105 protein-coding genes and 2 pseudogenes (2 of these 107 only partly in view) are annotated in these 115,343 nt (G+C 61.2%); 54 read left to right on the top strand and 53 right to left on the bottom strand.

The window, feature by feature from the left end; genetic code table 11:
• The 5 genes in view from R4P64_RS01730 to R4P64_RS01750 are tightly spaced (at most 8 nt apart) and all read right to left on the bottom strand, a layout consistent with a single transcriptional unit that may run on beyond the window.
• Positions 1 to 831 carry the 5' portion of a VWA domain-containing protein gene (locus R4P64_RS01730; RefSeq protein WP_095887360.1) on the bottom strand. Its footprint begins 327 nt before the window's first position, so the window shows 831 of its 1,158 coding nt (coding positions 1–831); the start codon lies at positions 829 to 831; its stop codon lies off the left edge, out of view.
• The gene (locus R4P64_RS01735) at positions 828 to 3,011 is read right to left on the bottom strand and encodes a DUF5682 family protein (RefSeq protein ID WP_317819731.1); all 2,184 of its coding nucleotides are present in this window, start codon (positions 3,009 to 3,011) and stop codon (positions 828 to 830) included. The genes R4P64_RS01730 and R4P64_RS01735 overlap by 4 nt, the downstream gene beginning before the upstream one ends.
• Positions 3,012 to 3,019: 8 nt before the next feature.
• Positions 3,020 to 4,120, bottom strand: coding sequence for an ATP-binding protein (locus R4P64_RS01740; RefSeq protein WP_033233672.1), 1,101 nt, complete (start codon positions 4,118 to 4,120; stop codon positions 3,020 to 3,022).
• The gene (locus tag R4P64_RS01745) at positions 4,117 to 5,601 is read right to left on the bottom strand and encodes a DUF5691 domain-containing protein (RefSeq protein ID WP_317819014.1); all 1,485 of its coding nucleotides are present in this window, start codon (positions 5,599 to 5,601) and stop codon (positions 4,117 to 4,119) included. Before R4P64_RS01745 ends, R4P64_RS01740 begins: the two co-directional genes overlap by 4 nt.
• Entirely contained in the window at positions 5,598 to 6,887 is a 1,290-nt protein-coding gene (locus R4P64_RS01750) for an SWIM zinc finger domain-containing protein (RefSeq protein WP_287162021.1), read from the bottom strand. The genes R4P64_RS01745 and R4P64_RS01750 overlap by 4 nt, the downstream gene beginning before the upstream one ends.
• Positions 6,888 to 7,055: 168 nt before the next feature.
• On the opposite strand from R4P64_RS01750, the gene R4P64_RS01755 reads away from it, so the two are divergent.
• The gene (locus R4P64_RS01755) at positions 7,056 to 7,463 is read left to right on the top strand and encodes a YciI family protein (protein ID WP_045065517.1); all 408 of its coding nucleotides are present in this window, start codon (positions 7,056 to 7,058) and stop codon (positions 7,461 to 7,463) included.
• A gap of 9 nt (positions 7,464 to 7,472) precedes the next feature.
• Positions 7,473 to 8,621 (top strand): RNA polymerase sigma factor, encoded by a 1,149-nt coding sequence (locus R4P64_RS01760; RefSeq protein WP_141486837.1) that lies wholly within the window; start codon positions 7,473 to 7,475, stop codon positions 8,619 to 8,621.
• 9 nt (positions 8,622 to 8,630) lie between these two features.
• Here R4P64_RS01760 and R4P64_RS01765 read toward each other — a convergent pair whose 3' ends face one another.
• From R4P64_RS01765 to R4P64_RS01785, 5 genes are all read right to left on the bottom strand, one after another.
• Positions 8,631 to 9,953, bottom strand: a complete 1,323-nt coding sequence (locus tag R4P64_RS01765) for a PucR family transcriptional regulator (protein WP_033233676.1) — start codon at positions 9,951 to 9,953, stop codon at positions 8,631 to 8,633.
• Entirely contained in the window at positions 9,950 to 11,383 is a 1,434-nt protein-coding gene (locus R4P64_RS01770) for a phytoene desaturase family protein (protein WP_045065522.1), read from the bottom strand. Before R4P64_RS01770 ends, R4P64_RS01765 begins: the two co-directional genes overlap by 4 nt.
• Entirely contained in the window at positions 11,380 to 13,227 is a 1,848-nt protein-coding gene (locus R4P64_RS01775; RefSeq protein WP_317819016.1) for a DUF3556 domain-containing protein, read from the bottom strand. The genes R4P64_RS01770 and R4P64_RS01775 overlap by 4 nt, the downstream gene beginning before the upstream one ends.
• An 85-nt stretch (positions 13,228 to 13,312) precedes the next feature.
• Positions 13,313 to 14,785 (bottom strand): class I adenylate-forming enzyme family protein, encoded by a 1,473-nt coding sequence (locus R4P64_RS01780; RefSeq protein ID WP_317819018.1) that lies wholly within the window; start codon positions 14,783 to 14,785, stop codon positions 13,313 to 13,315.
• A 115-nt stretch (positions 14,786 to 14,900) separates the two neighbouring features.
• A complete protein-coding gene (locus R4P64_RS01785; protein WP_317819020.1) occupies positions 14,901 to 15,788 on the bottom strand; it encodes a LysR family transcriptional regulator ArgP in 888 nt (295 codons plus the stop codon).
• A gap of 74 nt (positions 15,789 to 15,862) precedes the next feature.
• Here R4P64_RS01785 and R4P64_RS01790 point away from each other — a divergent pair, with 74 nt between their 5' ends.
• The 3 genes from R4P64_RS01790 (at position 15,863) to R4P64_RS01800 (ending at position 19,656) form a co-directional block, all read left to right on the top strand.
• Positions 15,863 to 16,483 carry a LysE/ArgO family amino acid transporter gene (locus R4P64_RS01790; RefSeq protein WP_317819022.1) on the top strand — a complete coding sequence of 207 codons (621 nt, stop codon included), beginning with the start codon at positions 15,863 to 15,865 and terminating at the stop codon, positions 16,481 to 16,483.
• Positions 16,484 to 16,686: 203 nt separating this feature from the next.
• A complete protein-coding gene (locus R4P64_RS01795; protein ID WP_317819024.1) occupies positions 16,687 to 18,234 on the top strand; it encodes an FAD-binding protein in 1,548 nt (515 codons plus the stop codon).
• A gap of 99 nt (positions 18,235 to 18,333) precedes the next feature.
• Positions 18,334 to 19,656 carry a ClC family H(+)/Cl(-) exchange transporter gene (locus R4P64_RS01800; RefSeq protein WP_317819026.1) on the top strand — a complete coding sequence of 441 codons (1,323 nt, stop codon included), beginning with the start codon at positions 18,334 to 18,336 and terminating at the stop codon, positions 19,654 to 19,656.
• A gap of 46 nt (positions 19,657 to 19,702) precedes the next feature.
• On the opposite strand, the gene R4P64_RS01805 is transcribed toward R4P64_RS01800, so the two are convergent.
• Positions 19,703 to 21,073, bottom strand: coding sequence for an NAD(P)/FAD-dependent oxidoreductase (locus R4P64_RS01805; RefSeq protein ID WP_045065538.1), 1,371 nt, complete (start codon positions 21,071 to 21,073; stop codon positions 19,703 to 19,705).
• A 123-nt stretch (positions 21,074 to 21,196) separates the two neighbouring features.
• Here R4P64_RS01805 and R4P64_RS01810 point away from each other — a divergent pair, with 123 nt between their 5' ends.
• From R4P64_RS01810 to R4P64_RS01830, 5 genes are all read left to right on the top strand, one after another.
• Positions 21,197 to 22,087: a LysR family transcriptional regulator gene (locus R4P64_RS01810; RefSeq protein ID WP_045065541.1), complete on the top strand. Its 891-nt coding sequence runs from the start codon at positions 21,197 to 21,199 to the stop codon at positions 22,085 to 22,087.
• 93 nt (positions 22,088 to 22,180) lie between these two features.
• Positions 22,181 to 23,644 carry an aldehyde dehydrogenase family protein gene (locus R4P64_RS01815; RefSeq protein WP_317819027.1) on the top strand — a complete coding sequence of 488 codons (1,464 nt, stop codon included), beginning with the start codon at positions 22,181 to 22,183 and terminating at the stop codon, positions 23,642 to 23,644.
• Positions 23,645 to 23,667: 23 nt separating this feature from the next.
• A complete protein-coding gene (locus R4P64_RS01820) occupies positions 23,668 to 24,777 on the top strand; it encodes an NAD(P)-dependent alcohol dehydrogenase (protein WP_317819028.1) in 1,110 nt (369 codons plus the stop codon).
• A gap of 120 nt (positions 24,778 to 24,897) precedes the next feature.
• Entirely contained in the window at positions 24,898 to 26,409 is a 1,512-nt protein-coding gene (locus R4P64_RS01825) for an MFS transporter (RefSeq protein WP_317819029.1), read from the top strand.
• 45 nt (positions 26,410 to 26,454) lie between these two features.
• Entirely contained in the window at positions 26,455 to 26,802 is a 348-nt protein-coding gene (locus R4P64_RS01830) for a hypothetical protein (RefSeq protein ID WP_317819031.1), read from the top strand.
• 69 nt (positions 26,803 to 26,871) lie between these two features.
• Here the strand turns inward: R4P64_RS01830 and R4P64_RS01835 are convergent, their stop codons facing one another.
• Together R4P64_RS01835 and R4P64_RS01840 are read right to left on the bottom strand one after the other, a co-directional pair.
• The gene (locus tag R4P64_RS01835) at positions 26,872 to 27,453 is read right to left on the bottom strand and encodes a PadR family transcriptional regulator (protein ID WP_080711699.1); all 582 of its coding nucleotides are present in this window, start codon (positions 27,451 to 27,453) and stop codon (positions 26,872 to 26,874) included.
• A 293-nt stretch (positions 27,454 to 27,746) separates the two neighbouring features.
• A complete protein-coding gene (locus R4P64_RS01840) occupies positions 27,747 to 28,832 on the bottom strand; it encodes a TerC family protein (protein WP_045065552.1) in 1,086 nt (361 codons plus the stop codon).
• A gap of 237 nt (positions 28,833 to 29,069) precedes the next feature.
• On the opposite strand from R4P64_RS01840, the gene R4P64_RS01845 reads away from it, so the two are divergent.
• A complete protein-coding gene (locus R4P64_RS01845) occupies positions 29,070 to 29,417 on the top strand; it encodes a hypothetical protein (protein WP_045066763.1) in 348 nt (115 codons plus the stop codon).
• A gap of 6 nt (positions 29,418 to 29,423) precedes the next feature.
• On the opposite strand, the gene R4P64_RS01850 is transcribed toward R4P64_RS01845, so the two are convergent.
• The 3 genes from R4P64_RS01850 to R4P64_RS01860 all read right to left on the bottom strand — a co-directional run bounded on the left by R4P64_RS01850 (position 29,424) and on the right by R4P64_RS01860 (position 34,131).
• Positions 29,424 to 30,635: a helix-turn-helix domain-containing protein gene (locus R4P64_RS01850; RefSeq protein ID WP_317819033.1), complete on the bottom strand. Its 1,212-nt coding sequence runs from the start codon at positions 30,633 to 30,635 to the stop codon at positions 29,424 to 29,426.
• A 26-nt stretch (positions 30,636 to 30,661) separates the two neighbouring features.
• Positions 30,662 to 32,215 carry an acetyl-CoA hydrolase/transferase family protein gene (locus R4P64_RS01855; RefSeq protein ID WP_317819034.1) on the bottom strand — a complete coding sequence of 518 codons (1,554 nt, stop codon included), beginning with the start codon at positions 32,213 to 32,215 and terminating at the stop codon, positions 30,662 to 30,664.
• 206 nt (positions 32,216 to 32,421) lie between these two features.
• Positions 32,422 to 34,131 (bottom strand): pentapeptide repeat-containing protein, encoded by a 1,710-nt coding sequence (locus tag R4P64_RS01860; RefSeq protein ID WP_317819035.1) that lies wholly within the window; start codon positions 34,129 to 34,131, stop codon positions 32,422 to 32,424.
• Positions 34,132 to 34,404: 273 nt separating this feature from the next.
• On the opposite strand from R4P64_RS01860, the gene R4P64_RS01865 reads away from it, so the two are divergent.
• Complete coding sequence (locus tag R4P64_RS01865) at positions 34,405 to 35,058, top strand: nucleoside/nucleotide kinase family protein (RefSeq protein ID WP_233366289.1); 654 nt, start codon at positions 34,405 to 34,407, stop codon at positions 35,056 to 35,058.
• 15 nt (positions 35,059 to 35,073) lie between these two features.
• On the opposite strand, the gene R4P64_RS01870 is transcribed toward R4P64_RS01865, so the two are convergent.
• Positions 35,074 to 35,208 carry a hypothetical protein gene (locus R4P64_RS01870; protein ID WP_267951914.1) on the bottom strand — a complete coding sequence of 45 codons (135 nt, stop codon included), beginning with the start codon at positions 35,206 to 35,208 and terminating at the stop codon, positions 35,074 to 35,076.
• Positions 35,209 to 35,349: 141 nt separating this feature from the next.
• Here R4P64_RS01870 and R4P64_RS01875 point away from each other — a divergent pair, with 141 nt between their 5' ends.
• The 7 genes from R4P64_RS01875 (at position 35,350) to R4P64_RS01905 (ending at position 41,253) form a co-directional block, all read left to right on the top strand.
• Positions 35,350 to 35,637 carry a hypothetical protein gene (locus R4P64_RS01875; protein ID WP_317819037.1) on the top strand — a complete coding sequence of 96 codons (288 nt, stop codon included), beginning with the start codon at positions 35,350 to 35,352 and terminating at the stop codon, positions 35,635 to 35,637.
• A 115-nt stretch (positions 35,638 to 35,752) separates the two neighbouring features.
• The gene (locus R4P64_RS01880) at positions 35,753 to 36,595 is read left to right on the top strand and encodes an alpha/beta hydrolase family protein (protein WP_317819038.1); all 843 of its coding nucleotides are present in this window, start codon (positions 35,753 to 35,755) and stop codon (positions 36,593 to 36,595) included.
• A gap of 169 nt (positions 36,596 to 36,764) precedes the next feature.
• A complete protein-coding gene (locus tag R4P64_RS01885) occupies positions 36,765 to 37,289 on the top strand; it encodes a hypothetical protein (protein WP_317819039.1) in 525 nt (174 codons plus the stop codon).
• A gap of 229 nt (positions 37,290 to 37,518) precedes the next feature.
• A complete protein-coding gene (locus R4P64_RS01890) occupies positions 37,519 to 38,001 on the top strand; it encodes an acyl-CoA thioesterase (RefSeq protein ID WP_372472416.1) in 483 nt (160 codons plus the stop codon).
• Between the two features lie 357 nt (positions 38,002 to 38,358).
• Entirely contained in the window at positions 38,359 to 38,682 is a 324-nt protein-coding gene (locus R4P64_RS01895; protein ID WP_317543230.1) for a DUF6292 family protein, read from the top strand.
• Between the two features lie 80 nt (positions 38,683 to 38,762).
• Complete coding sequence (locus R4P64_RS01900) at positions 38,763 to 40,184, top strand: DUF2252 domain-containing protein (RefSeq protein WP_317543232.1); 1,422 nt, start codon at positions 38,763 to 38,765, stop codon at positions 40,182 to 40,184.
• 58 nt (positions 40,185 to 40,242) lie between these two features.
• The gene (locus R4P64_RS01905; RefSeq protein WP_317819042.1) at positions 40,243 to 41,253 is read left to right on the top strand and encodes a GntG family PLP-dependent aldolase; all 1,011 of its coding nucleotides are present in this window, start codon (positions 40,243 to 40,245) and stop codon (positions 41,251 to 41,253) included.
• Position 41,254: 1 nt separating this feature from the next.
• Here R4P64_RS01905 and R4P64_RS01910 read toward each other — a convergent pair whose 3' ends face one another.
• Together R4P64_RS01910 and R4P64_RS01915 are read right to left on the bottom strand one after the other, a co-directional pair.
• The gene (locus tag R4P64_RS01910) at positions 41,255 to 42,109 is read right to left on the bottom strand and encodes an LLM class flavin-dependent oxidoreductase (protein WP_317819044.1); all 855 of its coding nucleotides are present in this window, start codon (positions 42,107 to 42,109) and stop codon (positions 41,255 to 41,257) included.
• Positions 42,106 to 42,969 carry a patatin-like phospholipase family protein gene (locus R4P64_RS01915; RefSeq protein WP_317819046.1) on the bottom strand — a complete coding sequence of 288 codons (864 nt, stop codon included), beginning with the start codon at positions 42,967 to 42,969 and terminating at the stop codon, positions 42,106 to 42,108. Before R4P64_RS01915 ends, R4P64_RS01910 begins: the two co-directional genes overlap by 4 nt.
• A gap of 54 nt (positions 42,970 to 43,023) precedes the next feature.
• Here R4P64_RS01915 and R4P64_RS01920 point away from each other — a divergent pair, with 54 nt between their 5' ends.
• Positions 43,024 to 44,697: a dihydroxyacetone kinase family protein gene (locus R4P64_RS01920; RefSeq protein WP_317819048.1), complete on the top strand. Its 1,674-nt coding sequence runs from the start codon at positions 43,024 to 43,026 to the stop codon at positions 44,695 to 44,697.
• Between the two features lie 96 nt (positions 44,698 to 44,793).
• Positions 44,794 to 46,416, top strand: coding sequence for a long-chain fatty acid--CoA ligase (locus tag R4P64_RS01925; protein WP_317819050.1), 1,623 nt, complete (start codon positions 44,794 to 44,796; stop codon positions 46,414 to 46,416).
• A 57-nt stretch (positions 46,417 to 46,473) separates the two neighbouring features.
• On the opposite strand, the gene R4P64_RS01930 is transcribed toward R4P64_RS01925, so the two are convergent.
• The 5 genes from R4P64_RS01930 to R4P64_RS01950 form a co-directional block, all read right to left on the bottom strand.
• Positions 46,474 to 47,100 carry a TetR/AcrR family transcriptional regulator gene (locus R4P64_RS01930; RefSeq protein ID WP_317543242.1) on the bottom strand — a complete coding sequence of 209 codons (627 nt, stop codon included), beginning with the start codon at positions 47,098 to 47,100 and terminating at the stop codon, positions 46,474 to 46,476.
• Between the two features lie 13 nt (positions 47,101 to 47,113).
• Positions 47,114 to 47,875 carry a 3-hydroxyacyl-CoA dehydrogenase gene (locus tag R4P64_RS01935; RefSeq protein WP_045065589.1) on the bottom strand — a complete coding sequence of 254 codons (762 nt, stop codon included), beginning with the start codon at positions 47,873 to 47,875 and terminating at the stop codon, positions 47,114 to 47,116.
• A gap of 30 nt (positions 47,876 to 47,905) precedes the next feature.
• Positions 47,906 to 49,099: an acetyl-CoA C-acyltransferase gene (locus R4P64_RS01940; RefSeq protein WP_317819051.1), complete on the bottom strand. Its 1,194-nt coding sequence runs from the start codon at positions 49,097 to 49,099 to the stop codon at positions 47,906 to 47,908.
• Between the two features lie 556 nt (positions 49,100 to 49,655).
• Positions 49,656 to 50,822, bottom strand: a complete 1,167-nt coding sequence (locus tag R4P64_RS01945; protein ID WP_317819052.1) for a sensor histidine kinase — start codon at positions 50,820 to 50,822, stop codon at positions 49,656 to 49,658.
• A 227-nt stretch (positions 50,823 to 51,049) separates the two neighbouring features.
• Positions 51,050 to 51,898 carry an SDR family oxidoreductase gene (locus R4P64_RS01950; protein ID WP_394855606.1) on the bottom strand — a complete coding sequence of 283 codons (849 nt, stop codon included), beginning with the start codon at positions 51,896 to 51,898 and terminating at the stop codon, positions 51,050 to 51,052.
• A gap of 294 nt (positions 51,899 to 52,192) precedes the next feature.
• Here R4P64_RS01950 and R4P64_RS01955 point away from each other — a divergent pair, with 294 nt between their 5' ends.
• The 4 genes from R4P64_RS01955 (at position 52,193) to R4P64_RS01970 (ending at position 56,698) form a co-directional block, all read left to right on the top strand.
• Positions 52,193 to 53,200, top strand: coding sequence for an AurF N-oxygenase family protein (locus R4P64_RS01955; protein WP_233366274.1), 1,008 nt, complete (start codon positions 52,193 to 52,195; stop codon positions 53,198 to 53,200).
• Between the two features lie 22 nt (positions 53,201 to 53,222).
• Entirely contained in the window at positions 53,223 to 54,920 is a 1,698-nt protein-coding gene (locus R4P64_RS01960) for an FAD-dependent oxidoreductase (protein WP_317819053.1), read from the top strand.
• Positions 54,921 to 55,034: 114 nt separating this feature from the next.
• Positions 55,035 to 55,511, top strand: coding sequence for a Zn-ribbon domain-containing OB-fold protein (locus R4P64_RS01965; protein WP_033233702.1), 477 nt, complete (start codon positions 55,035 to 55,037; stop codon positions 55,509 to 55,511).
• Positions 55,508 to 56,698: a lipid-transfer protein gene (locus tag R4P64_RS01970; RefSeq protein ID WP_033233703.1), complete on the top strand. Its 1,191-nt coding sequence runs from the start codon at positions 55,508 to 55,510 to the stop codon at positions 56,696 to 56,698. Before R4P64_RS01965 ends, R4P64_RS01970 begins: the two co-directional genes overlap by 4 nt.
• A gap of 29 nt (positions 56,699 to 56,727) precedes the next feature.
• On the opposite strand, the gene R4P64_RS01975 is transcribed toward R4P64_RS01970, so the two are convergent.
• Together R4P64_RS01975 and R4P64_RS01980 are read right to left on the bottom strand one after the other, a co-directional pair.
• Positions 56,728 to 57,534, bottom strand: a complete 807-nt coding sequence (locus R4P64_RS01975; RefSeq protein WP_045065592.1) for an alpha/beta fold hydrolase — start codon at positions 57,532 to 57,534, stop codon at positions 56,728 to 56,730.
• 111 nt (positions 57,535 to 57,645) lie between these two features.
• Complete coding sequence (locus tag R4P64_RS01980; RefSeq protein WP_317819055.1) at positions 57,646 to 58,296, bottom strand: ankyrin repeat domain-containing protein; 651 nt, start codon at positions 58,294 to 58,296, stop codon at positions 57,646 to 57,648.
• 152 nt (positions 58,297 to 58,448) lie between these two features.
• On the opposite strand from R4P64_RS01980, the gene R4P64_RS01985 reads away from it, so the two are divergent.
• Positions 58,449 to 61,076, top strand: a complete 2,628-nt coding sequence (locus R4P64_RS01985; protein ID WP_317819056.1) for a LuxR C-terminal-related transcriptional regulator — start codon at positions 58,449 to 58,451, stop codon at positions 61,074 to 61,076.
• Positions 61,060 to 61,920, top strand: coding sequence for a hypothetical protein (locus tag R4P64_RS01990; protein WP_230590098.1), 861 nt, complete (start codon positions 61,060 to 61,062; stop codon positions 61,918 to 61,920). The genes R4P64_RS01985 and R4P64_RS01990 overlap by 17 nt, the downstream gene beginning before the upstream one ends.
• An 11-nt stretch (positions 61,921 to 61,931) precedes the next feature.
• On the opposite strand, the gene R4P64_RS01995 is transcribed toward R4P64_RS01990, so the two are convergent.
• Genes R4P64_RS01995 through R4P64_RS02005 form a run of 3 tightly spaced genes read right to left on the bottom strand, consistent with a single transcriptional unit; the run spans position 61,932 to position 65,018 of the window.
• A complete protein-coding gene (locus R4P64_RS01995) occupies positions 61,932 to 63,635 on the bottom strand; it encodes a SulP family inorganic anion transporter (RefSeq protein ID WP_033233706.1) in 1,704 nt (567 codons plus the stop codon).
• Positions 63,632 to 64,345 (bottom strand): GAP family protein, encoded by a 714-nt coding sequence (locus R4P64_RS02000; protein WP_317543264.1) that lies wholly within the window; start codon positions 64,343 to 64,345, stop codon positions 63,632 to 63,634. The genes R4P64_RS01995 and R4P64_RS02000 overlap by 4 nt, the downstream gene beginning before the upstream one ends.
• 16 nt (positions 64,346 to 64,361) lie before the next feature.
• Positions 64,362 to 65,018, bottom strand: coding sequence for a GAP family protein (locus R4P64_RS02005; RefSeq protein WP_317819057.1), 657 nt, complete (start codon positions 65,016 to 65,018; stop codon positions 64,362 to 64,364).
• 233 nt (positions 65,019 to 65,251) lie between these two features.
• On the opposite strand from R4P64_RS02005, the gene R4P64_RS02010 reads away from it, so the two are divergent.
• Positions 65,252 to 65,464 (top strand): hypothetical protein, encoded by a 213-nt coding sequence (locus tag R4P64_RS02010; RefSeq protein ID WP_045065598.1) that lies wholly within the window; start codon positions 65,252 to 65,254, stop codon positions 65,462 to 65,464.
• Positions 65,465 to 65,532: 68 nt separating this feature from the next.
• On the opposite strand, the gene R4P64_RS02015 is transcribed toward R4P64_RS02010, so the two are convergent.
• Both R4P64_RS02015 and R4P64_RS02020 read right to left on the bottom strand, forming a co-directional pair.
• Positions 65,533 to 65,943, bottom strand: coding sequence for a hypothetical protein (locus R4P64_RS02015; protein WP_033233710.1), 411 nt, complete (start codon positions 65,941 to 65,943; stop codon positions 65,533 to 65,535).
• 113 nt (positions 65,944 to 66,056) lie between these two features.
• Entirely contained in the window at positions 66,057 to 68,018 is a 1,962-nt protein-coding gene (locus R4P64_RS02020; RefSeq protein WP_317819059.1) for a BTAD domain-containing putative transcriptional regulator, read from the bottom strand.
• 82 nt (positions 68,019 to 68,100) lie between these two features.
• Between R4P64_RS02020 and R4P64_RS02025 the strand changes: the two genes are divergently transcribed.
• On the top strand, positions 68,101 to 68,979 hold the full coding sequence (locus R4P64_RS02025) for an alpha/beta hydrolase (RefSeq protein WP_317543270.1): 879 nt from the start codon (positions 68,101 to 68,103) through the stop codon (positions 68,977 to 68,979).
• Between the two features lie 2 nt (positions 68,980 to 68,981).
• Here R4P64_RS02025 and R4P64_RS02030 read toward each other — a convergent pair whose 3' ends face one another.
• From R4P64_RS02030 to R4P64_RS02045, 4 genes are all read right to left on the bottom strand, one after another.
• Positions 68,982 to 69,959: an ABC transporter substrate-binding protein gene (locus R4P64_RS02030; protein WP_045065601.1), complete on the bottom strand. Its 978-nt coding sequence runs from the start codon at positions 69,957 to 69,959 to the stop codon at positions 68,982 to 68,984.
• 117 nt (positions 69,960 to 70,076) lie between these two features.
• Positions 70,077 to 70,685: a CHAP domain-containing protein gene (locus R4P64_RS02035; protein WP_172937116.1), complete on the bottom strand. Its 609-nt coding sequence runs from the start codon at positions 70,683 to 70,685 to the stop codon at positions 70,077 to 70,079.
• Positions 70,686 to 70,768: 83 nt separating this feature from the next.
• Positions 70,769 to 71,209 carry a VOC family protein gene (locus tag R4P64_RS02040; RefSeq protein ID WP_317819060.1) on the bottom strand — a complete coding sequence of 147 codons (441 nt, stop codon included), beginning with the start codon at positions 71,207 to 71,209 and terminating at the stop codon, positions 70,769 to 70,771.
• A 78-nt stretch (positions 71,210 to 71,287) separates the two neighbouring features.
• Positions 71,288 to 72,808 carry an HNH endonuclease signature motif containing protein gene (locus R4P64_RS02045; protein WP_317819061.1) on the bottom strand — a complete coding sequence of 507 codons (1,521 nt, stop codon included), beginning with the start codon at positions 72,806 to 72,808 and terminating at the stop codon, positions 71,288 to 71,290.
• A 151-nt stretch (positions 72,809 to 72,959) separates the two neighbouring features.
• Between R4P64_RS02045 and R4P64_RS02050 the strand changes: the two genes are divergently transcribed.
• The 4 genes from R4P64_RS02050 (at position 72,960) to R4P64_RS02065 (ending at position 76,152) form a co-directional block, all read left to right on the top strand.
• A complete protein-coding gene (locus tag R4P64_RS02050) occupies positions 72,960 to 73,475 on the top strand; it encodes a toxin-antitoxin system HicB family antitoxin (RefSeq protein WP_095887395.1) in 516 nt (171 codons plus the stop codon).
• A gap of 66 nt (positions 73,476 to 73,541) precedes the next feature.
• On the top strand, positions 73,542 to 74,402 hold the full coding sequence (locus tag R4P64_RS02055) for a DUF4097 family beta strand repeat-containing protein (RefSeq protein WP_317819062.1): 861 nt from the start codon (positions 73,542 to 73,544) through the stop codon (positions 74,400 to 74,402).
• 14 nt (positions 74,403 to 74,416) lie between these two features.
• On the top strand, positions 74,417 to 75,358 hold the full coding sequence (locus tag R4P64_RS02060; protein WP_033233718.1) for a daunorubicin resistance protein DrrA family ABC transporter ATP-binding protein: 942 nt from the start codon (positions 74,417 to 74,419) through the stop codon (positions 75,356 to 75,358).
• Positions 75,355 to 76,152 carry an ABC transporter permease gene (locus R4P64_RS02065; protein WP_045065608.1) on the top strand — a complete coding sequence of 266 codons (798 nt, stop codon included), beginning with the start codon at positions 75,355 to 75,357 and terminating at the stop codon, positions 76,150 to 76,152. Before R4P64_RS02060 ends, R4P64_RS02065 begins: the two co-directional genes overlap by 4 nt.
• On the opposite strand, the gene R4P64_RS02070 is transcribed toward R4P64_RS02065, so the two are convergent.
• Positions 76,107 to 76,901 (bottom strand): 2-phosphosulfolactate phosphatase, encoded by a 795-nt coding sequence (locus R4P64_RS02070; protein WP_033233720.1) that lies wholly within the window; start codon positions 76,899 to 76,901, stop codon positions 76,107 to 76,109. The two genes, R4P64_RS02065 and R4P64_RS02070, sit on opposite strands and share 46 nt — an antisense overlap.
• A gap of 102 nt (positions 76,902 to 77,003) precedes the next feature.
• On the opposite strand from R4P64_RS02070, the gene R4P64_RS02075 reads away from it, so the two are divergent.
• On the top strand, positions 77,004 to 78,017 hold the full coding sequence (locus R4P64_RS02075) for an ABC transporter substrate-binding protein (RefSeq protein WP_239654691.1): 1,014 nt from the start codon (positions 77,004 to 77,006) through the stop codon (positions 78,015 to 78,017).
• On the opposite strand, the gene R4P64_RS02080 is transcribed toward R4P64_RS02075, so the two are convergent.
• Both R4P64_RS02080 and pip read right to left on the bottom strand, forming a co-directional pair.
• Entirely contained in the window at positions 77,992 to 79,284 is a 1,293-nt protein-coding gene (locus tag R4P64_RS02080) for an MFS transporter (RefSeq protein WP_317819063.1), read from the bottom strand. The two genes, R4P64_RS02075 and R4P64_RS02080, sit on opposite strands and share 26 nt — an antisense overlap.
• Positions 79,285 to 79,347: 63 nt before the next feature.
• Positions 79,348 to 80,307 (bottom strand): prolyl aminopeptidase, encoded by a 960-nt coding sequence (pip, locus tag R4P64_RS02085; RefSeq protein WP_317819064.1) that lies wholly within the window; start codon positions 80,305 to 80,307, stop codon positions 79,348 to 79,350.
• Positions 80,308 to 80,457: 150 nt separating this feature from the next.
• On the opposite strand from pip, the gene R4P64_RS02090 reads away from it, so the two are divergent.
• The 7 genes and pseudogenes from R4P64_RS02090 to R4P64_RS02120 form a co-directional block, all read left to right on the top strand.
• Positions 80,458 to 80,868 (top strand): hypothetical protein, encoded by a 411-nt coding sequence (locus tag R4P64_RS02090; protein ID WP_033233722.1) that lies wholly within the window; start codon positions 80,458 to 80,460, stop codon positions 80,866 to 80,868.
• Between the two features lie 74 nt (positions 80,869 to 80,942).
• Positions 80,943 to 81,401, top strand: coding sequence for a hypothetical protein (locus tag R4P64_RS02095; protein ID WP_095887399.1), 459 nt, complete (start codon positions 80,943 to 80,945; stop codon positions 81,399 to 81,401).
• Positions 81,402 to 81,403: 2 nt separating this feature from the next.
• Positions 81,404 to 82,000, top strand: a complete 597-nt coding sequence (locus tag R4P64_RS02100) for a hypothetical protein (RefSeq protein ID WP_095887400.1) — start codon at positions 81,404 to 81,406, stop codon at positions 81,998 to 82,000.
• Between the two features lie 83 nt (positions 82,001 to 82,083).
• Positions 82,084 to 82,704, top strand: coding sequence for a helix-turn-helix domain-containing protein (locus R4P64_RS02105; protein WP_317819065.1), 621 nt, complete (start codon positions 82,084 to 82,086; stop codon positions 82,702 to 82,704).
• An 8-nt stretch (positions 82,705 to 82,712) separates the two neighbouring features.
• Entirely contained in the window at positions 82,713 to 83,573 is an 861-nt protein-coding gene (locus tag R4P64_RS02110) for a 3-hydroxyacyl-CoA dehydrogenase (RefSeq protein WP_317819066.1), read from the top strand.
• A gap of 150 nt (positions 83,574 to 83,723) precedes the next feature.
• Positions 83,724 to 84,767 (top strand): ParB/Srx family N-terminal domain-containing protein, encoded by a 1,044-nt coding sequence (locus R4P64_RS02115; RefSeq protein ID WP_317819067.1) that lies wholly within the window; start codon positions 83,724 to 83,726, stop codon positions 84,765 to 84,767.
• 212 nt (positions 84,768 to 84,979) lie between these two features.
• Positions 84,980 to 85,246, top strand: a pseudogene (locus R4P64_RS02120) (sulfite reductase subunit alpha); the annotation flags it as partial.
• Between the two features lie 199 nt (positions 85,247 to 85,445).
• On the opposite strand, the gene R4P64_RS02125 reads toward R4P64_RS02120, so the two are convergent.
• On the bottom strand, positions 85,446 to 86,876 hold the full coding sequence (locus R4P64_RS02125) for an FAD-dependent oxidoreductase (RefSeq protein WP_317819068.1): 1,431 nt from the start codon (positions 86,874 to 86,876) through the stop codon (positions 85,446 to 85,448).
• 294 nt (positions 86,877 to 87,170) lie between these two features.
• Between R4P64_RS02125 and R4P64_RS02130 the strand changes: the two genes are divergently transcribed.
• Entirely contained in the window at positions 87,171 to 88,346 is a 1,176-nt protein-coding gene (locus tag R4P64_RS02130; protein ID WP_317819069.1) for a helix-turn-helix transcriptional regulator, read from the top strand.
• A gap of 109 nt (positions 88,347 to 88,455) precedes the next feature.
• Here R4P64_RS02130 and R4P64_RS02135 read toward each other — a convergent pair whose 3' ends face one another.
• Positions 88,456 to 89,103 (bottom strand): helix-turn-helix domain-containing protein, encoded by a 648-nt coding sequence (locus tag R4P64_RS02135; protein ID WP_317819071.1) that lies wholly within the window; start codon positions 89,101 to 89,103, stop codon positions 88,456 to 88,458.
• A 175-nt stretch (positions 89,104 to 89,278) separates the two neighbouring features.
• Here R4P64_RS02135 and R4P64_RS02140 point away from each other — a divergent pair, with 175 nt between their 5' ends.
• From R4P64_RS02140 to R4P64_RS02165, 6 genes are all read left to right on the top strand, one after another.
• On the top strand, positions 89,279 to 90,667 hold the full coding sequence (locus R4P64_RS02140; protein ID WP_141486865.1) for a flavin-containing monooxygenase: 1,389 nt from the start codon (positions 89,279 to 89,281) through the stop codon (positions 90,665 to 90,667).
• The gene (locus tag R4P64_RS02145) at positions 90,664 to 91,818 is read left to right on the top strand and encodes an EstA family serine hydrolase (protein WP_045065627.1); all 1,155 of its coding nucleotides are present in this window, start codon (positions 90,664 to 90,666) and stop codon (positions 91,816 to 91,818) included. Before R4P64_RS02140 ends, R4P64_RS02145 begins: the two co-directional genes overlap by 4 nt.
• Positions 91,815 to 92,855, top strand: a complete 1,041-nt coding sequence (locus R4P64_RS02150; RefSeq protein WP_317819072.1) for an NAD(P)-dependent alcohol dehydrogenase — start codon at positions 91,815 to 91,817, stop codon at positions 92,853 to 92,855. The genes R4P64_RS02145 and R4P64_RS02150 overlap by 4 nt, the downstream gene beginning before the upstream one ends.
• 61 nt (positions 92,856 to 92,916) lie before the next feature.
• Entirely contained in the window at positions 92,917 to 94,536 is a 1,620-nt protein-coding gene (locus R4P64_RS02155; protein ID WP_411742637.1) for a class I adenylate-forming enzyme family protein, read from the top strand.
• Entirely contained in the window at positions 94,533 to 96,278 is a 1,746-nt protein-coding gene (locus tag R4P64_RS02160; RefSeq protein ID WP_092804749.1) for an N-acyl-D-amino-acid deacylase family protein, read from the top strand. Before R4P64_RS02155 ends, R4P64_RS02160 begins: the two co-directional genes overlap by 4 nt.
• Before the next feature lies 1 nt (position 96,279).
• On the top strand, positions 96,280 to 97,056 hold the full coding sequence (locus R4P64_RS02165) for an SDR family NAD(P)-dependent oxidoreductase (RefSeq protein WP_033233736.1): 777 nt from the start codon (positions 96,280 to 96,282) through the stop codon (positions 97,054 to 97,056).
• 1 nt (position 97,057) lies between these two features.
• Here R4P64_RS02165 and R4P64_RS02170 read toward each other — a convergent pair whose 3' ends face one another.
• The 3 genes from R4P64_RS02170 to R4P64_RS02180 are packed head-to-tail and all read right to left on the bottom strand — an operon-like array spanning position 97,058 to position 99,374.
• On the bottom strand, positions 97,058 to 97,537 hold the full coding sequence (locus tag R4P64_RS02170; RefSeq protein WP_287163502.1) for a carboxymuconolactone decarboxylase family protein: 480 nt from the start codon (positions 97,535 to 97,537) through the stop codon (positions 97,058 to 97,060).
• Positions 97,518 to 98,651, bottom strand: a complete 1,134-nt coding sequence (locus R4P64_RS02175) for a dihydrodipicolinate reductase (RefSeq protein WP_092804752.1) — start codon at positions 98,649 to 98,651, stop codon at positions 97,518 to 97,520. Before R4P64_RS02175 ends, R4P64_RS02170 begins: the two co-directional genes overlap by 20 nt.
• A gap of 51 nt (positions 98,652 to 98,702) precedes the next feature.
• Complete coding sequence (locus tag R4P64_RS02180; protein WP_095887410.1) at positions 98,703 to 99,374, bottom strand: NUDIX hydrolase; 672 nt, start codon at positions 99,372 to 99,374, stop codon at positions 98,703 to 98,705.
• Between the two features lie 27 nt (positions 99,375 to 99,401).
• Between R4P64_RS02180 and R4P64_RS02185 the strand changes: the two are divergent.
• Positions 99,402 to 100,229 (top strand): annotated as a pseudogene (locus R4P64_RS02185) (ADP-ribosylglycohydrolase family protein); the annotation flags it as partial.
• 141 nt (positions 100,230 to 100,370) lie between these two features.
• Positions 100,371 to 100,880, top strand: a complete 510-nt coding sequence (locus R4P64_RS02190; protein ID WP_317819734.1) for an O-acetyl-ADP-ribose deacetylase — start codon at positions 100,371 to 100,373, stop codon at positions 100,878 to 100,880.
• A 339-nt stretch (positions 100,881 to 101,219) separates the two neighbouring features.
• Here the strand turns inward: R4P64_RS02190 and R4P64_RS02195 are convergent, their stop codons facing one another.
• The 3 genes from R4P64_RS02195 to R4P64_RS02205 are packed head-to-tail and all read right to left on the bottom strand — an operon-like array spanning position 101,220 to position 104,506.
• Positions 101,220 to 101,894 carry a YoaK family protein gene (locus R4P64_RS02195; protein WP_317819074.1) on the bottom strand — a complete coding sequence of 225 codons (675 nt, stop codon included), beginning with the start codon at positions 101,892 to 101,894 and terminating at the stop codon, positions 101,220 to 101,222.
• Between the two features lie 52 nt (positions 101,895 to 101,946).
• Positions 101,947 to 103,251: a diacylglycerol/lipid kinase family protein gene (locus R4P64_RS02200; protein ID WP_317819076.1), complete on the bottom strand. Its 1,305-nt coding sequence runs from the start codon at positions 103,249 to 103,251 to the stop codon at positions 101,947 to 101,949.
• Position 103,252: 1 nt separating this feature from the next.
• Positions 103,253 to 104,506, bottom strand: a complete 1,254-nt coding sequence (locus tag R4P64_RS02205) for a M23 family metallopeptidase (RefSeq protein ID WP_317819077.1) — start codon at positions 104,504 to 104,506, stop codon at positions 103,253 to 103,255.
• Between the two features lie 170 nt (positions 104,507 to 104,676).
• Between R4P64_RS02205 and R4P64_RS02210 the strand changes: the two genes are divergently transcribed.
• Both R4P64_RS02210 and R4P64_RS02215 read left to right on the top strand, forming a co-directional pair.
• Positions 104,677 to 105,303, top strand: coding sequence for a DUF5701 family protein (locus R4P64_RS02210; RefSeq protein WP_317819078.1), 627 nt, complete (start codon positions 104,677 to 104,679; stop codon positions 105,301 to 105,303).
• Positions 105,304 to 105,421: 118 nt separating this feature from the next.
• Positions 105,422 to 105,712 carry a hypothetical protein gene (locus R4P64_RS02215; protein ID WP_233366256.1) on the top strand — a complete coding sequence of 97 codons (291 nt, stop codon included), beginning with the start codon at positions 105,422 to 105,424 and terminating at the stop codon, positions 105,710 to 105,712.
• On the opposite strand, the gene R4P64_RS02220 is transcribed toward R4P64_RS02215, so the two are convergent.
• The 6 genes from R4P64_RS02220 to R4P64_RS02245 form a co-directional block, all read right to left on the bottom strand.
• On the bottom strand, positions 105,713 to 106,411 hold the full coding sequence (locus R4P64_RS02220) for an IclR family transcriptional regulator (RefSeq protein WP_033233745.1): 699 nt from the start codon (positions 106,409 to 106,411) through the stop codon (positions 105,713 to 105,715). It lies immediately after the preceding gene.
• Between the two features lie 47 nt (positions 106,412 to 106,458).
• On the bottom strand, positions 106,459 to 107,820 hold the full coding sequence (locus tag R4P64_RS02225) for an MFS transporter (RefSeq protein WP_045065648.1): 1,362 nt from the start codon (positions 107,818 to 107,820) through the stop codon (positions 106,459 to 106,461).
• Between the two features lie 50 nt (positions 107,821 to 107,870).
• Entirely contained in the window at positions 107,871 to 108,815 is a 945-nt protein-coding gene (locus R4P64_RS02230; RefSeq protein WP_141486876.1) for a 3-carboxyethylcatechol 2,3-dioxygenase, read from the bottom strand.
• A complete protein-coding gene (locus R4P64_RS02235; RefSeq protein WP_045065649.1) occupies positions 108,812 to 109,678 on the bottom strand; it encodes an alpha/beta fold hydrolase in 867 nt (288 codons plus the stop codon). The genes R4P64_RS02230 and R4P64_RS02235 overlap by 4 nt, the downstream gene beginning before the upstream one ends.
• A gap of 36 nt (positions 109,679 to 109,714) precedes the next feature.
• Complete coding sequence (locus tag R4P64_RS02240) at positions 109,715 to 111,439, bottom strand: bifunctional 3-(3-hydroxy-phenyl)propionate/3-hydroxycinnamic acid hydroxylase (protein WP_317819081.1); 1,725 nt, start codon at positions 111,437 to 111,439, stop codon at positions 109,715 to 109,717.
• A gap of 271 nt (positions 111,440 to 111,710) precedes the next feature.
• Entirely contained in the window at positions 111,711 to 112,559 is an 849-nt protein-coding gene (locus R4P64_RS02245) for a fumarylacetoacetate hydrolase family protein (protein ID WP_317819082.1), read from the bottom strand.
• 159 nt (positions 112,560 to 112,718) lie between these two features.
• On the opposite strand from R4P64_RS02245, the gene R4P64_RS02250 reads away from it, so the two are divergent.
• Together R4P64_RS02250 and R4P64_RS02255 are read left to right on the top strand one after the other, a co-directional pair.
• The gene (locus tag R4P64_RS02250; protein ID WP_317819084.1) at positions 112,719 to 113,705 is read left to right on the top strand and encodes an alpha/beta hydrolase; all 987 of its coding nucleotides are present in this window, start codon (positions 112,719 to 112,721) and stop codon (positions 113,703 to 113,705) included.
• Positions 113,706 to 113,790: 85 nt separating this feature from the next.
• Positions 113,791 to 115,104 carry a YhgE/Pip domain-containing protein gene (locus R4P64_RS02255; RefSeq protein WP_033233894.1) on the top strand — a complete coding sequence of 438 codons (1,314 nt, stop codon included), beginning with the start codon at positions 113,791 to 113,793 and terminating at the stop codon, positions 115,102 to 115,104.
• Between the two features lie 14 nt (positions 115,105 to 115,118).
• Here R4P64_RS02255 and R4P64_RS02260 read toward each other — a convergent pair whose 3' ends face one another.
• Positions 115,119 to 115,343, bottom strand: the 3' end of a protein-coding gene (locus R4P64_RS02260) for an RNA polymerase sigma factor (protein ID WP_411742628.1). 1,026 nt of this gene lie beyond the right edge of the window; 225 of the gene's 1,251 nt are visible here — the last part of the coding sequence; the start codon falls outside the window, past its right edge; it ends in the stop codon at positions 115,119 to 115,121.

Genomic DNA, 115,343 nt, shown 5'->3' on the forward strand with positions numbered 1-115,343 from the left:
GATGTCGGTGCCGCCGCCCAACTGAGTTCCGAACAGCACGTCCACCGGATCCGCTAATTTCTCCGTCAGGTCAACCACCGCGGTATCGAAGACCACCAGCGACGTCTTCAGTGCGCGCATCGACGCCAGGACTGCGCCGAAGACGGAGGCGTAGACAACACTGGACGCCATCGAACCCGATTGGTCGATGGCCAGTACCACGTCACGTTGTACGGCCGTGGATTTCCGTCCGTAGCCGATCAGTCGTTCCGGCACCACAGTGCGATACTCGGGCAGGTAATTCTTCAAGTTCGCCGCGATGGTGCGGTTCCAATCGATGTCTCGCAGCTTCGGATTGGACGTCCGGGCAGCACGATTGAGCGCTCCGGTCACCGCTGCTCTGGTCTTCTGAGCAATGCGCTCCTCCACTTCGCGCACCACCTTGCCCACCACCATCCGGGCGGTGGCCTTGCTGGCTTCCGGCATCACCTGATTGAGGCTGAGCAGGGTGCCCACCAAGTGCACATCAGGTTCGACGGCGTCGAGCAGTTCCGGTTCCAGCAGCAGGTGCGTCAGTCCGAGTCGTTCTATCGCGTCCTTCTGCATCACCTGAACCACGGTGCTGGGAAAGTAGGTACGGATATCGCCGAGCCACCGTGCAACTTTTGGCGCCGACGCACCCAACCCCGCTGAGCGCCGAGTTCCCTTCGTTGGCTTCGAACTGTCGTAGAGAGCGGCCAGAGCGGCATCCATCTGCGAGTCTCCCGGCAAGCCGAGTCCGCCCGTCGACTCCTCTGCGGATTCACCCAGCATCAAGCGCCATCGCCGCAGCCGCTGCTCGTCTTCGCTCATGCGTTGACCCCCAAGATATCCGAAACGACAGCCATCGCTGCCCGGCCACGTCGTGCATCGGTCTCGGCTGAGGTCTCGGTGACACGGCCACCGCGCACGGCCTGTCCGATCGCGCGCCGCTCCCCCGCCTCGAATGCACCGAACGTCCGGCGCAGCAACGGGAGGGTGTCGATGAAATCCTGCTCACGCAGCTGCCCAACCCAACTGTCGATCAAGTCCAGTAGCGCTCGATCGTGCACCAGGACCAGCCCACCGCCGCCGAGGAAACCGTCGACCCACCCTGCCTTGTCCACTGGCGCGCTACCGATGGACAGCGCCCGTGACAACCGCTGCGCCGCATCGACCTCCGAAATCGATCCGGCATCACGGAGCAATCGGACCATCCGACCCGTCAGAATCCCGTTGACGTCGTCACGGTCGATGAGACCTGAGACCACCTTCAGCCATCGCACGATGGACTCCGGATGGTCGCGCATCAACACGGCCGCGTGCACCTTGTCGAGATGATCACGGAACTCTTCGGCGCTCGCGTCGTCAAGTCCGGTAACCGCCACCGGCAGGCCGGTGCAGATTCGAACCAACAGTCCGTCGGCAACTTCCGTCAGAGCAGATACGTCGGTACCGCGCACGTCACCGTAGCGCAGGGTGCGTGTGAGTATCGGCAGCGCTGCCATCAGGTGTGTTACGTCATGATCAAGAGCTGCAACAGTTTTGACACTCGTCAGCACCCGGGTCAGCGCGTCCGGAAGATCAGCGAGGAGGCACTGTTCCAAGAGTTCGATCAGCGCAGCGAGCGCAATATCGGGTGCCTGAACTCGTGCCTCGATTTTGGCCGCAGCTCCGACCGATACCGTTGTTCCCCACAGCGATGCCTCGATCACCGACACCGCAAATTCCGGCTTCCATTGCAATGCCCACGTTTCCCGGAAGGTACCCGTAGAACGCACTTCGTCCTCTGCCGGCACACCCCAGTCGATATCGAGGAGAGCCAACCTGTGCAGGAATCGTGAACGCTCGACGTCGATGTCGCGGCGCAAGTCCAGATCAAGGTTCTTCGCGCCCGCCTGTTGCTTGAGACGCAGCGTTTTTGCCCTGGCCCGCAAGTCTGCTTCCAGCGGAACCGTCGGAGTTTCTTCAGGCACTTCACCCAAAGACTCGCCGACCACCAATTTTCGGGTGATCAGATCGAGCAGCACGTCGTTACCGTCGCACATCACCGACCTTGTCGCCTCTGTCACTTCCGACAAGCCGGCCAGAGGCCGAGAGCGTATGACTGCCAATGCTTCTGCCAGTCTCACCGCTTCGATGACGTGTGCACTCGAGATCGGCAGATCTTCGGCGCGAAGCACCCGGGCAACCTTGGTCAGCCAGCGGGCAACAGTCTTGTCCTGCGCTGTGAACAGGTGGTGATACCAACCCGGCGAGGTGATCCCCGCGCCGTACCCCGATACGGACGCCAGTCGCGAATGCGTCCAGGGAACCCACGTCAACGACGTCTTGATCTTGGTCATTCCCTTGAGGATTCGAGCATCCACCGAAGCGGGACCGAGCGGGCCCACCAACGCGGGCGCATGCCACGCACCGCACACGACGGCCACTCGCTGCGCGCCGTCCTTGAGTGTTTTTCGCAGCACCTGACGCATGTACGCCTCACGGTGCGCCGTCTCCTCGTCAATCGGCACGGTCTCCCGAAGTGCCGCCATCGCATCGGTGATCGCATTGAAGACATCCGAGCTGCCTGTACCCGAGTTGGATTCGATGACGGAATCCCACCAACGCTCGGTGTCGTCGTAACCTGCAGCCGCAGCCAACTCGGCTAGTGGGTCTCCTTCACGCGTGCTCAGTTCAGGCCGATCTGCCAACATGTTGTACGCGGGTAGGTCGCAGAAACGTGCCTGCACACCGTTTTTCGCAGACCAGTCAAGGGCCTGCCATTCCGGCGAAAACACCGCAAACGGCCAAAACGCGGCCTTCGACGGTTCGCCCGTCGCATACGCCAACAGAGCAACCGGTGGCGACATGGTTTCCGATGCCGCCAGCATTACCAGTGGATCTGCATCCGATGGACCTTCGATCAGGACAACTTCCGGAGCAAACTCCTCCAACCCGCGCCGAACGGCACGCGCCGAGCCCGGCCCGTGATGACGGATCCCGAAAACTCGGACCCTGCTGTCCTGCATGGCAAATGTCACCCGGTGACCTCGCGGCAGGCCCGGTAGAAGTCGGACCAGTCGCCTCGTTCACGCACCACGGCCTCTAGGTATTCGTTCCACACCACGCTGTCCGCTACCGGGTCCTTGATCACCGTGCCGAGAATCCCGGCCGCGACGTCTGATGCGCGCAGGACACCGTCACCGAAGTGCGCGGACAACGCCAAGCCGTTGGTGACTACCGAAATCGCCTCTGCTGTTGACAGCGTCCCGGATGGGGACTTCAGCTTTGTCCGACCATCTGCCGTGGTGCCGGAACGCAATTCGCGAAATACGGTGACGACTCGACGAATTTCCTCAGCCGCTGCCGGAACAAGAGGCAACTCCAGCGCCGCACCCAATTGTTCGACCCGCCGGGCCACAATGGCCACCTCGTCTTCCTCGCTGGCAGGCAGAGGCAGAACGACGGTATTGAATCGTCGACGCAATGCGGAGGACAGATCGTTGACACCACGGTCGCGGTCGTTGGCAGTGGCGATGAGGTTGAAGCCCTTGGCCGCCTGCACTTCCATACCCAATTCGGGCACGGGAAGCGTCTTCTCGGACAGGATCGTGATGAGAGCGTCCTGCACGTCGGCCGGGATGCGCGTCAACTCCTCGACTCGAGCGATCTTCCCGGTTTCCATCGCGTTCATCACCGGCGAGGGCACCAACGCGCCGGCGGTAGGGCCTTCGGCGAGCAGACGCGCGTAGTTCCAGCCGTACCGGATGGCTTCTTCGGGTGTGCCGGACGTGCCCTGAACCAAGAGCGTCGACGCCCCCGATATCGCAGCCGAAAGGTGCTCGGACACCCAGGTTTTAGCGGTTCCCGGCACTCCGAGCAAGAGCAGTGCGCGGTCGGTCGCGAGCGTCGCGACGGCGACTTCCATCAGCCGACGCGGGCCCACGTACTTGGGAGAAATGACGGTACCGTCCTCGAGAGTGCCGCCCAGCAGGTACGTGACGACCGCCCAGGGTGAGAGGTTCCACGACGGTGGCCGCGGACGCGTGTCGGCCGCCGCCAGTGCGGCTAACTCATGTGCGTATTCCTGCTCGGCGTGCGGACGCATCAGTGAGGTCGGATCAACAGTGGCACTCATGTGAGCTCCTCGAGCAGTGTCTTGCGGTGGACAATGGCGTTGGCGGTCTTGACAAAAGCTTGCTGCCAGTCGAGATCACGGGCACGTTCCGCAGCTCGGCCGAGCACGGTTACTGCGCTGTACGGGAAACTGGCCTGCGCAAGACGCAGCGACTCGGAGTACTTGTAGCGGGAGAACTCGGCAGATCTGGCCCCGCCATCTGCACGCCTGGCCGCGGCGCGTTCCCACTGCGCCACCACGGAGGCTGTGATGTCGTCCGGCCACGGGCGAGGCAGCGTCTGGAAGATCGCCGCCCGGTCCGGATGCAGGATGTTCGCGTCACCAGTTCCAGACAAGAGGAGATCGGCCAGATCGCGCGGCGGAATCATCGGGAGCAGGCGCCTGTCGGTGGACAGACCACGCGTGCGGAAAATCGCCTGAGCCCATTCCGAGTTATGTTGGAGTACAGCGGCCGTGGACCAGGCGTCGTGAAGGATCGGTTCCCAGGTTCGGTCGAGACTCAGGTTCAGAACTGCCGACGGTTGACCGATCATGTTGTTCCACAAAGATAGTGGAGCTGCACTGATCGCCTGCCGTACGTACTCGGCGCGGTAATCGGTGTGTGGGTTGGGCCGATCCTCGATCCCGTCGCGCTTCGCAGCCGCATCGATTTCTTCGGGGGCCTCGACCACAAGTCGCACACCGGACTGTGTTCGTTCGATCCGCACCCATTCCTGGACGCGCCGAGCCATACGTTCACCGAAAAGCGACTGCGGCAGTCGGGCGAGAACCGTCGCTGCTTCACGCCGGACATCCTTGCGCCTGTCGTCGAGGGCGCGTTCGAGCAAGGGCACGTCATCGGCACTCAATCCGGTGACGAGAGCTGCGACAAACGCTGCTTTGTGTTCTCCCCGTTCCGTTTCCCAGGATTGTGTCAGCTCTTCCGACGCCTGCGCCGGCTCGCTCCGGCGGGTATCGGCCAACCACCGGAGGCGTTCTGCCGGCGTTCCGTGCCGCCACCCGTCGACGCCGCCGCCGCGGTTACGAATCAGCATGGACCACTCGGGATTTCGGGCAGTTAGCCACTGCCCGCGCTCGCCGACGATTCGCAGGATTCTCTCACGGTAGACCTCACTGGCTCGTGCATAGGCCAGTAATTCTGCGACCAGATGATCCGGTGCCCGGAAGTTTCGCTCGAGCGCCAGCGCAAACCACTCGTCGAGTAGCGTCGCCTTGGCGGCCAGCATGGAAAGCAGATGCACAGAAGACGATTCGGGGAGTACCAGCCGCGGGTCGTCCTCCGCGGGCGCAGGCAGGTCGGCAGTGACGGAACCTGCTCCCCCGGCGCGGTAGGCCCTGGCCAGTGCCGCCGCCTCCAGCAGCACTACTGCCGGATCGCCGCCAAGTAGCGTGGAAGCCGAACGGACATCGACCGGGAGATCATCGAAACTCGGTGCTGTACGCGATGTTCCGAGCAGAGCCGCCGACATGAGAGTGCTCACAGTGCCGTCACCTGACCGCTCACGAATACCGAGAATGCCTCGATGTATCGTGCATTCCACGTTCCGCAGACACTCACCGGATACCCGCCGGAGATTCCGAGGAGTGTCCACATCATGCGTGAATCACCTTCTGCCGGAAGCGCTGAACCGGACTTGTCCACCAGAAACCACGATCCGTCGACATACGACGGCGTCACATCGGTGACCACAACCGGCCACGACCGCAACCACGGATCAGCGCTGACTGCGTCGGTGTAGTGCTCCAGCGCCGCCGCAATGTTCCCCGGCGGCAGAGTCGTGAACGGCTCCGCGTCACCATGCGTTGCTCCGAGTCGTGCCCGCAGCGCCGCCGCACCGGGATAGAAGTGCAGGTCTGCGTCGACAACATGTCCGACAGGCGGCACGACACCCGAGAAGTTGGGGGAACCGTGGGAGAAGTCGAGCAAAATCGCCCAGCGTCCCGTAGCTCGCCCCAGGAGCCACGTGGTGCGGGTGAAGAGCCGCTTCTCCTCCGTGATGCGTGAACCCATCACCATCCAGAGTTCGCGAACAGCAGGCAGTTCCATCACACTCTCGGTGGACACCGGGTATCCGACGTGCGCTCGCACCGAATCCCGAAGTGGACCGGGAAGTTGGTCCATTCTCTGATGCGCAACAACAAGGAGATGCAGGCGTACGAGTTCACCCAACACCAGTTCGGGCCAGTTCTCCGCCCCGGCCACCGCCCCGGCCAGCGACCGGAGCGCTCCGGCAACCCCCGGCGCCTGCGCGTCGACCATGCGTGCGGCCACTCCGTCGAGCGCTTCCCAGGAGATATCCATCGATGCCAGGCCACCACGTATCTGGTCGGTGATCCACAGGTCCAATTCGACCAATCCGCTTGCCACTCGTTCGGCGCGTTTCTGGGCTGTGGCCGGATCGGCAACTGCCTTGGCGGCAGGTACCGGTTGCTGTGCGGCCTTCCCCTCCCGTTGTGCCAACCACTCCGCAGCGAAGTCGAGCGGTTCCGATGCCACCGGGACGCGTCCGGTCGACCATTCGAGGAGAAGGCCGAGCGCGTGCTTGCACGGGAACTTGCGGCTGGGGCACGAACACTTGTAGGCGGGACCGCTCAGGTCGACTATCGCCTGGTAAGGCTTCGATCCGCTGCCCTGGCACAGTCCCCAGAGGCCGTTCTCGACCTGCCCGGTCTGCGACCACGAACCGGCCAGTTTTTGCGCAGCTGCCAACGAGGAGGCGTCGGGAGCTACCGATGCCACCTGCCCGGCAGTCCACGGCGAAGTCACTCGAACACCGTAGGTCACGCTGCCGACACCACCGCTTCCAGACGCTTCACCAGCACATACACAAAGCTCGAAAAAACTTGTCGGCATGATGTCGAGAATCCGTGGCTTGCTACGTCCCTGTAGTGAAGTGCGACCAGAATGGGTGGCACCAACCCGAGGAGAAACACGATGGCCAAGTACCTGCTTCTCAAGCATTACCGCGGCGCTCCGGCTTCGGTCAACGACGTTCCCATGGATCAGTGGACACCGGAAGAGATCACGGCCCACATGCAGTACATGCAGGACTTCGCGGATCGGCTCGAGGGGACGGGCGAGTTCGTCGACGGTCAGGCTCTTGCCCCTTCAGGAACATTTGTCCGGTACGACGGCGAGGGTCGACCGCCCGTCACCGACGGCCCGTTCGCGGAGACCAAGGACCTCATCGCCGGCTGGATGGTGATCGACGTCGACAGCTACGACCGTGCCGTCGAACTGGCGGGTGAGTTGTCGGCAGCACCCGGAGCCGGCGGAAAGCCGATCCACGAGTGGCTCGAAGTGCGCCCCTTCTTGACCGCGCCACCCACGATTACCGACTGACTTCGACAGATGAACGACGTCTTGCTTCGGAGCCTCACTCCGAGCGTGCTCGGAATCCTCGTCCGCCGCGGAGCAGATTTCGCGGCGGCCGAGGACGCCGTGCAGGATGCGCTGCTCGAGGCAGTTCGGGTCTGGCCCGACAACCCGCCGCGAGATCCGAAGGGCTGGTTGGTCACCGTCGCCTGGCGGCGATTCCTCGACGCGACCCGAGCGGAGGCTGCTCGCACCAGGCGTGAGCAGCTGCTCGAGGAAGAAGCCGTGCGGGAGTCCGCACCCGCAGTGGACGACACACTCCAGCTCTACTTTCTGTGTGCGCACCCGTCGCTGACGTCGTCATCCGCGGTCGCACTCACGCTGCGGGCTGTCGGCGGGCTGACCACCCGCCAGATCGCGCAGGCTTACCTGGTCCCCGAATCGACGATGGCGCAGCGCATCAGCCGGGCCAAGCGCACCGTATCCGGCGTGCGGTTCGATCAGCCGGGCGATGTCGCCACGGTCCTGCGAGTCCTCTACCTGGTCTTCAACGAGGGGTACTCCGGCGATGTCGACCTCGCTGCCGAGGCCATCCGGCTCACCCGGCAGCTCGCGGCCGCAATCGACCACCCCGAAGTGGCGGGCTTGCTCGCCCTCATGTTGCTCCACCACGCTCGGCGGGCTGCCCGAATCTCGCCCGACGGCAATCTTGTGCCCCTCGCGGAGCAAGATCGCAGCCGGTGGGACACCGCGGCGATCAGCGAGGGCATCACAACCTTGTACGCCGCGCTCGCCCGCGACCGGCTCGGTGAGTACCAGGCTCAGGCCGCTATAGCGGCACTCCACGCTGACGCGCTCACCGCCGAGGAAACCGACTGGGTTCAGATCGTCGAGTGGTACGACGAACTCGAGCAACTCACCGACAGCCCGGTTGTCCGCCTCAACCGAGCGGTCGCCGTGGGAGAGGCTGACGGAGCACGCGCCGGTCTGGCGGCACTGGCAAGGCTGGACAACTCACTGCCCCGCTACACGGCGGTGGCGGCGTATCTTCACGAGCGCGACGGAGACCTCACGACGGCGGCGCACCTGTACGGCGAGGCGGCGCACAAGGCAACCAACCTCGCCGAACGCGACCACCTCACACGCCAGGCTTCCCGGCTCAACTCCCGCCGGAGTGCAGACTGAATTCCTGTCTCAACCGAGAGGGCGTAACACCGATCTACCGAGCAATTCGCACACCTGCAACGCCAGAGCCAGATCCAGCTTGTCACGCCCGACGATGACTGGATCGCCGAGCGCTTTGTTGATGCGGTATTTCACGGTATTGCGGTGCAGATTCATCTGATTGGCGGTATGGAGGTGACTTTCGCCGTTCGCAAAGTACACACTCAATGTTGTGCGCAGGGACGCCGCACCCGGGGTGTCGGCAGCCAGCGGCCCCAACACTTCCCACACCCAGGACTTGGTCGCATCCAGATTGTCCGACAGGAGAGACACCACCGCGATGCCTCGGTCACCAAAACTCACGAGAGGCCGTCCCGGCGTATCCGGCACGGTTGCAACAGAATAGGCGGCGCGCGCTTGCTCATGCGAACGCTTGAACCCGGACATCCCATTCCCGGGAAGACCGATGGCGACGCGGGTGCCACCGTCGAGTGGCACGGATGCCGACAGCACCTGCAGATCCGGTGCCGGAACGCGGCGTCCGAAGGGCAACCACGCCCACACTGTTCGACGGTCGATCGCGGTAACGATCACTGATTTGTCAGCGCCGGCCGCCGCGCCGAGATCACGCACCAGCCGATCCAGGGCATTGAAGCCCAACGCATCGGCATCCCACGTCGACCAGGCAACCACGGCAATGTGGTTCTGGTCCAGCCGATATCCGGTTTCAGACTCGAAACTTCCTGTGTCTGAACCAGTTCCGGACAACAGTGCGTGGATCGCAGCCGAATGCAAGTTGCCCTGTGCGTTGATCCACCGACTTCGCTCCTGTTCGTACGCATCGAAGACGTACAACGTAATCCAGTCGATGTAGCTGTACACCACATCCGAAGTATGTTTCAGGACAGCCAAAGTCAGCCGGGCCGGAATGTCGAGGGCGCTGACCTCGTCATGACAAATCCTCATCAGATCGCCCTGGCCCATGTGATATGCCCGTACCAACGAGTTGGACGGGACATCTCGTTGGGCGAGCCTGAGCGCGTATTCCACTGCCGCAGTCGTGGGCTGGAGATGATCGATGGGGATGTCGTTTGCCAGTACGTGGATGATCGTCGTGACATTTCCCTGCACGCTGGCTTCGAGCATCTCGATCAAATTGGCATCGTTGTCCAACTGGTCGATCTCGTGAGCCATCATCACGCTCATTTCGCGCGCTATTTCAGTGCTACGCGCATCGAGGCGTCGCGCCAATTCTGCAACCACGGCAAGAACTTCCGGTTCGGCGGCAGCCGGCACCCGGGCGAGGCGCCGCCTCGCGACGGCGTCTCGATCCTTGTGCGATGGACCCGTCACAAAACCTCCGCACCCTTCCGCCTGAGATACTTCAGTGCAGATTCGGCCGCGTTGTATCCGCACATTCCGTGCGCCCCGGCCCCTGGCGGCGTCGACGCCGAGCAAAGGTAGGTGCCCTCGATCCCGGTACTGTACGGATCTACAGCGATGCGCGGACGCAAAACCACTTGCAGTTCGGAGTTTGCTCCTCCGATGATGTCGCCGCCCACCTGATTCGGATTGTCCTGTGCCAGATCAGCGGTACTGCGACTCGATGTGGCCACGATCTGATCCCGGAACCCCGGTGCAAACCTTTCGATCTGGCGGATGATCGCCTCCGTAGCGTCGCCGGTATATCCGTGTGGCACATGGGCATAGGCGTACAGCGGATGGATATTCCCGGCAGAGCGGGTGGGATCAGCGAGGTATTGCTGCCCTAAGAGCACAAATGGTCGCTGCGGCATGCGCCCCGCATTCGTCTCACGCTCATTTGCCACAATTTCGTCGAAACCACCTGCCAGATGGACTGTTCCGGCCCGCGCACAATCCGGGTTAGTCCACGGCACATGACCTTCGATCGCAAAATCAACCTTGAAAGCGCCGGGTGCCAACTTGAACTTCCGGTAGGCCTTTGCCACTCGGGCGGGGAGACGATCCCCCAGGATTTCGAGAGCACCAACTGGATTGACATCCATCAGAACAACATCGGCGTCCGGAATCTCGACAGCTGTGCGCACCCGGATACCGGTGTCGATCTTGCCACCATGATCGAGGAGCATCGCCGCTAACGCATCGGTGATGGAGCGTGAACCGCCCTCGGCAACTGGCCATCCGTAGCGGTGACCAGCCGCGGTGATCATCAACCCCACGGCCGATGTGGCCGGACGGTGAAGTGGATAGAAGGCGTGCGCGGCGACCCCACCGAACAAAGCCTTGCCCTTGTCCGTCTTCCACAATTTTGCGGTCACGGTTGCCGGAAGCAGTGCTCGCGGACCGAAAGCCGCAAGCCTGAGCGGATGACGCGGAACGTTCACGATGGGGCGCATCAGGTCGGACGCGAGAGCGTCGAAACCCGTCGACAGGTCGCTGAACATGCGTTGCCATCGCTGCCCGTCCGCGCCGAGCCCCGCCGCGGTCTGCTCCAGCGAGCGATACAGAACACCGGCATCTCCGTTGTCGAGGGGGTGCGCACAGTCCGCCTCGGCCCACCGCCAAATCAACCCGTACCGCTCGAGGTCGAGCTTGGACAGGTACGGCGAACCGATACCCATCGGGTGAAACGCCGAGCAGTGATCGTGGATCAACCCGGGCACGTCGATCGGACCGGAGCGTGTTCCTCCGCCGATCTGGTCGGCGGCCTCGAGTACCTGCACGTCCACACCGCTCCTGGCAAGGTGTACCGCGGCAGCGAGCCCGTTCGGCCCGCTGCCGACAACCACGGCCTTTGTCACTTACCCACCTCTTGCTCGATACTGCTGGTCTTCGTTCGCATCCTCGGCTCGGAGACGACCTGCGGGTCTGTCGCCGCGCGGTCAGCTCGTACGTCCAGTGTCCACTGAACATCGAACGGAATGGGGCCATTCGGCAACCACGGTTGTTCGGCTACCGCGTCGGCCACCTTGAAGGTGCCCCGTTCGATGACGCCCAACGCCGCGTCGATCACCTTGTACTCCTGTGTGCCCTTGTGGATGGGCTGGGATTCGATCCACGTCACCAGGAACTCGCCCGGCGCGAAGTTGCAACGACGCTGAATCGCCGCGATCATCTTCTCGTCGTGCAGATGGCCGTCGCCGAAGTTGAAGGCGACGATGGAGTTGCACATGAATTCGGCCTCCCGCAAGGAGTACGTGTTGATGTCCTCACCGAGGTGCCGGAGCATCAGCGAGAACAGCGCGCGCCCCTGGCTGTGCATCGAACGCCACCCCAACAGCTGATGCAGAACGACGTCGGACACGTCTTCGGGGTACATCGTCATCAACTGATTACGGGTATCGGGCGACGGACGCTTGATGCACTGGTCGATCTTGGCTTCTGCACCCGGCGCGAATGCCCACGTCGCAGACGCCCAGTTGCCGGCGTACTGACGCATGGAGGGCAGGAAGGACACGAGATCGGGTCGAAGATTGCCGAGAATCGGGAAGAAAGCAAGTGCTGCAACAATTCCCACGGTAATCCACGGCGAGGACATGGCACCGAGGCCGTAGCCGTCCCACGCCGGGAAGCCGAGGAACAGGAACGCCGCCGCGTAGGCAAACAGCAGGTTCCATTCCAGTGGAACAGCCAACGGGAAGGTCGACGCGATGAACAGGTGGAATCCGACCATGAGAATTACGGCAAGAATGGTCAGGGTCTTGTTGGTGGAGAACAGCAGGATCAACGGTGTGACGATCTCGACCATCGTTCCCGCCACGTGTGCAACGCCGCCACCGAGGTGTGAGGGCCGCAGGTCTTCGGGGAAATTACGGTAGTGCGCGCGCTTGATCTTCTTCGAGGGAATCCACGGTGTATTACTCAACATCGGCGGAACCACCAGTGAGAAGTGGCGACCGAACTTCGAGATACCGGCTCCGATCCACACCATGACGATCAGCAACTTGAGCGCCAGGATCATGTCGACGAACGGCAGGAACGTGAAGAAGAAAATAGCCGGCAGGTACTGCTCGCTGCGCGCGGCGATGAACGGGACCTTGTCGCGCAGACCAAGAATCGCCATGAGGACCAGGAACGAGTACAGGGCGGTCGGGCGTACCAGTCCGGCGTTATCGGCGATCGCCGCGTCGATTCCCGTGGTGTGCACTCCTGGAAGCACTGTGGCAACAAGAAGATTGGCAACAGCGGCGACGTAGATGAGCACGTCGAACACCGTCCGGGTGTCGCCGGAAGTGAGTGGAACCTTGCCCGGCCACGGTGGCAGGCGAATCGTTCCCGGCCGAATCCAGTAGAGGACGCCACCGGTCATCGGCTTGAAGTGACCGGCCAGCGGGCCCCACGAACCTGCCAGGCCCAGCATCTCGAGCATCATCGTCCACAGGATCAGCTTTTGGTAGACGATGGGCTGATTCCACCAAGATCCTGGATCAACCCAGGAAAGACCGGAAGTCAATGTCGCAACTGCCGTTCCGGCCAATAGGTAGAGGAACAGCAACTTCATGATGTAGACGGTGTGGACCATCTTCGGTGTCCCGAAGCCGTAATCCACCCAGTGCGTGGACATGTCGCCAAGGCGCTCGAGGAAGGGCTTGTCCATGAACGTGGCCGGGTCGACGGGAGGGAAGTTTCCTTCTTTGAATCCCATGGTGTGCTCCTGATGTGCAATATGTGGGCATGACGGATCAACTCGACGCACGTCATCGAGTTATTCGGGTATTACGGGGATGTGGCTAGCGAGCGGGTTCGACGCTCAATGCTCGCCGCATTCCAGGTTTGTCGATCTTGCCCACCGGGTTTCGGGGTAGCGCGTCGACGACGTAGATCGCCACTGGCAGCTTCACGCGAGTGAGGAGCGCCGTGACATGTTCGAGCAGTTCGTTTTCCGTGACAGGCGAATCCGGATACGCAACAACATAGGCAACAGGTACCTCTCCGTAGACGTGGTGCGGAGCCCCGATCACAGCGGCCTCCAACACGGAAGGGTGCGTGGCAAGCGAGTTTTCGATTTCCTTGGGGTAGATGTTTTCTCCTCCCCGGATGATCATGTCTTTGATGCGGTCGACCAGAGTCAGGTAGCCATCCTCGTCCAGAAACCCGACGTCGCCGGTGTGCAACCAACCGTCCACAACAGTTGTGGCTGTCTCTTCCGGTCTGTTCAGGTAGCCACGCATCACGTTGGCACCCTTGATGATTACCTCGCCCGCGACACCACGCCGAGCAAGAGTCCCGTCGTCGGCGAGGATCGCAATCTCTTGCCCGGGCAACGCAGGGCCGACTGTGCCGAGTTTGCGAATGCCGCCATAGGGATTACACGCAGACGCACATGTTCCCTCGGTCAGTCCGTAGCCTTCCACGATGACAAAACCGAACCGTTCCTCGGCGCGTTCGAGGAGTTCCTTACTGATCGGTGCGGCGCCGCAGACACCTAGTCGCAACGACGCCGTGTCGAGCGTTGCACCTTCGGACTGCGAGGTCAGCATCGCGTAGATGGCGGGAACGGCGGAAAAGTAGGTGGGCCGCAAGCGTGCCACGTCGTCGAAGAACCTTGATACCGAGAACTTTCCGGTGATACTGACCTGACCGCCGACGATCAGCGGGGCGAGAACGCTCACGCAAATAGCATTGACGTGAAACAAGGGCAGTACCAGAAGACAATGGTCGGCTCCCGTGATGCCGATGCTGCGCCCCATCGACGACGCCATGAACTGCAGGTTGGCATGGGTCAGAATGACGCCCTTGGGGGTACCCGTAGATCCGCTGGTGTAGATCAAGAGCGCAAGGTCTTCCTCCGCGACGGCGACGTCCGGCAACGGTACGGATGGTGGCGCAACGGCCAGATCATCGACGCACAGCACTGCGCGTCCACCGTTCGGTGCACCCAGTCCAGACGTAACAACCAGTTGCGCACCGGAATCCATGATCTGATAGTCGGCCTCATTGGCCGTGAACATCGGATTGATCGGTGTCGCAGCGGCGCCGACGCGCCAGGCCGCCATGATCGCCGTCACCAACTCGACTCGGTTGGGAAGCATGATCGCAATGACGTCACCACGCCCGATACCCCGGCTTGCGAGTTGCGCCGCAACAGCTTCTACGCGATCGGCGAGCTCCGCATAGGTCAGTTCGCTTCTATCGTCACGAAGGCACGGAGCGGATCCGTACTTCTTTGCCAGATCGGGGGCCAGATATCCGATGTCCACCACGTGAGTCAGCACCTTTCATTGCATGTGACTCAGAACACTATCGGCGATCTGGGGCCGAAGAAACGGTCGCGGAGGCTCAACTTGCCCAATTTCTTTGTCTCCGGAGCACAATCGGTCAGGCACTCGATTGAGGCAAGATTTCCTGGGCACGAGCAGCAACGGCGTCGGCGATTCGTACCAAGATGGGCGGCGACAACTTCCACTGCTGCCAGAACAGCGGCACGTCGTAGACAAAATCCGGATCGAACCCGATCAGCGCATACGCCGATTCGTGACTTTGCAGATCAGGCAACAGACCCCAGCCGTAGCCCAGTCGCACCGCATCCGAAAAACCCGCAGACGAGGGCACCTGGTGGCGAGGAGGGTCAACGGGGTAGCCGACCTTCCTGCGCAAGTACCTGTCCTGCAGCAAATCCTTGCGGTTGAACACCACCACCGGTGCGGCTGAAAGTGCTTCTGTCGTAACACCGTCCGAAAACCATCTGTCACAGAATTCGACGCTTGCCATCGGCCGGTAGCGCATGATGCCGAGCCGGCTCGACGTGCACCCTTGAATTGGCGTCGCCGCCGAGGTTACTGCCGCCATCACCGACCCGTCACGGAGGAGATCGGTTGTATGGTCCTGATCGTCGAGATGAAAGTCGAAACTCGCTTCGGCCGTGAAATCTGCAAGCACCTGAAGTACCCACGTGGACAACGAGTCTGCGTTGACCGCAACCGAGATACGAGCCAGAGAGCCCTGTTCGTTGTCAAGACCCAACTCGCGCATGGTATCCCGCGAGAGAGCATCTATCTGACGGGCCAATCGCAGTACCTCGCGCCCCGAGTCGGTGACCTGAACCGGCTTGGTGCGTTGCAGCAGAATCCGGCCCACCGCATGTTCGAGTGCTTTGATCCGCTGACTGACTGCAGATGGCGTGATGTGCAGTTTCCGAGCAGCCGCGTCGAATGTCCCCTCGTCTACCGCGGCGTGGAGCGCTTTCAACTGCTCAATGTCCAGCATAATCTGAAGCTACTCTTATGTGGCTTAAGAATCATTAGCTGGACTGCCGATTATTCGACGGCCAGGCTGGTGACATGCTCAGCAATAGTGACCCGACGTCCGCCGTCGTCGGTTTTGGTGTCGGACTCTCGTTGATCGTTGCGATCGGTGCCCAGAATGCGTTTGTACTTCGCCAAGGCCTCACGCGCTCGCACGTACTCCCGATCGTGACAGTCTGCGCCGTTTCGGACGCAATTCTGATTCTCGCCGGCATCAGTGGAATTGGAGCCATTCTCGAACACGCACCGTCACTGATCACTTTCGTTCGCGTTGCCGGTGCGATTTTCCTACTCAGCTATGCAGTGTTCGCAGCCAAACGTGCCGTCCGGCCGCAGACGTTGGCGCCCGATCAACACGGCAACGGATCAAGGCTTGCCGCCATCACTATGGCATTGGCGCTAACCTGGCTGAACCCACATGTCTACCTCGACACCGTGGTACTGGTGGGTTCGATTGCCAACGGCCGCGGCGAGATCGGACGGTGGTGGTTTGCTGCCGGCGCCATCACCGCCAGCGCACTCTGGTTTGCCGCTCTCGGTTACGGCGCACGTCTGCTGACGCCACTTTTTGCCAAACCCAATGCCTGGCGAGTTCTCGACGCCATTATCGCCGTGATGATGACGACCCTCGGGGTCAGCTTGCTCCTGGAACTCTGAACACGGGCGGGCTGAATTTTGTATCCCGTTCACTGGAACATCGACAACCGCACGCGGGTGAGGCCGTGCTTAAAATCACCTTACGTCGACGTCGAGGACATCACTGACGACATGGTTTCCCGCTTCGCATCTGCACAACCAGTAGCTTTCCGTGCGCGGAAGAACCCACCTGGAAAACCGGCGTAGCCGGGAAAGGCTGAATGATGATGAACTGGAACGAAGAATATGACGTACTGGTGGTCGGTTCCGGCGGCGGCGGCGTCACCGGCGCCTACACGGCGGCTCGCGAGGGACTGACCGTCAATCTCATCGAGGCGACCGACAAATTCGGCGGCACCACCGCATATTCCGGCGGCGGCGGCGTCTGGTTTCCGTGCAACCCGGCGCTGCAACGCGCGGGTACCGACGACACCATCGAGGACGCGCTCGAGTACTACCACGCCGTAGTCGGCGACCGCACTCCGCGCGAGTTGCAGGACACGTACGTCCGCGGCGGCGGCCCCCTGATCGAGTACCTCGAACAGGACGAAATCTTGAAGTTCGAAATGCTCCCCTGGCCCGACTATTTCGGCAAGGCGCCCAAAGCCCGCCTTGATGGACAACGGCACACCATGCCCACCCCGCTCCCTGTCTCGCAGGCGCCGGAACTGCGGGAGGTTGTGCGCGGCCCCCTCGACTTCGACCGTCTCGGGATCCCGCAACCCGACGACTTTTTCATCGGCGGACGAGCACTGATAGCCCGCTTCCTCAAAGCCATCGAAAAGTATCCGAATGCGAAGTTGACCTTGAACAGCCCGCTTGTCGAGCTTGTGGTCGAAGAAGGAGCCGTCGTCGGCGCCATCGTCGAACGCGATGGACAGCGCGTAGCCATCCGTGCCCGCAGCGGCGTGATCCTGGCAGCCGGAGGTTTCGAGGCGAATGACGAACTGCGACAGAAGTTCGGGGTTCCCGGCCACGCCCGCGACACCATGGGGCCCGGAGCGAACCTCGGCAAAGCGCATCAGGCTGCCATCGCAGTCGGCGCTGACACCGACCTCATGGATCAGGCATGGTGGTCACCCGGACTGACCCATCCCGACGGGCGTTCTGCGTTCGCACTGTGGTTCACCGGCGGCATCTTCGTCAACCAGGACGGTGCACGCTTCGTCAACGAGTCGGCTCCGTACGACCGACTCGGGCGCGATGTGATCGCTCAGATGGAACAGGGCACGCTTACCCTGCCGTACTGGATGATCTACGACGACAAGGAGGGCGAGCGCCCGCCGGTGCAGGCACCGAACGTGTCGATGACAGCGACTGAAAAGTACGTCGACGCAGGCCTGTGGCACACCGCCGACACCCTTGAAGCCCTCGCCGAAAAGATCCGAGTGCCGTCCGAAATACTGGTGGAGACAGTCGCTCGATTCAACAAGATGGTCGAAAACGGCGTCGACGAGGACTTCGGCCGTGGTGACGAAGCCTATGATCGTGCGTTCTCGGGCGGCGAACCACCGCTGGTGGCGATCGAGCAGGGCCCGTTCCATGCGGCGGCGTTCGGAATCTCCGACCTCGGCACCAAGGGCGGGCTGCGCACCGACACGGCAGCTCGAGTTCTCGATACGTCGCACAACCCGATTCCCGGCCTCTACGCGGCGGGTAACACCATGGCTGCGCCAAGTGGAACGGTCTATCCCGGCGGCGGAAATCCCATCGGCACCAGCATGCTCTTCAGCCACCTCGCCGTGCAGAACATTCTCTCCGAGCGCGAGTAACGCACAGGCTGCCAGCGCACATGCGTTACCGTTCACACGACGCATGTTCCACGCAATTCACGTTTCGAGAGTTGTGACCGTCAGGTAGGACTGACCACGATGACCGCGGACGATATCGGCGACGAACCGCGTGAAGCCAGCCGCGGGTTGGTGCTGCTATGCCTTCTCGCGATCGTCGCCGGAGCTTGTGTCGGCTTCATCGGTGGAGCGTTCCGGTGGTGCCTGCACAGGGCGGACAGTCTTCGCGAGGCGATTCTGGAATGGTCACATGGGATTCCCTATGTCGGCTGGCTTGTCCCTGTTGCACTGGTGGCGTTGTGTACAGCGCTTGCCGTCATGATCGTGCAACGCGTGCCGCTGGCAGCGGGAAGCGGTATCCAGCATGTGGAAGCCGTCTTCCGCGGCGAGGCACAACCTCCACGTCTTGTCCTCGTGCCCGCAAGATTTGTGGGCGGCCTACTGGCGATCGGCTCGGGACTCGTGCTCGGTCGCGAAGGACCCACCGTGCATATGGGCGCGGCGATCGGAGCAGAAGCAGGTCGGCGAGCCCGGCTTTCGGTACCGGATGTGCGGCTGCTTCAAACATCCACTGCCGGAGCCGGACTTGCCGTGGCATTCAACGCGCCCATCGGGGGCGCTTTGTTCGTCTGCGAGGAAGTCACCAAATCGTTCCGGCTCCGCACAGTCCTTCCCACCCTGTTCGGCGTAGCGGTGGCAGTGGCATGCTCACGGCTGGTGATAGGTGATCGGCCTGACTTCGCGGCCGGCACCGTCCCAAGCCCACAGATTGCGCTCCTACCGCTGTTTGTCGTCTTCGGACTGCTCACCGGGATACTGGGGATTTTCTACAACCGCCTGATTCTGGGCATGCTCGATCTTGTTGCGCGCCATCGTCGTATTCCGCCGACCGCCATCGGCGCGATGATCGGTGCCGTCATCGGCGTCGTTCTGTTTCTCAACCCGCTGGTTGCCGGCGGCGGCGATACAGTCTCGCAGATACTTGTCGGTGGGCGCACCTTCGTCATGCCGATTCTGCTGCTGTACTTGGTTGTTCGATTCTTCACCGGCCCGCTGTCCTACGCCGCAGGAACTCCCGGAGGCCTTTTTGCTCCGCTACTCGCCCTCGGCGCGCTCTGGGGTTCGTTATTTGCCGGGCTGGCAAGCTTCATCCCCGGCGTCGACGCCGGAGTTACCGTCGCGATGGCGATGGTCGGTATGGCCGCGTTCTTCGGCGCCGTGGTGCGGGCGCCGTTCACCGGCATTGTGATCGTCGTGGAAATGACAGCCGTCACTTCGGTGCTGGTTCCGATGCTCGCCGCCACCGCTGCCGCAGTCGTCGTCGCGACATTGGCCGGGTCAGCACCTATCTACGACAGTTTGCGCGAACGGATGCTGCAATGCCAACGCCCACCTCGCGCGTAGCGAAGTGGGCGTTGGAAGAACCTGCGTTACCGGGCAGTCGCGAGAATCAGGCGGAGTGCGCCAACTCGGGTTCCTTTTCGAGCACCGGTGGAGCAGCCTCGATTTTCACCGGTTCCTGCGTGTAGTGGAAGTGCGGGCGACGGTGGCCGATGAAGGACCCGAACCAGGACATCACTGCGACATAACGGTTTCGGAAGCCCACCATGTACATGACGTGCACGGCCAACCACATGAACCATGCGATGGTGCCCTTGAATTCGATCTTCTTGCCTACCCGGACCACAGCGCTGAATCGACTGATGATCGACATGCTGCCCTTGTCCATGTACTTGAAAGGCGTTCCGGCCTTGCGCTTTCCATTGACAATCTTGGCAGCGTGACGGCCACCCTGCATCGCGACGGGCGACTGACCCGGCAAACCGTTGAGCGAGGTCATGTCGCCGACGGCATACACGTTGGCGAAGCCGCCCACCGTGAGGTCGGGATTGATGAGGAGTCGGCCGGCACGGTCACTCTCACAACCGGTTGCGGCTCCGAGAACTGCGGCAAAGTCGTTGGCGCGCACGCCGGCCGACCAAATTACGGTCTCGGCGTCGATACGCTTCTCTTCCTTGGTCGGGATCGACGACACCGTGACGCCATGCTCGTCGATGGCGGTGACCATCGTGTTGAGAACTACCTCGACACCGGACTTCTCGAGCGATTTCTGCGTGTATTCACTGAGCTTGCCACCGAAGGCGGGCAGTGCAACGCCGGCGCCTTCGACCATGGTGACAGTGACTTCTTCTGCACTGATGTTGTTGATAGCCATCGCGAAATAGCGTCGCGCCAATTCCTTGATCTGACCGGCCAACTCGACACCCGTTGCACCGGCACCGACAACAACGAAGCTCAGCAGGTTCTTGCGAGTGAGTGCGTCGGTGGTGGTGTGCGCCTCTTCGAAGCAGCGCAGGATTTGCTTACGCAGCAATTCCGCGTCTTCGACGGTCTTGAGCTTGTACGTGACCTCGGCAAACTCGTCGCGGCCGAAGTACGCCTGCGTTGCTCCTGTTGCTGCGATCAATGAGCGATATCCGAGCGTGTGCCGTTGGCCTGACGCCTCGTACACGATTGTGTTGTCTTCGGCATTGACCTCGACGACGCGTCCGAGACGAACATCCGCGTCGGGGAACTTCTGCAGGATGTTGCGGATCGGCGGAGCAATTTCGCCGGCCGAGAGCACGCCGGTCGCAACCTGGTAGAGCAGCGGTTGAAAGAGGTGCTCAGTGGTCTCGGAGATGAGGACAAACGGCGTCTTGGACTTCGTGAGCGTCTTCGCGGCAGCAAGTGCCCCGAACCCGGATCCGACGATGACGACCTGAGTCTTCTCGTGTCCCGTTGCATCCACATCTGCGCGACCCGCAGCAGTTCTGTCCACCACAAACTCCTAAACCAAATTGAAAGTATGACTATTACCGTATGGAACGGTCATAGGCTCAGTCCAGCTAGCTGCAGCATTCGCAAGACTGTTATCTGTTTTGCTCATAAGTAGGATGTCGGTATGGACTTTCGCCAACTCAAGTATTTCCTCGTTGTCAGCGAGGAGCTGAGCTTCAGCCGTGCTGCCGAACGGTGCTTCATCTCCCAATCCGCCATCAGCCATCAGGTCGCGCGACTGGAAAAGGAACTCGGCGCGACGCTCTTCGAGCGGTCCACCCGGGCGGTGCACCTGTCACCGGCAGGCTCGCGGTTGGTGCCGATCGCCCAGCAGGTTCTCAGTCTCGAAACCATGGCGTACTCGGTGGCACGCGATCCCAGCGCACGCATCCGCATCACGGGAAACATGAGTTTTGCCGGTCAGACACTCGATGCAATTGCCCATGTGCGCGAACGACATCCGGACCTCGACGTGGAGTTCGTGATCAAGAGCTTTGCGCACCGAATGGACGCAGTGGCGTCGGGCGATGCAGACATTGCGCTTATTCGCGGCAGCGTCGACCGCCCCGGGCTCGAGCCTATCGACCTCGGCGTCGAAGATCTGCTGATCGTCATGTCGAGTCGCCACCCATTGGCCGGCCAGCAGAGCGTCGATCTGAATGATCTCGCCGCCTATCCGCTACTGCTGCCACCTCGCCAAAGCCAGGTTTTGATTCACCAGGTCGTGGAAGACGCGTTCCGGGAAATCGGGCGTCGAGTGCAGTTGGGTCCGGCAATTCCGAGCGATCACACTGCCACGCTCGACGTCATCACGAACCCAAAGGCCTGGACCCTCCTGTACTCGATCACCGCCGGCGAATCCCCGCGCGCCGGAATCAGCTTCATGCGAGAAGCTCACGGGCGCTTGCGAATCCCTGTTTCCGGCGTGACCCGCAGCGGCGCCACACATGTGCCGGAATTCAACGATCTGATTCAGGCACTCAAAGATTCCATGAACCCGTCTTTCACTGAGTGAAAGTTGGGTGGTCATCAGTTCCTCGGCAGAGCAGCGTGGTGAGTAACCATGTGATGCGGCCGAGCGGCGCATCCCCTTTTTCAAGGAGCGACCATGACGAGTTTGATGACCGAACCGGTCTGGGAATCGAAGATCTTTGCCGGAGAATGGATCGCCGGCGGGGCCGCAGATCGCATAGTTGTCGAACCCGCAACAGGTAATCAGCTCAGCACCGTCGGCATGGCCACGCCTGACGACGTCGCTGCCGCAGCCTCGAGGGCCGCCGCGGCCCAGAAAGACTGGGCAGCACGGCCGTACACCGAGCGAGCAGCCGTTTTGCGCCGCGCGGGTCACCTGTTCGAGCAGTACACCGACGAAATCGGTGAGTGGGTAATCCGTGAGGCCGGCAGCATTCCGGCCAAGGCCGGGCTGGAAACCCACACCGCCGCTGAGGAGTGCTACAACGCAGCTGCCCTGGCCGCCCACCCCGTCGGGGAGGTTCTGTGTTCGGAACAGCCTCGCCTCAGCTTCTCGCGGCGCGTCCCCGTCGGAACTGTCGGCGTCATCGCGCCTTTCAACTTTCCGATCATCCTGGCCATCCGCGCGGTTGCACCCGCCCTCGCACTGGGCAATGCGGTGATCCTCAAGCCAGATCCGCGCACCGCAATCTGTGGCGGCGTGGTCCTCGCCCGCATCTTCGAAGAAGCCGGCTTGCCCGCCGGCGTGTTCAGCATGCTGCCTGGTGGCGCCGACGCGGGTGAGGCCATCGTGGTTCATCCGAGCATCCGCGTCATCGCCTTCACCGGATCGACTCGCGCCGGCCGGGCAGTCGGCGAACTGGCGGGACGTCATCTCAAGCGCGCCCATCTCGAACTAGGCGGCAACAACGCCCTGATCGTGATGGACGATGTCGACCTCGAAAAGGCAGTGTCGGTAGGCGCTTTCGGCTCATTCATGCACCAGGGACAGATCTGCATGACGACCGGCCGCCAATTGGTGCACGAGAGCATCGTCGGCGATTACACCGCTCTCCTCGCCGAGCACGCCGAGAAACTTCCCGTCGGCGACCCCTTCACCGGCCAGGTAGCGCTCGGCCCCATCATCGACGCCAAACAGCGCGACCACATCCACTCGCTCGTCACCGAAAGCATTGCCGCCGGAGCAAAACTGGCCGCAGGCGGAACCTACGAAGACCTCTTCTACCGACCGACAGTCCTGGCCGATACGCCACTCACAGCCCCCGCCTTTGCCGACGAGGTGTTCGGGCCCGTCGCCCCGGTGACGTCCTTCGCGAGCGTCGACCAGGCGATCGCCATCGCCAACAACTCCGAGTACGGCCTGTCCCTGGGCATTCTGACCGCCGACGCCATGCGTGGGCTCGAAATCGCCCAGCAGATCCCGACAGGCCTCGTGCACATCAACGATCAGACTGTCGGCGACGAGGCTGTCATTCCCTTCGGCGGCATGGCGTCCTCCGGCAACGGGGGTCGCGTCGGTGGCATCGGCGCCAACCTCGATGCGTTCACCGAAACACAGTGGGTAACGGCGCAGAGCACATTGCCCGTCTACCCCTTCTGATCCGAATTTCTCAGGAGCACAACATGTCCCAAACAGCGCGCGCCGCGGTCGTCGACAAGATCGGCGACCCGTTCACCCTCGGCGACGTCACACTGGACACGCCACGGGCGGACGAGGTTCTGGTCCGCATCGTGGCCGCGGGTGTGTGCGGCACCGACCTCGGCGTTCAAGCCGGCCACATTCCCTTCCCGTTACCCGGCGTTCTGGGCCACGAGGGAGCGGGCATCGTCGAAGAAGTGGGCAACGCCGTCACCTCGGTCAAGCCCGGCGACAAGGTCCTGCTGTCCTTCACCAGTTGTGGAACGTGCCGAAACTGCCGCACAGCACACCCCGCGTATTGCCAGGAGTTCTTGCCGCGCAACCTTATCGGCGGTAGTCGAGCCGACGGCACTGCCACGATCTCGCGAGGCGGCGAAGACGTGAATGGCCACTTCTTTGCTCAATCGTCGTTCTCCACATATGCCCTTGCCGACGAGCGCGGCGTCACGAAGGTCTCCGACACCGCGGATCTCGGTCTACTCGCTCCGCTCGGATGCGGCATCCAGACCGGTGCAGGAGCGGTACTCAACATCCTGAAGCCGGAATCCGGCTCGACCATCGCAATCTTCGGTGTCGGAGCAGTGGGTATGGCGGCAGTCATGGCTGCGAAGCTGACGGGTGCGGAGCGCATTTTCGCGATCGACATCGTGCCGTCTCGCCTCGACCTGGCACGCGAACTCGGCGCCACCGATGTGATCAATTCGAAGGACGTCGATGCCGCAGCGGAACTGGACCGGATCAGCGGCGGTCTAGGCATCGACTACGCCATCGACGCCACCGGCAACGTCGCGGTACTTGCGACTGCGATCGAATGCCTCGCTCCGCTGGGTACCGTCGCTGCCATCGGCGCTCCCGCAGCCGGAACCACTGTGGCGGTGGACGTAAATTACCTGCTCAACGGCCGCAAGTTTATCGGTGTCACGGAGGGCGACGCGGTGCCGCAGGTATTTCTGCCGTCGCTGGTGTCGCTGATCGAGCAGGGGCGTTTCCCCTTGGAAAAGCTGGTGAAGCACTACCGGTTCGATCAGATCAACGAAGCCGCTGAGGGCATCAAGAACGGCAGTGTGCTCAAGCCGGTGTTGCTGTTCGACTGATTCCCAGTGAGCTTCGGTGAACACAACCGTTGACGGGATCAATTCCCCGGACCTACCATCCAGAGAAATTTACTTCGCCACATTAAATACATTTCTCTTGTAGTTCCCGAGAAGGACCCATTGACGAATACCGCTACGACGAACACTGCTGCCGCGAACTTCGCAGTCGAATCCATCGCACCCTCTCCGCGCCGAGAAGCGGTGATCATCGCGGCCCTGAGCTTGGCCGCGATGATCGTCTCGATGATGCAGACGTTGCCGGTTCCGATTCTCGGGCGGATCCAATCCGACCTGGGAGTCTCGACCGCCGGCGTCAGTTGGGTGACAACGGCGACGCTGCTGTCTGCGGCGGTTTTCACCCCGCTGCTAGGCCGCTACGGGGATCAGCATGGCAAGAAACGCACACTGGTCGGCGTTCTTGTCGTCATGGTGATCGGTTCGATCGTCGCCGCGCTGGCACACAATCTGCCGCTGCTCATTCTCGGTCGGGTTCTTCAGGGAACTGCAACCGCGATATTCCCGCTCGCGCTCTCGGTCTTGCGCGAAGAGCTACGGCCGCACAGGCTTCCCGGTGCGATGGCCTTGGTCAGCGGAACTCTCGCGTTCGGCAGTGGGCTCGCGTTGGTCGCTACCGGCCTTCTCACGTCCGGCCCGGACGCCGACTACCGCAACGCCTTCTGGATGGCCACGGGATTCGCGGTGCTGGCCTTGATTGCCGTCATCACCCTGGTCCCGCCCACCACACACAAAAGCGGTGGTCGTGTAGACCTCATCGGTGCGCTGAGTCTGGGAGCGGCACTACTTCTGCTTCTGCTGTCGATTTCTCAAGGCCACCAATGGGGTTGGCGCTCACCCTTGACGATCGGCGTTTTCTTGGCCTCGACCGTGATGTTCGCAGTCTGGGTGTGGATCGAGAAGATCGTCGACGAACCGCTGGTCGACATGCGGATGTTCGTCCACCGCCCGGTGATGATGGCAAATCTTGCCGGCGTCGTGGTGGGCTTCGGCATGTTCGCAAACTTCCTCGGGGTCTCGTATCTCGCCCAACTTCCCCGCGATCTCACCGGCTACGGGTTCGACGCGAGCATTCTGCGTGCTTCGGTCGAATTCTTGCTGCCAGGCGCGATAGTTTCGCTGATCGCCGCCCCGATCGGCGGTCGACTCATCAGGCTGCGTGGGCCACGCTTCGTCCTGGGGCTCACCGCGGTCCTGGGGGCATTGCCGTTCGCGTGGCTGGCGTTCGACCACACGCACACCGCATCGGTTATCGGTGCAGGCATGGTGATCGGCGCCGCCCTCAGCCTCGGTTATGCAGCCATGCCCGCCATCATCATGTCCAACGTGCCACATCATCAGAGCGGCATCGCCAACGGCATCAACTCGATCTCACGTTCCACCGGCAGTGCCATCGGCAGCGCAGTGGTGACGACGATTCTGGCGTCGATGACAATCGCGAATCTCCCCGAAGGAGTACCTGCGATGCCCAGTGAATCCGCTTTCACTGTCACGTTTTCGACCGCCGCCGTCGCCTTCGTACTGGTGGGCCTGGTGGGGTGGCTGGGTCTGCGCCCGCCGCGTTCCCTTGCGGCTTCGGAGCAACGTGCCACCCCGGAGCAACCTCCCGCTAGGTGAGATCGAAAGTACCGCAGAGGATTAGGTACACCGTAGCCTGCGGGCATGGCAGGCGAGACGCTCTACGTGGTCGACCGGATCGTCACGAATCGCGGATGTGGGAAGAAGTTTGTCGACGAATTCCGTGCCGGCTACCTGCCTGGTGCCAGTCGTCGCGGCCTGACGCTCGACAACATACTGGTCAGTCCGCCGTTGTGGTCCGACAGCGAACCCAACGTCGTGACGATCACCTGGACCGTCGACGGAACCACCGGTTGGTGGGCAATGACTCGCCTGAGCCGCGGTGACTCCAGCCTGAAGCAATGGTGGGATGCAATGGATCCACTCATCTCCGAGCGTAGTCGCACCATGGCCGCTGCAGCCGACGACGTCGCGCCACTGGCCGATGTATAACGTCACGAGAGTCGTGCATCTTCAATTCGATGACAAATCGGAATAGCAGTCAGACGGAACGCGTCGCGCTCAGATCTCCTTCCACCTGCCGCCGCGTACGGGGCGGGGCAAGCCGAAAGCATCGATGTCTCCTTGCGCAATTCGAGCTGCGGCCTCATCGATATCATCGAGCAATTGGGAGGCGAGGTCGATCTCCGCCTGAAAATGGCGGCCTACCCATCGCAAACTCATCTGGGTAAATGCCCAGCCTGGTTCGTTCTCGGAATGATCGGCATGTTCTATTGCCTCGAGCTTCTTCGCCTGAAGATTACAAATGTGATCCAGCACTATCGCTTTGAGTTGATCGGGGTCATTCAGGTGACCCACCCACAGTCTCAACATCACGCCATGTTTGAGGACAGGTGTTTCGATCGGCGATTCGCGTGACCATAATCTGACGACCTCGATACCGGATTCGGTTATCTCGAAGACTCGTCGGTTCCGCTGCCCCGATTCGGAAATCTCCCGCGAACGAACAAATCCCAGTGCTTCCAGCTTCTTCAACTCGGCGTAAATTTGGCTTACCGAAGGACTCCAGTAATAGAATCCAATGCTCCAATCAGCCCACTTCTTCAGGTCGCTACCACTGAGTTCTTCACCGAATGTGAGCATTCCCAGCACTGCCCAACTTGTCGCGGGCAATGCTGGATAACACGTGGTCGCGGGATCAGGCACCGGGCCAGACTAACAAGATGTCAATCACCTGACGCCGACTTCCTCACCGAATGGACTGATTTCTCTATTGTGCTAACAGCTAAAGCCGCAATCGCAGTTCGGATACACCACGGATAAATGCTGTTCCGCCTCAGGTCACTCCACAAACAAATTCCCTGGACCCTGAGGTCGGGCAGAGAAAGGGAGACCGCAGACAGTGCGGTCTCCCTTTCATTCTCGGTCAGTCGGTATCAGCTCCTACTACGGGCATCCACCTTGTCGTCATCGTCGTCCCGCTCGCCGGCTGCGAGCTCGATGCCGGAATCCCGGGCGCCGGCATCACCGCTCGCCTTCTCGAGCTCGACCGGTGTGTCACCTGACACGACCTCTTCTGCATCAGGCTTTTCCGGCAACGGCTTCTTGAGGCTCAAGATGATCGAGCCTGCCAGCACCACGATGATCACGGCGAGGCTTACCAGTGACGGAATCTCGGGGATGGATGTGCTGATCACCTTGTGACCGGCCTGCATGATCAGCTTCACGCCGATGAAGGCGAGGATGATCGACAGTCCCTTGGACAGGTAGTGGAACTTCTCGAGTAGTCCCGAGAGCAGGAAGTACAGGGCACGCAGACCCAGGATCGCAAAAGCGTTGCTGGAGTACACGATGAACGGGTCGTCGCTCACTGCCAGAACTGCCGGGACACTGTCGACGGCAAACACGAGGTCGGCCGCTTCGATGGCTACGACAACCGCGAACAGCGGTGTTGCGATGCGCTTTCCGGCTTCCTTCACGAAGAACTTGGTGCCGGCGTACTCGTCCTGAACCGGCATGATCTTGCGCAACATGCGAACCGCGAACGACGTACCGGGGTCGAAGCTTTCGTCCTCGTCCTTGAGGAGTTTGTAAGCGCTGTAGAGCAGGATCGCGGCAAACACGAACAGCACCGCCGTGAACTTACTGACGATCGCGACACCAGCGGCGAGGAAGATACCGCGGAAGATCAGGGCGCCGATGACACCGAAGAACAGCACGCGGTGCTGGTACTCACGCGGCACCTTGAAGTAACCGAAGATCAGGGCGAAAACAAACAGGTTGTCAACGGAGAGGCTCTTCTCCAGCAGCCAGGCCGTGGTGAATTCGACACCTGAGTCCACCCCCAAGGTCACGGTGACAACCACCGCGAACACCAGCGACAAACCGACCCAGAGTGCACTCCACCTGGCGGCTTCCTTGAATCCGATGACGTGCGCGCCGCGGTGGGCAAGCAGGTCGATCAGCAGCATGATGACGATAACGGCGGCAAACGCGGCCCATGCCCACACGGGAACCGTCATCGCCGATCACCTACCCGACTGCCACGGTTAACTTCAGTCACGGGATTCTCCTTTGCCTGGAAGACGATTACTTCGATCACGACGGCCGTTTCACCGTCTTCACCAGTTTTCCTTGCCGACTTCAAACCATCACGGTCTATTTGTCGACGACTTTTCCTGCTGAAATTGCCGGATTACGGCAATCTTGGGGCGATTATGCATGTCGGCAATCTGTCCGAGTGTTCTAGCCTGGCAAGCATGAGCACCTCGTTGTACTACTCCGCCGTTCGCCCTGAACCGTTGTCGGCCGACGAGAGGACGGAAATCGACCGTCTGATCGCCGTGCACAACGACGAGTTCCCCTTCGACGCCGAAGTCCTCGACTTGTACGACTCGGATATCCCGAACACGGTCCTGAACGGGTCCACCAAGATCTCGAACGACGAAACGGAAATCATCCCGTCCCTCGTGTACTGGTTCAACGCACTGACTGAACTCAGGCGCGCCTTGCCGAACGCGCAGTGGGATGTCTCGCTCGACGACACGCCCGTCGACTGGGACGACGAATCAGGCTATTCGCTCCCCGGGTTGCCCGACATCAGCTGAGAGCAGTCAGGCGAGTGGAGTTCGGGGCCAATCGAGAAGCTTGGCCCCGAGCACCGCCGCGTGCAGAGCAAAAGCGTCGCCGGGATCATTCACGTTCTGGCCGGTGAGCTCGCGAATGCGATCCAACCGGTAGGTCACCGCCCGTACCGACAGGTGCAGATCCCGGGCCGTCTTTGCCGTGTTCCCTCCCGCGGCGAAGTAGGCGAGCAGCGTATCCACCATCGGCTCTGCTCCCCCACGTGCTTCGAGCAGCGGCGTGAGGAGAGTCTGAATCAGGTCGGTGACCGCCGGCCTGTCGTTGACCAGCACGCGATAGACCAACAGATCCCGCGCGTCGATTACCGGCGACTCGAGCGACAACCGCTGTGCGAGATCGAGTGCGTCGAGCGCTTCGCGGTACGACGCCACCACACCGGCGGCCGTGGTACGCGGTCGTCCGACCGCAATCTGCCAGGCCACGTCCATGGCGCGTCGTTGCAACTGAACGCGTCCGGCGCCGTCGGTCCCAGATTCGAGAGCCAACCGAATTCCGCGAAGCACATGGTCGATTGCATCTCGATCCGGCGCCGCAAACACGATGACGAGTTTGCCGCTCTTGCTGGCGACCAGCGCGTCGGCATCACCTTTACTACCGAGCACTGCACGCTCGACAGCGCCGACCAGAGGATTGTCGTCGGTGAATTCACGCGCAGCGGTCACGACTGCCACCGAATGCGGTCCGGACAAATGCAACCCGAAACTCGAAGCGCGAGCGAGCAATCCGACAACATCGGCGCCACCGGTCAACAAATCGTCCACGAATTCGCGGCGCGCGGATACTTGCGAACGCACGAGCGAGCGCTGCGCCAGCTGAAACCCCTCCGTCAGTTCCGCGACGGCGTCGTCGACAGCCCGGAGCATCACCTCACCGGCTGCCACTACCGCGTTCGGATCCGATTGCGCTGCAATGACAGCGGGAAGCTCACGCCACAGGCGCCAGGCAGACGAGAGGTACAGATCAAGCAACGCACGTAACGCAACACCTTGCTCGGCCGCGTCCTCACCACGGCCCCGGAATCGGTGAAGTTGCCTCCGCTGCAGCGGTTTACCGTCACAGACGGCTGAACTGATCACATCGAGGAAATCGCCGAGAAGTTCGATCGGCAATCCACCGGCGTCGTCTGCTCCCCCTACTGCAACCCGTCGAAGCACATCTGCGGGTACACCGGTTCCGTTCACTCCCGCATTCTCTCACTGCGCGGGTGTCAGGACAGATGCATCGAGCCCGTATCGATGTAGCGCTGATGGAACGAGAAAGCCTCGCCCAGGATGTGCGGAGTCTGACCCGCGCCCGGCTGTGCGTCGGCGCGGGCGACATAGTCATGCAGCAGCGGACGGAATTCGGGGTGCGCACACTTGTCGATGACCAGGCGGGCACGACGTCGCGGCGACAGCCCACGCAGATCAGCCAGGCCTTGCTCCGTGACAAGCACCTGGGTGTCGTGTTCGGTGTGGTCGACGTGCGGCACCATCGGGACGATCGCAGAAATCGCGCCACCCCGAGCTGTCGACGGGCTCAGGAACATCGAGACGTAGCCGTTGCGCGTGAAGTCGCCGGAACCGCCGATTCCGTTCATGATCTTCGTGCCCATGACGTGGGTCGAGTTCACGTTGCCGTAGATATCGGCCTCGAGCATGCCGTTCATCGCGATGACGCCGAGCCGGCGGATCACCTCGGGATGGTTGCTGATCTCCTGCGGACGCAACGTGATGTGTTCGCGATAGAAATCGACGTTCGCGGTCAGTTCTTCGATGCCTTCTTCGGTGAGCGCCAAAGCCGTCGACGACGCATGCGCGACGGTTCCGTCCTTGATCAGCTTGAGCATCCCGTCCTGGATGACCTCGGAGTAGCAGGTCAGGCCTTTGTACGATCCGCGGTCGAGGCCGCCGAGCACCGCGTTGGCGACGTTGCCGATGCCGGCTTGCAGTGGCAGCAGCGTATCGGCGGGCATGCGACCGGCACGCACCTCGAAATCGAAGAACTCCAGGACGTGACCGGCGATCGCCTCGCTGACGGCGTCGGGTGCAGACAGGGGGCTCGCACTGTCGCGGCAGTTGGTCTCGACGACGGCAACTACCTTGGCGGGGTCGACCCGGAACGTCGTCTGACCGATCCGGTCCTCGACACGAATGATCTCGAGCGGCTTGCGGTGAGGAGGGAGGGCAGTGCCGTAGTACACGTCATGCATGCCTTCCATAGCCTCGGGCACCCACGAATTGACCTCGAGAATGACTCTGTCGGCAACATCGAGCCACGTTTTGTTGTTGCCGATCGACGCGGCGGGGATCAGCTCACCCGACGCGGTGATTCCGGCGACCTCGACAACTGCCACGTCGACCTTGCCGTAGTAGCCCTCCCAGACCTGCTGGGCAACGTGCGACAGGTGGATGTCCACGTAGTCCATCCGGCCGTCGTTGATCCGCTTACGGGCTGTCGCCTCGGACTGATACGGCATGCGCAACGCGATGCCGTCGACCTCGGCGAGTAGGCGCTCGGTCTCGGTGGAGACCGAGGCGCCGGTCAGGAGGTTGATCGTGAAGTTCGACCCCTCCCCGCGGGTGTGGTGAATCCGCTCCGCCAGGGCAGGAACGATGACCTTGGGTGTGCCGGCGCTGGCAAAACCGCTGATCGCGACGGTATCGCCGGGGTGAATGAACTTCACCGCTTCCGCTGCGGACATCACTTTGGAAGCAAAAGCTGTGCTGCGAATACGTCCGGGGGCCGTTGTGTGCCCGGGCTCACCCAATGAGGAAGTCACGCCAACAGGATAAACACAGCCTGCCAAGGTCAAATATTCGGATTACCGAGACAGATTTGTTTCAACGTGATATGGCCGCGATCGATAGTCGACGCGGCCCGTACCCACAGTCCGCGAAACCACATTGCCCTCCGACCCCACGAAAGAGTTGACGGACAACGTCGTTGAGCATGTGCGTACCGATCGAGTGCGTTCGGCCGGGAAGGTCAGCTACCGAAGATCGAGCCGAGGGATCCGGTGACGGGTGGGTCGACGACCGGTGTCGTAGTGACGGTGAAGGTACCTGTACCTGTTGTCAGGACGTCGCCGCTCACGCTGGTGACGGTGCAGGTGACGGAGGTGGCCCCGACCGGAAACACGGTTCCGGAGGCGGGAGTGCAGGTGCCGAAAGTCAGCCCGGTGGGCATCGCGGGAACCGCCCAAGTTGCGGGGGCGCCGTCATTGGATGTGGCGGGGACGGTGATGTCGGACGGTAGTGCCGATGTACCGGTCAGGTTCGCACCTGTCAGGGTCACCCCGGTGAGGTTCGCGCCGGTGAGGTCTGCGCCGGTCAGATCCGCGTGGTAGAGGTCCGCGCCGGTCAGGTTCGTGCCCGCGAGATCCGTTCCGGTCAGGTTTGCGCCGGTCAGGTTGACGCCGGCGAGGTCCGTTCCGGCGAGGTTTTTTCCGGAGCAGTCGGTGGAGTTGCCGGCGGTGGGGTTGGCGACGTAGTTCCCGCACGCGCCGGCGATGATCTGGGCCGGGGTTTGCGTTGCGGCGGTGATGGTTCCGTTGACCTGCAACGTGGCCGGAGTTCCGACGCCGTTGTCGGCGGTGATGGTGAAGTTGATCGGTCCGGGGGCGGTAGGTGCTCCGGTCAGGACACCGGCGGAGGTCAGGGTGAGGCCGTCGGGAAGGGCCCCGACGGTGACGGTGATCTGCGGGGCGGGTGTTCCGGTGGCGGTGAAGGTATGTGGGAGTTCGGTGCCCACAGTCCCCGACAACGTGACGGGCGCGGAGGCGGCGAACCCGGGAGCTGCGGTATACGGGTTGACGGTGACCGTAACGGTCCCCGAACCGGACGCAAGGGTGTTTCCGGCGGTGCACGTGACGGTTGTAGTTCCGACGGGGAAGGTGGTCGGGGTGCCGATCGAGACCGCAATATCGGTCGGTCGGGTGCATTCGCCGAGCCCCACTCCCCGAACGCCCAGGGGTGAGGGAATTGTGACGGCAGCATCGGCAGGTGACGAGGCGGTCACCTGAACATCCGAGGGTATTGCTCTCGTTCCGGTCAGGTTCGCGCCGTACAGATACGAAAAGCTCAGGTCTGCGTCGGTCAGGTCCGCGTCAGTCAGGTTCGCGAGGACCATCGTGGCGGAGTACAGATACACCTCGGTCAGGTTCGCTCTGGTCAGATCGGCCTCCCACACATTTGCGCCGTACATGTTCGCGCCGGTCAGGTTCGCGTCGGTCAGGGTTCCGTAGCTCATGAAAGTGTTGCTCAAGGATGCGTCGATCAGGATCGCGCGGGTCAGGTTCACACCCGTCATTTGCGCGTCGCTCACGTCCGCGCCGGTCAGATCCGCGTCGGTCAGGTTGGCCTGCTCCAGTGTCGCGTAGCTCAAGTCCGCGGCGGTCAGGATTGCGTTTGTCAGTGTCGCACCGGCCAGGTCCGCACCGATCAGGTTCGCGCCGGCCAGGTTCGCCTTCTGTAGGTTCGCGCCGGCGCAGTCGGACACTATGCCTTCAACAGGATCGGGGTTCGGGACATAGCGGACGCATGCACGGTTGAGGGTTTCAGCGACTGTTTCGGCGGCAGCGAAGCCGGCACCAGCAGTCACGAGCGAGGCCGTTGCGAGAACAACACCACCGAACGCAGCGACAATGCGACCGCAACGAGGACGAGTCCGCCCAGAGCGAGAATTGAGAATCGTCATCTATCGGCCTTCACACTCTGGGTCCCCGCACCGTGCGGCATGGCACCACAGCAGTAACCACCTGGAAAACGTAACGGATATCAGGGCATGAAACACCCAAAAAGAGTGGCCACTTTAGGCCTCGGGTACTAAGTGGCCGGAAACGCCCAACCGAGGGGCGAGTTCAGATAACCAGTCGAAGATCATCCGCCGTTGGACAATGGGCCGAAGCGCAATCAAAGGCATCGTGCAGCCGTCTTCTGAAACCGACATCCCGACCGAATGGAGCAACACGTGAGGACCTCACCGCCGACCGTCTCGCTGACGCTCGACCAGCTTGCCTCACGCGCTGCTTCACTGATTGCCGACAACCGTCGGTACGTCCTCGGCATCACGGGAGCACCTGGAGCCGGAAAATCGACGGCATCCCAGACCATCGCGCGAAAGCTGGGTTCTCGATGCGCCATCGTCGAGATGGACGGCTTCCATCTCGCCAATCGGGAACTCGACAGGCTAGGCAGGCGCGATCGCAAGGGCGCCCCCGACACGTTCGACGCCGACGGGTACGCGGCACTACTACGTCGACTTCGAATGCAGGACAGCACGATCTACGGGCCGATCTTCGATCGCGAGATCGACGAATCCATCGGCAGCGCGGTGCCTGTCGCCCCGGAGACTCCGCTGATTGTCACGGAAGGCAACTACCTTCTCTTCGAGACCGGAGCCTGGCCCGACGTCCGCGCGTCACTCGACGCCGTGTGGTATCTCGACGTTCCGGAAGAAACTCGCACGGAAAGACTGGTGACACGACACAGCCGCTTCGGAAGGAGTTCCGAAGCGGCTGCGGCATGGGTACACACGGTGGATCAACCGAATGCCGTTGCTATCGAGGCAGTTCGGGTGCGGGCGGACCTGATTGTCAGGATCGAGCCGTCAGAGTGCCCGTGATGGGAGTTTGCGGACCTATGATCCTCCTCCAGTGCCGAAAAACGCTGCAAGTCCGGCAGCACCGGCGATACCCGCAAAGATCGCGGCGATTCCGCCGGCAACTGTGACAACGCTGTCGATGATGTTGAGATCGGTCTCGGATGAACCCATGGTGCCCGGATCTGGTCTCGACCACCGAGACGCTGTTGAACCACCTCACAGAACAGGGCGCAACTAATATCCTCGTCCTGGGGCCCGGCCCCGATTCCGAATGGCCCCGTGCGACGACAAACGCCTATGTCGAGTGGAGCCATGTCCGGGGCATGCGGTCTCGGCTGCGCTCCGGCGGCCGCCCGAGCCGCACTCGACCTGGGCCTGTCGATTCCCCGGGACATTCTCATTGCACAGGACAGCGAGGAGCCGGCCCATCACGATTTCGGATCCGCCGATAGCGGCGGTGGATTTTTTCCCGACGAACAGGCAGAAGTCGCGGTCAAGGCGCTGCTCGCCCTGATCAACGGCGACGAACCCAGCCCTCATGGTCACACCCGGAGCGAACTCCGCATCAGAGCCAGCACGGACCGAGCCGTAGGCACCTGAAATTCACTTGTCGTAGATAGACTCCCATTTACGACAATCGCCCCAGCGTGACGAGAGGAATCCGGCCATCGCGCACCGCTCCGCCAACCGGCTGCTTCGGTATGTCGCGGTTGCATTGGTCTGCCTGTCCACTCTAGTTATTTCCGTTTCCAGCGCGGCGGGCACCGACCGATCCGTAGCCCCTGTCCGCATTTCCTATGCCGCCGACACGGACACGTTCGGGGATTTGTATCTACCTCCGGGCGACGGCGATTCACTACCCGTGGTGGTCCTCATTCACGGTGGCGGATGGGCTCAGAAAAGCAACCTCGACTACGCGGGCGCGTGGGCACGATCGTTGACGCCCTACGGAATTGCCGTGTGGAACATCGAGTATCGGCGCGTGGGCGGGCACGGCGGATGGCCGACCACTCTCTCGGACACAGTCACGGCAACAAACGCCTTGGCCGACGCTGTGCAGGAAAAGGCTTCCGGAAGACTGGATCTGGGCCGCGTGCACGTAGTCGGCTACTCAGCCGGCGGCCAACTCGCAGCCTGGGCAGCATCCCGACCTAGCCAAGGTATCGACGCGCCCGAACCTGCTCTCACAGTGTCCATTCGATCAGCCACCGTTATGGCCGGTGTCTTCGACATGGAACTCGCGGCCACAGCCGGCAAGGATCGATTTGTTCGAAATCTTCTGGGCGGCATGCCGTCCGACTACCCGGATCGATACCGTGTTGCCTCGCCGATCGAACATCTTCCCATCGGCATCCCGGTCACTGCACTGCACGGGCAAGCTGACCGGGTGGTCTCGATCGAGCAGAGCCGACGCTATGCCGACGCCGCCCGCGCGGCCGGTGATCGCGTCGACCTGATCGAACTTCCCGGCGTCGGCCACGGCGAATTCACCAACACCGAATCCGCAGCCTGGGCTACCACCAAGCAAGCAATAATCGATCACGTAAATACCCCTTGAGCAGGTGAAACCACCTACTGTGAGCATGATCGCCCGGAAAAGGATTAGCTGAAACCGACACCATGACGTACGGTGGGGTTATCAGAGGGCAGCCGTCAGTCAGGCAGCCGGTCGCTTCGCCCGGAACGACAGTTCCAAAACTCGTTCCAGGGGCAAGACTTCCAGTTCGGTGCAAATCCGCGCCTTTGATCACTACGCACTTTCATCAGTCCCGCAGATTGTTGACCAGGCCGAAGGCTCCGACGGAGCCCGCCGCCAATCGCGTACCGACTGCACCAGTATCAACATGCGCTACATACCGCCCGGGTCCAAAACTCGTGCGGTTCAAAGGAATACCTTGTACAACACCATGATTCATCCCGACAACACGACCGACAGTGTCACGACAAACGGACTCCGCGTCCCGACTACTTCGGGCCGTCTCCGTGCACGTGCACTAGAAATCGTCTGCACGCTCTACCGCTGCACCACCGACGAGGCCGCCGACCTGCTGGTCCGACATTCTCAGACCAATAACCTCAAGGTGACCAGCCTGATCAAGGCGCTTGTCGCCTTGATCGACGAAGACACGTCCGGCACAGGCTACGGCAGCAATAATGCGCTGGCGTCTCACTTCTGGCTTCGCGAGATCAGGAATCTCAGCCAGGCCCATCGACGGAGCGATCACTTTCATCGCCATCTCGTCGGCGCCTGAGAGACAACTGACCTGAAACGACAGCTGGGGCAGTACACGGAAATCGTGTACTGCCCCAGCTTCGTGTTTAACTCCGATACCGCGCTCCTCGTACGCGCGAGTAACCCTCTTTGCCGGATACGGTCTCTTCACCGTCCACCGACCCCAAGAGGCCCACTCGATGTCTGAATCGAACTCCCTGTCTGCATTGAAGCAAGCATCGCACCACGCGGCAAAACAAACCCTGTCCATGACCGTCCTCATGACGCCGGACATGTCCAACTTCTCGGGCAACGTGCACGGCGGAACGATTCTGAAGTTCCTCGACCAGGTTGCATACGCGTGCGCGAGTCGATACGCCCAGACGTACGTCGTGACCCTGTCTGTGGATCGTGTCGTGTTCCGCGAACCGGTGCATGTCGGAGAACTCGTCACCTTCACCGCTTCCGTCAATTACACCGGGCGCACCTCGATGGAAATCGGAATACGGGTCGAAACCGAAGACATTCTTCTCGGAAAATCTCGACATACCAACAGTTGCTACTTCACGATGGTGGCAATGGGCAGCGACGGAAAACCAGCTGAGGTACCCCAACTCCGACCAACCGGAACAATTGCGAGGCAACGATTCGAGGCGGGGCGTAGGCGCCGTGAGCTTCGCAGAGAGAACGAGCTTCGTGAACAGTCCATACGAGCCGCAGTTCGGGACCTAACGCCCGAACATGACGACTGAGCTTCTCGCCAACCGTCACCGACCCCGTAGGTAACGGGTTCGCACTCATCGGCGACGCTGGTGAAGACGACAACACACGGCCCCGATTCACATCGGAACGTAACCGCTACTTTGACTCAATACCGCAGTGCCAGAGCGGGTATGACGAGCCAAATCGACTACATGGGCGGGTACGCGGGCGGCCGAAAGTTCACCGTCTACTCATTTCCGCGGCCACCCACGACAACGGCGAAGCCCAAAAAACATCTCGGGCATCGCCTGCGTCGTAAATCTGTGGCCGGGACGTAATCTGCACGGCGTTTCTTCAGCGGCACCAAGGGGGAACTCTCCGATCACCACCGAGCCGGAGGAGCGAGCATGCGTGCACACACCGCCATTCCGAGCGAATCCACTTGTCATAGGTACGTAATCGCGGTCGCCACCTCCGCCTTTGCCGAATCGGTCATCTGGTTCGACGGGCCGGCGTTCGACGCGGTGCTTGTGCTTGGCAACGAGATTCCGCAGCACAGCGGCCACCGAGCCGTACTCGCCTGGAACCACTACTTCGGGTGGGCGCTCGGTGTGGAAGACACGCCGGATGCGTCGTTCACTGTCGTCGAATGCCTCGGCATCGGGAGAATGCCAGATCCGGAACTGTGCGCCGACCGCGTCGTCGAGTTGATTGCCCAGGCGAGTAGTTAAGGAACTCGTCGCGCGGCGCTCAGTCCAGCGGGCATAAGATCGAGCGCGAGTTTCGCACGCCCGACGAAAGAGAGCCCGACATGGACCCGCTGAGCAGGCCTGCCGGTCAGTTGGCTCTCGAGAACGAACCGGACGCCAGGGCGACCCTGCGCGCGCGTCAAACCCCTCGCAGTGAGCGGCGCAAGATCGGAAAGAGTCTACGTAAACGAGTGGCACGGTCGTCACTCGGCGATTGGACGCCACCACCGAACCGACGTGACCCGGTCGATCAGGTCAACACTGCCCACGAGGGAAGACTCGACTGGTTGGTGCCGATTCGTGTGGGGCGCATGGTCGCTTCACCGTACGGATTCCTCCGCGGCACTGCCGGACTGATGGCCGAGGACATGGCGGCGCTCCCGGCCACCGGCATCACACCGGTCATCTGCGGTGACGCCCACGTCGGAAACTTCGGGTTCTACGGATCCCCGGAACGCGAACTTGTCATAGACCTCAACGATTTCGACGAAGCACATCCCGGCCCCTGGGAATGGGACCTGCGTAGGTTGGCTGCGAGCATCTGGGTGGCCGGTCGACAGAACGGCCTCACCGAATCTCAATGCGAGACAGCGACAACCTCGTGTGTGTCCGCGTATCGCCTCCACCTGGCAAAGCTGTCCGAGCGTCCACTGTTCGATCGTTCCTTCGACCGAGTCGATCTCGACGGGCTGACCGACCACGTCACCGATCCAGGCTTGCTCGCCGAGATCCAACGCGCAGCGGAACGCGCCCGCCGACGTACCAGCGATCACGCGGTTCCCCGATTCACCGTCGAAGATCACGGACGACGACAACTACTCGAGAACCCGCCGCTCACAACACGACTCACCCCACAGGACACCAACTTCCTCTTGGAAGGCCTCGACGAATATCTCGAAACCCTTGCACCGCACTGGCGTCGAGTGGTCTCGGGATACAACGTCATCGACGTGGCGCACCGGGTCGTCGGAGTTGGAAGCGTCGCACTGCGAGCCTACGTCGCACTGTGCGAAGGGAGCATCCCTGACGACGTCATATTTCTGCAGCTCAAACAGGCTCGCCGATCCGTTGTTGCGCCGTTCGTGCACGGCGACTCGGCCTGGCACGATCACCAAGGACGACGTGTCGCGGAATACCAGCAGGCTCTCCAGACGGTCAGCGATCCACTGCTCGGTTGGTGCACCGTCGACGACCGTCAGTACTACGTCCGTCAGTTCCGGAACATGAAAGGTTCGGTGGATCTGAACAATATCGATGCTGCGGCGCTGACCGATTACGTCGCGATCTGCGGCCGACTGCTCGCGAAGGGTCACGCGCGCACCAGTGGCGCGTCATTGATTTCCGGTTATCTGGGAACTTCGGACGTGGTGGACACCGCCCTCACTCGGTTCGCTCGGCTCTACGCAGATCAAACCGAACGCGACCACGACGCCCTGTGCCGAGCAGTATCCGCCGGCACGATCGCCGCGGAGCCGGGAATCTGATCCCTCACGTCCGACTCTGCAGTTTGACGCCGGATCACGCGACTTGATCGAATGAGTCATGACTTCGTCGTACATCGACCTACGCTCGGATACCGTCACCAAGCCTGATGCGGAGATGCGGAAGGCGATGGCTGACGCCGAGGTCGGTGACGACGTCCTCGATCACGACCCGACCATGGCGGCGCTCGAGGAAGAGGTCGCACATACTCTGGGCTTTCCGGCCGCCTTGTGGGTGCCGAGCGGATCTATGGGCAACCTGATTGCGCTGATGCTGCACCTCCGCCGTGGTGATCAGTTCCTGGCGCCGGAGCACTCCCACGTCCTGGGGTCCGAGTTGGGCACCGCTGCCTGGCTCGCCCAGGGCATGCCGGTGGCGCTGCCGCACGACGGAGGGCCCGGACGACCCAGCCCCGAGACGGTTCTGAAGGCCGCAGGCTCCCCCGGTCCGTATTTCACGTTGAACACCACGTTGCTCTGTCTAGAGAACACCCACAATTTCGCGGGTGGCGCCGTCATGAATCCGGCCGAATGGGCGGCGCTGGTCGAGGCAGCCCGTTCGCGCGGTCTGAATGTTCACCTCGACGGCGCCCGACTCTGGAATGCCGCTGCCGCACTGGATATTTCACTGACCCAACTGACCTCCGGCGCCGATACCGTCCAGGTGTGCCTGAGCAAGGGACTCGGTGCGCCGGTCGGCTCGATTCTGGCCGCATCACCCGAATTGATCACCGAAGCCCGAAGGATCCGCAAGATGCTCGGCGGCGGCGTTCGTCAGGGCGGGGTGCTTGCCGCGGCCGGCATCGTGGCCTTGCGCTCGCAGGCCCGACTGTCCGACGATCACGACAATGCGCAGCGCCTCGCGTCAGGCCTTCGTGAACGCGGTTGGGCTGTCGACGAACCCGCCACCAACATCGTTCTCGCCGCCACAGCCGATCCATCGGCCACCGTTGCTCAGCTGGCCGCTGCCGACGTCGGTGCCGTCACCGTCGCCGGGAAGGTTCGGTTCGTGACACATCGAGACGTGAGCACTGCCGACATCGACGAGGTTCTGTCCCGACTAACCGCCTGAGCTACACCATCAGCGGTTGAACCTCCTGCGCGACAAGGCGAATGAACTCACGGACGTCCGGCTCGTCAACGGTCGGTTGGAGTACCACGGTGGTTGCGCCCGCGTCTGCCCACCGTTGCGCAGCCTCCGCGACCTCCGCCGTTGTACCCACGGCAATCGCATCCGCCGGCGACTCGCACCCTGACGCTGCGGCCTCGGCAAGGGCGCGCTCACGACCGCTGGAACCAAATGCACAGATGACGTAAACGACCACCTCGAGATCCTGCGCTCCGATATGAGCGATCGCCCGGCGGACGCCTTCCGGGGTCGTCCCACCCGAGAGCACGGTGCCCTGCGCCAACTCACCACTGAGCGCCAAGGTCTTTGGCCCCGTGGCGCCGACGAGCAACTGTGGCACCTTCTCCGGCGGCCACGCCAGCGTGACGTCCGTGAGATTCACGTATCGACCGGATACCGTCACCGAATCACCGCGTAGTAACCGCTCGAGTGCTCCGAACTGCTCTCGGAGGAGGGTCAACGGCGATTCGACCTTGGCGCCGATCTGCCGCATCCAACTCTGAACACCGTGGCCGAAGCCAACCCGTAGTCGATTCGGATGAATTCTGGCCAGCGCCGAAATCTCCATAGCCGTGATCGCGGTGTTGCGCATGGGCGTGGGCAGCACACCGATGGCCACTCCCATCCGCGTGGTTACAACCAATACAGTTGCAGCAGTAGCTATTCCTCCACCGCAGAAGCAGTCCTCCCACAACCAGATTTCGTCGATACCGACTTCGTCGGCATATTTGGCAAGCTGGATCAGATCCTCCGGCGACTGCTCCGGACGCAGGACCACGGCAATCCGTGCGGCGCTCATGCCGTCACCAGGAACGCAGCGATCTCGTCAGCAGTTCGGCGGCCCTGTTCGCGGCCGAGTTCAGCTGCCGGGCGCCTGGTTGCCGGCGAGAGGGAGTTCGTTCCGATCGCCTCGACGACCGCGTCGTCCGCGAAGATCGGCAGCACGCGCGACTGTGTCATTGCGTCGATTTCCTCTCGCAGACTCCCGCCCAGCAGATTCGGGGCAGGGTCGGCGGCGGGTGAAAGAACAACGACCACACCGCAGTCGGCGGCCAGATGAACGTTCGATCCGCTCGCCATTCCGCCATCCATGTATCGGCGCCCGTCGATCGTGACCGTCGGCCACACACCGGGGACGGCGCAACTCGCCCCGACTGCATCGATCAGATCCACACCGGCTGCTTTGCCGAACACCGTCAACTCACCGGTCTCTGCATTGATTGCCGGGATGCGCAACTCTCGGTCGGGCCACGCCCGATTGCGCAGCCTCGCCTCGATGACCGCACGACGCAAGGATGGCTCTACGGTGTCCGCGCTCATCGCGGCCTCACCGAGAAGCCGGAGTTGTTCGGGCCGATCCGCGGAACCTGCGATCGCGTCGACGAACATCTGACCGAGCACTTCGACATCGACCTTCGGATCGATCTCCCCCGTCGGCTCCGCTGTTTGTGCATCGAAAAGTTCCTGCAGTGTCGCGCCGCCCGCGATCTGAGCGGTCACGGTGGAACCTGCAGAAGTGCCGATCAACACGTCAGCTGCCAGCAGCGCTGCGGCGGCGTCCGCCGAATTGTCCTGAACGCCCAGTAGAAAGCCTGTTTCCCAGGCGATTCCCGCAACGCCGCCACCGGCCAGTACCAATCCCAATTTCACGCCGTCCACCTCTCGTCGATCACGACCCGTGCCCGAACTCGACGTTAGACCTACTCTGAAGTGATGTTCATGCGCAGCGCAAAGACATTTGTTCCCGACGCACTTCGCGGGTTGACCGCATCCACTGACGACATCGCGTGGAATCCCGACCCCGGATACCTCACACGGGCACAACCGCTGCCCAAAGGACAAGTCGCCATCGTCTCCGGCGGCGGATCCGGACACGAACCGATGCACGCCGGGTTCCTCGGCGCAGGCATGCTGACCGCAGTCTGCCCCGGCTTGGTCTTCACTTCACCCAACGCTCTGCAAATTCACGAGGCCTCCAAAGCCGTCGACGCCGGCGGCGGTGTCCTCCACATCGTGAAGAACTACACCGGCGACGTCATGAACTTCGGTATCGCACGAGAGTTGCTGCGGGAAGACAACATCGATACCGATGTGGTCCTCGTCGAGGACGATGTGGCAACCGAACGAGCTGACGGCGACGGACCAGGACGCCGAGGTACGGCAGCCACCGTCGTCGTGGAAAAGGTTTGCGGTGCCGCAGCCGAGCGCGGCGAGTCTTTGGCAGAGGTTGTCCGGATCGGTCGCCTTGTCGCACAATCGGCACGCAGCATGGCCGTCGCGCTTGCGCCGTGCACGCTCCCCGGCGCAACGGAACCTTCGTTCGATCTACCTGCGGGCCAGATGGAACTGGGCATCGGCATCCACGGCGAGCGAGGACGCGAACGGATCGACGCGTTGCCTGCTCCCGAACTGGTGCGCCGACTGACCGATCCGATCATCGACTCACTCGAACTGGCAGAGGGAGATCGTGTTATCGCGCTGGTCAACGGATTAGGTGCAACACATCCCCTGGAACTGCAGTTGCTGTTCGCGGAACTCGGAGAATATCTAGGCGAGAAGGGAATTCACATCGAACGCCCCCTCGTCGGAACATTTGTGACGGCGATGAACATGGCAGGCGCATCCATCACCTTGGTACGCGTCGACGATCAGATCCTCGAACTGTGGGACGCCCCAAGCGCCGCGCCGGCCTGGCCGAATTCGCCGGCACGAAGTTACTCGGCTGTGGGTCCGCGGGAATCGTTCGGCCCTTCGTACACTGCACCGACAACCCCGACTTCCGACGGAAACATCGGGGCATGGGTAGCCGATTGGGCACAGAAGGTACTCGACGAGGAACCCGCCCTCACCGATCTCGATCGACGTGCGGGCGACGGCGATTTCGGTACCAACATGGTGGCCGCACTGGAACAATTGGATTTGACCGAGATGCGCAATACCTATTCCGCATCAACAACATTCGATGCCATCTCGCAAGCCTATCTCGGCCATGCGGGTGGAACGTCCGGAGCACTGTTCGGCATCTGGTTCCGTCATTTCTTCCGAGTAGCCCGAGAGGGCACACTGGATCTCGCGACCATTGCCGCTGCGGCACGCGCAGGTCTGGACAACATCACCGCACTAGGGGGAGCACGCCCCGGAGACAAGACCATGGTGGATGCGATTGCCCCCGCAGTGGACGCTCTCGAGGAAGGAGTTCGACTCGACGGCGTACGCGCGGACGTGTTGCAACGAACGTCGGAAGCCGCCCGCGCCGGAGCCGAGTCGACGGAAGTCATGGTCGCCAGCCGGGGCCGCGCAAGCTATGTCGGCGAGGCGGCTCGAGGCGTCGTCGACCCGGGCGCACTCGTTATCGCATGGTTCTTCGAGTGTGCAGTGGGTCACTAACACGGTGCCCCGGCGATATGACTAGCCTGGCATCACACAACCTCGATTGCGGCCGGTCTGGAAAGCACAGGATCGCATGACACCCAGGAGTAGCCCATGCTGAGCACGATGCAATACGCCCCACTCTCCATTGCTCAAATCCTGCGGCACGGAGCCTCCGTCCACGGCGACGCCGAGGTTGTGACCTGGACCGAAAGTGGTCCGCGCCGTACGTCGTATGCCGAGGTGGGACGTCGCTGCGCTCAGCTGGCACACGCACTGCGCGGACTGGGCGTCGACGGGGATCAGCGAGTGGCCACGTTCATGTGGAACAACTCGGAGCACCTCGAGGCGTACCTCGGCATTCCTGCGATGGGCGCTGTCCTGCACACCCTCAACATCCGATTGTTCCCCGAGCAGCTGATCCACGTTGCCAATCACGCCGAGGATCACGTGATCATCGTGGATCCGTCGCTGATCCCGTTGCTCGCACCCCAACTGCCTTCACTCACAACGGTCAAGCACATCATCGTGACGGGCTCTTCCGCCGCCGGCCTCGAAGCGCCCGCCGGTGTTGAGGTACACACGTACGAAGGTCTGATCGCGGAGCAGCCGACAGAGTTCGACTGGCCCGAGCTGGACGAGCGCAGCGCTGCCGCGATGTGTTACACCTCCGGCACCACAGGCGACCCCAAAGGTGTTGTGTATTCCCATCGTTCGATCTACCTGCACTCGATGCAGGTCTGCATGAGCGACGGACCCAACCTCAAGCAGGGCGACCGCGCGCTTGCGGTCGTTCCGCAGTTCCATGCGATGTCGTGGGGACTTCCCTACGCCGCGTTCATGATCGGCGCTTCGCTGATCATGCCCGATCGCTTCCTTCAGCCGGCTCCGCTGGCCGCGATCATCGCCAGCGAGAAGCCGACGTTCGCCGCCGCGGTCCCCACGATCTGGCAGGGTCTGCACCTCTACCTCGAACAGAATCCTCAGGACATCTCGTCTATGCGTGAGGTTCTGATCGGCGGCTCGGCAGTTCCGCCGGCCCTGATGCACGCGTTCGAAAACGATCACAACGTCAGCGTCCTGCATGCGTGGGGCATGACCGAAACCTCGCCGCTCGGCTCCGTGGCTCGCCCGCCGCTCGGTATCACGGGTGACGAGATGTGGAAGTACCGATACTCGCAGGGCCGCTTCCCCGCATCCGTCGAAGCACGCCTCATCGACGATGACGGCAAAACTGTTGCCCACGACGGCGTTTCCGTTGGCGAGCTCGAAGTGCGCGGCCCCTGGATTACGGCGTCGTATTACGGTGTCGAGGCAGCAGACAAGTTCAACGACGGCTGGCTCAAGACCGGCGACGTCGGATCCATCACTGCCGACGGCTTCCTCAGCCTCTCGGACCGTTCCAAGGACATCATCAAGTCGGGCGGCGAGTGGATTTCGTCGGTCGACCTCGAGAACGCAGTCATGGGTCATCCCGATGTCACGGAAGCAGCTGTAATCGGCATTCCCGACGAGAAGTGGGATGAGCGACCGCTGGTGGCGGTAGTCCTGCGCGCGGATTCGGCAACAACGATGGCCGAACTGCAAGAGTTCCTCTCGGACAAGATCGCAAAGTGGCAGCTTCCCGAGAACTGGGCTGTGGTGCAGGAAGTTCCGAAGACGAGTGTCGGCAAGTTCGACAAGAAGCGTCTGCGGGCCGACTACCACGACGGCGGACTCGACGTCACGCGACTCTGACACAGGGTAAACACCACAAGGCGGGCAACAGGTCTTAAACCTGTTGCCCGCCTTCGTTTACGGTCGATACCCGACTGTATGAAACGCGATGTCGACGTACTTCTCTGCCAATTGGGACGGCGACATCGGACCACCGGTCTGGAACCAACGTGGTAAAGATTGAGCCATTCCGAGTATGGCCCGGACGGTTTCCTCGGTGTCGGTGACCGAGAAATCTCCTGATGCCACACCGTCATCGACAATCCTGCGCATCAGCAATTCGAGCCGCTTGCGACTGGCCGCGTATCGGCTTCGGCTTTCCGGCGAGACATGCCGGATCTCGGTGTCCAGCGCAGCGTGATGCGCCCGATGAGTCATGTACAGAACGATCGCCTCGACCACCAGCGCAAAGCGCTCCACCGGTTTTTCTCCGGCTTCTGCTTCTGCCGCTTCGGTTCTGGTATTCAGTTCGCTCATCGATACGTCGAACAGTGCGACCAGAACGGCCTCTTTGTTCGCGTGGTGATAGTAGAGCGCGGGAACGGTTACCCCGACACGGTTGGCAATCTGCCGCACAGTTGTGCCGTGGTAACCGTTCTCGTCGAACAGTTCCAGCGAAGCCGTCAGGATGTCACTCATCAACAGCGGCGGAAAAGACCTCCAGTCCACTGCTACCGAATCCACACTCATCGCTTCGCCAGTCATCTTGCCTCCGAAATTACCGCGGTGCCATACGGATTGCGCCGTCGAGGCGGATCGTCTCACCGTTGAGCATCGGGTTGGAGACGATGTGCGCTGCGAGTGCACCGTACTCGCTGGGGTCACCCAAGCGGGAGGGGTGCGGCACCTGAGTACCGAGCGACGCCTGAGCCTCTTCCGGCAGGCTGGCGAGCAACGGCGTCTTGAACAGGCCAGGAGCAATTGTGTTGACGCGGATCAGCAACGACGCGAGGTCGCGGGCGATGGGGAGCGTCATACCGACAACGCCGCCCTTGGATGCGGAGTAAGCAGCCTGGCCGATCTGTCCGTCGTATGCTGCGACCGAGGCGGTGTTGATGATGACACCCCGCTCGCCGTCGATGGGCTCGGTCTTCGAAATACGCTCTGCGGCAAGGCGAAGCACGTTGAACGTGCCGATCAGGTTGACGTCCACGACCTTCTTGAACGCATCGAGGGGGAATGCGCCCTTCTTGCTGACGGTCTTGATGGCGTTGCCGATTCCGGCGCAGTTGACCGTGACGCGGATCGGTCCGAGCGTCTCCGCGAGATCGAGAGCGGCCGACACAGCTGCCTCGTCCGTGACGTCGGCCGCAGCGAAGCGAACGCGGTCGCCGAGTTCCTTGGCGATGGCCTCACCGTTGGAGGACGGCAGGTCGATGATGACGACGCTGGCGCCGTCGGCGAGAAGGGCTTTGGCGGTGGCCAGGCCGAGCCCGGAGGCTCCACCGGTGACGACGGCTACGCTGTCGTTGACGATCATGAAAAGATTCCTTTCGAGAGTTCTTGTGTGTCAGATACGTTCGATGATGGTGGCGTTTGCCATGCCGGCGCCTTCACACATGGTCTGCAGGCCGTAGCGTCCGCCGGTGGCCTCGAGGTGGTTGACCATCGTGGTCAGCAGACGCGTACCGGAGGATCCGAGTGCGTGCCCGAGCGAGATGGCGCCGCCCCGCGGGTTGAGCTTGGCCGGGTCGGCACCGAATTCGTGAGCCCACGCGAGCGGAACGGGAGCGAAGGCTTCGTTGACCTCGTAGGTGTCGATGTCGTCGATGCTCAGACCGGCGCGAGCGAGCACCTTGTGGGTGGCCGGGATCGGCGCGGTGAGCATGAAGATCGGGTCGTCGCCCATCACGGAGAACGAGTGGAAACGGGCGCGAGGTGTCAGACCCAGCTTGGAGGCCATCTCTTCGCTCATGATCAGAGCGGCCGAAGCGCCGTCGGTCAGCGGCGACGAGTTTCCCGGCGTGATGGTCCACTGCGCCTCGGGGAATCGCTCCGCGTACTCGTCAGAGTAGAACGACGGCTTCAAACCAGCCAGGCCCTCGGCGGTGGTCGATGCGCGCACAGTCTCGTCGACGGTGTGCGAAACGGTCTCACCAGCGGCATTGGTCACCGAGATCGGCACGATCTCCTTGTCGAACAGTCCCTGCGCCGCCGCAGCCGCAGCGCGCTGATGGGACTGAGCCGAGAACGCGTCGAGCGTGTGCCGGTCGAACTTCCACTTCGCCGCAATCAGTTCAGCCGAAATGCCTTGGTTGACCAAGCCCTCGGGGTAGCGAGCGGCGATACCGGGACCGGATGCGTCCTTACCCATCGAGGTGAACCCCATAGGTACACGGCTCATGGATTCGACACCGGCGGCAATCACGATGTCGTACGCCCCGGCGATAACGCCCTGAGCGGCGAAATGTGCTGCCTGCTGGCTGGATCCGCACTGGCGGTCGATCGTAGTGGCAGGCACGGATTCGGGGAACCCAGCCGAGAGCACGGCCGTTCGGGTGATGTTCAGTGCCTGCTCGCCGGCCTGACCGACACAGCCGCCGATGACGTCGTCTACCAGCGCCGGATCGATGCCGTTGCGCTCGACGATCGACCGAAGTACGTGGGCCAACAGTTCGACGGGATGTGTCCCGGACAGTGCCCCACCTGGCTTGCCCTTGCCGGATGCGATCCGGACTACATCGACAATCACTGCCTTGGTCATCTTCTTCGTTCCCTTCGAGGACGTGCACTTGAGACGGTCCGGCACCCAAGACGCATGCATCAGGCACCGGACCGAGATCGTGTTGCGCAAGCCAACCACTGACTTAGCGCTCGTTAAATAGCTATCATGCCAGAGATGCCGGCGTCAATGGCAACCACTGGGATCGATACCGGGTGGACAGGGGGCAAGGAGGGCCCAGCGACGGAGTCGGCAGCGCTACGTTCGACCGAGCGGTAGCCCTAAACCAATGGGCCCGAGATGTCCTCACCAAAAGGAATTAGCACCAAAGTATTAGGAACGCGATCCCGCATTCAAGCCACCTCTATGAATCGAGATTCCGGACTTCGTCAAGAGACAAAAGAAGCACTCTTCGCGGTGGTTCTGCACAACTTTACCGAAGGTTATGAATAACGCGTAGCTCATCAGCGCATTTACTACAGGGGAATGAGCGACTCGCCTAACGTGTCGAGAGAAAGAAGAACACTGAGAACACGAAGGCCAACACGATCATCGGGAGACGTCCTGGTTGAATTATGCCCGATTTGCCGCGGGGTAACTATCCGATGATCTGGCCAGCAGTGGGAATGACTGCCTTTACAGTCCAACCATTGTCGTTTGGCCCGGCGAGAAGGGTTCCGCCCAGAAGGGTGACGCGTTCACGCATCCCTGAAATGCCCAGACGCTGACCGTCTGTCGCGGGCGTTCCTCTGTCGGCAATATTGGTGACATCGACGCTGATCGAATCGCGCTCACGTCGCACAGTCACTGTCGCGGAACTTTCCGGCGCGTGGCGAAGAATATTCGACAATGCCTCTTGCACAACGCGATAGGAGGACAGTTGCACAGCACTGTCGAGTTCGGTGAAGCTATCCTCCAGATCGAGTTCCAAGGACGGTATGGACGCTCGACATCCCTCCACGAGTTCCGGAATATCGGCGATCATCGGTTGTGGGTACTTGGGATCGGCCTCGCCCAACCGCAGAATCCCCACAGTTTGACGCAAACTGTTCAGGGCCCGATCGCCATGGTCGATCACACCACCAAGCAGTGCCTTAGCTTGCGCCGGGTTGGAGGAAAACAATTTGTCTGCCGACCTCGCCTGAATGAGCAGACCAGTGAGGTGATGAGCGGCGACGTCGTGCAATTCGCGCGCCATATTCTGCCGTTCCTCTGTGATCGCATCGCTTATTCGGGCTTCGCTGTTCAACTGCATTTGCTCGATGGCTGCGGCGCTGGCGGACGATTGCGACCGATATCTCTGCACAACTTTCCCGATAACGATCATGATCGCGTAGCTGGTCATGATATTCACCGCGGGTGCGAACAAGAACTCTGGCAAATCCCCAGCCGGAACCTGGGCAAGCGTCATGCTTTCACCAGCGTCGCCCGGTCGAAATCTGGTCGTCATCCACAGATCAGCGAGCATTCCGGCAATCGTCAGTAGTACCAAGCGACTTCCGGTAGTTCTCCCAGCCATGACGATGATCGCAAACCAATACAGCGGAGTGGCCGCTGCTACTCGATCTTCGAACAGCACGGCTAGAGCGACGGTGCCGACGAGAGTCAGAAGATACATCCACATCGGATGCCTCCGACGGAAACATGCGGCCACTGTCATGACAGTCAGAATGAGCACTGTCGTGATGAGAACAACCGGGTCGTCCGCGGCCGGCTCTCCCGAATAGCCACTACCCCGCGCCACCGACCAGGTTGCAACGAACATCCACACGAGACTGAGAATTCCGGCAGTGACTGCCAAGACAGCTGGGTTCCGCGATAGAATTCCGCGAGCACTCAGCGAGAGCTTCCTGACCCGCGCCGGTTTACGGCGAATGTCTGCCACTGACTGTTCCCCTACTTCATTTCTCGATCAAGTTTTGCGCGCATTCGCCGTCCTCAAAGTACGCCATACCCTCGTTTATTTACCCGATACTTCGGCAACGAGTACTTTCAGATTCCAGAACGTCGCACGAATGCATCTGTGGCAGAGGGCGATACAGCGCCAATGACCCTGAGCAGGCCGGCATAGCGTGGATACAACTCGATCGGACGCGTTTCGATTGCCCGCAGGATCCACGACGCTGCCTGCTCCGCGGTCAATGCCGGTTGGCTGACGTATTCGGCGGTGGGCGCAATCATCGGCGTGCGAATCAGTGGAAATTGCACGGTACTGACGGCGACGCCCGTGCCATGACACTCGGCGCCGAGACTACGGCCGAAGGCACTGAGCGCAGACTTCGACGCGTGATACGCACTGAACCGTGGCATCACGCCGGCGCTCACACCCCACGTCCCGACGTTGACAATATGTCCGGCACCGGCCTCGAGCATTGACGGCAAGAGTCGAAGCGTCAGCCGCGCCGGACCGAAGTAGTTGAGCGCCATCGTGCGCTCGTAATCATGAAACCGTTCTACGGAATCGGCGGCACTGCGGCGGATCGAGCGGCCCGCGTTGTTGATCAAAACGTCGACGGTCCCGAACTGGTCGGCTATCGCGTCGGCAAGTTCGTCGACGCTTTCACCGTTCGAGAGATCCGCGGGTAGAACGTGAGCCCACCCTCCCTCTCGGTGGATGTCGTCACGCACGCGCTCGAGTTCGTCAGTGCCTCGGGCAACCAGGATCATCTCGGCACCACGAGCAGCCAACATGTGCGCGGTTGCCTCCCCGATACCGGACGACGCCCCGGTCAGCACGATGGTTCTCTCCGAAAGGTCGACGCGGGGGCGCGGAAGCAGCGAACCAAGCCTCGTGGGTGGATTCAACACGAAATTGCCCACCAGCCTGCTGATCATCGTCATCGCCTGTCCTTTTCTATAGGTTGACGAGATTACCGAGCAGTAAGTTATTGCGCGCTCATACGCCAGAAGATCGCGGAAACGCCCACGAAGCAGCAGGCAAAGCGTCGACCCACAAAGCTACTCACCAGTAGCTCATGCCGCTTGTCGATCGAGAACTGTCTGGGACTAGCTTTTCCTGATACCTGTGGTTACATTAAAGCCAGACCGAGTGCCTGCGATCACACGAACCGGCCCTCGATACCACCGAAACCGCACGTAAGACCAGCGGTGACCGCGACAAAGAGGGAGACGCACATGACGCTGACAACGCCGTTCGACAAGAACGCGGAAGCATCCGACGACTCGTACAACGAGACACTTCGCCTCCTGTCCGAAGGATCCGTGAACAAGCACTTCGATCCGTATCTCGATATCGACTGGGATGCCCCCGAATTTGCGGTCACGCCCGGCGATACGCGCTGGATCCTCCCGGCTGAGACGGATCCGCTCGGCGCCCACCCGTGGTACCAGGCTCAGCCGATCGACAAACAGATCGAAATCGGGATGTGGCGTCAGGCCAACGTCGCGAAGGTCGGCCTGCAGTTCGAGAACATCCTGATCCGCGGCATGATGCAGTACGTTTTTTCACTTCCCAACCAGTCGGCCGAGGCACGCTACTGCACTCACGAATCCGTCGAAGAGTGCAACCACACCATGATGTTCCAGGAAATGGTGAACCGCATCGGCGCCGACGCTCCGGGCATGAATCGCGTGATGCGCATGCTGGCGCCGTTCATCCCACTTGCTGCCGGCCCCTTCCCGGAACTCTTCTTCGTGGGTGTCCTCGCAGGCGAAGAACCTATCGACCACATCCAGAAGAGCATCCTGCGCTCCGGGGGCGAGATCCACCCGATCATGGCGTCCGTCATGGCAATTCACGTTGCCGAAGAAGCGCGTCATATCTCGTTTGCGCACAAACTTCTGAGCCGACGCATCCCGCTGATGTCGCGGCCGAGCCGCTTTGTCCTGTCGCTCCTCTTCCCGATCACCATGCGAATCCTGTGCGATGCCATCGTGATTCCACCCAACACATTCTGGAAGCAGTTCGACATCCCGAAGTCCGTCAAGAAGGACCTGTTCTGGGAGCTACCGGAATCGCGTCAGACGCTGCGCAACTACTTCGGCGACGTCCGCATGCTCGCAACAGAGACGGGTTTGATGAACCGCGCGTCGCGATTGGTGTGGAAGGCCTGCAAGATGGACGGCCGCGCATCACGTTTCCGCAGCGAACCCCACCGCAGCGCACACAACGCTGCCGCCTAATCCGAGATCGGACCCAACCGCCATGCCACACGTAGTCACGCAGTCCTGCTGCAGCGACGCCTCGTGCGTCTACGCCTGCCCGGTCAATTGCATTCATCCGACGCCGGACGAACCGGATTTCCTCACCGCCGAGATGTTGCACATCGATCCACAGGCCTGCGTCGACTGCGGCGCGTGCGTCTCGGCCTGCCCGGTCGACGCCATTGTTCCCGAGTCGAAACTGGCTGAACCGCAGCGGGTTTTCCTCTCGATCAACGCAGATTTCTACAAGGAGCAGCGGCCCCGCCCGTTACTTGCCAAGGTGATCCCGGCCGCGACCATCGACCAGGGGCGTCCGCCGCTGCGAGTTGCGATCGTCGGCTCCGGTCCGTCCGCGATGTACGCGGCAGACGAGTTGCTCACGCAACCCGGTGTGCAGGTCAACGTCTTCGATCGGCTACCCGTTCCCTACGGCTTGGTTCGCGCCGGCGTGGCACCTGATCATCAGAAGACCAAGCAGGTCACGCGACTGTTCGACAAGATCGCCGCGCAGCGGGGTTTCGAGTTCTACCTCAATGTGGAGATCGGTAAACACCTCACTCACGACGAACTTCTCGAGAACCACCATGCCGTTCTCTACGCAGTCGGCGCTTCATCCGATCGCCGCCTTGGCATCCCGGGCGCAGACCTCCCCGGAACTGCGTCGGCCACCGATTTCGTGGCCTGGTACAACGGTCATCCCGATCATGTCGACGATGTCTTCGACCTTTCACATCGGCGGGCCGTCATCATCGGAAACGGCAACGTCGCACTTGACGTTGCCCGCATTCTGACGGCAGATCCCGAAAAGCTGGCCGGCACCGACATCTCTGCTCACGCGCTCGCAGCGTTACGGAAGAGTCGGATCGAAGAAGTAGTGATCGTCGGCCGACGCGGAATTGCGCAGTCTGCCTTCACCGTTCCCGAGTTCACCGGCCTGTTGGCGCTACCGGATATCGAACTGTCCGTCGGCCCAGACGACATGGTTCTCGACCCGATCACCGAGAAAGCCGACTCACTGCCGCACGCTGTCGAGCAGAAACTCCGACTCCTCGAAGCGCTGAAGAATCGCGATCATGTCGAAGTCGGAAGCAAACGCATCACTTTGCGCTACCTACTGACGCCAACCGAGATTTCCGGTGAGGACCGCGTCAGCGGGATCGAATTCGAGCGCAACAAGCTTGTCGACGCCGACGGGACTGTCCGCATCGAACCCACCGGAGATACGGAAACCATCGATGCCGGCCTGGTACTCACGTCCATCGGATACCGCGGTGTACCCATCGCGGGTGTTCCATTCGACGAGCGCGCCTCGGTTATCCCGAACGAGGGAGGCCGCGTCAGCGAGGCACCCGGCGTGTACGCGACGGGCTGGATCAAGCGCGGACCAAGCGGCTTCATCGGCACCAACAAATCCTGCGCACAGGAAACCGTCCGGATGCTCGTCGACGACTTCAACCACGGACGTCTGCGTACCCCGGCGCCCGACACTGCTGCCCTCGATCGGCTGGTCCGGGCGCGACAGAATGGCGTCGTCGATCGAGCCGGTTGGCATGCCATCGACAAAGCCGAAGTCGATCGCGGCGTCGCGCACGGACGCGTTCGGGAGAAGATCCTCGACCAGGGTGAAGTGTCGTCCATCGTCGGAGCTGCAGGCCAGGTGAAACCACCACGTCGAAAGCTCTGGAAAGCGTCCCACTGACCGAAAATTTCGCCCCATCTGCGCTGCTTATCGTGTAATACTGCAACCTGTTCCAGTAAGCGGCACAGCGAGCCACGATCCTCGGATCCGGCACGCCCACCAGATGAGGTTTGCATGAGCGAGACTGCAACGTCGGCACCGAGCGGCAGCGTGACACCTGCGGTGGAGGGTTGGTTTACTACCGGCCCCGAACCTGCTCTGATCGGCACAAAGTGCCAATCCTGCGGCACCATTTCCTTCCCGCGCGAGACCACGTTCTGCAAGAACCCGAGCTGCTCGGGTGAAGAGTTCGGCGACGTCGAACTTTCCCGCCGGGGCACGGTCTGGTCGTACACCGACGCGCAGTACCAGCCGCCGCCGCCGTACATCCCCAGCTCCGACCCGTACGTGCCTTTTGCACTGGCCGCCGTCGAATTGCCCGAGGGCATCGTCATCCTCGGCCAGGTAGCCGACGGATTCGGCGTCGACGATCTCAAGGTGGGTAATACCGTCGAATTGGTAGTCGAGCCGCTGTACACCGACGAAACCGGAGTTCGTACGACGTGGCGCTGGAAGCCTGTCGCCGCAGCTGATCAGGAGTCGCAGTCATGAGCAAGGACGTCGCAGTACTCGGTGTAGGTATGCACCCCTGGGGCAAGTGGGGCCAGTCGTTCGTGAAGTACGGCGTTGCCGCCGCACGCGCCGCCCTCGCTGATTCCGGCGTGGACTGGAAGGATGTCGACTTCATCGTCGGCGGCGAAACCGTCCGCAACGGATACGGCGGATACGTCGCCGGAGCCACGTTCGCTCAGGCCCTCGGCTGGAACGGCGCTCGCGTCGCCACGTCGTACGCAGCGTGCGCGACGGGTGCGCAGGCACTCGACACAGCTCGCGCCCGAATCCTGGCCGGCCTCAGCGAAGTTGCCTTGGTCGTCGGCGCAGACACCACGCCGAAGGGCTTCCTCGCTCCCGTCGCCGGTGAGCGTTGGGACGACCCGGACTGGCTGCGCTTCCGCCTCATGGGCATGACCAACCCGGCGTACTTCGCACTCAATGCGCGTCGACGCATCGATCTGTACGGCGCCACCGCCGAGGACTTCGCAAACGTGAAGGTGAAGAACGCGAAGCACGGACTGAGCAACCCCAACGCGCGTTACCGCAAGGAAGTCACCGTCGAGAACGTGCTGGCATCCCCCGTGGTGTCCAACCCGCTACACCTCCTCGACATCTGCGCCACTTCGGACGGCGGCGCAGCCATCCTGCTGACGTCCATGGAATACGCCCGCAAGATGGGCATCGCCGAACCTGTTCGTATCAAGGCGATTTCGACGGTCACTCCGACGTTCCCGCAGACGATCATGGACATGCCGAACTTCTCGACCGACTCCAGCTCCGCGGTCTCGGCTCCGGAGCGCACGTTCAAGGAATCCATCGGCTACGCGGCGTACGAAGAAGCCGGCATCTCCCCGGAGGACGTCGACGTCGCCGAGGTCTACGACCTCGCCACGTCCGTCGAACTCGACTGGATCGAAGACCTTGCACTCTGCAAGCGCGGCGAAGCCGAACACCTCCTGCGCGCAGGCGACACCACCATCGGTGGCCGCATCCCGGTCAATCCGTCCGGTGGCCTCGCCTGCTTCGGTGAAGCTGTTCCCGCCCAGGCACTTGCGCAGGTGTGCGAGCTCACCTGGCAGCTGCGCGGACAAGCCGAAGGCCGTCAGGTCGAAGGCGCCCGCATCGGCATCACCGCAAACCAGGGCCTCTTCGGCCATGGCTCCTCGGTGATCGTTTCCGCTTAACCCGCCTTACTGTCGTGGCGGTCGCACACTTAACTGTGAGCGGCCGCCACGATCACGTCTGCGACCGCACCCGGCTGCGAGACCAGCGAAGCGTGAGACGTCGGGAGTTCGCTGGTGGTCGCGCCCATCCGGTTTGCCATGAACCGTTGTGCTGTAGCCGGAATCACCCGATCGTTACCAGCCACGAGGTACCACGTCGGTGTGTTCGCCCAGGACGGCGGACCGCCGAGTTCAAGGTTTGCCCAGAGCGCCGCAGACTTTTGATGCGCCAACATCGTTGCCGCAGTCTCGTCCGAAACATCTTGCGCAAAAACCGAATGGAAGTATTCGTCGGTCACATATCCGTCGACGTTCTTACCGCCAATCGCGTGAGCGTCGTCGACGATCTTCAACCCCAGTGCGGGAGGTAGTAATTGGCTGCCCGGGAACCGAATGGGGTCGATCGTGATCTGGACCGGCTCACCCTCCACCGGAGCAAAGGCCGCGATGTACACCATCGACTGCACCTTGGGATCGTGGACATTGGTGATCACGGCGCCCCCGTACGAATGTCCGACCAAAACTACCGGACCGTCGATATCCGCGACGGTCTTCTCGATCACTGCCGAGTCGTACGACGGCCCCCGCAGCGGATTATCCGGAGTCACAACCTCATACCCGCGCGAACGCAAATCGGCGGCCACACCATCCCAGCTTGTTGCGTCGGCAAAAGCCCCGTGGACCAGGACCACGGTTGGCTGGGGCGCGGCACTCGCGCCGCCGGAACCGAGGATGATTCCAGCAGTCGACACCACCACTACCGACAGAATTGCGGTGAATACACGGGAAATCTTCATGTGTTTCCTTCGAGTCGGATGGGCGATCAGCTCGGGCGAGACATCACGCCCAGCGGAATACCCCCATCCCACCGATGAAAACCGACGGGTCAGAACTCCGTATTGATTCCGTCAGCGCCGAGAAGTCAGCAAGGCGACAACATCGGCCTGCCCTAGATTCTGCGCGTTCTCCAACGCTGTCCGTCCGCGTGCGTCCCTGATCTCCTGATCCGCCCCGGCGTCGAGCAGTTGCGTGATCACATCGAGGTAGCGCGCCGAACCGTCACCGTAGACAACAGCCTCGAGCAAAGCCGTCCACCCCGGGTCGTTGATGTGATTGACAGGCACTCCGGCCGCGATCAGCATCCGAACCGTGTCGACGTGCGCGTGCTCGCTGGCGGGAATCAAAGCGGTGCCACCGAACCGGTTGACACTGTGGACATCCGCTCCGTGACTGAGCGTCAACGCGAGAATCTGGTTCAAACCTTCCGCTCCGGCGTACAGGAAGGCCGAATCCTGAATGAAATCCTTGGCGTTCACGTCGGCACCGGCCAGGATCAGGGCGGTTGCCGCCTCCACGTCGTTGGATTTGGTGGCCGCGATCAACGCCCGCTCGGATTCAGGAGTCGACTGAGCCGGGGCAACCGATGGCTCTGATGACGTAGATGCTTCGGCAGAAGCGACGGGCGCCGAAGGGGAAGTTGCAGGTGACGCCGCCGAACCACAACCAGTCACGGCAAGAACAACGCCTGCGGCAAGAACGATTCCCGACTTCCGATTCACCGTTCACAGTGTTCCACAATCGGAAATGGCCGATACACCTCAGACCGGGACCTTGGTCACCATCATCTTGCCCGCTGATTAGCAAACGTCCGGTTTGGGTAATTGTCCTAACGGGACTACACCGCGTCGCACTCACCAACTTCAGGAGTTTGATGAGCAGCTCGGTTCGTGCATCCGTTTCGACGGCTAAATTGTCGGGTCCAGTTATAGCCGCGCGCGAAAACGAGAACCGCTTCCGTCCTCCGTCGGCGATCTCCAACGTCATCTCGCGCCCCCGTCTGCATCGAAAGCTCTCAGCCGCACATCACGCTCGCGCGGTGAACTTACTGTGCGCCCCTGCTGGGGCAGGCAAGACACTGCTGCTGGCCGACTGGGCCCGTAAACAGGCTCCCGCAGCGGTTTCCTGGCTGACGTTGGCGGAGCGTGAGAACAACGCGCAAGTATTGTGCACCTCCCTCGCCGAAGCACTGGCCGCGCATGTCGACCCCGTCGCATGCGGTGCACCGACGCAGTTCTGGCACTCCCGCTTCATGAAAGCGATCGAGGCCAGCGGAGAATCGATCACGCTGATTCTCGATGACGTTCATGCCCTTCACGATCCGATGTCGATCAGCACCCTCGACCAGGTTCTCGCGGACGCACCGCCGAACCTCACGATCGTTCTCGCGGCAAGGTACGAACCGCCTTTGACCTGGCATCGACTAGCCCTCGACGGTCGTCTGACTCGATTCGAAGCACATGATCTTGCATTCGACAGCGACGAAATCAGCGTGTTGTTAGGCGAATACGACATCGAACTGGACCAACGACAGCTTGCACTCATCGAATCGTTCACCAAGGGATGGGGCGCCGTGGTTCGGTTGGCTGCTACCTATCTCGCAGGACGAGGTGACACCGCGGATGCCGTCGACGAATTCACACACACCCCCAGGCCTGTTGCCGATTTCCTGGTAGACGAGGTCTTGGCCGCACTCCCCACCCATCTCACGAGCTTCATGCTCAAGACCTCTGTGGCCGAAGCATTTTCCGTCGACTTGGCAGAGGCGATCACCGACGAAGACGCAGTGACAGAAATCGACACACTGATTCAGTTCAATTTGCCACTCACACGCACCGATTCAACCGATCACACAACTTGGTTCAGTTACCATCCACTGCTACGCGAACACCTTCGCGCAGAGTTTCGCCGGGTCGATCAGAACGAACGCATCCGAGCGCACCATGAGGCCGCAACGTGGTTCGAGGCGCATCAACACGAACTCGAAGCACTCGAACTCGAAGCCTCCATCGGTGATCCGGAACGTATTATCGCCTTCCTCGATCGCTGCGGCCTCGGGCTCGTTCTGGACGGATACGGCAGCGATCTGACCCGAATACTCGAGTCGGTACCTACTCTCGTATCCGAGTCACCGCGCACTCGAATGCTCCTCGCCGCCTCAGCCCTCCACAGCGGTGACGTGACTACTGCCAGGACGTACCTGAATTTCCTCGAAACTGCGTCATCCGGGCTGGATCGCGACCCGCTGTTCTGCGCGTTGAAGCTGCAGGCTCTATACGCCGGCGCGGGATTCGACACCGCAGTCGCCGGGCACGCCGAACGGCAACGCAGCACTCATTCCGACATCGAAGCGTTTGCACACCTGCAAACTGCGACCGGATACTTCCTCGACCGCGACTTCGAGCGCGCAAGCACCGAATACACCGAGGCCGCCGCACTCGGAGTGCTTCGTGGCCGAAGCAGTTTAGTGTTGAGAGCCCTCACCGGTATCGGATTCTCGGCCGCCATGAACGGCGACATCGAGGCGATGATCGCCCACATCACACACGCCCTGACCTACGCTGGCGAGCACAATCTCATGGGCACCGCGGAGTACGAGTTGGCAACATCGGTAGCAGCCCTTGGCACATATCTCTGCAGTTCACCGGATCTCCCGTATCGGATCCCCACCATCGAAAACTGCCGCCAGGCAGATGTTCTCGGCGTCAGCATGCCCGCATTCGGCTGGCACAGTGTCATCACTTTCGGATTGTGTCGACTCGACACCTCTGACGATCGACGTTCGACTGCCGCGGACATCCGTGATGCCATGATCAAAGCCATCGAACTGGGGACCTTCCCGATCGCGACATCCGCACTGCTACCGACCGTGGTCAGTGTCTGCCTCTCGGTGGGCGAATTGGACTGGGCGAGCCGGCTGATACACGACGCGACACAGCAATTCGGCGCTACCACCGAGGCACACTTGGCGTTGTCGTCTCTGCGACTGGCCGGCGGCAAGCTCACCGAGGCACAGGCCGAGTTGACCGCCGCTGTGGAATCACCCGAACACCCACTACTCGCTCACGGCATCTACACATCGGTGTTGCAATCCGTCATTCATTCCGCCAATCACCAACCACGCAAGGCATTTCGATCACTGCACGACGCATTACGCGCCGCCGAGCACGGAAACCTTCTGCGCCCCTTCCTCGATTACGGTCGCGCCCTGCGAGGAATCCTTGATGATTTCACCGGACATTTCGGAGACCAAGAACTGTTTGCCGAACGCGTACGGTCACACCTGCAACCACATGAACTTGCCATCGCTCCGATTCTGACTCCGGGCGAGTACACGGTACTGCGCGAACTCGCTTCGGGCGACACCACGGAATCGATCGCGGAAACCCTGTTCCTCTCGGTCAACACCATCAAGACCCACCTGCGCGGGATCTACCGCAAACTCGACGTCAGTAATCGTCGCGACGCTCTGAAAGCCGCGCGGCGTGGCGGACTCATCTGAGCAGACGCGCCGCCCGAAGCGCATGCAGTTGCCCCCGCAGATCTACAACGACACCCGCGACCGCATGAAGGTGTGGGTGACCGTCACACCACGTCGACGGCTCGCATCGCGCGTTACGTTCGACATCGTCGAAGTCGGGTTGGTGGACAGTGCGATGACCCTTGCGGCGCAGGCATTCACGTCCCTGCTGCCGGTGATGATCGCCGCATCAACCCTTCAACGTCTGCAACCACTCTCGGACGCAGCGCGCGACAATCTCGGCGCCGAATTCCCACCGAGCGATGTCACCACCGGATCCGCGACAGCTTTCGGCATCGTGGGTCTGCTGATGCTGCTGATCAGTTCGACGTCGTATGCCCGAGCACTGGGTCGGATGTACGGGCGGATCTGGCATGTACCGATTGCCACGCTTCGACAAGCCTGGCGGTGGCTCGCCGTCGTTTTTGTCATCGCAGGTTCGGTTGCCATCGCCGCGGTGTGTCACAAGCTGGATTCGATTCCCGCAGTGGGTCAATTGCTCGGATTCACGGCCGTCTACGGCGTATGGGCACTGGTCTGGACATTGGTTCCGATGCTGCTGACAGCCAACCGGATGACCACCCGGATGTGCATCGGCTCCGGGCTGTTGACGGCCACCGGCCTGAGTGCCCTTCACGTTGCCAGCACCCTCTTCCTTCCGCGGATCACGCGCACATCGCAAGACCAATTCGGTCTTCTCGGAGTGATGTTCACCCTCATCAGTTGGTTGTTCGTCTTCTCCGCGATTGTTGTCGTCGCCGGAACGATCGTGGGATCAGTTGCCAAAGACGACGGGCCGTTGGGGCGTTGGCTGCGAGGATCGTGAGCTCGAGTCGATCATGAACTCCGGCGATCATTGGGATCAGCCATGGCTTCCGCAACGCTCGGGTAGACATCGAGTTTCACACCACCACCAGGCGTACCGGCAAGAACGTCCCTGAACTGCCCAACGTCGCGGGCCACCCTGAACACGATGTTCTTCCGCGCCAGCGAATCCCGCAACTGTTCGAGCATTTGCGCACCGCTCACATCGATGAACGGTGACGTCTCGGCGTCGAGGATGATCATGGACGTACCGTCGGTGACAAGATCGTCGATCCGGTCTCGAACATGATCGGCGTTGGCAAAGAACAGGCCGGCTTCCACCCGCACGACGATCACGCCGTCGGAAGGCTGCAATTCCGGATGAGCTGCAATGTCCACCCATCGCGAGCCACTCTTGGCCAGTTCTGCCACATGCGGTTTGGAGACGCGGTACAGAAGCAGCAACATCGACACGGCGATTCCGATGATCAAACCCGGCAATGTGTCGAAGAGCAGCACACCGAACATAGCCGCTACGGCTGCCGCGAAATCGGCACGAGCCGCCACGCCGTAGATGCTGCCCAACCGCTTGGTCCACACCCGGTACAGCGCTGCGAGAGAGGAGAAGTCGACCAACTCGACCACCGCGGCGATCACCACGGCAGCGAGTGTCGCTTCGGGCAGTTTCTCGAACAACCCGGTGAGAAAGAGAAGTGTCAGCACCGTGAGCACTGCAACCGTGAGCCCACTGACCTGCGTCTTGGCTCCGGCCCCACCATTGACTGCCGTCTTGGAGAGACTGCCGTTGACCACCATGCCCGAGCACAGGCCGGCTCCCAAGTTCGCGGCACCGAGTCCAGTCAGTTCCCGGTTCGCGTCGACGGTGTAACCGGCCTTGGCTGCGTATGTCTTTGCTGCGCCGAGACCTTCGGCAAAACCGATGAGCAGCACGCCGATGGCCGGACCGATCAAGTCCAGGTAATCCTCGGCTCGCACTCCCTCCGGTAGCCCGACGCTCGGCAGCCCCGCGTCGATGTGGCCGACGATCTCGATGCCCCGATCGTCGAGGCCGAACAGTGCAACCGCCGTGATACCCAGCAGAACGACCAGGAGTGACCCTGGAACCAGCGGCAACCACCGCTTGACCGCCAACACCAAAGCCAGGCTGAGTAATCCGACAAAAACCGTGAGTCCGTCGACGCTCCCCAACTCACGCACAACCGTCGCGGCTTGTACGAAGAAATTACCTTCGCCCTTCTCGACGCCCAGTAGCTTCGGAACTTGCCCGATGATGATGGTCAGCGCCAACCCGACGATGAACCCCTTGAGCACCGGTTCGGAGATGAACGAGGCGATGAATCCCAGCCGCACAAATCCGGCGAGCAACCCGACCAGACCGGTGACGACGGCAAGTCCGACAGACAGGGCAACAAAACGTGAGTCGTCGCCACCGGCAAATGGAGCGATCAATGCAGCAGACAATGCCGCGGTTGCCGACATCGGACCGACAACAAGGTGGCGTGAACTACCAGCGGCCGCATACAGAACCAGCGCGGGCACTGCTGCGTAAAGCCCCACAACGGGTGGGACGCCGGCAATGGTGGCGTATGCCAGGGCTTCCGGCACCAGCACCGCCCAGACCGTGAGGCCGGCAATGATGTCGGGCCGCAGCCACGCACGTTGGTAGCCGGCCAGTGAACCGAAGACAAGCGGGGTGTGAGTGTGTCGAGTGCTCATAGTCCTTGGATCCCTTTGCTTATCTGCATTGCCGAGATCAAGATCAGCAGTCCGACGTTCAGCAGATGGGTATTGGTGGCGATCCACGTCCGAATTCGCTGCAACGGCTCTGTTGCCTTCTCCTTTTTGATCAGGAGCAGTGCGACCGGCACTGCGACCGAACTAGCCGATACCAGCGCGAACACAACAGCGGATGCCCACTCCGCGGACGGTGCTGCGCTGCTCAATCGAAAATTCATGGCCGCCGCTATGGCACAGGACATGTCGATGGGATTGAGTATGAAGAGAGCAAAGCCGAGAACACCGCAGCGCCCCGGTGAGAAGTGTTCCACCGATTGCAGCATCTTCGGCAGCTGAGGGGCTGCCGCGACAATGTCACCCGGTCCGGTTGCCGCCGCCATTGCCTGCATCCGCCGATGACTACGGGTGTACACGAACCAGGCCCCGCCCAGAAGTACCGTTCCGAGGATCAAGTGCAGGATAGGTACCCACAGCGGCGGGTGTGTGCGCTGATGAACTTCCAGCGCTGTCAATATCGCAAACGAGACGGCCAGCGACACAATGATTCCGAGGAACCATCCGACGAGATACGCAATGCTGTTGATCCGCGCCCGCTCGGAGAACAACACTGCGACCACAGCCACTATCGCCAGTGGGCTCATGATGATGCCGAGCGCCAGCGGAATCTGCTGCAACAACAACGACCCCATGACTACCTCCGCTCGGTTAGAATCCGCCGATTCCCTTGCCGATCAGCACAACTCCGATGACCAGGATCAGCACGCTCATCACCGTCGCGTTGTTCGCCTGCAGCCAGACCTTCAGCTCTGCCAACGGTGTGCGCAAACGGTCCGCCGCAATCAGATACCCGATCACGGGTAGACAGACAGTCGATGCAGCGATGACGGTGAAAACCGCGACGGCGATGACTACCTGCCCGGTCGGTAGCGATGCAGCACCGACCGAGACACCTGCGGCGATACACATCATCAGATTTTTGGGGTTGACGGCGGCCAGTGCGAAGCCGAGGCCGAATCCCTTGGCTGCCGTCATGTCGTCAATGGCCTGCATCCATTTGGGAGTCTCATGTTCACCGCCGCGTCCGCGCCACTGCTTTGCGCCGAACGCAAGCAGGAGAACACCCAAGGCGATCTTGATCCACGAAACACCAGCCGAAGAATCGGAGGATTTCTCCAATTGATTCGACAGCAGAACGAATATTACTGTTGCAACAACGATTCCGAGTAACCAACCCAAGGCAAAACCGATGCTGGTACTTCCTGCTCGCTTGGACAGGAGCATCAGGATGGCCGCGATGATCGGAATCGGCGAGATTGCCACTCCCAACGCGAGTGGCAACAGATCTCCGATGACAGAACCCATTTCGGCCTCTTCTCTCTCCCGCTAGAGACTAGGGAAAACAGTCGGATTCGACCTCACACAAAAAGGATGAACACCAGCGAGAACCCTGGAAGAGGATGCTGTCCCGATGAGACGTCGTGGCCGCATGTCCGGCATTCACCCGAAGGGGATGACGTATTCACCGCGCGGCAACGTAAAAATAAATGGGTACAGACTGAATCGATGCGCAACACGTGTGATGGGAGAGAGAAACGATGACTGCTCCCACTCGCTACCAATTTCTCATCGACGGCGAAGTGTCGGATCGCGTGAAGGCCGCATTCCCCGAATTGAGTGTGGCACCAACCGCCGGTGGCTACACCAGCCTGTACGGTCCCGTTGCCGATCACAGCGCCATGCGGAGCATCATGGCACGGCTCGATTCGCTGGGACTGACCGTCGCCGAATTACGCAGACTCCCAGACTGATCGACATTCACATGACTGTGGCCCCGACTGGGGGAATCAGCCGGGGCCACAGTTTCTGACGCGATGATCTACGCGGTATCCCACGTTGCGACTGCCCAAATGACCACGATGTCAAGCGCAATCACCAGGATCGACCACATCGGGTAGTACGGGAGCCACAAGAAGTTCGCGATGATGGAGAGTGACGCAATCACGATTGCCGACGCTCTTGCCCACACCGCACCCGTGAAGAGGCCAAGGGAGACCACAATTCCGATGATGCCCAGAACGATGTGGATCCAACCCCACGTCGAGATATCGAACTTGTAGGTGTAGTTGATTCCGACGACAAACAGATTGTTGTCGGCGACAGCAGCGATCCCCTGCAGCAGGGCAACGATGCCGGCTGTCAGCAGCAGAATCGCCGCCGCGAACGTCGTACCGACCGCGAACCCCTGCTTGACAGGGTGTTCGGCGGGTTCTCGTGGTGGAGCAGTCATCAGCGTTCCTTTCGACGAGAAAGCACTTCCCTCTCTAAGTCTCGAGTACCCATTTAGGGAAGACATCACCCATCGCGGATGAATCCCGTCTGCGGCGATCACCGACCGGGACCTCAGGTGTGCTCGTTAAGCCCCGCAAGATGGTCCGAGACCCGGCCGACAGTGAGCATTCCACTGCCCGCACCGGCAATTTCGTCTTCAGCAGACATAAGAGCAGCCCGCGCTCGTTCCATGACCTGACGGTCACCGACCGCGACGGAAGCTGCTGCGATAAGGCACCACAGCGCTTCGGAAAGTAGGTCGTTCGGCGGGTTGGGCAACGCGCGCACCGCTTCTGCGGCCTCGTTCACTTTCCCCTGCGCGAGAAGCAGATGTGGCCGAGCCCAGGGCTCGTACTGGCCCCAGTTCGTATCGGCGTCGAAGGCCGCCGGCACGCCGTGCCAGACTCGGAGTGCGAGAATTGCCAGCGGGAGAATTCCGTCCTCGAGGCCGGGCATGCCGGAACCGGGAAGACAGACCGCCGCGGCTTCGTACAGCTCCTCGCAGTGCGACACGTCCGCGCCTGTGGCGGCAATTCGCATCGCCCGGAACCAGGTGGTGAATACCGCTGCCAACGGACGCTCGTGACGTCCGGCCAATCGATCCACTGCGTCGGCATGTTGTTCGGCGGCATCGAATTGCCCGAGTGCACCGAGAGCTTGCATACGCACCAGATGCCCGAGAATTTCGAAGGTGGCCAGATCGTGCCGAGCGGAGAGCGTTATCAGTTCACCCCCGATGGCGTCGCGCTCTGGAGCCAGACCAGTTCGCCAGAAACTCTGTATGAACAACCCGTTGAGTGTGAAGGCAAGAAGTCCGGGGTCGTCGAGGGAGCGGGCGATCTGAACGGCAGCGCGGGCAGGTTCGAGTCCGGGGTCGCCGGCAAGTCCGCGTGATTCGAGTGCGATTGTCGCCAAGAGTCTTGCCCGAGCGAGGTCGTTCCCGTCAGGAAGTCGATCGATGGTGCGCTGAGCGGCCTCGACGATCTGAGCAGCCTGCCCCGGATCGTCGGATCGCGTCCAGATGGCAGGCACGTCGTAATTACCGATAATCCGTGCGGTGAGTTCGACGTCGTCCAATTGTTCAGCGGCACTGATGATTGCCAGTCGCTGGTTTCGAGCAGTCTCCAGTCCGCTTCCGCCCGCAACTGCCAAACTTCGGAGCAGTCCGACAGTGGACTCCAATCTCGACTTCGATCCCGCCGCTACGGTTCGGTCGTACGCTGCAGACACCTGACTGAAGATCTGCTCTGCCGCTCCAGTATCCAGATGCCCCTCTCGTCGAAGTATGTCGGACTCGAGGTCGGTCAGTCGCGGACCAGGGTCGATGCCGAGTTCCTCGGCGAGTAACTTTCGTGCGCGACGCAGGACAGCCAGGGCGTCGCCCTGACGGTCGGAGCGGTACAGCGCGAGAGCTAGCAGTCGCCAACCATCTTCTCGCCAAGGGTGTTCCGTCACATGGGCATCCAGATCGGGAATCGCTTCGGTGGTCTGCCCGAGATCCAGTTGGGCAGAGGCCAAGCGTTCGACGGCTGTCAGATGCAGTTCCTCCAAGCGGGATCGCTCCGATCGAGCCCAGGGCTCTTCGGTGTAGTCCGCATATGCCGGCCCTCGCCACAACTCGAGGGCGGTTCGGAGCAGTTCGAGTGTTTGCGCTGGCGATGAATCTGCGGCTTCCCGCACCAGACTCTCGAATTTCCAGGCATCGACCGCTTCGGGTGCGGCCTGAATGGCATAACCGCGCCCTTCCGTCACAATAACTTTCGGCTTCGTTCGAGGCGGACGACCGGGTTCGAGCGCACGTCGCAGCGCCGAGACGAACGTACGTAGTGCGCTGGTCGCTCCGGCCGGACGATCGACCCAGAGGTCGTCGACAATCACGTCCACCGGAACTACACGGCCGCGGGCAACGATCAGGCGAGCGAGGACAGCTCGGTGTCGTGGACCCTTCAGATCGATCAGGTCTCCCGAGTTATTCCATCCGACCACCGGACCCAGCACTCCGAAAACCGGGCTTCCAACTGTGTGGTCTCGCATGTCCCCACGCTATCGCGCTCATCGAATGCTCATCGAATGCGGCGATGCTGATTGGCATCACCCCGACAAACGAGAGCGACCGATGACGATCACCATCCCAGGCTTCGACTACCAGCAGATTTCCACCCATGACGGCGTGCGGCTCAACCTCGCGATCGGCGGAAGCGGCGCACCGCTCGTCCTTCTTCACGGCTTTCCTCAGACCCATCTCATGTGGCGTCACGTGGCCACCGAATTGGCGTCGGATCACACCGTCATCTGCCCGGATCTCCGCGGATACGGAGCCAGCGACAAGCCTGTCGAGAAAAGCCCCGACACCTACTCCAAAAGAACAATGGCTGCCGACGTCGTCGAGGTGGCGCAGAATCTGGGACACGAGAGATTCGCTCTCGTCGGCCACGATCGAGGTGCATTGGTTGCCATCAGAGCCGGGTTGGATCATCCAGATGTGATCACACACCTCGGTTCACTTGACGTGCTGCCCACCTTGGATATGTGGGACATCCTGCATGGATCGAATGCGGCCGTGGCATTCCATCTCTACTTGATGGCTCAGCCACCTGGCCTCCCCGAACAGATGATCAGCGCCAGCGCCGACGCGTTCTTCGAGTATTTTCTCGACGTCTGGACGACTGATCGCGAAGCAATTCCGGCCGACGTGCGAGCGGAGTACCTGCGGGCCTCGCGGGAGGCGGTGCCGTCGATCGTTGCCGATTACCGCGCGTCGGCAGGCATAGACGTCGAACACGATCAGGCTGATCGCGATTCAGGCCACCAGCTGCTTATGCCGGTCACCGCCATCCAGCAGGACTGGGGTTCGATGCTCGGCTACGACGCCGAGGCCCTGTGGAAAGCGTGGGCGCCCGATCTCGAGCACCGCACGCTGTCCGCAGGTCACTTCATGGCAGAGGAGGCGCCCACCGACGTGGTCGACGCGATCCGCGCCCTGCTGAAAAGGTAGTTCTAGCGCTTGACCCCGGCCGCCAAGTCGTCGACCAGCACCTTGGCGGTCAAGGCGTATCCCGCGGCCTTGTAGTAGTCGAAGGGAATCACTCGACCGGCCTGTGCGGCGGGCAGTCGCTGCCATGTGGGCGAGGTGTACACGCTGCCGGAGGCGCTGCGATCCAAGGCGAAGATGACGTCAGCTTCTTCGAGACGGTTGAACTGCTCCGACCCGAGCATCACGCGAAGGTCGGGACCCTCACGGAGCACCTCGAACCCCAGGTCCTCGGCGACGGCGGTGCGGAAATCGTTCTGGAACCACGCGATCTGATCCTCTGCGGCGGCAACGAAGGCAACCTTCTTGCCGGCCATCAGCGGTTCGACGGTAGGGCGGACCTGAGCCACATGGGCGTCGTACTCGGCCAGCACTTCTTCGGCGCGATCGCTGCGCCCGATGCCGGTGAGGAAGTCCGACATGACCTTTCGCCACTCCGGGGTGAAGTCCTTGCCGACGGGCAGGACTGGTGCGATCTGCTGCATCCGGTCGTTGCCGTACGACCCGGTGTCCCACCACCCGGCACTGAGGACCAGAAGGTCTGCACCGAGGGTCGAGATGTACTCGAAGTTGGGATCCGAAGCACCTTCGGCGAAGATCTCGACGCCTGTGGCACCAGGAACTTCACGACGGAGATGTTCAGCGGCGCCGGCGGGGTAGGCGGTCACCGGGTATCCGGCGAGGATCGAGAGTTCGAGGCCGTCTCGCGGATCGAGAGCAACCACATTCTGCGGGTCCGTCGGAATGATCAGCTTCTCGTCGCCGCGCGTGAACTCGAAGGTCTCCGCGTTTTCGGTCGTCGCACCCTCTGAACTGCTGCAAGCGGCTAGAAATGCAGCGGCGGCAACGCCTGCTCCGACGCCGAAGAATCCGCGTCGGGTCAGGTTGTTCACGATCGCCCAGTAGTCACGATCGGTGGTGGTCGGAGAAAGAAGTCGCGTCATGTTAATTAGGTTAGCCTTAGGAACTTGCGTCGGGAATGGGAAAACAGCTCCCACCAGCGCCAATAAATACGGCGAATACGCCAGCGCGGCGGCAGACGAATCTCAGCCCTACCCCTACTACGAGGTTGAATCGGGGGTAAAGAGACCGAAACCCACGACCGCAGAATCGGATGCCCAATCCAAATCGTGTACTCGAACCTTCCCGAACTCGTTGCCACCTACAGTGATTGCCTTGTCTCCGTCGACAGATACAACAATATTGGTGTGCTGACCGGACCATCGTGAACTGTCGTAGATCACGACGTCGCCGATTTCAGGTGTGTAACTGCCGTCGTTCTCGGCGTAGGCGTCAATTCCCTGGTAATACTCCTGGAGGGTGTAAACACCTGGAATACGCCAACTTCCGGAGTTCGGATTGGAGAGCGGGCGTCCGGCCTCTCGCATGATCCAGCTGACAAAATCAGCGCACCATTCCTCGTCAATTCCCTCGGAGTAGAAGGTGCCTGGACGGTCCTGCTCATGCTCGGACTGCAGTAATTCAAGTACACGCACTTGATCCGAGGAGAGTCTGCTCGCATCAACTTCCGGGAAATCGGCAGTATCCCACGGCAAGTAACGCGAGGGTGCGAATGCCACAACGACGGCACCGACCACAACAACGATGCCGAGTACCCCGGCAATCCAGATCAGGATTCGACGTCGACGGTTCGGTTCGGCAGGACTCACCCTGACGAGTGTGCCAGCTCGCTCGGAATCCAATCGCTGAGCGAGAGGTTATGTCCGCACTATGTGGGTCAGGCGCAAGCCAGTCAGCCGATCTGCTCGAACAGGGACACGATGATCCCTTCTGGCCCACGCACGTAGGCCATCCGCACGCTGTTCTCGTACTCACCGATACCGCCGATGAGCCCGTACCCGTCCGCAGCCACCGCGTCGACGGCCGCCTGGAGGTCGCCGACCTCGAAGGACACATTGCGCAGCCCAAGCTCGTTGGCCATCGCCGTTGGCGATCCGGGCACGTGATCGGGCGTAACGAAGGACGAGAGCTCCAGCCGGGATCCTTCGCCCGGTGGCCGCAGCATTGCGATCTTACAGTGCGCGCCGGGGATGCCGCAGACGGTCTCCACGAATTCACCCTCCACGGACCCGGTGCCCTCTAGCTCTAGACCCAGTCCGACGAAGAACGCCGTTGCGGAGTCGAGGTCCGCGACGGTGATGCCGATGTGGTCGAAACGTTGTACGTGTGCCATGGGATCCATCTTCCAGTTGTTCTCTTGTTGTTGTCTTGCCGGAACGGAATCGGCGGCTGAGAATTCCCATGGCTTGATTCAGAATGGCGGCGGGTCGTTGCCGTAGTCGACGGGTTTGTGAGGCACGCGCTTTCGCGGTGTGGAGATCGGGAACGTTTGCCGGCGTTTCCGTTCCGCGTGTTGTGCTGTGCGGTGCTGAATCTTGACACGCCGGAGCTTCCGCTCACCTCGGATGCGGGCAGCTTTGTTCTCGAGTCGTGTGCGTCGCGGTTTGCCGCCTTCCGGTGGCGGTGGTTCCTGCATCCCCGCGAGTAGTCCGGAAGCCCTGGTGCGATAGCAATGCCCGGTCTGCGAGGTCAGGGTGATCCTACGATCCGGATTCGGGGCGAGCAGCCACTTCCCGGAATGCTTGAGGCGGTGATGGTTGCGGCAGAACGCACTCAGATTCGACGCGACCGTTTTCCCGCCGCTCGCGGGGTTGGTGTGGTTGAACGGATCGTTGTGGTCGAGGTCGCAGTTCCAGGCGGGGACATCGCAGTGCGGCCATTGGCAGCTGCCCGCGCTGACCCGAAGCCACGTGTCGAGTGCCGCCCCGGGGCGGTACACAGATGCCGACGCAGGCACAGGTGTCGGTTCGGGATCTGCGGGTACGCGCACTTCTTTTATCGCAGCGTCTATTGCGATGTCGCGGGCATGCTCGGCACTGATCACGCCGTACCCGTCGAGATGAGCGGGTTCATCCGACCCTGCATGCAGTGCGGAATCGTGTATCACCACATGCACGAGTGGCCGGCGAATGATGACAACACCGCTACGGTCCTGCGGGCAATCTCTGCGGTCGCAGTCGCACACCAACACCGTCGAACCACTCACCAACGCGCCCAACGCATCCGCGCGCCGCTGCTCATACGTACGGGAATCACGGCGACACACCGACATCGCCAACTCCCGCAACCTGCCGTCGAAGGCGCGGGCTTGTTCCGCCGGGATACTGCCCAGGATGCGAGCCATCCCGTCCTCGGCGGCACTGACCCCCACGAACCGATCCGCCAGGGCCCGGCGGCGGCGTTCCCGCATCCCCTCCGGATCGACGCGGGCCACGATCCGGTCGATCGCCGCCGTCAACCGCCGACCCGTCAACCCCGTCCCACCGTCCACGGGTGGAGCCAACACCTGCTCGAGCAACAAGCGTTCGACCTCGTCGATCAACTCGTCACCGACATTCGCGGTCGCGGACTCGATCAACCCCACCCGGTAGAAATCGAGTTCACCGCGGGCCATCGCCGCCCGCGTGCGATGCAACCGCGTCTTCAAAGCAAAACCCAACCCGATGAGCTTCCCGGCAGCAGCGCGCCCCACCGTCAGGACTGCGCCGACCTCGGATTCGGCCAACTCGTGCGCCGACGACGTCCACGTTCCGCCGTCAACATGCTCAGCGCTGCGGCGGGTGAAGAACTCCGCCACCACCGCCAGTTTCCGCTCGACCAACATCGCTTCACATGAATGCAACTCGGCCATCAAATCAACGAGGGCGCAATCAGTTTCGGTACCACTCAGCTGCGCTGAGATACCGAAACTCCCCACCCCCGAATCGAACATTCCCCCACCGTAATCGAAATCCTGTTCGAATAGAACAGCTATTCGAAATCAGTCGGAAAAGTCCGAAAAAAGTGCCTGCGATGTCCTGGCGCATCACAATGTGTGCCACGTACCTATTGCCATGGCATCAAAGTGGTGCCATAGTGGTGCCATGGACTTGACACCGTACGTCGACAACCTTCGCCACGAACTCGCGGTGGCTGCCGAAGCCGGCGGAGAAGACGCAAAGGCACTCGCCGAACGTTTGACCGCACCGCTGGAATCAGCAGTGCGACTCACTCTCCTCGACGCGTTGTCCGCGGCGGCAGCAGAAATCACTCGCGACCTCGCACCAGGCTCGGTGGATCTCCGCCTCCGGGGACGCGAACCAGAATTCGTTGTGACACCCGCCCTCAGCGAACCGACTCCGGCAGACGTCGAAGAGCAACCGACGCCAGTTCCACGCGCCATCACGGAGTCCGACGACGCGGCGATGACTCGAATAAACCTGCGCCTGGGTCAAGAACTCAAGGACCGGGTGGAGGCAGCTGCCCGAGAGGCCGGGATATCGGTCAACGCGTGGCTGGTCCGCTCGGCTGCGGCCGCACTGGAAGGCAATCCGAGCCGAAACACGCCGAGGCAACAACCGTCCCGAGGTTCCGAGAGCTTCACCGGCTGGGTGCACTGACACCAGACTCTCTTCTCGCACCAACCCCTTTCACCAACCGAAGACAACATCATCGGGAGTATCACCATGCCTGTATTCAGCACACCGGACCCCATCATCGCGAGCATCGACGTAACTGTCGGACATATCCGGATCAGCGCAAGCGACCGTGACGACACCATCGTGGAAGTACTGCCCACCAACTCATCTCACGACGCCGACATCCGCGTCGCCGAACAGACTCGCGTCGAATTCGCTGGTGGACGACTCCAGATCAAGACGCCGAAACAGCGTGGACTCGGCATCTTCGGCAAAACCGGATCTGTCGACGTCTCCGTTCAACTTCCCTCCGGTTCAGGACTCGAGGGTACCGCTGCAGTCGCAAGCCTCCACGCCACAGGCACACTGGGAAGATCTCGCGTGAAACTCTCGAGCGGGGAATGCGCACTCGACACCACCGGACCACTCGACATCAGCACCGGCGCAGGCACAATCACCGTCGAGCACGTCGTGGGCGACCTCGATGCGAGCACCGGATCAGGAACCATCCGCATACGCCGCATCGACGGCAACGCGGTCATCAAGAACTCCAATGGCGACAACAACATCGGCGCGATTACGGGAACGCTCAAGGCAAAAACGGCAAACGGCGACGTTATCGTGGAGCAGGCCGAATCTGATGCCACTGCCGCAACAGCCAACGGGGACATTCGCTTCGACAGCATCGAGAGTGGAGTTGTCTCCGCGAAAACCGCTGCCGGGAAGATTCATATCGGCGTTCGATCCGGAACCGCCGCTCGATTCGACGCCCATACCTCCTTCGGCCGCGTCGACAACCAGATGAACACCACACACGGACCGGCATCGACCGAGCGCAGGGTGGATGTCCGCGCACATACCAGCTACGGCGACATCGTCATTCGACGTTCGGAGCCTCCAAAAATCTAGCGAAAGGAACGCTGATGACCCGCAAACCAGCTATCACCGCAACGGGCCTGACAAAGTCTTACTCCGACAAAACGGTACTGGATGGAATCGACATTTCCGTCGACAGTGGCACCGTCTTTGCGCTTCTCGGCCCCAACGGCGCCGGCAAGACCACCATCGTGGAAATCCTTTCGACCCTTGTTCCCGCGGACGGCGGCAACATCCGCATCGCGGGGTACAACCCATCCGACGATCCAGACGCGGTGCGTGCGCGCATCGGTGTCACCGGACAATTCTCGGCGGTGGACGACTATCTCAGCGGCGAGGAGAACCTTCTCCTCATGGCCGACCTTCATCACCTGAGCAAAGACGAACGCCGCACTCGCACGGACGATCTCCTGAAGAAGTTCGATCTAGTCGACTCCGCCGGAAAGCTCGCATCGACATACTCGGGTGGAATGCGCCGAAAGCTCGATCTTGCAATGACATTGATCGGCCGGCCGGAGATCATCTTCCTGGACGAGCCCACCACCGGCCTCGATCCTCGGAGTCGACGCTCGATGTGGCAGATCATCCGCGAGTTGGTCAGTGGCGGCGTCACCATCTTCCTCACAACGCAGTACCTCGAGGAAGCCGACCAACTGGCCGACCACATCGCCGTACTCGACCACGGCCGGATCGTGGCCGAAGGAACCGCTGCAGAACTCAAACGACACATCCCAGGCGGACATATTCGCCTGCATTTCGCAGACCGAGACCAACTCGACTCTGCTGCAGATATTCTCGACCACTCCTCGCGTGACGAGGCTGCCTATGTTCTGCAAGTTCCCAGCGACGGCGGCGTCAGGTCACTGCGCTCTGTTCTCGACCAACTCGACGCTCACTCGATCGATGTCAAGGAACTCTCCGTCCACACACCGGACCTGGACGATGTGTTCCTGACGCTGACCGCCACCGAAAGGACCGACGCGCGATGACTACTGCAACTCTTGCCTACCAGGACTCGAAAACCATGCTGCGCCGCAGCATTCGCCACATCGTCCGATATCCGTCGATGACGGTGATGCTGGTCGGGATGCCGGTCGTCTTCCTGTTGCTGTTCGTCTACGTTCTCGGCGGGACACTCGGGAACGGCCTCACCCCGGGCGGCGGTGGTGGCGGCCGGGCGGAATACGTCAATTATGTTGCCCCGGCGATCATTCTGATGACGGTTGCCGCGGCTGCGCAGGGTACCGCCATCTCCGTTGCCACCGACATGACTGCGGGGATCATCGCACGATTCCGCACGATGGCAATCACACGCACTTCTGTCCTCACTGGCCACGTCCTGGGCAGTCTTCTTCAAACGATAGTAAGCCTCGTTGTTGTCATCGCGGTGGCCGTCGCCGTCGGCTTCCGGCCGAGCGCCGGCGTTGTCGAATGGGTCGCCACGTTTGCGCTCCTCATCTTGGTGTCGATTGCCATGATCTGGTTGTCCGTTGCCTTCGGACTTGTGAGCAAGAGCGTCGAGACGGCAAGCAATCTTCCAATGGTGTTGATCCTCTTGCCGTTCCTCGGAAGCGGATTCGTGCCGACCGAGTCGATGCCAACCGTATTGCGATGGTTCGCCGAGTATCAGCCGTTCACTCCGATCATCGAAACCCTCCGGGGACTACTTCTCGGCGAAGCGATCGGAAACAACGCAATTCTCGCAGTCGCGTGGTGCGTCGCGATCACCTTCCTCTCCTACCTCTGGGCGCGTAGTTTGTTCAACCGTCGCCCGGTGCGCTGAGCTCGAAACACACGATCTTCGAGAACAGGTACGGTGTCGCTGTCGTCGAGTTCGGAGGCGATGGCGACGTCGTGCGGAAACCCGAGAACAATCAACTCGCGCCCGGAGGCGCAGTCCCGTAGGCGGTCTTCGATCGAATCCGATACCGCCGCCCATGCATCTGCTGCCATCCGAGACTCCGGCGATACGGATCCGTTCCAGCCGGCCTCGATCAACGCCTCGATAACAGCACCCGCTCCCCACAGATCCTCCACTGCCGGACGCAATTCTCCACCGGGCCATTTCTCCCCGGATGCAACGATCGCCACCCGGGATCGCGAACCATGTTCGTGCACAACCCAATCTGCTACCGCCGATGCGTTCCTCAACGAAGCACCCACACAAACCGGAACAATGGCCGCCAGCGCAAACGCGATCGTCGACCCGTTCGGGGACGGCAATACCAACCGTCGCGGACGTTCCGAATCGCGAATCGACTTGGGAGACAAACTGATCTGGCCTTCAGAAGCCACACTCCGTCGCACAGCCAGAACCGCGTCGACGTCGCGAGCGTAGTCAGCCGCACTCTCGTCGTACCAGGAATAAGGAAAGACCTCGATTCCTGCATCAGCGGCGACGCTCAGAGTCGTCGTGAACGAGAGAACATCAACCACAATGGCCAGGTCAACACCAGTAGCAATCGCTTCGGCACCTGCTCGGCCCCAGTCGAATCGAAGTCCGTACTCGAGTTGGCGATGTTCCGAATTCATGGCGCAAGCATCCCAGAAGAGAGGTACCGACGCTTTGTCAGGTGTTTCTCGTCTATGGTTAGGGTACCCCAATAACTGAAGGACGAGATTGCTGTGAATCCCATGTTGAGCCGCCGTGCCATGTTGTCGGTCACCTTCGCCACTGCAGCAGGTTTTGTCCTTGCTGCCTGCGGTGACAGTGCGAATGACGAGTCCACTACGAGCGCCGAGGGCGGCCACGCCGAACCGGGCGCCTTCCCTGTCACGATCGATCACAAATTCGGGTCCACCACAATCGAGCAGGCCCCCAGTCGTATCGCAGCTGTCGGTATCGGTGACGCCGATGTCCTACTTTCCCTCGGGCTGACGCCCGTCCTGGTCCCGGTGTGGAAGGGCTCAACCGACGACGGAATCGGTGTCTGGGCCGACTCGGCCGTTCAGGGCGCTGAGCCGACACCATTGGCCAACGCCACCACCGAGTTCGATATCGAGACGATTATCGCTGCGGCTCCGGACTTGATCATCGCGGTCAACAACGCGATCGACGAAGACCTGTACAAGCAACTCAGTGCAATCGCACCTACGGTGCTGCACGCTGCCGATCAGACCGATTGGGTTCTGCCCTGGCAGGAAGTGACAACCCGTATCGGTACTGCCGTGGGCGTTCCCGCACAGGCCAAGCAAGAGGTGCAGGACGTCCAGGATCTGATCACTCGCACTCGCGCCGAGAACCCTCAGTTCGAAGGCAAGACAGCAGCACTCGTCATTCGGTGGAGCGACGGCAATCTGCGCGCATTCAGCCCCGAGGCCGCACGGGCTCAGCTGCTTACTCAGTTGGGGTTCACGGCGCCTGCCGCACTGAAGGAGCGATTTGCGGGCAAGCTGAACTACGAGATCTCCGCCGAGAACTACGACCTTCTCGAATGCGACTACCTACTCTTCGACAACTACGAGAAGGCTCGCCCCGAGATGGAGACGCAGGCTGCGTTCACCAATTTGAACGTCGTGAAGTCCGGTGGCCTGATCAGCTTGGACCCCATCGTCAGTGATGCGGTGTCCATGCCGAATCCACTCACCATTCCGTTTGTCCTGGAAGACTTCGTCGCGAAGATCAATCAGACGATCGCGGCTCGATAGCCTTCGTTCGACCTGACCACACCCACAACGCCACAGCTGACACGGCCACACAGACCGAAACGATCACCCACGGTGACGCCGGCGCTGCGTGGCCGTTGTCGACGAGGTCGTACACAAAGCCGACTCCCACCGTTCCCAGCAGCGCTAGCAGCCCGCCGATCGTGTTGAGCATGCCGAAGTGCGCCCCGAGATTGCTTTCACGGCCGAGGATCGCGATGGTGTCGCGCATCGGTGGCACCATCAGCATCTGACCCAAGTGGAGCAGTCCGATCCAGAGCGCCAGCCCGACTATCTGCGTCGACGCCGACGCCTCGGTACTCACACCGGTAGCCAGTGGCACCAGGAACGAACCGGAAATCAGCACCAGCCCGAAGGCGATCGCTCGGCGATGACCAATGCGGTGAGCCACTGCAACCGTCGGCCCCTGCCCCACTATCACCAGTACCGCCGCGCCCACGTAAAACCAACCGAGCGCAGACTGGGACCCGATTCCGCGCTCGAGTTGTTCGGGAAGCATCAGGTACAGCTGGCTGTAGGCAACCAACTGAAAGCTGCACAGGGTGGCGAAGATCAGGAAGCTTTTGTTGGTCAACACACTTCGCCACACGTCGCGCAGCGTATAAGTTGACACCGGACCCTCGTGCGCGTCGCCCGGACGGGGAAACCAGACGAAGAACCCCACCCACATAATCGTGAACAACAGGGCTGCCGCCGACGCCGTCCACGAGAACGGAAACACCAGCAGAGCAGCACCGAGCGCCGGACCGATCACGGTTCCCAGTCGGCTGCTCATCTGTTCCACTGCAAACAAATCGGTACGACGCATGATGCCCGAGGACTCGAGTTCGCGACCGTATTCAGCGTTGGCCGACTCCACCGCGGGAGCAAAGAGCGCGGCGGCAAATCCCACCAGGAGTACTCCGACGATCACGGCGGCCATACTCTCGGCCAATCCGAGCATCAAAAAACCGACTACTCGAACGGCGATGCCCAACAGAATGATCGGACGCTTACCGAATCGGTCGGCGAGGCTTCCGCCGATGAAGAACATGCCCTGCTGACTGAACATGCGTAGCCCGAGAACCAGGCCGACAATCCATGCCGCAAATCCAAGATCTTCCGAGAGATGTACCGCAAGAAAGGGCACAACGAGATAGAACCCGATGTTGAACAACACCATCGACAGAAGCAGCAGCTTCACAACTGGCGGTAGAACGCGAACCTTCGCGAAGGTCTTACTACCGGGGAAACGCGTACTGAGCACCACAACCGAGAACACTATTGCCCGAGCGAGCTTCAGTGGAAATTACCTGCCCGGAAATGACATGCCCTACGCGGAGCGGCCAACCGCATTCAGCGCTTCCACTATTGCCTCGTTGAATCCACCGCCGCCGTGACCGGCGTCGCCTCGCACTACCAATTCACTACCCGGCCAGCTTTTGTGAATCGCCCAGGCAGTGTCGAGCGGGCCGGAGACGTCGTATCGCCCGTGTACGAGGATCGCCGGTATCTCTGCGAGACGATGCATTCCGTCCATGATCTGATTGGGCACGAGGAAGCAATCGTGGCTCCAGAAGTGCGTCACCAATCGGGTGAACACCCGCCGGAAGTCCGGATTTTCGTATCGCTTACTCGGAGTCCACCCTGGCATCAGCGATACATGTACGTCTTCCCACCGGCACCACTGAAGCGCAGCATTTTCCCGCACAACAGGATTCGGATCCGCAAGCAACCGCGCGTACGCCGCCGGAAGGTTTCCGTCACGTTCATCCATCGGCACCGGCTCGATGAACTCCTCCCACTCGCGAGGGAACACTCTGCCCATGGCGCGGGTGATCCACTCGATTTCGGTGTTGGTGCCACCGGTGATCGCACCCAACACCATCGCGAGCACACGCTCGGGAAAGGCCTGCGCGTACACCAGCCCCAAACTGACGCCCCAGGAAAGACCGGTGACGATCCATCGTTCGATACCGAGATACTCGCGCAGGCGCTCGATATCGTCGAGGATGTGGGCCGTTGTGTTCACCGTGAGATCGACGTCGGGCCCGTCCGCCAGCGGGCGGCTACGCCCACACCCACGTTGATCGAACAGGACTGCGCGGAAAATATCGGGGTCGAAGAACCGTCTGGCGCCGAGCGTGCACCCCGAACCCGGCCCACCGTGGAGATACAGAACCGGAACACCCGTAGATATCCCGACGCTCTCCCAGTACAAGGTTTGCCCGTCCGAGGTGTCGAGCATCCCTGATTCGTACGGATCAACCGGAGGAAACAAGTAAGCACTCATGGATCGATCCTGCCATCCGAGCAGCCGTCGGCGAACATCGACTTTCCAAAAACATTGTCCACCAGAATAATTCGACGACTCGTCAGGCAGCATGTTTCGCTCTCCGATGTGCGGGATATGCAGCGAGAACGGCCGACGGGTGGAGAACTCATGAAACGAATGATCGCAGCACTCATCGTCGCGGGCGCCCTCGTGTCCCTACCCGCCTGTGGCAATGACGACACAAACACAGAGACGGCAACCAGAACCAGCAACACTGCCGAATCTACGACCGTTCAAATCAGCTCCGTCACCTCCACCGCCGATCTGGGAATGATCGACCAGGCAAAACTGGCAGCATTTGTTGTGGCCTTCCGCACCGCCTACGCGGATCTCTCTCAGGATCGCGACGACGAAAGCATCCAGGAAATTGTGTTCAGCTCGTGCAACGCCATCGCCGACGGTGCGACCGAGCAAGAGGTCACCAAGGAGATCCGGGATCTCGCCGCGAACGACGGCACGGAAGCGACGCAGACTCAAGCCGAGCAGATCTACAAATTGGTGACACCGGCCTGCCCATGACGAGCACAGCTAAAGCACTTGTCGGCCCGGTGGCCTACCGTGTGTAGGACATCGCGTCGACGGGAGCACACCACATGCGTGAAGGTTTTCGCTTACCCGGCTATGGCGGTGCCGCGGTTTTCCTACGCAGCCACGCTGTTCCGGCTCGGGTGCTCGACACAGCGGCCCCGATCCTGGTGTTCGACGTAGGATTGCTCAGCCCCGACGAATACAACCAATACCTCAGCCGACGTGCCGACGACGGGTTCGTGGAACGGCTGTCGACATTCTTCTTCCACGCCGCGGCCGACTTCCACCCGGAGTTGTCACTGCCAACTTTCAGTGACGAGACCCTCGGCTTGACGATCTCCGTCCGCTCCAGCACCGATCAGCGCGTCGAACTCGAATTCTCGCTTGCCGGAGACGCGACCGGATCGGACTCCGAACGCGATGAAATGGGCTTCGAGACAAGCAGAGTCGTCCTCGCTACCTCAGCTCAATCGGTTGGCCGACTCAGCGGTCGGACGAGCTCTCATTTCGACGGGGAGGCGTAGCCATGGGATTCCTGTTCGAACTCCTCGATTTCCCCGACGGCAGTCGGATGACGCATCTGTGGAACAACACGTGGGCCGACGAAGCCAAAAGTGAAGAGATCGCGTCGGGCCACTTCATTCACCTCGGCGACGATCAACACGTCGACGTCGAAACCGACTTCCTGAGTAGCCACCTGCCGTTTCACGTCGCCGGATTCGGCGGAACCTTTCCAGACGGCAAACCCTGGATGTTCATCATGCAGAAAGCACCGGCCGATATCGCGATTCTCCTTCGTGGACAGGAAGATCCGCACTCCATGCTGCGCGAAGCACTCGACCGCGCGATGGAATTCAACCCCGATGCCCTAGTCGCAGAGGAGATGTCCTGGCATCACGGCGATCTCGTGAACATCTACGAGGACGAAGGTGTCCTGGCCTCCGCTGCCGAAAAGTGGTCGGTGGCCGATCTGCTGCGTGGACTTCTGGCGCAATGTTGCGGGGTGGACTTGACCGACATTGTCTCGGGATTCCCGGACTGCGCTTTCCCGGACACCGCGCACGCGTGTGAGGACGATGTTTTCAGCGATATCTTTGCGCGATGGGTTGCCGGCCTGCAGTGATGTGACGAGGTAGACAACCACTCGAAACATTTCGGAGTAGACTCATTTATGAGCGTGATCCGAAATGAAACGAGGTGAGCGGGATGACGATGCCAGACCACGAGTTGGGTCGTCGCGAACGCAACAAGCTCGAGAAACAGACACGCATCTTTGAAGCCGCAGCCGAACTGTTCGCAGAAAAGGGCTACAGCGCGGTCACAACACAAGAAATCGCCGACCGCGCCGATGTAGCCGGCGGCACCCTCTTTCGTTACGCCGCAAGCAAAGCCGAGCTACTGCTCATGGTCTACAACGCGGAGTTTCGGAAGCAGATCGAACTGGGAGAAGAACGTGAAGCCAAGTCGACGGACACGGAAACCCGTGTACTCGAGCTTGTTTCACCGCTGCTGATCGCCAGCCGCCGAAACGACGAGAACACCGGCATCTATCAACGAGAAGTGTTGTTCGGCGAGCCGACCGAATGTTTCCGGGCCGAAGGCCTGGAACTGTCGCAGCGCCTACAAGCGCGGATTGCAGCGATCTTGGCCGAGGCTCATCCCGACCACACCGCCCACACCACCACCGCAGCTCGAACAATTTCGAACGTGCTGCACTTCGAGATAGCCCGCGCGGCATTGGACCGGATCACGGCTGACGAACTCACGAACATCGTTGCCTCACAGGTCCGATTGACGCTTGCCGGACTACCCACCGAAAAGGATTGAGGATCACAATGTCTGAACTGAAGCAGATCACCGTTCTGGGTACCGGGGTTCTCGGCTCGCAGATCGCCTATCAGACCGCGTACCACGGATTCGACGTGGTCGCGTACGACATCAATGCGGAGGTCATCGACAAGGCCAAGGCCCGGTTTGCATCGTTGGCCGCCGCCTACAAGGCGGAGAACGTCAAGGGCGCTGCCGAAGGCAAGGCTGACGAAGCGCTGCAACGTATTACGTACTCGCACGATCTCGCCGAAGCCGTGGCCAAGGCCGATCTGGTCATCGAGGCAATTCCTGAAGACATCGGCATCAAGCGCGATACGTACGAGAAGCTCGCTGCAGTAGCTCCGGAACACACGGTGTTTGCGACCAACTCCTCGACGCTCCTGCCGAGCGATCTCAAGGATTTCACTGGTCGTCCCGGGAAGTTCCTGGCTCTGCACTTCGCAAATCACGTGTGGGTCAACAACACTGCCGAGGTCATGGGCACCGAGTCCACCGACCCCGCCGTGTACCGAGAGGTCGTCGAATTCGCGAAGAACATCGGCATGGTGCCGATCGAAATCAAGAAGGAGAAGGCGGGCTACGTACTCAACTCGCTCCTGGTCCCGCTCCTCAACGCGGCATCCGACCTGCTGATCGACGGCATCGCCGATCCCGACATGGTCGACAAGACTTGGCGTATCGGCACCGGGGCCCCGTTCGGGCCCTTCCAGATCATGGATGTCGTCGGGCTGACCACCGTCTACAACATTTCCTCCCAGGGCGGCGAGAAGCAGCGCGAATTCGCTGACTACATCAAGAAGAACTACATCGACGAAGGCAAGCTCGGCGTCGCTGTCGGCGAGGGCTTCTACAACTACAAGAGCTGATCACTTACCAGCAGACCGCGCGGTGGTCGCTACGTGAATTCACGTCGCGGCCACCGCGCAGTCGTCTGTTGGCAGTATGCCCGAAACACTCCTGAGCGATTGTGGCGCAAGCTTCTTCACGTGTACCACATCCTCAGGAGACTTTCCTACATGCGTCGTTCCGCTATCTCGGCTCTCACTACGCTGGCGCTGCTCGGCGCCGGAACATTGGCCGGCACACCCGCCGTCGCCGCTCCGCTCGCGTGTGGCGGTATTTCGACTGGTTCATTCTCCGGCTCGGCCGGCGGTTCGGAGTACCTGTGTGCGCAGGAAGGTGACCTTCTCGACGTACGCATCGGCGACGTACACGCCACGCAGCCTTCCCTCGGATACGACGAGGTGTACTACAAACTCGGTCGATACACACTCGGAAAAGACGAGATCAACAAGAAGTTCGACGACTGGTGCGAAGCCAACGGTCAAATTGAGGCCGAAACAGCCTCGGAGACATCATCACTGAAGGATCCGGCATCCTTCACCTGCGCACAACCGGTCGGCTCGGAAACCGCCGAGAGCATTGCGCCCATGAAGACAGTCGTAGTCGGGCCACGCGGCGAGCTCTACCTCACCGACGGACACCACACCCTCACGTCGTTCTACGAGACGCCCGACGGCGGCCCTGACATGCACGTTCGACTGCGAGTGCTCGGCAACCTCAGCAACCTGAGCGAGTCGGCATTCTGGGCCGAGATGGAGAAGAACAAGTGGGTGTGGACACGCGACGTCGACGGCAACCAGGTTTCGGTGCAGTCATTGCCTAAGGGCGTCGGCCTGGCCAACTTCGCCGACGACAAGTACCGCAGCCTCCTGTACTTCGCCCGCGACATCGGCTTTGCGCCCGGCTCGATCCCGTTCCAGGAGTTCTACTGGGGTGCCTGGGTTCGCGACGCCTCCCCGGTCGATCTGAGCGGCTGGAACAACAGCGATCTCAACAGCTACCTCAGCACCGTCAAGTCCGTGTCACAGGCTCAGACCGCATTGCCCGGTAATGCCGTCGTCGACAGCGGTTTCACCGCCACCGATCTTGGCGTACTGACCGCCTGGAATGACGGGAAAGCGGAATCGAAGGGCGAGTTCGCCAAGCTGTCGAAGCCGTACTCGGATGAGAAGCCGGGCAAGATCGCCTACTCACTGGCCTACAAAGCAACCCTCTGACCTGCAACGATGAGTTTCACATCGATGAAGCTTGACTAAGGCTTCACTCAGTAATCTGATCCCATTCGGGTGTCGCTTCAGCGAAGCAGCGACGCCTTGCCCTGACGGATACATGCCGTCATATCTGCCCAGACGAACCATTGCCGGGCAACCAGGTGTCGTTTTCCCAGGCAGGCGGCATCTCCCCCGCAGCGCGGGCGCTGTTCGAGTACTTCTTCGGTGATCAGCATCAGTCGAGTGACTTCATCTACGAGGACGAACTGAACGGACTGACCCGCGACGGCGTACTGACGCGCCTGGATCTGGCCCTCTCGCGTGATCAGTCCGAGAAGATCTACGTCCAGACTCGTATGCGCGAGCAGGGCCGGGAGTTGTTTGCCTGGCTAGAAAAGGGCGCCCACGTGTACGTCTGCGGCGACGCCACCCGGATGGCAAAGGACATCGACGACGCGTTGCGCGAGGTGGTCGCCGAGCACGGTGTTCGACACCCACGGGTCCAGCTCCCACACCACCTACCAGACCCGGCCTCTGATCGCCTTGCCTTCGAAGCGATACGAACCGCCCCCCCAACCGAATCAGCGGTCATGGACGCCTGGGAGGACGTCATGAGCAGCATTTCTGCAGCATCCTGACGCCCGAAGTTCTATCGGTGAACCGCGACTGCGACGTGCTCGGATATCAAAGTGGTCCGCATCTGACGTCAAAGCGCTCACGAACGGCGCCAAGTGTCTGCCGATGGTGTTCCCGGTCATTGTGATGCGTCCGCATGAATCGGAGAGTTTCAAGCATCCTGCGCGGAATGGGGTACCAACGATCGAAGTTGAGACCGCAGTTCAGGAAGACCTTGTTCGGGACGGCGTCGAAGATGAGGCTGAGGTTGTACTGACCAAGCGTAAGTGCTGTCCAGATCAAGGTCTCTCTGGACTTGCGGGCCAGATCTTCACCATCGAGCTCGTAGAGTGGTGTCTCGTCGAGCTTGCCGAGGAACAACAGGTGGGTCAGAAAGTAGCTGGCGAACGATGAGAATCCAATCGTCACTGACCGCGTATTGATCGACAATGTCGTACCGTAAGTCGAAATATAGGGTTCGTATTCAGTGTCAGTTCGGAGAAGATAACCCGAGCAGTTCACCAGCCAGCTCCCGGGCTGTATTAGCCTCGTTTCTCCACTGCGATATAGGATTTCGAGTCCGTCGGGCTGGTCGATCGCGTCGTCAAAGTACTCCATGTCGACAGTGTTAAGTCCGGACGAGATCGTCGCGGCCTCCGATTCCGAGAGCAGTCCGTTGAAGAATCGTCGTGATGGCTGGATCGGTTCCAGTCCGTGGGTTGCCTGAAACCAGTCCCTGACCTCGTCCTCGTTTGTGCCATCGAATCGAAGCGCGATCTCATTGAACATGCGGGTTGGTAGCGTTCCCTTCCACAATCGTCGGGCACCGTTGGGAAACATGTCGTCCCTGTTGATGAAGTACGTTCCGGCCCCGGCGATGACGTTGACTTCCCTGCCCGGGTATTCGGTTACCGCTGCGTAGGCGGTATCCATTGCCGTTTTTCCGCCGCCGACGATCCAGATCGGCGTATCGCTTGCATGCATCTCCTCGCTTCGGATGTCGAAGAAATCCGGCGATACAGAGTGGATCTGTTCACTCGATACCGGCAGCGGTTCGTTTGGGTTGACCCCGAAGCCATTCGCTTTGATGACGCGCGTTGCGGCGATCGCAAGGCGTTGTCCTGTTTCCGATTGCGCAGTGATGCGATTGCCATCCGCCGACTCAGCGTGGGAATCGACTGTCCACCCGAAGTACTCGATGACTTGAACGCGTTTCTTGATGACGTCGAGGCAATGCGTGAAGTGATCGAGAACCTCGGGCTTGGTCGCCAAATACGATCTCTCTTGGCCCAAGGTCCACTTGATGTTTCCGGCGGTGAACAGTGGGTGGGGCTGGTGCAACCGAATGTAAGGGTAGGTGTCGCTCCACATCCCGCCGGGCCGGTGGCGTCGGTCGATGAGAATGATCTTGTGGTCGCGCGATAGATACTGTGAAGCGACCGCTGCAGCATTCAGTCCCGCGATCCCGGCGCCGACGATGCAAACATCGCACTGATCCATGAGTGGCCCTGATAGTGCTGGACTTGGACTATTCATTTCAACCTGCCTAGCTCGGAGTGTGCGGAGCGGTTTCGACTGACTCGACCAGGAGAGTGATCGTGATCTCCTTGGAGTTTCGGGTCGCAGGTTGATCTGTCAGCGCCCCCCGGTCGGGCATCGTGATCGAATCCGGGTTCGGGATCCACCACCAGCACATCACTCGCTGTCGGCTTTGTCCTCGTGCAAACAGATGAGATCCGCGATAATCGAATGGACACGCGCGACGCCGCACACCTGACCCCACAGGGGTGGTCGATGATCACAGTTGACGAATTCTCCCGGCTCGTGGCCGCGATCTACGCATCGGCCGTCGATCCTGAACACTGGAATTCGACGCTTGCCGATTTTGTGCGAGCCTTCGACGGTGTCGGTTGCGGCCTGCTGACCTCGGGACCGACCAACCGGAAATCCGACGTGATGGTAAAGCAGATAGGTAAAGATCCTTCCGCGCTATCGACCTACAACGCCTATTACGGTCGGCTCGACTATGTGGCAGAAGCCGTGGAGAAGTCTCCGATCGGCCATATCCACACGGGGACCGAACTGATCCTCCCCAACACGAACACGGAGTTCTATGCCGACTGGTGCCGCCCCAACCGCTTCGGCGATGGCCTGTTCGTCCGTCTGACCGGAGGCAATTCCAGTGCGTGGCTGGGGATTGCCGCATCCAGGGACTCGGAGCCGTTCGGAACCCCTGATCGACTCAGACTGATCAGGCGGTTGGTTCCGCACCTACAACAGGCGATTCACACCGAAGCGAAACTCGTACACCTCAAGCAGGGCGAATGCGCTCTCTCTACCGCACTCGAGCAGGTCGAGCGCGGTATCGTGATCATCGGACTGGATGGTCGGACTATGCGGCTCAACTCCAGAGCTGAGACAATCCTCGCTTCCGGTGACGGCCTACATCTCGGTCAGCATGGGTCCATTGGAGCGTCGCTCGCTCGTACCGATCGAAAACTCCGAGACCTCATGTACCTTGCGACGGACTCACACGATAACCGGGTTCCTCGCGGCGGCACACTTTCCTGCCCTCGCCTTTCCGGGCGCTGCGACTATGCCGTTCATGTAGTTCCTCTCGCCGCGGACATCGCCGGAATCGGCACGGTCGGACTGGGCGAAGCGCGAGCCGCCGCACTCATCGTGATCGACGACCCGGATCGCGAAACCGATTTGGACACAACCGCATTGCGCGAGTTGTACGCACTCACCGGCACCGAGTCGGAAGTCGCCCTGCGCCTAGCACAGGGCGACAGGATGGAGCTGATTGCCGAGAATTTCTCCGTCTCGATCACCACAGTCAGGACCCACCTTCAGCACATCTTCGACAAGACCGGCACGCACCGCCAAGCCGAACTTGTGCACCTTCTCCTGTCCGCCGGTCCAACTCTTCACGAGAATGTTCAAGGCCGCTTCAGGCGGCTTCCGTGACGAACAATCCGATCCAGGCCGAGAAGCGCCGAGCCCAGCCGGAGAACTTCTCACCGGCACAATCAGAGTGGAGATCGACCCGAACTAGCGACAGGCCACTACTGCTCGTCTACTGCTCGTCGCGGCTCTTCGCCCCCGGCAACAAGGCTGGGAACCAGATATCGGTCAGGACCTCCGCTGCCTGAACCCGGGTGACGTCGATGGTTCCCTGAACCGCCCAGCGGGTGAAGAAGCGCTCGAGTTGGCTGACCAGCAGTTCGACGCGCAGCCGAGCCTCGTCGCGCTGATCGGACGGCCACCGCTCGAGATATTTCGGCATCGCATTCGGCAGCTGTGTCATCCCGTCACGGGCAGTGATCCGAAATTCCGGCTCGAGTGCTACCGCCTCGTCCCATGCCGGCAGCAGTCGCTTGTTCTCGTCGAACCAGTCGAACGCGCGCTCCAACCACGCGGTGAATTCCGCGCGCGAATGTGTGTCGAGCACACGGTCGAGATCAATGTAGAAAGTGAACGCGCTGGCGGCCATACCGGCTTCCCCGATGGTCTTCAGCATCGCCACCTTGCTGGGGAAATGCACGTAAAACGTGGCTCTACTGCATCCGACGGCCGAGGCGATGTCGTCGACCGTTACTGCCGCGTACCCGCGTTCTTCGAACAAAATGCGAGCAGCGTCCACGAGTTTGGCCCGCGTCGCGCGCTTCTGCTCGTCCCGCAGGGTGCCCCGCTTGCCTTTTCGACCATCCGTTGCCGTGCTCACATCAACTACCTTCGTTCACTTTGCGCTCTCTGGCAAATCGCCGACTCATCGTCATCGAGCAACATTGCGTCACTCATTGACACAACGTCAGCCAATGATGCACTATGACTCAAGTCACTTTCCGGGCTTTGACTCTTCGTCTCGATGCCCGGATCAGAACAGAAAGCGATGGCGTATGAGCCCCACGAATTTGCCGAGAGTCTGCATCATCGGCGCCGGACCGACCGGAATCACGACGGCCAAGCGAATGAAGGAATTCGGAATACCCTTCGACTGCTACGAAGCATCCGACGAGGTCGGCGGAAACTGGTACTACAAGAACCCCAACGGCATGTCGGCCTGCTACCAGAGCCTGCACATCGACACCTCCAAGTGGCGATTGGCATTCGAGGACTTTCCCGTCTCCGCGGACCTACCCGATTTCCCGCACCACTCCGAACTTTTCCAGTACTTCAAGGACTACGTCGAACATTTCGGCTTGCGCGAGTCGATCATCTTCAACACCAGTGTTGTTGCAGCAGAACGTGATGCAGACGGACTCTGGACCATTACGCGCTCAGACGGCGAAGTCCGCACCTACGACGTACTGATGGTCTGCAACGGCCACCACTGGGACCCCAACATCCCGGACTACCCGGGCGAGTTCGACGGCGTCCTGATGCACAGTCACAGCTACAACGACCCGTTCGATCCGATCGACATGCGCGGCAAGAAGGTTGTCGTGGTCGGAATGGGCAACTCCGGCTTGGACATTGCGTCCGAACTGGGGCAGCGATACCTCGCTGACAAACTCATCGTCTCGGCGCGCCGCGGCGTGTGGGTGTTGCCGAAATACCTGGGCGGAGTGCCCGGAGACAAATTGATCACCCCGCCCTGGATGCCCCGCGGTCTGCGTCTGTTCCTCAGTCGCCGATTCCTCGGAAAGAACCTGGGAACCATGGAGGGCTACGGACTGCCCAAGCCAGACCACCGCCCCTTCGAGGCCCATCCGTCAGCCAGTGGCGAGTTCCTGGGACGCGCCGGGTCCGGCGACATCACCTTCAAGCCGGCGATCACCAAACTCGACGGAAAGCAGGTTCATTTCGCGGACGGCACAGCTGAGGACGTCGACGTAGTCATCTGCGCAACCGGTTACAACATCAGCTTCCCCTTCTTCAGCGATCCGAATCTGCTGCCGGACAAAGACAATCGATTCCCGCTCTTCAAGCGAATGATGAAGCCCGGAATCGACAACCTCTTCTTCATGGGACTGGCTCAGCCCATGCCGACACTCGTCAACTTCGCCGAACAGCAGAGCAAGCTCGTCGCGGCCTACCTGACCGGTAAATACCAACTGCCAACCCCCAGCGAAATGCAGGAGATCACCAAGGCCGACGAGGCGTACTTCCTAGCCCCCTATTACAAGTCTCCTCGCCACACCATTCAGCTCGAGTTCGATCCCTACGTCCGCAACATGAACAAGGAAATCGCCAAGGGCACCAAGCGCGCCGAGGCTTCGGGGAACAAGCTCCCCGTCGCGCCGCGTGCCGCAGCGCACGAGCTCGAGAAGGCGGATCGCATATGAGCCTGGTAAATGGCCACTGCAACAGCGAGTTCGAGGCCGTCTACAACGCCTTCGAAGCGCAACTGGCGTCCGGTGAGGAACTGGGCGGCTCCATCGCCATCACCGTCGACGGAGAATCCGTCGTGGACATATGGGGTGGATACACCGACGAATCCCGCACCACTCCTTGGGGTTCCGACACCATTGTGAACACCTTCTCCATCACCAAGACCATGGCAGCACTGTCTGCGTTGCTTCTTGTCGAACGCGGACAACTGGACGTCTACCAGAAGGTCGCCCACTACTGGCCCGAGTTTGCGGCAAACGGCAAGGAAGACATCGAAGTTCGTCACCTGCTGTCGCACACGTCGGGAGTCTCGGGCTGGGAGCGCCCGATCGAACTGAAGGATATCTACGACCTCGAGACGTCCACCGCCCGCCTCGCCACCCAGGCGCCGTGGTGGACGCCAGGTACGGCGTCGGGCTATCACGCGATCAACTACGGACATCTGATCAGCGAAGTCATCCGACGCATCGACGGGCGGACCCTTGGCAGGTTCTTTGCCGAAGAGCTTGCCGGCCCGCTGGGCGCCGACTTCCACATCGGCACGTCCGCAGAGCATTTCGGCCGAATCGCAACTCTTGTTCCGCCGCCGGCGCTGGAATTCGATCTGTCCACGCTCGACCAGGACAGCATCTTCATCAAGACCCTGACCTGCCCCTTGCTCGACTACCCCGAGGTCAATACCGCACCCTGGCGCGAAGCCGAAATCGGCGGGGTCAACGGCCACGGAAACGCACGTTCGATTGCACGAGTTCAATCTCTGATTTCGTGTGGCGGTGAACTCGACGGCCAGAAGTTGCTCTCGCAGAGCACTATCGACTTGATCTTCGAAGTCCAAGCCGATGGCATCGACCTCGGGATCATGACTCCCCTCAAGTTCGGTATCGGCTACGGACTGCCGCACCCGGATACCGCACCACTCGTTCCAGGCGGACGCGCGTGCTGGTGGGCCGGCATCGGCGGCTCGATGCTCGTCAATGATCTGGACCGACGGATGACCTTCGCGTACGTCATGAACAAAATGGCACCGGGCCTGATCGGGTCCGACCGCAGCAACGCCTACCTGAGCGCCGCATACAACTCCGAGATCAGCGAGGTCAGTTCATGAAGGCAGCTCAGCTCATGGGGCCTGGTCTCCTCGAGATCAACGACGTGCCGATCCCCGAGATCGGTCCATCGGAACTGCTGATTCGGGTTGGCGCAGCGGGAATCTGCCACTCCGATCTGCACCTCCTGCACTTCCCGTACAAGATGCGCGAAGAACCGCTGACAATCGGCCACGAAATTGCCGGAACGATCGAAGCCGTCGGGAGTGGCGTCGACGGCCGTTCCGTCGGAGAGCGTGGCGTCGTCTACCTGTGCTGGTCCTGTGGACAGTGCCGAGAATGCATGAGCGGCAACGAGAACATGTGCCTCGCTGCCGGACGAACCGCAATGCCTCCCTGTCCCGGGCTCGGTCCCGAAGGTGGTATGGCCGAGTACGTGAAAATCCCGGCCCGCTCCTTTGTCCCCATCGGAGATCTCGACTTTCTCCAGGCCGCACCGCTCGCCGACGCAGCGCTGACCAGCTACCACGCCATCCGTGGCGCTCGTGAGCATCTGCAGCCCGGCGCCACCGCTGTGGTGATCGGCGTCGGCGGACTCGGTCACGTTGCAGTACAGATACTTCGGGCAATCAGTGCCGTGCGCATCATCGCCGTCGACGTCGGACAGGATCAACTCGATCTCGCCAAACGTTGCGGCGCCGACATCACGCTCGAATCGGGACCGGACACCGCGCAGCACATCCTCGACCTCACGTCGGCCAGAGGCGCAGAAGTCATCTTCGACTTCGTCGGTATCGACGCAACTGCACAGATGTCCGTTCAAGCGGTTGCGCCGAACGGCGCGTATCGCATGGTAGGTCTCGGAGGCGGAAACCCCGGAATCACTGCCGAAGCCGCCGGCGGACCGGGCTGGCCGTGGGGTGCATCGGTCCGGAAGTCGTATGGCGGCACCAGAAACGACCTCGTCGATTCCATCGCCCTGGCGCAGGCCGGTCTGGTAACGGTAGAAGTGGCCCGCTTCGACCTCGCTGATGCCCGCGACGCACTCGATCGTCTCGAGCACGGCAAGGTCACCGGACGCGCAGTGCTCGTACCCTAATTCTCGAAAGGTGCTTCACGTGACCACTCCCGCTGATACACAGGCATACATCGCGTCCGTCATGGCAGGCCTGACCGGCCCCGGTGGGCCTTTCGAAATGGGCGTCGAAGACGTTCTCGGTAGTTCGATGCCCGTCATGAAGAACCGTGACAAGTCGCTGGGAGACGTACTCGCAGCGTCTGTCGACTACGGTTCACGCGACTACCTGGTGACCAAGGACCGACGCTTCAGCTACCTCGAACATGGTGCGGCCGCTGCCGCTCTAGCCACTGCGCTGCGCGAACAGTACGGCGTCGGCAAGGGCGATCGTGTGGGCATTCTTGCCGCCAACACACCGGAATGGGTGATCACATTCTGGGCAGCCCAGGCGCTCGGAGCCATCGCCGTCGGTTTCAACTCGTGGTGGGTGGCACGTGAGGTGGAGTACGGCATCGAACACACCACACCGACCGTGGTGATCGCCGATGCCAAGCGCGCGCACATTCTTTCCGGGTTGGGCACCGATATTCCGGTGCTCACCATGGAAGAGGATTTGCCGGCCCTGATCGAGAAGTTCTCCGGATCACCGCTTCCCCGTACCACGGTCGACGAGGACGATCCGGCCGTCATCCTGTACACGAGTGGAACCAGCGGACGCCCCAAGGGGGCCGTTCACACCCACCGAAACGTGTTGGCAGTCATCGATTACCACCGCTACAGCGACCGCCTCGCTGCGGCGTTCACCGGGCAACCCACCGATGGGCGACCGAGCGACTTACGCTATCTGCTGACCGCGCCGCTGTTCCACATCGCAAGCCTGCACAACCTGGCGGTCCCTCGACTGGCCACGGGCGGCGCCGTGGTCATTCATCAGGGCGCCTTCGACGTCGACGAAGTTCTCTCTCTCGTCGAGCGCGAGAAGGTCACCAACTGGGCAGTCGTCCCCACCATGGCGAGCCGTCTGCTCGAGCACGGCAATCTCGAGAAGTACGACCTGACGTCACTGAGCGCGTTTGCATTGGCTTCAGCGCCGTCGTCTCCGGCCTTGCAGGAACGCCTACGGGCACAACTGCCTTTTGCGCAGCACGCTCTGGTGGACAGTTACGGACTCACCGAATCCTCGACCGGAATTTCGGTTGCGACGCCCCCGGAACTTGCTGCATTTCCCGGAACTCTCGGCCGGCCGATCATCGGTGTGAGCGTGGAGGTTCGCGACCCCTTCGGTGTTGCGGTTCCCGACGGGGAGGAAGGTGAAATCTGTGCGCGTAGTCCCTATGTGATGTTGGGATATTGGAACGACGAGGCGGCCACTGCGGCTGCCATCGCCCCCGACCGCTGGCTCAGGACCGGCGACTTCGGAGTTCTCGAAGACGGTCGCCTTCGACTCACCGGGCGCAGATCCGACCTGATCCTGCGCGGCGGCGAAAACATCTATCCCCTAGAGATCGAACAGTGCCTCGACGAGCATCCCGCTGTGCTCGAATGCGCCGTGATCGGCTTCGATTCGGCAGACCTGGGCCAGGAAGTTGCTGCCGTCGTCGTTCTGCGTGACGAAGGCGCCGCGACGGAAGAGGAACTACGCAGCTATGTCGCCGAACGACTCGCTTACTTCAAGGTGCCGGTGAAGTGGCAACTGAGCACAACTCCTCTGCCCCGCAACGCAACCGGAAAAACCATACGCGCAAAGGTGGTTATCGCATGACCTACGACGCCGTGATCAACAACGGATTGTGGTTCGACGGCACCGGAGCCAAACCGGCAATCCGCAACCTGGGAATCCGGGACGGGCGAGTCACCGCTATCTCGCTCGACCCCCTCGACGAAACCGATTGCCCCCGAGTCATCGACGCCCGGCGAAAGTGGGTGATCCCGGGAATCGTCGACATTCACACGCACTACGACGTCGAGATCCTGGAAGGGCCGGCGCTGAGCGAATCCCTGCGGCACGGGGTCACGTCGATCTTTGTCGGATCGTGTTCCCTGTCTACCATTCACGCCAGCCCGTCCGATGCAGGCGATCTCTTCGGACGCGTCGAAGCAATCCCACGCAAACACGTCGTCGAAGCACTCACGAGGGCCAAGACCTGGAACTCCGCGCGCGAGTACATCGCCGCACTCGAGTCACTTCCGTTGGGCCCCAATGTCGCAGCCTTCATCGGACACTCCGACATGCGAGCTGCCGAAATGGGGTTGGACCGTGCAACGCGGAAGGACGTGCATCCCAGTGATGCCGAACTCGCGTCGATGGAAGCGCATTTGACCGAGGCACTTGACGCCGGCTTCGTCGGAATGTCCGGCCAGCAACTGCTGTTCGACAAACTCGACGGTGAAACCTGCCGCTCACGCACCCTGCCGTCGACGTATGCCACCACGAAGGAACGACGCCGACTCAACGCGATCCTGCGTCGCCGGGGACGGGTATTTCAGGCCGGACCAGACCCCACCAATCCAGTGAGCACCGGCGCGATGGCGTTCACCAGTGTGGGTCTGTGGCGTAAGCGACTCAAGACGAGCATGCTCTCGGCAGCAGACATCAAGTCGAACAAGTTTGCCGTGGCGATTCTCGGGCCGCTGGCGCATCTGGTCAATCGACTCGGCGGTGACCTGCGCTGGCAGCATCTGCCTGTGCCCTTCGAGGTGTATGCCGACGGAATCGATCTGGTTGTCTTCGAGGAGTTCGGATCCGGTGCTGCGGCACTGCATCTGACCGACGAGATGGAACGCAACGTTCTGATGCAGAGCGAGGAGTACCGTCGACAATTCCGCAAGGACTACGACCAGAAGTTCGGCGTCAAGGTGTGGCACCGAGACTTCTTCGATGCCGAAATCGTGTCCTGCCCCGATGATTCCCTGGTAGGCAAGACCTTCGGTCAGGTCGGTGTCGAGCGCGGCAGCATCCACCCGGTCGACGCGTTCCTGGATCTGGTGCTCGAGCACGGAACCAAGGTTCGTTGGCGCACAACCATTTCCAACCACCGCCCCGAGATACTGGACAAGTTCGCTCAGGACAACGGCGTACAACTCGGATTCTCGGACGCCGGAGCACATTTGCGCAACATGGCGTTCTACAACTTCGGCCTACGACTACTTCGCCGCGTGTACGACGCCCAGAAGATCGGCCGGCCCTTCATGACGGTCGAGGCAGCAGTACATCGTCTCACCGGCGAACTTGCCGAGTGGTACGACGTCGATGCGGGGCACCTTCGATTGGGTGACCGCGCCGACCTTGTCGTTATCGATCCCGCTCATCTCGACGATTCGCTCGAGGCTTACGCCGAGAGTCCGGTTGTGGAGTACGACAACCTCTCTCGCATGGTCAATCGTAACGACGAGACCGTAACCGCCGTATTCGTCGGCGGCGAGTACGTATTCGGCGAGGGTGAAGCAGCACCGGTCCTCGGCAACCGCCGAACCGGAAAATTCTTGAAAGCAGGTGCCCATTAACATGTCCAGATTTGCCGGCAAGACCGCGGTCGTCACCGGCGCAGCCTCGGGGATCGGCGCGGCGATTGCACTGCGCCTCATCAGCGAAGGTGCGCGCGTCGCAGGCATCGATATCTCCGAGGGCGCACTGAAGGAGATCGCGGCCCAACATGACGGTTCCTTCCTCGCCGCACCGGCCGATGTGACCAAGGAGTCCGATGTCGCCGAGGCCATTGCCGCTGCGGCAGCGGAATTCGGTGGGATCGACATCGCATTCAACGTTGCCGGAGCGTCGAGGGTGGGACAGATCGTCGACCTCGACGAAGCGGATTGGGACTTCACCATCGATTTGGTGCAGAAGGGTGTGTTCCTCTGCACCAAACACGAAGCGCGCCATATCCGTGAGCACGGAAGGGGTGGAGCGATCGTCAATGTCTCCTCACTCAACGCCCATATTCCGAGCCCGTACGGAAGTGCATACGCCACCGGCAAAGCCGGTGTCGAGATGTTCAGCAAGAATGCCGCGATCGAACTCGCGGCGTCGGGAATCCGTGTCAACGCAGTTCTCCCCGGTCTGGTCGACACCCCACTGGTCGCGCCGGTGATGGGGTACGAACCCGCGCGTGACATGTTCCTGGATCGAATCCCCATGGCCCGAGCGGCAACTCCCGAAGAGATTGCCGCTCCCTGCCTGTATCTCGCGAGCGACGACGCCACCTACATCACCGGAACATCACTGGTGGTCGACGGCGGTTGGGAAGTGTCGAACTACCCGGATCTGACAAAACTCGGTAGCTGAATCAGTTGCCGGGCAGCACGCACTGCGTGTCGAGGCCGAGGACGTGGTTGAGCCGGCCGAAGGCCAACCACGATCCGAGGCACATGCTCAGTTCCACGATTTCGGCCTGAGAGTAGTGGGCAGTCATGCGTCCCCAGAACTCCTCGTCCAGTCCGTGATGATCGAGTGCGTACCGCTCCGCGTATTCGGCGGCCAGCCGTGTCCTGTCGTCAAAAGCATCGGTGGTTCGCCAGTCGGTGACGGACTGCGCAAAATCGGATTCGACAGTTGCACCGTCACGTTCGGTTCGCCAATCCTGGCAGAAGATACAACCGTTGATCTGAGCGATACGCAGCCGAGCGGCCTCGAACTCTCGCAGACCGAGAGTGGTGTCGGAATACACCTTTTGGGAGAACGCGGCTGCGGCGGGACCGATGCCCGGAACCATCTCACCCCACACGTAGCCGATCGGATTCTTGCCCTCAGGGATGTCGATGTTCATATTCGGTCCTCCAGGTATCGGCGCCGAGTTTGCCGACGCCTGGGGTGAGTGGGACGTCGAGCGCGTCGTACAAGCCTGGCTGCGCGGCGCGCAACCACGGGATCGCATTGACGAGACGCCCTACAGCAGTGGCATTTCCACCGGCCGCGCGATTTCCACCCTCGTCGGTGGCCTCGACGTTGATCTCAATTCGTGGGCGGCCTTCGATGATGACTTTGTGCACCCCGTCCCCACCGCCTGGAGGAGACGGCCAGTCAGGAGCACACGACGGGTGAATCCGGGTGACGTGTTCGATGACGATCAACGGTTTGCCGTCGACAATTCCCTGAACTTCGAATCGCAAACCGCCCTGGGTTCCGGCGGAAAAATCACCCATGTGCTCGGTGGTCACCGTCTCGTCGAGAGCCCGGCGCAGCAGGGTCTCACTGATGCCGTCGAGTTCGACGCCCAGCGCACGTGCGATGAGCCGAATCTGTCCTCCCCACACCATCGTTGGGACACCTGACGCAACCATGGGCGGGTCGTACTCCATCGGCTGACCCATACCGACGAGGTAGCGCACCGAATCCGGCTGGTCGTACGTCGTGTAGTCGAAAATCTCCTGACACCGAATCTGGTCGATAGTTCCGGACAGGCCCGTGATCATCACCGGCAGAATGTCGTTTCCCCACCCAGGATCGACGCCGGAGACGAACAGCGCGCCGCCGCCGGCCTTGGCTGCGGCCAGGACGGGATCCCGCACTTCGGGCGGCGCCGAACGGTGGTCGTACAGGGCGTAGACCGAGGGCGTCACCACGACAGCGCCGCCGTGTAGCGCGCGCATGATGTCCGCGGTGGCATCGTCCGGCCGGATCTCACCCGAAGCTGCGTAGACAACGGCGTCGGGAACAGTGGCAAGAACGGCATCGGCATCATCGGTGGCAACCACACCCAACCGGTAGCCGAGTTGCGCGAGGTCTCCCGCATCTCGGCCGACCTTGTCGGGATTTGCGACTACGACTGCGCAGAGTTCGAGCGCCGGATTGGCGGCGACGGCCCGAATCGAGGCACGGCCGACGTTTCCCGTCCCCCACACAACCGTCCGGATCTTCGCCTCGATGTCGCGGTCATCCATGATTCGGACAGTACCCATTCCGGGGTAGTTGTCACGGCCGAATGCGCGAATCTACCCGGTGAGGAAAACCAAGGCTTGCGGCGGGAGAGTCGCGCCGGGGCTGCGCCGATACATCTCGGCCGGCCTGCCCGTAGTAGCCCTCACGTATTCCCCGGTACTGACCAGCGCGTCGACAACATGACGCCGGAAGCTGTCCTTCTGCAATTCACGATCGAACACCACCTCGTAGAGTTGCCGCAGTTGGGGGACGGTGAAAGTGTCGCCGAGGAGACCGGCCGGGTCGACGGCTTCGGCAAACCGGCTCCGGAGGTCGGCAACTGCCAATCCGACTATCTCGGTGTGGTCGAAAGCCAGGTCCAGGGCTCCGTAGGCATCGAGGAGGATCGCGTCAACCGGCATGCCACTTTCCGGCAGCGCTGCAGCGTGCGCAACCGATAAGACCCATCCCCTGTCGTCGCGATTCGGGTTGTCGAGAATTGCCAGTTGATGGAACTCCGCATCTACCATTCCCGCTTTGGAGTGCAAGGCCCGATCTGCTGCGGCAGTGAGTAATTCGCGCTCATGGAGAAAGGTGCCGGGCAAAGCGAACTTGCCCAGCCGATGCTCGACTACAAGCACTTTGAGGGCAGCGTCCGAATAGGTCAGAACGGCGACGTCGACGGCGACCGACGGCCGCGGATAGTCGGTTAACGATTTGCCGCTCGCGTCTGTCCATTCATTCACTCTTGCATATTAGCTCAATCATGATCTATGTTTAGCGCAAAGTTGAGCAAAGGGGTTGACGTGAGGCTGAACGCACTACAGACCGATCGAGCGGCGGGGGTACTTCTCGGCACGGCAGCCGGCGACGCACTGGGCGCCGGATACGAGTTCACCTATCCGAAGGCCGAGGTTGTCATCGACATGATCGGCGGCGGTCCGTTCAAGTGGGCGCCGGGCGAGTGGACGGACGATACCTCGATGGCCGTAGCCATCGCCGAAGTCGCCGCAACCGGGATCGATCTTGCCAGCACCGAAGGCCTGGATGCCGTTGCAGCGCAGTTCATTCTGTGGTACGACTCGAAACCCGAAGATATCGGCAATCAGACCCGGGCCGTACTGTCCGCCCGCTCTCCCAACGCAGCGGATATGGCGACTCGTGCGAAGGCGGTCAGCGGGCTCAAGGGCGGCAACGGTTCGCTTATGCGCACCGCGCCGGTTGCGCTTGCTTATCTGGACGACCCCAAAGGTGCTGTCGATGCCGCGTGGAAGATCGGCGCACTCACGCATGACGATCCGCAGGCCGGCCAAGCCTGTCAGATATGGACCCATGCCATCCGCCACGCAGTGATCCACGGAGACTTCGACGGCGTTCGCGACTACCTGACCGTCGCCGATCAGGGGGTGGTCGATTATTGGGGACCACTGCTCGACCAGGCCGAAAATGGCAGCCCGCGAGACTTCTCCAAGAACGGCTGGGTGGTTCACGCACTCCAGACGGCATGGTGGGCAATAACTTCCACCGACAGCAGCAACACCGAACATCTGCAGCACGCGCTCGAAGCCGCGGTCCGAGCCGGCGGCGACACCGACACGACTGCCGCAATCGCCGGCGGCCTACTCGGCGCCCGTTGGGGAGCGTCGGCGATACCGGAGCGGTGGCGCCGCATCATGCACGGGTGGCCGGGGTATACCTCCACCGACTTGATTCGTCTTGCACTCAACACCACAGGAGAAGCAATGCCCACCATCTCCGTCGTCGAAGGTGACATCACCACCCTGGACGTCGACGCAATAGTCAACGCCGCCAACACCGCTCTCCTCGGCGGTGGGGGCGTCGACGGCGCCATTCACCGCGCCGGTGGCCCGGAAATCCTCGAAGAATGCAAAGCTCTGCGCGCCTCCAGCCTGCCCGACGGCTTGCCGGTGGGCTCAGCCGTAGCCACCACAGCAGGAAAGATGAAAGCACGCAACGTGATCCACACCGTCGGCCCGCGAGACTCACGTTCGCAGGATCGGTCGGCGCAGCTACGATCGGCGTACACGCAAAGCCTGGCCGTGGCCGATTCCCTTGGCGCCCAGACCGTCGCCTTCCCGCTGATCTCTTCGGGCGTCTACGGCTGGCCCAAGGAAGACGCTGCAAAACAGGCAGTTACGGCGATTCACTCAGCGCATACCGCTGTGGACAACGTCATTATCGTTGCCTACGACAAGCCGTCGGCGGATGTACTGCGGCGAGCACTCGAGTAGCGGCTAGCGAACCTCATCCGGCGGTTCAACTGCCGACTCCCGAAGTCCAGCCCCGCACCGTCACTGGTGGCCAGTGCTGTCAGCACAGCGGCGACGAGCAGCGATATGACTACGACACCCATGATGTGCACCTCGTTCGGACTCGAGCGGAAACACTTTTCTGAAAACAAGTATATGTAACTTAGGGTTACGTTCAATGTGTTGTCACTCACCTGAAACCAGCGATCGCGCTCCGAATCACATCAAACCTGGGCAATTCATAACGCCAACACCGTCGGAGTTGGCCACACCGTAAGAGATGCGATGCTCGAAGCGTGTGGGGCACTGCGCGTCGGAGTGTCAGGAAACCGAGGATCTGTTTCCGCGTAGGGGCGTCACGCGCCACGCCACAACCGTCAGAGCGGCAGCAGTTCCCGCTGCCGGCCACAGTGCGTGAATCCCGATCCACCGATGTGCAAGCGCTCCCAGGACTGCACCGCCGATCAGGCCCGCACACATTCCGAAGTGTTGCAGCCACGCCCACCGCGGGCCGCCCAGGAATGCGCCCGTCAAACGTTGGCCCATTTTCACCAGGGCACCCGTCATGTAAGTGACGCCGATGGTTACCTCGCCGTCACGCTGGAACACCGAATTGACCGCGCCCATGGACAAAGCCATTGCGGTGACCGCGCCGGGAACGATGTCGAAGCTACCTAGTATTGCCCCCAGAACCAGCAACGCGGTGACCACTGACAGCACGCTGACCTTGCGTGTCCGAACCGAATAGCGTTCCGTGACATACGTGATCACCGTGCCGAGCGCGATACCGAGCAGGAAGAGCACAATCACGGCCGCGGGCACTCGGGCGGCGGCCCACAATCCGTCGGCGATCGAGACGCTCATCTGAGTCATATTGCCGCTCATGAACGATACGAACTGTCCGCTGAGAACGATGAAGCCGATCGCGTCGACGTATCCGGCCAGCCCGGCAAGCGCTATCGCCAAACCGATGAGCGATCTGCTGTATCCCGTCACCCGAAAAGCCTGTCACAGTCGACCATGAACCATGCAGTCGCAACCGGATAGGTTATGCGTCGAGCGCTGTGAATCCTGCCAGTTGACGCAATCTGACCAGATCTACTTTCCGCCGCGGACGCGTCACCCCCGGACGGTTGCGTGGAACCCGAACCCGAAGCGCACCGGGCCGGACCTCGCACCGCACGGGGACCGGGAAGATCAATGCTTCACCATCGACGCCGACAGGAATCTCCGGCCGATCGGCGTCGACGATCACCTCTAATGCCGTGGCTTGCGTCAGTCCCCGCCGATGTGCGCGGCGAAGCAACCCGAGGGCCTGCCGCGGGCTGTTGACCGACAGCGCGACAACGCCGAGTGTTCCCAGGTCCAACCGCGGCCGTTGCCCGAGTCCGGCAAGGTCATCCGTCTCATACGGACCGTTGCTGACCAACACCGCTTGTGGTGACTCGATGACGCGGTCCTGAACGTGCACGACAAATTTTGCGCCCTGCTGCTCCGCCAGGACATCCGGGAGCATCCGCACGACCGTACTGGTCTTGGCATCGCGATACGACGGATTCTGCACCACTTCGGCATACGCGCCGAACGACGCGTTGTTCACAAACGGTCGATCACCCACAGTCCCGAGATCGACGTAGATGTCGACGCCGTCATTCAAAGCGTCAAGGCATCGCGACGGATCTTGGAGATCCAAACCGAGATCTGCGGCAAAATGATTGCGTGTACCTGCGCTGATCACCAGATAGGGCAACCCATGTTCGGCGGCGACCGCCGCCACCAAGGCCTGTGTTCCGTCGCCTCCCGCGACACCGAGTAGATCAGCCCCGTTGTCGACGGCATTGCGCGCCACGTCTGCCACGTCAACCGGGTGGGCGGCGTCGAGAACGTATACCTCGGCACCCAATTCTCGAGCCTTGTCGATCAGTCCGAATTTTCCGACCTTCCCGCCGCCCGAATTTGGGTTCATCACGAAGAAGGGCCGTTCTGCAGGGCTCGGAGGATGTTCCGGCACAGGAGAACCCGACTCATCGTCTTGCAGGGCAGCCCGAGCGCACAACGCGGACACAATCAACAAGCCGATCGTCACCAACACCACCGCAAGCAGATTCGCCCGGATCAGAAAGACGAGCACCACTATCGGCGTCAACACCCCGATTGCCAGAGCGAACCAGCGTATAAACCCGCGACTGGTGAGGAACCAGTACGCGGCAACCACACTCACCACCACAGCTCCGACGCCCATGATCAACAACATCAGCGTCTTCAAGCCGGCAAAGACCAGCAGAACCACCACTGCTGCGAATGCCGCGACCACAGCCGCTCTGGCCAACCATCGTTGCTTGCTCGTTGCCATGTCAGCTCCCCTGTTGAACTACGTCGTATGTCATGACATCAAGCGTGAGCGGCATCTGATTGCTGCGCCGACCGGTGTCCACGCCCGTTGCGAACTGCGCCGCGGCACCGGAATCCGTGACCGAATCGAGGTTGTCCTGGTTCATGATTCGGTTTGTCAGATCGAAAGAACGTATCTCGAACGGAAGTCCGTTCGACGCCAGAGGATCCGGTCCGTCCATGATGTGGAAATGCAGATGCGGGGCGTCGGTGTTACCGGAGTTACCCAACTTGCCCAACGATTGACCCACCGTCAGATTGTCACCGACCTCGAGCGGGATACTTCCTCTCTGCAGGTGAGCGTAGAAGGCATATCGACCGTTTCCGAGATCCTGAACAACATGATTACCACCGAATTGATCGAGCGTGAGCCCGACGGGATCAGCGCCAGGAGTCTGTTCCGGAAGGTCATTCACCATCGAAACAATCTTGCCCTCCGCTACGGCAAAAACATCGCTGCCGTAGTAGGGATAACTGTTGACGGACGTCCGATCTCCATTGAACATCTTTCCCTCGGACGTCAGTTGAACGTAGTCGATGGCAAATCGCTCCGGAGCAAAAAGCTGTCCGTTGAGGGGACTGACGGCACCACGGTGAGCTGTTAGACCACAACAACCGTTTCCGTTCAACCAGTTCTCACCGTTCAGCGGCGGATCGATCACTACCGCAGACTGTGTCGATACCGTGGTCCGAGCCACGATCTCCGTCATCTCTGCCGGGAGAAGCGGCGGATTCGGGGTGGCCACCGCCACCGAAATTCGATGTTCGACAACCTCGGGAACCTCTGAGCTGGACGGTACCGTCACGTCTATCCAGGCCAAGGCCGATTGACCTGGGCCCAGAGTCTCCGTCGGCCTCGTAGCGCCGAATACCCTGATCCACGGCAGAAGCCCGTCGGAAATCGAACTCTGCAACGGAACTCCGTTCGACACCGGCTCGATACTCCGCAAGGTAAGCGGCTGCGCGAGGGTATTCGTGAGGAACAGCTCGTACGCGAGGTGTACCTCTCCGTCAGTGGCGGTTACCGGAATCGGAGCGGCAAGGGTAGCGGCAGTCAATGGGGTGAGCACTGGTTCGGCTGAGTTGGAGCCGGGAGCAGAAGTGAGCGAAGAATCCGAAGGAGTCGTCTGTGAATTCTGCGTCGTGGAGCACGAGACAACCATCGCCGCGGCAAGAAAAACTAATGCAATACTGTTCTTTCCACTCGGACTTGCCATTTCAGGAATGTTAGACCTGAACCAGTCCGGTTGCGATAAATGCGCTCGATATTTACCGTATCGAATTCAATCCTTGGATAAGCGCATTTATGCATACCCACTAGGACTTCATTTATTCGTCTTGACGGCATTTTCTCGAGGTGACGCAAGATTCGCTACCATCGGGGACCGTGCTCCCACCTCTAGATCAGCAGGCTGAACGACTCATAGCTCTCGGCATCGGCGACATCGCCGGGATATCCCCCGCTGCGATACGTGCAGCAGCAACGTCCCGCGCCGAGAACTCTCTGCTCACCATCCACGAAAAGTACGCTCCCGCTTCATCGTTGGCCCACCTTCTCGAACGCCAGGGCAAACATGGCTTTGTTGTCACCGACATGACCGATGTAGATCAGTTCACTCCCACCGAGCACGCAGTGCCCCCGGACAATCCCGTGTATCTACTCGAGGACCTCGACCGAGGCGACGCAATGTCCAACTGGAGTCCGGACGAAGCGCTACCCGCAATCCTCGAAGCCGGGCGCACGCCGTTGACGCTCACCGAGGGTATCCACTGGCTGCTCCAATGCCCGGACGTTCTCGAACGTGGCCATTGCTTCATGACCATCGGCTCACGCTTGCGCAAACCCAACGGCGCACTGGATACGCGTACCCCCGCCCTGTGGATCAGCAACGGAACCGGGCGCGACGGTAAGGACAATCGAAACGCCCCCAAAGTCGGCTGGTGCTGGGCCGGCAACCGCCACACCTGGTTGGGATTTGCGTCGGCAAATACGCGAGTGCCGATCAACGCATAGATCCACGGAGACCGGGTAGACAGCAGTACCGACTGCTCGCCTACCCAGTCCAGTGGAGTACATGATGTTTCTCAGTGACCAGTCTCTTCGTAACCGCACCCATCGCTTCGGGACAGCAATGTCGGCCTCATCGCTGCAGTGGCCACCACCGACGCCGGCGCAACGCACTGCGCGCTGGGGCGAAAGATCGGAGATGCTCGGCGCCCTGTCGGTACTCGTGTTCTGGGCTTTCGGCGTCGGCATCGTGCTCGGTGCGGGTGCCATCGTCATGGGAGTGTTCACCTTGCGCCGCCTTGGCCGGGATCCGAGTAGCACGCTGCCGGGAGATGCCGTCGTCGGCCTGATCACCGGCATCATCGGGCTTGCCCTGAGCGCATCGTTCTTCGTGGGAATACTGCCGCACTTGTAGCTAGTGTGTTGTGCCGCTGATCTTTTCAGCAGCCTCCATCAGTTCGCGCACTGCGCCGCGGGCCAGATCCTCGGACGCGGTAATCAACGTCAGGCAACCGGCCGGCTCATTGGCCGGCTGGGTCAACGGCACCCCGAGGCCCCAGTATCCCGGCTCGACTTCGCCGTAACTGACGACGTAGCCGTCCCGGCGGGCATCGGTGACTCGACTCGATTCCCCGGGGACGGGCGGCTGCCCGGCCAACAACGCATAGCCTGCGGCGCCGCGGTCGATAGGGTGGCGACCACCCTCACGGAACGACACCCAGTACCGAGCATTCTTCGGCTCGACGACGGCGACGGCCACCGCTTCGGAGCCCTCCGCGACAAACAGCGCAACACTCGCGCCCAAGGAATTCGCGAGCCGACGCAACAACGGTGTCGCCTCGTCCCGAAGGCCGGCGTACAAGTCCCGAGCGAGCGCCGCCAATCCACCCCCGGCCCGGTACTTGCCGTCCGCACCGCGCTTGATGAGGCGGAAGTCAGCCACAGTGGTGAGCAACCGCGACGCAATGGTCCGGTGAACACCCAGGGCATCGGCAACTTCCTGAATTGTCATTCCATCGGGAGTGGTGGCAACCAATTCGAGGGCCTGCAATCCCCTCGCCAGTGTTTGCGAGCCCGGTTGTTTGCCGGACGACCCATTCGATTCTGAAGCCACGCCCTTGACTCTATTCTCTCGGGGCTTGACGCCGGATCGGCACATCCTCAAGCAGTGGCTGCGGCGGCCAGGTCCTCTTCCCGTCTCGCCTCCGGAGTCTCCGGATTCTCACTGCGGCCGCGGTAGGTCGCGTCGAGAAGCAACGTCGCGATTCCGGCGATCACCAACACCCCACCGAACATCATGTAGACGCTCTTCGGAGTCCAGCCACCATCGAGCAGGTAGCCGGTCAGAATCGGAGCGATAATCGAGACCGTGCGACCGCACCCGATCATCCAGCCCACACCGGTGCCCCGGGCCGCCGCCGGGTAGATGGGCGGGCTGATCGCGTAGAAACCGGTGATGCCGCCATTGGCAAAAATGCCGACCAGTACCGCGAGCGTCAAAGCCAGGGCGACGATGTGGAATCCGGAGGCGTAACCGATGAACGCAAATACTCCACCGAACATCAAGAGAACTGTCACAACCCTCGGCCGCAACACGATTGACAGGCCCGCAAAAATGATCGATCCGATGACACCACCGACGTTGACGAGCACACCGGCAGTGACGCCCATGTTCGAATCACCCGTTGCATCGGACAGCAACTTCGGCGTCCAGGTATTGGCGAAGTAGAACGACGCGATCAAGCATGAGTACCCGAGCCAGAGGAAAACCGTGCGACGCAGCATGATTCCCTTGAAAAGGCCGTCACGCACAACACGTTCGGTCTTTCGAATCGGAACGGGCAGTTCCGACGACTGCTCGTAGCCGAGCCGATCCGCGATCTCGTTGTACCGCTCCAGTGCCCCGACCGGCCGCTTCTCGATGAGGAACTCGATGGATTCCGGCAGGGTCTTGATCACGACAACCAGCATGATTGCGGTGATGATCGTGCCGAAGATGAACGCCGACCGCCAGTCGAACACGGAAATCAGGACGCCGGAAATCGCGCCACCCACGGCTCCACCGAGGGGGTAGCCGACACCATAGATTCCCAGTGCAGTGCCACGACGCTTATCTGAACTGAATTCCGATACAAGAACATTCAGGTTCGCGACCAGTCCGCCGATCCCCAAGCCGGCAAACGCACGGAATGCGATGAGCTGGGGAACGTTGACGGCGCAGGCAGACAACGCCATTCCGACGGTGATACCGACGAGACACCAGATCGCAAGCCGGCGCCTGCCGATCTTGTCTGCCAGTGGGGAGATGAAAATTGCACCAAGAGCCGTGCCGATGATGCCGGCGCTGAGCAGGTAGCCGATCTCGACGGAGCTGATGTCCCAGGACTTTCCGAGGTGAGGCGCTACGAACGCCATGACCAGGATCTCGAAACCGTCGATCATGCTGAGGATCAGACAGATCGCGATTGTCGAAATCTGATATCGGCGCATCGGTTGCGTCCGAATCGCTTCACGAACATCCATCGAGGTCTACTTTCATAAGGTGGGAGGGGGCTTCCCCCGAGTAGCAAGAATCAGATATCCCGCAGAATCGCGGTCGTGACGGCAAAGCCGGAGATGTATTCCTTGATCGGCCGGTAGAACTCGTACGCGATCTCGTATTCACCGCAGGCCCGTAGGGCAGAGTAGGCAGCCACCCAGTTGCGCACCTCATGCGAGGAGTGCCCGGCTACCGCATCCATGTCGTCTGCGGTGTAGCGATCAAAGTCCTCGATCCGCCCGGACGCGCACACGTCGAGAAATCCTCTGTCCCACTCCGGATTCAGATCCATGATGTCGGCCTCGTCCGCCGCGAACTTGACGGCCGTGTCGATGACTCGCTGTTGCCTGGCCGCACGCGCCTGCGGCGTCGGATTCCGGCCGTCGGTCAGCATCTTGCGCTGAGCCTCGTTGGCGGTGGCGATCTGCGGAACCGGCGGATCATGTGACAGCCCACCGGAACCGATGAACAGCACCTTCTTGTCGGAATTCTTGAAATACGCTCCGACGGCCTCGCCGAACTTACGCACGCGGGCGACCTTCACGAACGGCCTGGCCACCGAATTGACGAAGACTGGGATCAGCGGTTTGGACGCTACGTCGCCGTAGATGATCTCCATCGGTTGCACCGCACCGTGATCGACCTCCATCTGACGTGAAATCGCAATGTCGAGCCCCTGATCCATCACGAACTGCGCCAAGTCCTCGGCCATAGCTTCCGGCACGTTCAGTTCACCGGCAAACGAGTCGTAATCGCCACTGCCCTTTGCCTTGTAGCCGATGCAGAACGGCGGCATCAGATCGTAGAAGAATCCGTTGTAGTGATCGGGTCCGAAGTTCACGATCACATCGGGATCAAAATTGTGAACAAATGCGCGGGCCTGGTCGAACGCTGCTTCCACCGATGCTTTGACATCGGCCGGCGGGTCGAGGTGGTGCAACAGTGGGCTGTGCGACATGCACAGCAAAGCCTGCTTCATGACCGGCTCACACCCCGAGCGGAAAGATACTGCGTGATAACGGTATTGAACTCTTCTGCCCGCTCGACCTGTGACCAGTGGCCACACTGGCTGAAGATATGCACATCGGCATTCGGGATGACGTTGAGTAACTCCCAGGTACGCGAGACGGGGATCACCACGTCCTGGACACCGTGGATCAGCAGAACCGGAACATCCAAGCGGGAGAGCACATCGAAATCGAGCGGTAGTTCGGTGCGGTCACGGTCTCGGGCTGCGACCACCTCGGCGAGGCGATCCGAGGCCGTATCGTTGAGCGCGGATTGGTAGCGCAGGGACACCAATTCGTCAGTGACAAGCGACTTGTCGACAACAAAGAGTTCGAGGGTCTTGCGAATCCCCGCTTCGGTCAGGTTCGGGTTGGAGTGACCGGCCAGCGCGCCCGTCAACTTTGCGCCGCCCGTGCCCATCGACACGATCCCCAGAAGGCGTTCCGGGAAATCGATGGCAAACTGGAATGCAAGCCAACCGCCGAGGGAGTTTCCGACAATCCACGTCTTCTCGATGCCGAGGGCGTCGAGAACGCGCACCGCGTGGCGAACCCATTCCTTGATTCCGTACTCGGTGTTCGGAGCAACAACGCTCTGTCCGTAGCCGATGGAATCGATTGCGATGCATCGACCCTGCTCGCTGAGAACCGGAAGATTGAGCCACCAGTTGGCGGCGGCGGTGACGCCGGTGCCCGAACCGTGCAGGAACAGGATCGGGGTACCTTCGCCCAGTTCGTGGTAGTGGGTGAGTTCGCCGTCTGCGGTCTCGATCCACTTGTCTTCGAGGCCGAAGAAATCGTCGGTGATGTACGCGGGAATCTCGGTTGTAGTCATATATCTGGCTTTCTCGTAAGTGTGTGTGGCGGATGGTTAGAGCGCGACCGGCACTGCGACCGCGTCCGCGACAGCGCCGGCCGGAGTGAATTTCATTGCGGCCAGGATCGCGTCCAACGTCTCCGGGGCATGCTGCGTCAGGCAGGCGCCGGCAACAAAACGGTCGGGGCGAAGGAAGACCAAGGGAGTGGGACGGTCGTCGAACCACTTCTTGAGTCGGCCGGTGTGATCGCCGAGGACCATAACGTCCGGATCCATGTGCTTCTGAGCCCATTCGCGCTGGGTCTCCGGAACTACCGCAACAAGGCGGGCACCGAGTAGAGACAACTTGTCGAGCGAGGACTGCGGGAGCACGTCCTTGGGGCTGTTGCCCCACACGATCACGGACCACCAGTTGCCGATCGCGTCGTCGAGCAGTTGGTCCGACGCATCCCGCGAGTTCACACGCGGCTGTGGGAACTGGACGCCAACCGGTGAGTTCTTGACGTTGGCGGTCAGCACCGGGATGAGCTTACTCGTGAGTTTCGCTGCTGCACTTCCCGATTCCCGAGTGTTCGGGTCAGCCAGCACTCCCCTGGTGTAGCGCGGCATCGGCTTGAAGCGCATGTCCGCGAAGTAGCTCTTGACCTGAGGGAAGAGATTGAGCACCGACGACGCAGCGTCGCGGAGTACAGCACCGACCGGATTGGTGATCTTGATGAGCCGTCCGAACGTCAGCGACAGATCCACCATTGCCTGGGCGTGATCCTTGCGCTCCGACGTATAGGTATCGAGCAGTGCGTCGTCCGCCTGACCGGAAAGTACGGCGGCCAACTTCCACCCCAGGTTGGTTGCGTCGCGCATACCCGAATTCCAGCCCTGACCCATCCACACCGGCATCAGGTGCGCGGCGTCGCCCGCGATCAATTGGCGGCCCTTGCGGAAGTCGGAAGCGACGCGGCCGTGATGGGTGAAGACGCGTCGTCGAATGAAATCGAGTTCCGCCGGGTTGGGAACATGATCTGCCAGAAGAGCATTCACGTAGTCGGGGTCCGTGACCTGCTCTTCGGTTTCGTCGTCGTGCAGCATGAATTCCCAGCGCCGAACCGCGTGGGGTAGACCGATGGACACGTACGGACGCTTCGGATCGGCACCCAGGAACACGTTGGGGGTTCCCAGCGGATCGTTGTTGACGTCCACGACAAGCCAACGTGTAGAAGGTGATTCACCCTCGAAGCCGACACCGAGACGCTTGCGGGTCGGAGACTTACCACCTTCACACCCCACCAGGTACTGCGCACTGAATCGCCGTTCTTCGATGGTTCCGTCGGGGCGAGAAACCAACGCGATAGCGGTAACCGACTGGCCGTCTTCTTCGACGTTCTCGACGCGATGACCGAACAACACCTGAACGTTCCCGAACCGGGACAGTCCCTCATACAGCGCCTTGTCGGCTTCTGGCTGGATGAAGCCGTGCTTACGTTCCCAGCCGAATTCCACGGTCTGCGGGTTGTTGACCAGCATGACCTTTCCGGCACCGTTGACCAGACGCATGATGTGCTGCGGATTGGTGTGCGGACGGATCGCATCCACCAGGCCCACCGTCTGAATGGTGCGGAACGACTCGTCGTCGAGTCCCACACCACGCGGGTAGTCGATCAGCGTATCCATGGCCTCGAGCACGGTGACCTGCTTGCCGTACATGCCGAGGATGTTCGCCAACATCAGGCCGGCGGGACCGGCGCCGACGATGAGTACTTCGGTGTCCTGAGTGGTTTTCATGGCTTCCTATCTGCGCTAATGCAACTATCGCGTGCCCTAGCGCACTATATGCACGATGCGTCTATTAGAAACCACGAAGCGGGGTACGTCAATGAGCTTTTGTGACCGGGGCCGCATTTGGTGCCCGATGGGATCGCTCAGACAGAATGGCGCGGCATCAAAACTGCAGCTAGAGCATGGTTTGCCGGCCTTCTCCATGTGCCCGAGACACAAAATGGCCGCGCCGGAGGTTGTTCACCTCCGGCGCGGCCATTGCGCAGATCTGAAGCCTCTAGACGACCCTGAGATCGAAGGTATGCCGCATCTCGCCGATACCTTCCACGTATGTCGTCAGCGTGTCACCCGCTCCGAGCAGCACCTTCGGGTTGCGGCTGAAGCCGACACCTGCCGGCGTACCGGTGAAGATCGCGTCGCCCGGCAGAAGAGGCACGATGCGGGACAGGTACTCGATAACTTCCGGAATCGTGAAAATCATGTCGCTGGTGCGACTCTTCTGCATCAAGGTGCCGTTGATCGAGCATCCCAGCTCGAGATCATTCGGATTCTCGAATTCATCGGGTGAGACCAAGACCGGCCCAATCGGACTGAAACCTGGGAACGACTTCGCCAGACCGAACTGCTGCGGTGCGGTACCTCGCCACTGTGTGTGCCGTTCGGACAGATCCTGGCCCACGGTCAGTCCTGCTACATGACCCCATGCATCCGCGGCACTCACGTTCTCCGCCCGCCTGCCGATCACCGCGACAAGTTCGGTCTCGAAATCGACAGCGCCCTCCGGCAACAGAATCTTGCCGCGTGGACCGGTCACCGACGCCGGAAACTTCCCGAATACCACCGGTATCTCGGGGATCTCCAGGCCGGACTCCACTGCATGGTCCCGGTAGTTCAAGCCGATCGCAAAGATCTGTGGCGGCAACGGCACCGGGCTTCCCAACGCCGAGTTGTCGATCTTCACTCCAGGAGCGCCCTCGAACTCACTCGCCCACTGCACGAACTCATCCCACCGCGAGTAAAGACTTTGCACGTCCGAGGAGAAGGTCCCGTTGCTGGCAATCTCGATATCAACAGCACCGGCGTCCATTCCAAGACAGGCCCGGCCCGATAAGTTGTAAATACGCATAGCGAACTACCTTTCGAAGAATAGTGACAAACGCCGAGGCGCACATTTCCCGAACCTAACGGCGATCTCAAGCACAGCTCCCGACAGTCGGCCTTTAGGCGGCGCAGAACGCGGGTACCCCGGACGTTGCGCACACTGCCAATCCCGAGGAGCAAGATCATGAACCTCAACTCACGAGCCGTGGCGTCACTTGCCGCCTGCACCGCACTGATTTTGGGTGGTTGTTCGAATTCGACGAGTCCCGAAGTCAGCTCGACCACTGCTTCCCCAAGCAATGGCGACTTCGCCGGACTGGTGGACATCGGTGACGGCCGCAGCATGTATTTGACGTGTAAGGGGACCGGATCGCCCACGGTCGTGTTCGTGTCCGGTCGAACCGATCGCGCAGATGTCTGGAAAACCGTCGCAGATCCGAATCCGACCGAAACTGCAGTTTTCGACGGCGTGGCCGAGACGACCCGGGTGTGCGCTTACGACCGCCCCGGAACTGTCACCATCACCGGCGAGCAAGTAGACGCAAGCCGTTCCACTCCGGTCCCCCAGCCCACTACCGCCGAAGACGGAATGCGCGACCTTCACGCTTTGCTGAGTGCGGCCGACGTTCCCGGCCCCTATGTCCTGGTCGCTCACTCCTGGGGTGGCTTGATCGCTCGGCTCTATGCCGACACCTATCCGACCGACGTCGACGGCCTGGTGCTCGTCGATACCCTCACCGAACTTCTCTACGACGGCCTGACTCCACAAGAGCAGCAGTGGTGGCTCACGCTCAACAGCAATTACTCTCCTGATCTCGAACCGTACAACCAGGAGAAGAGCAATTTGGAACCCAGCTTCCAATCACTACGCGACGCAGGCGATCCTCCTCCGATGCCCGTTGGGATCCTTGTCTCCGATCAACCGTTCGACCTTGAACCACTCTCGGCTGCAGGTGAATTGCCACCAGGGATACCTGTCGATTTCGGTCCGACGATATTCGCGGCCCACATTGCCGGACAGCAGGCTCTGGCCGAACGGCTACACGCACACCTCGATCTGGACACCGATGCCGGCCATTACGTCCACACCGAGCAGCCCGCACTCACGACCGATGCAATCGACGAAGTTGTTGATGCTGCTCGAACAAATCCGGATCAGTGGTTTTCCTGAAGAACGTCAAGGACGGCAGCACCACACCTTTGCCTCTACGCTCAGTCACACACTGTCCGCGCACGAGAAAGCCGGTCGACTGACGATGAGCACACACGACACGCCATCCGCCCGTTCAGTTCTGCACACACCGCGATTCTGGCTGGCACCGGTGATCGTTGTGCTGTTGCTGATGTCGGCGCTCGCTGCGCTGTATATGGGCGGAATCCTCGACCCCAAGAAGCATCTGGACGAGTTCCCGATCGCTCTGGTGAACGAAGATGTCGGCGGTACCTTGCCCGGAAGCGATCCCGCTGCAGTCGAGAACTTCGGAAACGACATCGCCGCCGCGCTCGAAAACGGGATCGATCCCGAGAAAATCGACTTACAGCAGCTCAGTCTCATCGAATCGCAATCACGACTCAGCTCCGGGACGCTCTACGGCTCCATCGTCATCCCCCGCGACTTCACCCAGCAGACAATAGCTCTGGCGCAGGGAAGCGTCGCCGCCACAGAGGTGCAACAACCGATCATCACCATCTACACCAATCCACGAGCCGGTTCCATCTCCGCGTCGCTGGTGCAGTCGATCGGGACAACTGCCCTGGAGCCGGTCAACAAGAACATGGGTGAGCAACTCACCACGCTTGTCACACAACAATTGCAGGCAGGTGGTACCGGAATGCAGCTGTCCGGCGCCAGTCGACTTCTCCTCGAAAATCCGGTGAATGTTCTTACGGTCGCGCATGATCCGCTTCCCGACGGTACAGGATTCGGTCTTGTCGCTTTCTATTTCGCCCTACTGCTGGTCCTCGCCGGATTCACCGGAGCGACAGTCGTCAATTCCCTGGTAGACGGAATGCTCGGCTACGCACCCACCGAGTTCGGTCCCCTGTTCGTACAGAACGACGTAGTCGGGATCAATAGATTTCAAACACTTCTCATAAAATGGGGCTTCATGATCGTGCTGTCCGGTGTGGTGTCCGGACTGTTCCAGTTGATCAGCCGCACCCTCGGAATGCCTGTCACACAAGGCTTTGCCTTGTGGGCATACGGCACCCTCGTGATCATCGCGGTCGGAGTCACCGCCATGTCGGTGATGGCGGCGTTCGGCTCGCTCGGCATGCTGATCAACCTGTTCGTCTTTGTCATCCTCGCCCTGCCATCGTCCGGTGGCACGATTCCGCTCGAAGCAAGCCCCGGCCTCTACTCCTGGCTTGCGCAGTTCGAACCGATGCACCAGATCTACATGGGCACCCGCGCAATCCTGTTCTTCGGCGCCCACGGCGACGCCGGCCTGACCCACGCAATCTGGATGACGTTGCTCGGCCTGGCAATCGGACTGGTGCTCGGATTTGTCGTCACACGCCTCTACGATCGGAAAGGCTACGAACGAACCCATCGCGCAAAAACAGCCTGAAGCAGTTCCCGCGCTCAGGTTTGCCGGTCACGAAGTGCGTCCGCCTTGGCGATGAGCACCGCCTTCTCACGTTCGTTTCCGGCCAAACGAGCGGCCTCGAGCAGTTCGGTACGAGCCTCCTCGGTTCGCCCGAGCCTGCCGAGCAACTCACCCCGAACACTGGGCAGCAGGTGATATCCGGCAAGTTCACCGGAAGCAACAAGCTTGTCGACGAACTCGAGAGCAGGCGCCGGACCGTA

The organism is Rhodococcus sp. IEGM 1366 (genome assembly GCF_033142425.1).
Lineage (GTDB): Bacteria > Actinomycetota > Actinomycetes > Mycobacteriales > Mycobacteriaceae > Rhodococcus_F > Rhodococcus_F globerula.

Bases quoted from the DNA above. Each gene is read 5' to 3' on its own strand.
- R4P64_RS01735 (WP_317819731.1), bottom strand. From the start codon at position 3,011: ATGCAGGACAGCAGGGTCCGAGTTTTCGGGATCCGTCATCACGGGCCG.
- R4P64_RS01740 (WP_033233672.1), bottom strand. From the start codon at position 4,120: ATGAGTGCCACTGTTGATCCGACCTCACTGATGCGTCCGCACGCCGAG.
- R4P64_RS01755 (WP_045065517.1), top strand. From the start codon at position 7,056: ATGGCCAAGTACCTGCTTCTCAAGCATTACCGCGGCGCTCCGGCTTCG.
- R4P64_RS01760 (WP_141486837.1), top strand. From the start codon at position 7,473: ATGAACGACGTCTTGCTTCGGAGCCTCACTCCGAGCGTGCTCGGAATC.
- R4P64_RS01775 (WP_317819016.1), bottom strand. From the start codon at position 13,227: ATGGGATTCAAAGAAGGAAACTTCCCTCCCGTCGACCCGGCCACGTTC.
- R4P64_RS01785 (WP_317819020.1), bottom strand. From the start codon at position 15,788: ATGCTGGACATTGAGCAGTTGAAAGCGCTCCACGCCGCGGTAGACGAG.
- R4P64_RS01790 (WP_317819022.1), top strand. From the start codon at position 15,863: ATGCTCAGCAATAGTGACCCGACGTCCGCCGTCGTCGGTTTTGGTGTC.
- R4P64_RS01795 (WP_317819024.1), top strand. From the start codon at position 16,687: ATGATGAACTGGAACGAAGAATATGACGTACTGGTGGTCGGTTCCGGC.
- R4P64_RS01800 (WP_317819026.1), top strand. From the start codon at position 18,334: ATGACCGCGGACGATATCGGCGACGAACCGCGTGAAGCCAGCCGCGGG.
- R4P64_RS01810 (WP_045065541.1), top strand. From the start codon at position 21,197: ATGGACTTTCGCCAACTCAAGTATTTCCTCGTTGTCAGCGAGGAGCTG.
- R4P64_RS01815 (WP_317819027.1), top strand. From the start codon at position 22,181: ATGACGAGTTTGATGACCGAACCGGTCTGGGAATCGAAGATCTTTGCC.
- R4P64_RS01820 (WP_317819028.1), top strand. From the start codon at position 23,668: ATGTCCCAAACAGCGCGCGCCGCGGTCGTCGACAAGATCGGCGACCCG.
- R4P64_RS01830 (WP_317819031.1), top strand. From the start codon at position 26,455: ATGGCAGGCGAGACGCTCTACGTGGTCGACCGGATCGTCACGAATCGC.
- R4P64_RS01835 (WP_080711699.1), bottom strand. From the start codon at position 27,453: ATGCTCACATTCGGTGAAGAACTCAGTGGTAGCGACCTGAAGAAGTGG.
- R4P64_RS01840 (WP_045065552.1), bottom strand. From the start codon at position 28,832: ATGACGGTTCCCGTGTGGGCATGGGCCGCGTTTGCCGCCGTTATCGTC.
- R4P64_RS01845 (WP_045066763.1), top strand. From the start codon at position 29,070: ATGAGCACCTCGTTGTACTACTCCGCCGTTCGCCCTGAACCGTTGTCG.
- R4P64_RS01860 (WP_317819035.1), bottom strand. From the start codon at position 34,131: ATGACGATTCTCAATTCTCGCTCTGGGCGGACTCGTCCTCGTTGCGGT.
- R4P64_RS01870 (WP_267951914.1), bottom strand. From the start codon at position 35,208: ATGGGTTCATCCGAGACCGATCTCAACATCATCGACAGCGTTGTCACA.
- R4P64_RS01875 (WP_317819037.1), top strand. From the start codon at position 35,350: ATGTCCGGGGCATGCGGTCTCGGCTGCGCTCCGGCGGCCGCCCGAGCC.
- R4P64_RS01890 (WP_372472416.1), top strand. From the start codon at position 37,519: ATGACCGTCCTCATGACGCCGGACATGTCCAACTTCTCGGGCAACGTG.
- R4P64_RS01895 (WP_317543230.1), top strand. From the start codon at position 38,359: ATGCGTGCACACACCGCCATTCCGAGCGAATCCACTTGTCATAGGTAC.
- R4P64_RS01900 (WP_317543232.1), top strand. From the start codon at position 38,763: ATGGACCCGCTGAGCAGGCCTGCCGGTCAGTTGGCTCTCGAGAACGAA.
- R4P64_RS01905 (WP_317819042.1), top strand. From the start codon at position 40,243: ATGACTTCGTCGTACATCGACCTACGCTCGGATACCGTCACCAAGCCT.
- R4P64_RS01910 (WP_317819044.1), bottom strand. From the start codon at position 42,109: ATGAGCGCCGCACGGATTGCCGTGGTCCTGCGTCCGGAGCAGTCGCCG.
- R4P64_RS01920 (WP_317819048.1), top strand. From the start codon at position 43,024: ATGTTCATGCGCAGCGCAAAGACATTTGTTCCCGACGCACTTCGCGGG.
- R4P64_RS01925 (WP_317819050.1), top strand. From the start codon at position 44,794: ATGCTGAGCACGATGCAATACGCCCCACTCTCCATTGCTCAAATCCTG.
- R4P64_RS01930 (WP_317543242.1), bottom strand. From the start codon at position 47,100: ATGACTGGCGAAGCGATGAGTGTGGATTCGGTAGCAGTGGACTGGAGG.
- R4P64_RS01935 (WP_045065589.1), bottom strand. From the start codon at position 47,875: ATGATCGTCAACGACAGCGTAGCCGTCGTCACCGGTGGAGCCTCCGGG.
- R4P64_RS01940 (WP_317819051.1), bottom strand. From the start codon at position 49,099: ATGACCAAGGCAGTGATTGTCGATGTAGTCCGGATCGCATCCGGCAAG.
- R4P64_RS01945 (WP_317819052.1), bottom strand. From the start codon at position 50,822: ATGTTCGTTGCAACCTGGTCGGTGGCGCGGGGTAGTGGCTATTCGGGA.
- R4P64_RS01950 (WP_394855606.1), bottom strand. From the start codon at position 51,898: ATGACGATGATCAGCAGGCTGGTGGGCAATTTCGTGTTGAATCCACCC.
- R4P64_RS01955 (WP_233366274.1), top strand. From the start codon at position 52,193: ATGACGCTGACAACGCCGTTCGACAAGAACGCGGAAGCATCCGACGAC.
- R4P64_RS01960 (WP_317819053.1), top strand. From the start codon at position 53,223: ATGCCACACGTAGTCACGCAGTCCTGCTGCAGCGACGCCTCGTGCGTC.
- R4P64_RS01965 (WP_033233702.1), top strand. From the start codon at position 55,035: ATGAGCGAGACTGCAACGTCGGCACCGAGCGGCAGCGTGACACCTGCG.
- R4P64_RS01970 (WP_033233703.1), top strand. From the start codon at position 55,508: ATGAGCAAGGACGTCGCAGTACTCGGTGTAGGTATGCACCCCTGGGGC.
- R4P64_RS01975 (WP_045065592.1), bottom strand. From the start codon at position 57,534: ATGAAGATTTCCCGTGTATTCACCGCAATTCTGTCGGTAGTGGTGGTG.
- R4P64_RS01985 (WP_317819056.1), top strand. From the start codon at position 58,449: ATGAGCAGCTCGGTTCGTGCATCCGTTTCGACGGCTAAATTGTCGGGT.
- R4P64_RS01995 (WP_033233706.1), bottom strand. From the start codon at position 63,635: ATGAGCACTCGACACACTCACACCCCGCTTGTCTTCGGTTCACTGGCC.
- R4P64_RS02000 (WP_317543264.1), bottom strand. From the start codon at position 64,345: ATGGGGTCGTTGTTGTTGCAGCAGATTCCGCTGGCGCTCGGCATCATC.
- R4P64_RS02005 (WP_317819057.1), bottom strand. From the start codon at position 65,018: ATGGGTTCTGTCATCGGAGATCTGTTGCCACTCGCGTTGGGAGTGGCA.
- R4P64_RS02010 (WP_045065598.1), top strand. From the start codon at position 65,252: ATGACTGCTCCCACTCGCTACCAATTTCTCATCGACGGCGAAGTGTCG.
- R4P64_RS02015 (WP_033233710.1), bottom strand. From the start codon at position 65,943: ATGACTGCTCCACCACGAGAACCCGCCGAACACCCTGTCAAGCAGGGG.
- R4P64_RS02020 (WP_317819059.1), bottom strand. From the start codon at position 68,018: ATGCGAGACCACACAGTTGGAAGCCCGGTTTTCGGAGTGCTGGGTCCG.
- R4P64_RS02025 (WP_317543270.1), top strand. From the start codon at position 68,101: ATGACGATCACCATCCCAGGCTTCGACTACCAGCAGATTTCCACCCAT.
- R4P64_RS02030 (WP_045065601.1), bottom strand. From the start codon at position 69,959: ATGACGCGACTTCTTTCTCCGACCACCACCGATCGTGACTACTGGGCG.
- R4P64_RS02040 (WP_317819060.1), bottom strand. From the start codon at position 71,209: ATGGCACACGTACAACGTTTCGACCACATCGGCATCACCGTCGCGGAC.
- R4P64_RS02045 (WP_317819061.1), bottom strand. From the start codon at position 72,808: ATGTTCGATTCGGGGGTGGGGAGTTTCGGTATCTCAGCGCAGCTGAGT.
- R4P64_RS02050 (WP_095887395.1), top strand. From the start codon at position 72,960: ATGGACTTGACACCGTACGTCGACAACCTTCGCCACGAACTCGCGGTG.
- R4P64_RS02055 (WP_317819062.1), top strand. From the start codon at position 73,542: ATGCCTGTATTCAGCACACCGGACCCCATCATCGCGAGCATCGACGTA.
- R4P64_RS02060 (WP_033233718.1), top strand. From the start codon at position 74,417: ATGACCCGCAAACCAGCTATCACCGCAACGGGCCTGACAAAGTCTTAC.
- R4P64_RS02065 (WP_045065608.1), top strand. From the start codon at position 75,355: ATGACTACTGCAACTCTTGCCTACCAGGACTCGAAAACCATGCTGCGC.
- R4P64_RS02070 (WP_033233720.1), bottom strand. From the start codon at position 76,901: ATGAATTCGGAACATCGCCAACTCGAGTACGGACTTCGATTCGACTGG.
- R4P64_RS02075 (WP_239654691.1), top strand. From the start codon at position 77,004: ATGTTGAGCCGCCGTGCCATGTTGTCGGTCACCTTCGCCACTGCAGCA.
- pip (WP_317819064.1), bottom strand. From the start codon at position 80,307: ATGAGTGCTTACTTGTTTCCTCCGGTTGATCCGTACGAATCAGGGATG.
- R4P64_RS02090 (WP_033233722.1), top strand. From the start codon at position 80,458: ATGAAACGAATGATCGCAGCACTCATCGTCGCGGGCGCCCTCGTGTCC.
- R4P64_RS02095 (WP_095887399.1), top strand. From the start codon at position 80,943: ATGCGTGAAGGTTTTCGCTTACCCGGCTATGGCGGTGCCGCGGTTTTC.
- R4P64_RS02100 (WP_095887400.1), top strand. From the start codon at position 81,404: ATGGGATTCCTGTTCGAACTCCTCGATTTCCCCGACGGCAGTCGGATG.
- R4P64_RS02105 (WP_317819065.1), top strand. From the start codon at position 82,084: ATGACGATGCCAGACCACGAGTTGGGTCGTCGCGAACGCAACAAGCTC.
- R4P64_RS02110 (WP_317819066.1), top strand. From the start codon at position 82,713: ATGTCTGAACTGAAGCAGATCACCGTTCTGGGTACCGGGGTTCTCGGC.
- R4P64_RS02115 (WP_317819067.1), top strand. From the start codon at position 83,724: ATGCGTCGTTCCGCTATCTCGGCTCTCACTACGCTGGCGCTGCTCGGC.
- R4P64_RS02125 (WP_317819068.1), bottom strand. From the start codon at position 86,876: ATGGATCAGTGCGATGTTTGCATCGTCGGCGCCGGGATCGCGGGACTG.
- R4P64_RS02130 (WP_317819069.1), top strand. From the start codon at position 87,171: ATGATCACAGTTGACGAATTCTCCCGGCTCGTGGCCGCGATCTACGCA.
- R4P64_RS02140 (WP_141486865.1), top strand. From the start codon at position 89,279: ATGAGCCCCACGAATTTGCCGAGAGTCTGCATCATCGGCGCCGGACCG.
- R4P64_RS02145 (WP_045065627.1), top strand. From the start codon at position 90,664: ATGAGCCTGGTAAATGGCCACTGCAACAGCGAGTTCGAGGCCGTCTAC.
- R4P64_RS02150 (WP_317819072.1), top strand. From the start codon at position 91,815: ATGAAGGCAGCTCAGCTCATGGGGCCTGGTCTCCTCGAGATCAACGAC.
- R4P64_RS02155 (WP_411742637.1), top strand. From the start codon at position 92,917: ATGGCAGGCCTGACCGGCCCCGGTGGGCCTTTCGAAATGGGCGTCGAA.
- R4P64_RS02160 (WP_092804749.1), top strand. From the start codon at position 94,533: ATGACCTACGACGCCGTGATCAACAACGGATTGTGGTTCGACGGCACC.
- R4P64_RS02165 (WP_033233736.1), top strand. From the start codon at position 96,280: ATGTCCAGATTTGCCGGCAAGACCGCGGTCGTCACCGGCGCAGCCTCG.
- R4P64_RS02170 (WP_287163502.1), bottom strand. From the start codon at position 97,537: ATGAACATCGACATCCCTGAGGGCAAGAATCCGATCGGCTACGTGTGG.
- R4P64_RS02175 (WP_092804752.1), bottom strand. From the start codon at position 98,651: ATGGATGACCGCGACATCGAGGCGAAGATCCGGACGGTTGTGTGGGGG.
- R4P64_RS02190 (WP_317819734.1), top strand. From the start codon at position 100,371: ATGCCCACCATCTCCGTCGTCGAAGGTGACATCACCACCCTGGACGTC.
- R4P64_RS02200 (WP_317819076.1), bottom strand. From the start codon at position 103,251: ATGGCAACGAGCAAGCAACGATGGTTGGCCAGAGCGGCTGTGGTCGCG.
- R4P64_RS02205 (WP_317819077.1), bottom strand. From the start codon at position 104,506: ATGGCAAGTCCGAGTGGAAAGAACAGTATTGCATTAGTTTTTCTTGCC.
- R4P64_RS02215 (WP_233366256.1), top strand. From the start codon at position 105,422: ATGTCGGCCTCATCGCTGCAGTGGCCACCACCGACGCCGGCGCAACGC.
- R4P64_RS02225 (WP_045065648.1), bottom strand. From the start codon at position 107,820: ATGGATGTTCGTGAAGCGATTCGGACGCAACCGATGCGCCGATATCAG.
- R4P64_RS02230 (WP_141486876.1), bottom strand. From the start codon at position 108,815: ATGAAGCAGGCTTTGCTGTGCATGTCGCACAGCCCACTGTTGCACCAC.
- R4P64_RS02235 (WP_045065649.1), bottom strand. From the start codon at position 109,678: ATGACTACAACCGAGATTCCCGCGTACATCACCGACGATTTCTTCGGC.
- R4P64_RS02240 (WP_317819081.1), bottom strand. From the start codon at position 111,439: ATGAAAACCACTCAGGACACCGAAGTACTCATCGTCGGCGCCGGTCCC.
- R4P64_RS02245 (WP_317819082.1), bottom strand. From the start codon at position 112,559: ATGCGTATTTACAACTTATCGGGCCGGGCCTGTCTTGGAATGGACGCC.
- R4P64_RS02250 (WP_317819084.1), top strand. From the start codon at position 112,719: ATGAACCTCAACTCACGAGCCGTGGCGTCACTTGCCGCCTGCACCGCA.
- R4P64_RS02255 (WP_033233894.1), top strand. From the start codon at position 113,791: ATGAGCACACACGACACGCCATCCGCCCGTTCAGTTCTGCACACACCG.